Raw genomic sequence first — 105,618 nt, forward strand, 5'->3', positions numbered from 1 at the left:
ACCGAGGAGGACTGATTGATTATCCGGCCCTTGATGCTTTGGATGTTGGCGGTAATCTCGTTGATCGCCGCGGCGGTTTCGGTCATATTGCCGGCCAGTTCATTCCCAATGTCCGCGAGGTCGGCGGCCCGGTTTTTGATGGTAATGACGAGGGTTTTAATCTTCTCCAAGGTCGCGTTAAAGTACCGCGCCAGGTCTCCGATCTCGTCTTTTGAATGGACGTTGACGGTTTTGGTCAGGTCCCCTTCCCCCTCGGATATGTCTTTGAGGGTCAAGGCCACATTGACAATGGGCTTGGCAATGTTACCAGCAACAAAGAAGATGATCACCATCATGATCACCACCGCCGCTACCGCGACGATAACGGAATAGGTGATCATGGTGTTGATCTCTTCCAGGATCACGGTCTTTTCCGTACCCAGCATCACGGCCCAGCTTATCCCGGTTTCACCGATGGTGAAGGGGTAGACGATCATTTCCAGTTCTGTCCCCAGGTCTTCTTCGTATTCCGCGAGCCGGTATTTTGTTCCCTTTACCACCGCCTCCTGGGCCGCATCGGTGTGCGCGCTGAACAGGGAACTTTGCACATCTTTAAGAAGCTTCCCGACCTGTCCCGGGGCATAGCTGGCAACAATGGTACCGTTATCGGAATAGACGGTCATGGCGGTGATATCCGGGTGGGCCTTTATGGTTTCATCCACCACGGGCTGGGTATAGGCGGTATCCACGTTCACCCCGACCCGGCCGACCACTTCGCCGGTCTTGCGGTGAATGATCGGCGCGCTGATTTTGACGGTATAGGTATCCCTGCCGGCCACGGTCTGGAATACGGGATCGTAGATCATTTCTTTGCGCGCATCCGGCCCATTTGAATACTCCATTACGGTCTGTACGTCGTCGTAGGTCAGGTGTTCAATCTGCCCGGAACGCCGGGTATACCAGTCGGCGTACTGGCCGGTTTCGGTATTGCCGGGCTGTCCGGCAAAGGAGACGTCCAGGCCCGCATCTATGGTATTGGGCTTAAAAACAGTATATACGGCTATGATCCGTTCCTCGGATTCCAGGACCGAGTGCAGGATCTGATCAAAACGGTTGCGCTGCCGGCCCGGATCGGTTTTATCAAAATCGGCCATCATATCCGCCAGGGTATTCACCACCCGCAGATAACCCTCATACCGCATCTGAATGACCCGCGCCTGTTCTGCGGCAAGCCGTTCCTGGCTTTCCAGGGCGGTGGCCATCTGCGTTGAAGCCGCGAGGCTGACCAAAATGACGGACAGGGATGCTCCGGCAACTACCAAAATCAAAATAACGATAATACTTAAACGATGCCTTAGTTTCATATTTGTTCCTTACCTACAAAATGGAAAATAATTTGGAAAACCGCCGATACTGACAGTACCGCGGGAAAGGGTATACTTAAAACAGGGCCGTGAAATTTGGACGGATCCGTCATATATGCGGCCGAAATTTGAAAGCATCCTCATGTTTTTTGTAAAAAACGTCCAATTTGCTCCCATTTGGTACGACTCTTGCTGGGGGGGGTAAAAAATCGCGCTTATGGGTCATGGCTTCCTTCCTATTTTGTTGACCGTGATAATAATATATACCATATTATAGTCCAAAAGTCCAGCTTTCTTTATCGATTCCGGGTTTGATAGGAACATCTGATTGAAAGGCACGGTGGCGGCAATGCCTTTAGGATGATCCGGTACCCCCGGTACTATTCATGGTAACCCTTGCATTATCGCCGGGGAGCGTTTAAAATAAAGAAGTATTAGGGCCGGTTTTTAAACCGGTTTGGGGAAAATCGATGAAGCCCAAATTAAGCCCAAGCGTTTTCCCCCTTAAATCTAAGGCTGCTTGACAGGTAAAGCTTGTTTTTCAAAATTCGATATTTTGAAACAGCCCAAAGGAGTATTATATGGCAAAAATCGTGTTAATTGGGGCAAATCACGCGGGAACGGCGGCGGCGAATACCATCCTCGATAATTATCCGGGAAATCAGCTGGTCATTTTTGACGGTAACAGTAATATCAGTTATCTGGGCTGCGGTACCGCCCTGTGGGTGGGACGGCAGATCGACGGTCCCGACGGACTTTTTTATTCTTCCAAGGACATTCTTACTTCCAAAAAGGCGACGGTTCACATGGAAACCCTGGTGGAAAAGATAGATTTCGGCGCCAAAAAGCTTATTGCCAAGGATAAGGCAGGCAAAGAAGTCACCGAATCCTACGATAAACTTATCCTGGCCACTGGTTCCCTTCCCATTATCCCCAAAATCAAGGGCCTGGACCTGCCCCAGGTGGCCTCCGCCAAACTTTTCCAGGACGGCCAGAAGATCAACAGCCTCCTGGACCAGGGGGATATTAAAACCGTCGCCGTGGTGGGGGCGGGTTATATCGGGGTAGAGTTAGCCGAAGCGGTGCGCCGCCGGGGCAAAAACGTCCTGCTCTTTGAGGCGGCCAATACCAGCCTCTCCACCTATTATGACGACTGGTTCACCCAGGACATGGACAAGATCCTTAAGGACAACAACATCGCCCTGCACTTCGGCGAGTTGGTGCAGGAGATAAAAGGGGAGTCCAAGGTACAGGGGATCGTCACCAACCAGGGGGACTACCCCGTGGATATGGTGATTCTGGCCATCGGCTTCCGGCCAAACACCGCCCTGGCCGCGGGTGAACTGGAGACCTTTGCCAACGGCGCTTATAAGGTTAACCTCAAGCAGGAAACCAGCAAACCGGGGGTGTATGCCATCGGGGACTGCGCCACGGTGTACAGCAACGCCATTGAAAATACCGCCTACATCGCCCTGGCGACCAATGCGGTCCGCAGCGGGGTGGTGGCGGGTCACAACGCCGGAGGCACCCCCCTGGAATCCATCGGGGTGCAAGGTTCCAACGGGATCTGTATCTACGGGTACAAGATGGTGTCTACCGGGCTCAACCTCAAGGCCGCGGAAAAGGCGGGGTATACCCCCCTCTACACCCAATTTGAGGATACCCAAAAACCGGCGTTTGTTAAGGACGATAATCACAAGGTTAAAATCCGCATTGTCTACGACAAAAAGACCCGGCGGGTATTGGGCACCCAGATAGCATCCTATCAGGATATTTCCATGGGGATCCATCTGTTCTCCCTGGCCATAGAGGAAAAGGTAACCATCGATAAGCTTAAGTTGCTGGACATCTTCTTCCTGCCCCACTTCAACCAGCCCTACAACTATATCACCATGGCGGCGCTTACGGCCCCGTGATCCGGGGTTAGATCCCTCTTCCAAAGCCGGTTTCAAAAAATAAGTTTGAAACCGGCCAGGGTATCTGTACTTTTTTCCCGTTTTTTTATAAGCTATCCCATAGTATGCCTATCAAAATACCCATAACCCTGCCGGCGTATAATGCCCTGCGGGAAGAAAATGTATTTGTTATGACCGAAGCCAGGGCGGAACATCAGGATATACGCCCCCTTAAGGTTGCCATTATTAACCTTATGCCTACCACGGTGGATACGGAAATTCAGCTCCTCAGGCTCCTGGGAAACACCCCCCTGCAGGTGGATATCAGTTTTCTCAGGATGGGAAGTCATGAATCCCGGAACGCCCCCCCGGGACATTTGGAACGGTTTTACGTGAATTCCAAAAAGATAGTCCGGGAGCGGATCCGGTTTGACGGCCTCATCATCACCGGGGCACCGGTGGAAACCCTGGATTTTGAAGAAGTTGATTATTGGGATGAATTGGTGGAGGTCCTGGATTATTCCGTGGCCAATGTCTGGTCTACCCTGCACATCTGCTGGGGGGCCCAGGCGGGTTTGTACCGGCGTTACGGGATACCCAAAAAAATCCTTCCCCGGAAGCTCTTCGGCATCTTTCCCCACCGGGTCAAAGAACAGCACACCACCCTGTTCCGGGGTTTTGACGATGAATTTCCCGCGCCCCAGTCCCGGCATACCGAATGTGCCCGGGATGCCATCGCCGCGGAACCGGCCCTGACCATCCAGGCCGAAAGCGATGAGGCCGGGGTGTTTATCGTAACCGCCCGGAACGGCCGGGAGGTCTATGTTACCGGTCATCTGGAATACGATCCCCTGACCCTGGACCGGGAATACCGCCGGGACATAGGCAAGGGCCTGACCATCGATATCCCCAAAAACTACTACCCCGGGGACGATCCCGGAAAGGCTCCGGTGGTCCGGTGGCGGGCCCACGCCCACCTCTTTTTCTCCAACTGGCTCAACTATGTATACCAGGAGACCCCCTATAACCTGGATGAGCTGGAGTAAGCCGTTACGCGGTCTACTCTGCGCCTTTGTGGTGAATTGCTTAAATTCCTTATATATGGCCTTTAGGGTTTACCAGGGCCTTAATTGAACGTTTTTTTCACTTTTTTTTATTTTTTTTTAAATTTTCTCTTGACACAATTTTATTTATTCGGTATATTCCTAGTATGATTATAAGATTAATAAGTTATAAATATAGTTAAAAAAGAGATGAGCGTCCTACCGGCGCAGCCTTTGGAACTCAGTTCCGCTTCCTCCTCCAGGGCGGCAGAAAAGTTTTTTCTGCCGCCCACCTTTTTTATTACGAGAAAGAGGAAAAAAGGGGGAAATTACGTATTTTTTCCCTTTTTTTTATTTAATTGATCGCGTAGCGGTCTACTTCACCTTTGGGGTGAATTGCTTAAATTCCTTATATATGGCCTTTAGGGTTTATCAAGTCCTCGATTGAGCGGTTTTTTTAAATTTTTTTATTTTTTTTTAAATTTTCTCTTGACATAAATTTTTTTATTTGATATATTCCTAGTATGATTATAAGATTAATAAGTTATAAATATAGTTAAAAAAGCGACGAGCGCCCTACCGGCACAGCCTTTGGAACGTAAGTTCCGCTTCCTCCTCCAGGGCGGCAGAAAAGTTTTTTCTGTCGCCCACCTTTTTACAAATAGGGAACCGGTTTTACCCAAAAATTGAGTGGAAAATCCAGGAAAATAGTAATATATTAGAAGATCTAAGGGGATGGTTTTAACCATCGGTTCTGCCGGACCGTCGGATGCTGAAGCAGCCCCCGGATTCAAGCAATTTACGAGAGAGGTAACGTATGAAGGAACTTAAAGGTTCAAAAACAGAGGCCAATCTGCAGGCGGCCTTTGCCGGGGAATCCCAGGCCCGGAACAAATATACCTATTACGCGTCAAAGGCGGAAAAAGAAGGGTACCATCAGATAGGGGCCATATTCCGGGAAACCGCGGAGAACGAAAAGGAACACGCCAAGCTCTGGTTCAAACTGCTCCACGGGAACGATATACCCGATACCGTGACCAACCTCAAGGACGCCGCGGATGGTGAAAACTATGAATGGACCGATATGTATGCGGGATTCGCCAAAACCGCCAAGGAGGAGGGGTTTTCCGATATCGCCGCCTTGTTTCAACTGGTGGCGGCCATAGAAAAGGAACACGAAGCACGGTACCGCAAGCTGATTGCCAATATTGCAGGGGGCCTCGTCTTCTCCCGGGAGGGAGATACGGTATGGCAATGCTCCAACTGCGGCCACATCATCATCGGCAAAAAAGCCCCCGACCTCTGCCCTGCCTGTAAACATCCCCAGGGGTATTTCCAGATAAAAGCGGCCAATTATTAGCCTCCCCGGGCGGTTTCAACGGTGAAACCGTCCGGTTGTTTTGCCGCGTTTCGGCGCAAAATCGTGCCGGAGCTTACAAGGTCGCGGCCATGATGGCCTTGATCGTATGTTTCCGGTTCTCCGCCTCGTCCCAGGCCCGGCTTTGGGGGCCGTCAATCACCTCAGCGGTCACCTCCTCCCCCTTAACCGCGGGCAGGCAGTGGAGAAAGATGCTGTCCTTCCGGCCGGTGCGGTCCATCAGGGCCTGGTTCACCTGGTAGGGGGTAAGGAGGCGGAGCCGTTCCTCCCGTTTTGCCTCCTCCCCCATGGAGACCCACACGTCGGTATATACGGCGTCGGCCCCGGCAACTTCCCCAAGATCCGGCGTGATGCGGATCTCCGTCCCTTTGGCCAGGGCCCGGCAGGTTTCCACCAAATCAGCGGCGGGGTTCAGGGCGGCGGGGGTGATCACCGTAAAATGGACCCCCAGTTTGGCGCATATCACCATGAGGGAACGGGCAACGTTGTTCCGGCCGTCCCCCACAAAACAGAGCTTTTTCCCCGGGGCCCTTCCAAAATTCTCCTCCAGGGTCATAATATCCGCCAGGGCCTGGGTGGGGTGAAAACTGTCGGTAAGGCCGTTATACACCGGCACCCCCGAATACCGGGCCAGGGCCTCCACCGTGGACTGCTTGAACCCCCGGAACTGGATGGCGTTGAACATACGGCCCAGGACCCGGGCGGTATCTTCGATGGATTCTTTAGCCCCCAACTGAATATCCTGGGTTGAAAGGAATACCGGGTGGCCTCCTTCTTCCCCAAAGGCGGTTTCAAAGGCACAACGGGTCCGGGTGGAACGTTTTTCAAAGAGGAGGGCTATGGTTTTTCCGGCAAAACGCCGGTGGATCTCCCCTTTCTGTTTCTCCGCCTTGACCTGACCGGCCAGATCCAGCAGGAAGCGGATCTCTTCTTCCCGGTAATCCAGCCAGGTTACTAGGGATCGGCCCTTGAGGGTAATGGTATCCATGATGCCTCCGCGTTAATTTTTTAGTGCGCTCAGGCGACACCGGCGCCTTTATAAGAAATACCCTTTAGTTTATATTTTGACAAGACCATGAATTTTATTGTGGACCATTCCCCATTTTACGACCGGTTTAGGTGCTTTCAAATTGAAATTATTTTATAATGGTATATACTTTTGAGAGGATAATCCCCATGATACAAATGTGTTTTTATATACGGTTTCAATCCCAGCTTCGCCGCATCAGGCCGGAGGTCATTTCAGATCTGGAAAACTCGGCGGCCCAGGCCATAAAAAATGCCGGGGGCCAGATTACCTGGAAAGGCCCCTGGATCTCCGCGTCTTTTGAGGAGAACAACCCCGGATTTTGGCTGGATATACTGATTATGCTGGAAGCTATGTTCGCCCTGCTGGAAACGGCTTCCCCGGAACTGTACGGTTATACGGTCATAATGGGAGAGAATCTAACCGATGATGCGGGCGCCCGCCTTATGCGGGCGCTTCCCACCGATTCCCTGGGAACGGGCATCTGGTGTTCCCCCCCGGTTCAAAAAGCCCTCAGCCCCTATATACTCTTTGATGCCCCGCTGAACGAAGAATATTCCCCCGGGGAAGGGTATGCCCAGTTAAGCCATATACGGACTTTTTCAGCTGCCAGCGGCGCCAAGACCTATCCGCTGCGGGAAAAGATAAAAATGGGCCTTAAAGAAGGGACCGTCCGGAAGGTGTTATTGGTGGGTCCTGAGTTTCTGGGAAAACGGGACGGACTTTACCGGTTTTGCCGTTCCCAATTCAAAAATCCCCTGGTCATCCGCTTTGGGTCCGGCGGAACCGGACTGTGCTGCTTCAGCGACGCCGTAAATCCCGCGCTCCGGTCCTGGCTGGGTCTATACGCGGATGGCCATGAGCTTGAGGAGCTGGATAAACTGGGGGCCATCCTGTTCCGGGAGCGGTTTCAGCATGAATATCCGTATTATATCAGGCAAAAAGGCCGCCGGTTTCTTAGTTTACTGACCGATGTTTATATCAGGGCGGCTATAGCCGGTACGAATACCCCGGTTTTTATTTTAGAGGACCTTCAGAAAGCGGACGCCGTGGCGGGGAATATGTTTATCGATCTGTACCGGACCCTGCCCCATAAAAAACTCCTGCATATATACGGAACCTGGTCTACCGGAAAAAGGGAGGATTATCACGATATAAAACAGTGGGAACCGGTTTTCCCCCGGATTTTACCCCTGGACCAGGAGGGGATACCGGCTCCGAAGCTTCCGGAAATGCCCCCGGAGCTCTGGGAAATTGCCTATACCATGGGAATTTTCTTACGGTATTTTCCCGCTTCCCTTTTGATAAATTTATTTGAAGAGACGGGGAAAAAAGCCGCTTCCGTCCGCCGGGCCTTTTCCCTTTTTTCTCATTTTGGAATTATCGATTTTAGTGATGAGCCCCGGCTGCGTATGGGCGATCTGATTAAAAAGGCGGAAGAGGTACTGGGGGAACGGAAGAAACCAATCCGGCGACTGGTGAGAAATTGCCTCCTGTCCTGGGCAGAGGCGGAAAAAATCCGGCCCTGTTTTACTATGCTCAAGATCCTTTCTGACCTGGGCTGGGAGAAGACCGATGAATTTATGCTCAAGGCCCTGCAGATGGATATTATCCACGGAACCTTTGGGGAAATCGAAAAAGCCCTGGGGGACGGTTCCTTTGAGCGGATCCTAGGACAGGACCGGGCGCCGCTCTTGGGCTTTATCTATAAAACCTCCAAGACCCTTATCCACGGGGGAGAAAAGGAAATACGGGAAGTATTTTCCGAGTCTGACCCGGAAGGGGTATCGGTTCCGGGGTATAAGACCCAAATTCTGATGAACCGGGCAAATTACCTGCTCTCGGTGCGGGAAATCCCCGCCGCCATCACGTTGATAAAAGAAGCCATCATGCTTATCCAGGGACAGCGGGATTGGCTGGGCCTTGCCCAGGCATACCGGCTGTTTACCCTGGCAAGCCTTTCAAATCACCGTATGAATGACGCGGTGGATTATGCCCTGTTTGCCATAGAAAACGCGAAAAAAACCCTGAATTTCCGGGAACTGGGGTTGATATACTTTTACGCCGCGGAGATTCAATTTCTTATCGGCAATATTTTTCAGGCGGAAGCCTTTGCCCTCCAGGCGGAAGAGGCTGCGGTAAGCGCCGAACGGCTTGAATGGGCGGAACGGATCCGGTTTTTTCAGGGCAGACTGCGGTTTGAAACCGGCCGGTATCAGGACGCGTTAAATATATTTGAATCCATGCGAAACAATCTTTCCGGTTATAAGCAATCCGCGGCGGCGCAAACCCTTTCCGCATGGATCTACCGGTCGAATATCTATCTGGGGAATTATGCCGTGGAAAAGCCCAAAATGCTCATCGGCGAAGGACTGTTTTTCCAGCTGGAGGCGGCCTATTTGACCGGAGACTATGAGCGGGCCGTGAAATATTCGGAGCTTCTCCTGGATATTCTGGAGGATCAAAAATTCCTTCTGATAGAACAGCCCGATTGGGAGGGCGCCTATACCCAATGTGAAGCATTTATCATCCCAAAATCGGAATTCTTTTTCCGTATGGGTTCGGTTTTCCGGGCCCTGGCCCTATGCCGCCTTAAGCCGGCCAGCGAGGAAAACAAACAAGAGGCCCTCAGGATTATCCGGCGGGTTGTTCAGGACGAGCGGCTGTTCTCGATGGATCCCAACGACGCCTTTTATTTTTTTGCCTACTACCTTATATTAAAGGAGTCCGATTCCGGAGAAATTGACATGAACACGGTTATAAGCATAGCATTTAAACGCCTGCAGCGCCGGGCCAATCAAATCGATAACGCGGAGGCAAAACATTCCTTTTTGTCGCTCCATTATTGGAATAACGCGCTGTATCTGACCGCCAGGGAACACAAATTAATTTAAAGGGGATGCTATGGAGAAATTCAAGAAGGTAAAAACCGCGGTGATAGGCTGCGGTGTTATCAGCGATATTTATCTGCAAAATATGTCTTCGGTTTTTGAGATCCTGGAACTGGCGGGCTGTTACGATATGATACCGGAACGAATGGAAGCCCAGGCAAAAAAATACGGGATCAAGGCCCTGGGGCTGGAAGAAATTCTCTCGGATAAAAGCATAGAGCTGGTGGTAAATCTGACCACCCCCGGTGCCCATCACCAGGTAACAAAACAGGCCCTGGAAGCGGGTAAACACGTCTATTCCGAAAAGCCCCTGGACCTATCCATAGCGGCGGCCCGGGAACTGGTACAACTGGCCGACGCCCAGGGGGTACTGTACGGCAGTGCGCCGGACACCTTCCTGGGCTCCGCCGTACAGACCGCGGGGTTTGCCCTGGACAGCGGTATTATTGGGGAGCTCAGTTCCTGCTATGCCGCACTAAACCGGGATTCAGGGTTATTGGCGGAACGGTTCCCCTTTACCGCCCTGCCCGGCGGGGGCATAGGCCTTGATGTGGGGGTTTATTACCTGACCGCCCTCTTGAGTATCCTCGGTCCGGCCACGGAGGTCTGCGGTTTTGTCAAAACCCTGCAGCCGGAGCGCCAGCATTTCCTTATGTCCCGGCCCGATTTTGGAGAGCCCTTTACCTTACAGGCGGAGAACCTGGTGGTCGGCAGTTTCCATCTTGCCGGCGGAGCCGTGGGGACTATCCACTTTAATTCCAACTGCATCCAAAATGAAAAACCCCAGATGGTCCTTTACGGTTCTGAGGGCATCTTGTATATGCCGGATCCCAACCAGTTCGGCGGCGAGGTAAAGGTGCTGCTCAAGGGCCAGACCGAACCCTTTACCCTGCCCCCCACCCATGCCTACACGGATAATTGCCGGGGCATCGGGCCCGCGGAACTGGCCTGGGCCCTCCGTAAGGGGCGGAAACCCCGGACCAGCAAAGAAATGGCCTTCCACGTCCTGGAGCTGCTCCTGGGGCTTTACCAAAGCTGCGATTCCAAAACCTTTTATGCCATGACCTCGACCTTTGAACGCCCGGCGCCGCTCCCCCGGGGGTATCTGGGCAGCAACTATGGCGGCATGGAAGCCGAAGCGGCCCTGGCGCTTTAGAAAAGTGCCCCGGGGATTATATCGCCCCGTCCCAGGTGGAAACCTTGGTTTTCCCCGCCTCTTCTTCGGTAAACCAGCGGGAAGTAACCACCTTGCTTTCGGTATAGAACCGGAGGCCGTCCTTACCCAGGCCGTGTAAATCGCCAAAGAAGGAATGTTTATGCCCCGCAAAGGGGAACATCCCCGCGGGTACGGGGATGCCCACGTTTACCCCCACCATGCCTCCGTGGGTCCGTTTGGCGAATTCCCGGGCATAATAGCCGTTTTGAGTAAAAATAACCGAACCGTTGGCGAATTCGTTGGCGTTCATCAGGGTAAGCCCCTCTTCAAAATTTTTGACCCGTTTGACACACAACACCGGCCCGAATATTTCCCGTTGTCCCACGGTCATTTCCGGGGTAACGTAATCGAAAATCGTATGGCCCACATAGAAACCCTTTTCGTATCCCGGAACCACCGTGTTCCGTCCGTCCAGGATCAGCTTGGCCCCCTCCTGGATCCCCTTTTCTATCCAGTTTAAAACTCCCTTTTTGTGATCCGCGGTAACCACCGGCCCCAGGTCCGTGGTTTTGTCATAGGCGGGGCCGATTTTTTTGGTCTTGGCCTGGTTCACCAGTTCCGCCACCAGCCTGTCCGCGATGGACTCCTGGACCACGATGACCGGCAGGGCCATACAGCGTTCCCCCGCGCATCCAAAGGCGGAATTGATGATCCCCGCGGCGGTCCGGGTAATGGGGGCGTCCTCCAGTACCAGGGCGTGGTTCTTGGCCTCGCAGAGGCACTGGACCCGTTTCCCGTTGGCCGCGGCGGTGGCGTATACATGGGACCCTATGGAGGTGGACCCCACAAAGGTAACCCCCTTGACATCGGGATGTGTCAGGAACAGCTCCGCCTCGTTCCGGGAACAGGTAACCAGGTTAACCACACCGTCGGGAAGGCCCGCCTCTTTTAACAAGGCCGCCAGCCGCAGGGAGGTCATGGGGGTCATGGAGGCCGCCTTTAAGACCAGGGTGTTTCCGGTGGCGATGCACATGGGCATCATCCAGCCCATGGGGATCATGGCGGGAAAATTGAAGGGGGCAATTCCCGCGAATACCCCCAGGGGCTCCCGGTACAGGGCGGAGTCAAAGCCCTCGGTTACGTTCATCAACACCTCCCCCATCATAAGGGAGGGGGCGCCGCAGGCTACCTCCACCGGTTCCTTTACTTTTAAGAGATCCCCCCGGGCTTCGTCCCAGTTTTTTCCGTTTTCCCGGCAGAGCAGGTGGGTCAATTCATCCATGTGCTCCGAAAGGAGATCCCGGAAACGGTACAAGACCTCCACCCGTTTCGGGCAGGGGGTATTGCTCCAGCCGGGAAAGGCGGCCTTGGCCGCCGCTATGGCAGCCTCCACTTCCGCTGCGGTACAACAGGGGGTTTGGGCGATAACCGCTCCCGTGGAGGGGTCGTACACATCCATATACTTATCGCTGGTACTTTCCACAAATTGGCCGTTGATAAAGGGCTTTAACTTCTCAATGCTCATGACAGGTCCTTCCTTAAAAAATGATTTGAGGCTGCTCCAGAATTATGGTCCTACCGGGCTCTATCGTAATTTGAAACCGCCCCTTGGGTAAAACAGTGGCATAATTATATTATTTGATAAATTCCCTGGTGTCTACCGCCGGTAATGGGAAAGCCGGGGCTCATTCCCAGGGGAAGCCCTCACCGCCTTCAACCCAGTCCGCGTATTGCACCGCGGTCCGGGGGGAACGGCCATTGAACCAGCGCTCCCAGCGGAGGGCGTTTTCCCGGAAGGTTTTCCGGGCCCCTTCGTCCCCGGCCTTAAGGAGGCCCCGGTTTTCGGCGATAAAACAGGCGATATCCAGATATTCCTCCTGGCTGGGGGAGGTAAATATCACGGTCAGGCCGAAGCGGTCCGCCAGGGAGAACTGTTCCTGCATGGTGTCAAAGGCCCGTACCTCCCCGTCGGCGGCCGTGGCGGGCCGGTCGGAAAAACGTTCCTTTACCAGATGGCGGCGGTTACTGGTGGCATAAATCACGGCATTGGCGGGTTTGGCTCCGGCCCCCCCTTCCAACAGGGCCTTGAGGGCGGTAAAGGAATCATCGGTACTTTCAAAGGAAAGGTCGTCGATAAAAATAACAAACCCTAAGGCCCGGGAAGCCAGGGCTTCAAGGACTGCCGGAAGTTGGAAGAGGTCCGGCTTGTGCAGTTCCAGAAGCCGCAAGCCCTGGGGGGCAAACTCGTTACATACCGCCTTGACCGTGGCGGATTTTCCCGTCCCCCGATCCCCATAGAGGAGCAGGTTATTGGCGGGTTTTCCTTGGATAAAGCGGCGGGTATTGGAAACCACCAGGGCCCGCTGTTCCTCATAACCTGAAAGTTGGGAAAGCGCCACCGGATCCGGGTGACGGATGGGGGAGAGGGAACCGGAGGCATCCCAAAAAAAGGAATGGTATTGTCCCAGAAGGCCCGCCCCATGGGAGGCGATATAGTCCCCCAGGGCGGGGAGGGCCCAATCGGAATCCGGGGGGAATATCTTTGCCCCGGGAAAATTACCGGAATTTTCAGCCCCCTCGGTGATCCACCAGGCCCGGGCGGCCGTTTCGCCATCCCGGGCGGCATCCTCCAGGCCCCCGTCCCGGAGGAGATGGGCAATATAAAACCCGAGCTGTGCGATATCGAACCGGGCGATCCTTCCCAGCCGGGAGAGATCGGTCCCGGCCGCGGCCAAGAGCAGGGGGGACTCCTGCCCCCGGCCGCCCTCGGCGGCAAGGGTAAAGGGGTTTTCGTCGGCCAGCGTCAAAAAGGCCACGGTGGCATAAAAGGAATTCCCCCGGTTATACAAAAAAAAGGTCCCGATAAAGGCGGACCAGGCCCGGAGGATCTCCAGGGATGATTCCTTTCCCGGGACCCGGTCCGGGGAAAGAAGGGCAAGGACCTTCCCCAGGGCTTTTATCAGGGGATGAACCCGGAGCCGGGAGAAAACGGAAAGTCCCCTGATGTCGGCCAGGACCCGGTAAAAGTCTTCGGGATTCATGCCGGTGCGGTTTCAGATTCCGCGGGCACCGGCTTGCCGGGGAAAATATCGGATTGGATGATCCGCAATACCTTGGTGGGGCATTTGGCAACACAGGTTCCGCAGGAGGTACATTTGGTATAATCCACCAGGGGGATCCCCTTATCCATGACAATACACTGTTCGGGGCAGTTTTTTACGCAGAGTTCACATTTGATACACCCGACCTTACAGGTCTTAAGCACCATCCCCTTGAGGGGGTTGTGGTTGGAACAGAGGGCCGCGGCCCCCCTCCGGTCCACGGGAACATCCCGGAGCAGTCCCTGGGGACATTCGGCGATACAGAGCTTACAGCCGGTACACTTACCGTAATCCACCCGGGGCAGGCCGTCCTCCCCCATGGAGAGGGCGCCGAATTGGCAGACCTTGAGACAGTCCCCAAAGCCCAGGCAGCCCCAGGCGCAGAGCTTGGTCCCCCCGGTGGAAAGCTTCGCCCCCCGGCAGGTCGCCAGGCCCCGGTAATCCCCTTTTTGGGGGGCATGAGCCGCCGATCCCCGGCAGGCAAGCACCGCCGCCACCGCCGTTATGGAGGCATTTACCCCCAACAGGGCGGAGATCCTCTCGGTTACGGCTTTTCCCCCCACGGAACAACGGTTGGTTTCCGCCTGCCCTGCGGCCACCGCCGCGGCGTACCCGTCACAGCCGGGGTATCCGCAGGCCCCGCAGTTCGCCCCGGGCAGGGCCTCCCGGATCCGGGACTTGAGGGGATCCTCCTCAACCTTGAAAAATTCCCGGAAAAAACCCAGGGCGGCCCCCAGGGTAAAGGCCAAAAGGACCGCAAAAATGGCGGTGGTTACGATTATACCCAAAACAACCCCCTATTTAACCAAACCCGAAAATCCCATGAAGGCCATGGAAAGCAGGGCCGCGGTGACAAACAAGATGGGGGTCCCCTTGAGAAAGGGGGGAAGGGGGCTGGTCCGTAACCGGCCCCGGATTCCCGCCATCAGGAGGAGGGAAAGCAAAAATCCCAGGGCAACCCCCAGGGCGTACACCACGGACTCGACAAAGGTGAATTGCTTGCTGATGTTATCAAAGGTTACCGCCAGGATGGCGCAGTTGGTGGTGATCAGGGCAAGGTAAATTCCCATGGCCCCGTAAAGGGCCGGGGCGGTTTTTTTGAGGTAGAATTCCACCAATTGCACCAGGGCGGCGATGACCAGGATAAAAACCAGGATCTGAAGGAATTCCAGGCCCAGGGGCCGGAGGGCAAAATGGAACAGGGGCCAGGTAACGCAGGTCGCCAGGACCGTCACAAAGGTGACCGCCAGGCCCATCCCTATGGATTTGTCCTCGTCGGTACTCATCCCGATAAAGGGACAGAGGGCCAGGAAACGCATCAGGACCACGTTGTCGATCAAAAAGGCTGAAATAAATAGCTTAAACAGGGTCATATCAGTTTTCCTCCCCCGTTTTGAGCCGGGACTTGATAAAGAGGTTAAGGGCTATAAAGAGGGCAAAAACAAAGAACCCTCCCGGCGGCAGGGTAAAAAACAAAATAGGGGTAAAATTTTCGGGAAGGACCTGAAAATTCAAAACCGTACCGTTTCCCAGGAGTTCCCGGATGAGGGCTATGCCCGTTAATACCCAGGTATACCCCAGGCCCATGCCCAGGGCATCGGGGATCACATACCCCAGGGGCTGTTTGGAGGCGAAGGATTCCACCCGGCCCATGATGATACAATTCACCACAATAAGGGGGATAAATACCCCCATGGCCTTGGAAAGGTCCGGAAAATAGGCTTTAAGGACATAGTCGATCACCGTGGTAAAGGCGGCGATCACAATGATAAACACCGGGATCCGGATCGAATCGGGGATGAGCCGGCGGAAAAGGCTGATCACCAGTTCCGACATGAGCAGTACGAAGGTCATGGAAAGGCCCATCCCAATACCGTTGGCCACACTGGTGGTCACCGCCAGGGAAGAACAGAGGCCTATCATCAACATGAGGAGGGGATTTTCCCGGATAATACCGTTGGTGAATATCTTAAACAAACGATTCATGGCGCCCCCTGTCCCGCCCCGGAAGCGGCGGCGAGCCAGGCCGAAGCCGCGGCGGCTGAAGAACGGACCGCGCCGGCAATGGCCTGGCTGGTGATGGTGGAAGCGGTGATGGCCGCCACATCCCCCTTAACCGTGAAGGGATCCGTCACTGATTTTCCGGTAAACTGGCCGTAAAAGGTGATCTTCCGGGCCCGGTCCACATAATAGGTAGGGGAAGCGGCATTTGCCCCCAGGCCGGGGGTGTCCGAGGTCTCCAGGATCTTGACGCCGCTGATCTTACCATCTATCCCTATCCCCACGAGGATCACCACTTTTCCCCCGTAACTCGCCCCGGAGGCCCGGATCGCGGCCCCGGTAAGGGCATTTCCCCGGCGGATGCCGTACTGGCCCTCGAATGCAACCGCGGGATCGGGACTGACCAGTTCGCCGCTGATATCCTCATACCCATCCATGTCCGGGAAAAGTTCCCTGAGGGCCGCCTCCAGATCCGCCTGCTGCCGCTGGGTTATGATCTTTTCCGTACCGGAATACACAAAGGCCAGGCCCACACAGGCCGCCACGGCGTACAGGGTCAGGACCAGCCCCAGTTTGAGGATGTCTTTCATGGGGTCCCTCCGGAAGCCCCGTCCTTTTTCACCGGAGCGCTTCTCTTTGGGGGGACATATCCGTATTTTTTAGGGAGCAGCCGGTTGAGGAAGGGGGTAATGGCGTTCATGATGAGGATCCCGTAGGACACCCCCTCGGGATAATTCCCCCATTTTCTGATAAGTACCGTAATAAGCCCGGCCCCGAAACCGAAGATCAACTTTCCCCGGGGAGTCAGGGGGGCGGTAACATAATCGGTGGCCATAAAAACCGCTCCAAAGGCAAGCCCCCCGCTCAGGATACCGAACAGGGGATCCAGCCCCAGGGCAAAGGAGGCAATAACGCAGGCAACGGTCATGGCCGCGGGGGCCCGCCAGTCTATGGTTTTGGTTACCAGCAGATAAACGCCCCCCGCCAGGATACACAACACCGAGGATTCCCCGATACAGCCGCCGTAATTACCGGTAAAAAGGGTCTTCATCACCTGCCAGTAAGCGGGGGAGGAGGCCAGTCCCGCTGCGGTAAAATCCGCCCCTACCTGGGCGAGGGCCTGGGGAAGAGTTTGGCCCGCGCCAAGCCCCAGCTTGAGGATCCCCAGGGGGGTGGCGCCGCTGACCCCGTCGACAAGGGCCTTACCGGGGATAGTCCAAGAGGTAAGGGCCGCGGGGAAACTCATCAGGAGGAAGGCCCGGCCTATCAGGGCGGGGTTAAACACGTTGGCCCCCAGGCCGCCGAAGAATTCCTTGGCCACCACCACCGCAAAAACCGCGCCCAGGGCGGTCATCCAGAGGGGGGTACCCGGGGGAATGATCAGGGCCAAGAGGAGCCCGGAAACCGTCCCGGAAAGGTCGCCGGCCCGGATGTCCTGGCCGGTGAGGGCGCGGAACAGGGACTCGGCGGCCACGGCGGAAGCCGTCGACACCAGGATGGTGAGGAGGGCCGGAAGGCCGTAGAGGACTATACCGAAAACCGCGGCCGGGGCCAGGGCGATAAGCACGTTGGCCATGAGATGCCGGGAGGAAACCGGGGAAATAATATGGGGACTGGCTGAAAGGAGCGGAGCCTTTTCTCCGCCCTTATCCGCTGGTGCCATGAAAATGCTCCTTTAACCTCTTCCCGGTACGGAGGCCGCCGCTTTTTGCCGTTCCGCCAGAAGGGCCTGCCGGGCCCGGAGGCGCTGCTTTCCCACCCTGAACCGTTGTACCAGCTTGATCCGGGCGGGACACACATAGGTACAGCTTCCACACTCGACACAATCCAGAAGCCCCGCCGTAACCGCCCCGTCTAAATCCCCGATCTCCAGATTGATGTTCACGATCACCGGGGAAAGCCGGCAAGCGCAATTCCTGATACAGCGGCCGCAGCGGATACAGGGTCCCTCGGCGGTCATCCAGGTTTCTTCCTCGGTCATCAGGATGATCCCGGAGGTGTTTTTCTGAACGGGGATCCCGACGGAGGCAACCGCAGTCCCCATCATGGGACCGCCGAAGATGATCTTCCGCAATACAGAATAATCAATATCCATAAATTCCACCGGCAGATCCGTCAGCAGGGTCCCAATGGGGGCGCGGATGTTTTTGGGCAGCTTACAGGCGCCGCCGCTCACGGTAAGGTCCCGGTCGATCAGGGGTTTCCCCAGGGTAAAGGCTTCGGCAATGGCCGTCAGGGTTCCCACGTTCTGAACGATGCAGCCCGCGTCCATGGGCAGCCCCCCGGAGGGGACCTCCCGGCCGGTAAGGGCGGTGATAAGCATCTTTTCGCCCCCCTGGGGATACCGGGTCTTACAAAGCCCTATACGGATATCGCCGGGATAGGCCCCCATCCGGATCTCCCGCTCGAGCATGGGGATGAGTACGGCCTTATTGTCCTCCATCCCGATGATGGCCCGGTTAACCCCGGTGATCCGCATCACTATGGCAAGGCCCATCACCACCAGGTGGGGTTTTTCGGTCAGGGCCGCCTCGTCGGTGGTAAGGTAGGGTTCACATTCGGCCCCGTCGGCGATGATCACGTCGATGGGTTTATTCGGCGGCGGGGAAAGCTTTACATGGGCGGGGAAACCGGCCCCCCCCATGCCGACGATCCCCGCCTCCCGAATCCGGGCCAGGGCTTCTTCCCTGGTACAGGAAAAGGCATCCAGGGGCGGCAAAAATTCCGTATCGGTTTCCCCGGAAACGCCCCCCTCCGGGGAGGCGGCCTCAATAACAATACACGGCCCCTCGGTGTTGTTTGACTGGGTCCGGTTTTCGATCTTCTTAACCACCCCGGCGATGGAGGCGTGGACCGGTACGGTCATGAGGCCGGGGCTGACCGCATCGGCGATCTTCTGCCCCCGCTTTACCCGGTCGCCGACCTGGACCAGACTCCGGTTCGGGGCACCGAAGTGCTGATTTATCGGTATAACCACCTGCTTTGGCGGCGGCGCCTGTTCAACCGGCTTCCCCTCGGTAGCGGTTTTCCGTGTGGGAAGCCGTAAACCCCGCTTAAATGTACTCACCGCCATGGAAGGCCTCTCCTTAAAACAATCCCCGCTGGCATGCAAAAACGTGACTCAGCATCAGAAAGCAGTTTCAACCCTGAAGTTTTGAAACTGCCTCCGGTAAGAGAACCAACCGGGTTCTCAAATAAATCTACTATATCCCCTATTTAGATGCGCCGTCAAGGGTTTTGGAGATGTCTCCTTTAAAACTGCCCCGGCCTATTCAATCTTAAATTTATTGACCTCCAGAATCAACTCACTAATGTCGCTCTGGTTCCGGTCACTGATCTCGTTCACCTGGTTTACCGCGATGTTGATCTGATCCGCGCCGGTGGCCATTTCGTTCATGCCGTTGGTAATTTCCTGGGTTATGGATTCCAGGGTTTGGCTGGTGGCGATAACCTCTTTGCTGCCGATATTCATCTCTTCGGAACTTCCCTTGACCCCGCCGGTGATCTCATTGAGCTGGCTCACCGCGTCCAGGATCTGCTTGCTCCCCTGGCCCTGTTCTTCCATGGCGTTCCGGATATTTTCTTCCTGGTCCGAAACGGTTTTTACCCCCGTATCAATGGCTTCGAATTTATCCAGAACCTCGTTGGTGGACCGGGTGATCTTGTCGATGGAGTCCTTGATCTTCTTCAAGACCCCGCTGATGGTTTTGGACTGTTCCCCGGAACTCTCCGCAAGCTTGCGGATCTCGTCGGCTACCACGGCGAAGCCCTTCCCCGCCTCCCCCGCATGGGCCGCTTCGATGGCGGCGTTCATGGACAGGAGGTTCGTCTGGCTGGCGATGTTTTCCATCACCGCGTTGATCTCCAAAAGCCCCTCGGATTCCCGGGCAATGCCCTGTATATCCGCCGCCACTTCCTCAAGCCCCGTGCGGCCTATCCCGGAGGCCTCCGCCAGTTCCCGGACATTATCGACGTTTTTGACCAGGGTATTGGTAACGGACTGAACATTGGCCAGCATCTCCTCAATGGCCGACGAGGATTGGGATACGCTCTCCGCCTGTTTATCGATCTGGCCATTCAGGTCCGCGATACCGGCGCTTACCTTTTCCATAGCCCTGCCCGCCTCATCAACCTCGGCGTTTTGGTTACTCACCTGGGTTTTCAGGCTCTGAATGTTGGAGGTGATCTCGTTGATCGCCGCGGCGGTGGCATTCATATTGGTGGAAAGTTCCGTTCCGGTTTTGGAGAGGGATTGGGCTTTTTCCCGGATCATCTGGATAAGCTCCCGGATCTTATCCAGGGTGGTGTTGAAGGATCGGGTCATATCCCCAATCTCGTCCCTGGCGGTGGATTCCAGCCGTTTGGTCAGATCCCCTTCCCCGATATCGTTTAGGACCAGTACCATCCGTTTCAGCGGATTACTGATGGATCGGGACAAGAACAAGGCCCCCACCGAAATAACCAGGAGCATCAGCGCCGCGATAATGAAGCCGATGAGGAGCATACGATAAATGGGCCCGGTAATGGCTGTACCGGGGATGCCCAGCATAAGGGACCAGGGGGTACCGGTGTTTCCTACCACAATGGGAACATTGATAAAAAACATGGATTTCCCCAATTGGGGTACATAATTGGTAAAGGTAAGCTGCTTTCCCCCCTTGACGGCATTCTGCAGATCCCTCAGATAGGAGCCGGCGATGTCCCCCTCGACTGCGGCCATGGGTTTTCCAATCCGGCTTGAATCAAAATGACCGCTCACCAGGCCCCCGTTACTATACACAATGGCCACCGCCCCCTCGTAGGGCTTTATTTTTTCTACCTGCCGCTGAACAGTACCCGCATCAATATCAATACTCATGGAACCCACAAAACGGTCCTTGTTTTTGATCGGCATGGCTACGGTGGTCATAAGAATGCGGCGGCCATCAACCTCATAGGAATAGGGGTCGACCAGGGTCTCTTTGCCGGTCTGTTTGGGTATAAGGTAATAGTTCCCCTCCCCGGGGACTTCATAATTCACCAGGGGCTGCAGGGCGATACCTTTGCTGGTCCGGACCCAGTAGGGGATAAACCGTCCGGTCCGGTCTGTTCCCCCGGTATTGACAAATTCCGCGTCCAGCCCGTCCAGGGTATTGGGTTCCCAGGCGCTTCCGGCGGCGAGGATTTCGGGGTTCTCCTCAACCAGGGCCCGGACCATGAGATTAAAAAAGGGCCGCCGATCCGTCCGGTCTATTTCTTCATATTTTGACATGATCTGACCGGTGGCGCGGACCGCGTCCAGATAGAGTTCCAGCCATGCCTTTATCTCCAGGGCATTTTCTTTGGCCAGATTGGTAAGTTCATTATTAATAAGTGCGTGGATCTGTTTTTGGGCGATGGACAAAATAGTTCCCGTCAATGCGGTGATTCCCGCAAGGTTTAACACAATAACCATTATAATAAGTTTTTTTCCTATCTTCATGAGGACATACTACTCCTACTTATAATTTACTAAACCGATCAGCAACCATGCAAGTTTTTAGCGGTTAATAACTCATGGTACGCAAGGGTCCCAAGGAGAGATTTTAACCACGAACCACACGAACAGAAACAAAGACAAATTGGCGTTTTCACCGATAGTTCTTTCCTGTTTTCCCACGAACAAAGAAGAGAATTCAGGTATATATTCCAGAATATCGAAGCAAAAGTTCGTGATGTTCGTGTCGTTCGTGGTTAATCCTCTTCTTCCTGCGTAACATGAATTATATAGAAGAAAATCATATAATTCCGATCACTTCGCTATAGTTTTTTAGCAGGGTCCCGTCTTCACAGTGGATGAAGTTCCGGTTTGCCTCGATCCGGGAAGGCAGCTTGGCGATAAAAATCGAGGCGACCTTGAGCTTCCGCCCGCTGTGGGCCCCGTCCCGGAGGAGGAGATACGCTAGGATGAGGTCTGTGGCCATTTCCACGAGCCGGTGGGAATGGTAGGTCAAAAACTGTTCATGGCCCCTATAGGCCTTGGCGTAGTCCAGGGTCTCGTCAAAGAGTTTCCGGGCGGCGCGGATCTTTTCAAGCAGATCCGGGGCATAGGAATAATCGGCCCGGTCGTATTCGTCCAGGATTCCCTGGGCAATGCCGGAGGTTACGGGCCCGATGGCGGCGACGATCTGAAGCTGGGTGGTACCTTCGTAGATGTTGGTAATCCGGGCGTCCCGGTAGTGGCGTTCCGCGTTGAATTCCCGCATATACCCGGTACCGCCGTGGATTTGAATGGCGTCGTAGGCCACCTTGTTGGCCATTTCCGTGGCATAGGCCTTGACCATGGGGGTAAAAAACCCGGCAAGTTTGGCGTATTTCTTTTTTTCTTCGATTATTTCACCTTTTTCCTCGGGGTGTTTTTCCGAATAGTCCTCCAAGGTCTCCTTAAGGTCCACAAACCGGGCGGTTTCGTAGAGGAGGGTCCTACCCGCCTCAATAGCCACCTTCATCTCGGTAAGCAGCTCGAATACCGGGGGAAGGGCCCGGATCGGGGCGCCGAACTGGACCCGTTTGGCCGCGTAGCGGTCCGCCTCCCGGTAGGCCGCCTCGGCGATGCCCACTGCCTGGGCGGCGATGCCCAGCCGGGCGTTGTTCATGAGCCACAGGGTGTACTTGGTGAGCCCCCGCTGGCGTTCCCCCACCAACTGGGCCGGGGCGTGGTTGAACTGAAGCTCGCAGGTGGGGGAACCGTGGATCCCCAGCTTGTGCTCCAGGCGGCGGATGATCATCCTATCGTCCCGCCGGTAGAGGAAGAAGGAGAGTCCCCGGGCGCCCCGGGCACTCTTGGTTCCCCCCTGGTCCTCGCTCCGGGCCAGGACCAGGCCGATGGTACCGCAGCCGTTGGTGATAAAGCGCTTGACCCCGGTGAGGTACCATTGCCCGTCCTCCCCGGGCACCGCCTTGAGGTTTACCGCCTGGAGATCGCTCCCCGCGTCGGGTTCGGTGAGGATCATGGAGGAACCCCATTCCCCGGAACAGAGCCGGGGGAGGACCGCCTGCTTCTGCTCCTCCGAGGCGAATTTGTTGATGGTGAGGGCGATGTCCTGCTGGAGACCGAAGTTGAGGAAGGAGGCATCCGCCCGGGCGATGATTTCCGCGGCCGCGCTGAGGATGGTGGTGGGCATATTAAGGCCGCCGTATTGCCGGGGGATACAAAAGCCCATGAGGTCCGCCTGGGCGAACATCGCCTGAGCCTTTTGGGTGGCCGGGTTGAGGGTTACCTGGTTATTTGCCAGGGTGGGCCCCTCCTCGTCCACCTGGGGGGCCGCGGGGGCGATAAACTCCCCGCAGATCTCCCCGATGATCGAGAGGACCAGCCCATAGGATTCCCGGGCATCCCTTTCGTCCCGGGGGGCGTGGGGATAGCGATCCGCTTCCCGGAAGCCCTCCTCCTTAAGCCGGATGATCCGGTCCAGGTCCAAATGTTCCAGATGAAATAAAATATCTTCGTTATCTTTTAAAAAGTTTTCCACGATTGTTTCCTTTTATGGGGCGCCTTATACTCTGGCCTTGTAGGCCTTGATCATCCGGGGGATTACCGCGCCCAGATCCCCCACAATACCGTACTGGGCAATGCTGAAAATGGGCGCCTCGGGATCGGTGTTGATGGCGATGATCCGGGCGGATCCGTCCATCCCCGCCCGGTGCTGGATGGCCCCGGAGATGCCGCAGGCGATGTACAGCTTGGGCCGCACCGTGGTACCGGTCTGGCCCACCTGGTGTTCCTTGCCGATGAGCCCCGCGTCCACCGCGGCCCGGGAGGCCCCTACTTCAGCCCCCAGGACCTCGGCCAGGTCCCGGATGAGGGAGAAATTGTCCCGGGTCCCCACCCCCATGCCCCCGGAAACGATGATAGCAGCCCCCTTGAGGTTGACGGTTTTTTCTTCCAGGACCCGCTCCAGGATCTCCGTGGGAAAGTCCCCCTCCCCCAGGGGAGAGGGAAGGCGGACAATCTCCGCTTTTCGGGTAGGATCCGCCGGATTCATCCGCATGACCCCCTCCCGGACCGTGGCCATCTGGGGCTTGTGTTCGGGGCAGACGATGGTGGCGATGATGTTCCCCCCAAAGGCGGGCCGGATCTGGTACAGGATATTCCGGTACTCCACCTCTTTCTGGACATGGTCCCCGATTTTAAGGTCCGTACAATCCGCGGTAAGCCCCACCCTGAGCTTGGAAGCCACCCGGGGGGCCAGGTCCCGGCCGCCGGTAGTAGCCCCGTAGAGGACGATCTGGGGTTTATAGTCCTTGATGACCCGGATCATCAGCTTGCTATAGGGGATGGGGGTATAGTGCCGGAGTTTGGCGTCTTCCACCAGGTAGACCCGGTCGGCCCCCAGACCGGCGATCCGGGGAACCTCGCAGGCGACCTTTTCGCCGAAGAGGGCGGCGCTTACGGAAACCCCCAACTGGTCCGCCAATTCCCGGGCCTTGGAGACCAGCTCCAGGCTTACTTCGGCTATGTTCCCGGCGTCCTGTTGAATATATACCATTACACTGTTTTCTGCACTCATTAATTTCTCCTGCCCCTATCCCAGGGTATGATCCGCGATGAGATCGTGGACCAGCGCGGTAATCCCCCCCTCGCCGGGGTCGATATAGCGGATTTCCCCGGCGGTCAGGACCACGGAGGTGATGTTTTTGACCTTGGTGGGGGAACCTGCGAGGCCGCACTGTTCCGGAGCCGCCTTGATGGCGGGGATATCCCACAGGGCCATCACGGAATCGTCCTGAGGCCCGGCCAGGGGGCTTACCCTTTTGTAGGCCATGGTTCTTTTAGCCGACGGGGGCCGGGGGGCTTCCCCTTCGGCAGTAAAGGTAAGCAACACCGGAAAGCCGGTCCTGACCCGTTCCCATCCCCCCTCCACGGAACGGCGGGCGGTGATGGTCCTTTTTTGGATTTCCACTTCCTCTATCCGGGATATGTTGGTGATCTGATTCAGCCCCAGTTTTTCCGCGGTTTGAGGTCCCACCTGGGCGGTATCCCCGTCTATGGCCTGCCTGCCGGAAAAGACCAGATCCCAGGCCCCCAGCTTTTCTATGGCGCATTTAAGGGCGTAGGATGTGGCCAGGGTATCTGCCCCGGCAAAGCCCCGGTCGGAGACCAGGGCGGTAAAGTCCGCCCCCCGGTAGAGGCACTCCTTGAGGATGGCCGCGGCCGCCGGGGGCCCCATGGTGATCACCTTTACCGTGGTTCCGGGAAACCGGTCCTTGAGCCCCAGGGCCGCCTCCAACGCGTAAAGGTCGTCGGGGTTAAAAATCGCCGGCAGGGCGGCCCGGTTTACGGTACCGTCCTCCTTCATGGCATCCCCGGTGATGTTTTGGGTGTCCGGTACTTGTTTCACCAGGACGATCAAATTCAAACCCATTAATTTCTCCTAAATATCCAGCATAACACCAAATTCAAGATAGTTCAAGGGTTATTTAGACATTTATTTAAAATTTGTCATTTTTCACCGCTCCATGGGGACTCATTTTTTAGTCTTTGCCATCTCCGCTTTTAAGGTATAATAGGAAGTGTTGTTTATCACCCGGCCGAAGGTATCCGGATCCCGGACCCAATATTCGCCGTTTTTCACCCCTCCCTGGGAAATCCGGGGGCCCAATGCGGGAATATAGGTGCCGTAATTGGCCACCACGGTCCCGATATGACCGTGATAATTATTATCTCCGGTATCCAGGTATCCCGGATTAATATAGGAGGCGGCTACCAAATAACCCATATTGCCCACCACCTGGGCCGTTAAGCCGGAGTTAAGCCGGTAGTAGTTCTCGTCCAGAAATAAGCCGATTTCATTGGCAATACCGGCATCCCGCAAGGCCTTGGTGAGATCATTTTCGCCAAACACGGCCTCGACGGTGTCCATAAACACAAAATTACAGTAGGTTTCCCCGTTTACGTTGGGTTGATATGCTTCTTTACGACTCATCTGATTGGCGGTATCTTTTATAGTATGGGCCTGTGAAGGATCTCCGCCCCTAAAAAACAGCGACTCCGGCAGATGGAACATGCCGAATTTCTTTAACAGACTATTACTGATGACGACCCCTTCGTTGGCTATGGCTATGGCGGTTGTCCCTTTCCACATCCACAGATCCCGGTTTTCCGGATCCGTGGGATCCACGGTATGGGTGAGCCCGGCCTTCAGCATCATATCCTGGATCGCGGTAATATTCTCTTTGGTGGGTTCCAGGTCTAAAATACGCAGTAATCCGGTCTCGATCCCCGAGGAGCCGATGGTTTTTCCCGGTCCCTCTTTTACCGGTTCCACTGTTTTGGTTCCGTCGTAATTTATATACAGCCCGTCCACGTCCCGTAAATACCCGCTGCCGTCGTATTTTAGGCCGCCGGTGCCGGTGAGCTGCCAAAAATCTCGGCCGGTATCGTAGGCGCCCAGGGCGGCTTCGATTATGGAATAGTCCCCTTGGTTGAGGGCATACTGGTACCAGAGGGCTTCCTCCCATAGGGCGGCGCTGAGGCTGTCCGTACCGTAGGTCTCCATAAGCTCCATGGCGGCGCCGATATGGCCCGCCACCGCGGCATTCCGCTCGACAATCTGTCCGTAAACGCCGTCATCCCTGCCGTTGCGGTATGCCTCGTGGCTGAAAACAACATTCAAGCCGAATCCGCTGCCGTCCTCCAAAGCATCCCTGCCCAGGAAAACGGTTTTTATTCCCGTATAGTCATCGTATATACTTTCGGTTCCTTCGGCATAGGGGTTCTCCACATACCGGGTCATCCCCTCCAGAACCGCTTCGAATTCGGCCCGGGTAATGGCATCCCCCGAATATAAGGTCCTCAGCTGACTTGCGTACTGCCGGGCGCTTTCTTCGTCCGAGGCCAGAATTTGGGCGTTTACCTTCCAGGCCTCAAGCCCCCGGAGGGCGCCTGCCATGGTCCCCGCGCTCATGTCCACGCCGTCGGTTCCGAAACCCAGGGAAACCCCGTCGCGGCCCAGGTGCAGTTCCAATAAGCCGGAATCTACCCTTCCGGCGGTCAGCAGATCCAGGTTAAACAGGTTTACGGCATAGTCCCCGGTAAAAGCGTAGTTTACCCCCTGTCCCATAAGTCCCCCCCCAAGGGAAGAAAGGGTTGCCCCGTCGGTCTGGAGTTTGCCGTAAAAACCGTCCAGGCCCAAGTTCATCACCCCGGTGGTAAAACTGCCGGTCATACCGCTTAACGCCCCTATGGAGGCGCCCTTTATGCTGTCGGTAAATATATCCCGGGAGAATCCAAAACCGTCCTGGGAATTGTAGGTGACGGCCCCCAAGGCGCTGGTTACGGTGCCGGTGGTTATGGATTGGAGCCCGGTTAATGCCGTCTGGGTTATCACCTTGGAAAGCCCCGTAAGGTTTTGCGTTACCATGCCGGAGATACCGCTCTGCAGAAAGCCTGAAGAAGCGGCGCCGGCCGCGGCGCCGATGCCGTTAAACATGCCGCCTATGAGGGAACCTGCCCCGGTTATGGCGGTCTTTTTCCCAAACTCAACGCCCACTTCATCCCAGTTTTTAAACCCTCCCGATGCATCCATGGCGCTAAACATCAAATCATCGGATAAATTCATCGCGATATTAAGCGCTACCCCCAGGGCGAACCCGGCTCCGCCGCTGAAGGCCCCCGCCACCGCTCCTACCACGGTGGAGACCACGGCGGCTACCACCTGATTGCCGATATCCACCACGCTTCTGATAGTCGGCGCCTGAAACTTGCTGTCCCGGGAATCCCAAAGGGGTTTTTCCCATAAGGCGGAATTCATCGCGTTTATCCCGTTGCTTTCCTGTATTGACCAGTAGATATAAAGCCGCAATAATTTTCCCAGCTGCCCGGTTCCGCCATCCGAAAAAAGTTCATCCACGCCCATATCGGCATCGACCTCCGGTTTTAGGGTCGGTCCTTCGCCGATATGTTGGGTAAATAGACCTGAGTCCTCTTCTTCGGTACCGAATATTTTTTCGGCTATCCCCTGGACCTCCGTATACATGTTGTCTATCAATGCCTGTACGGCCAAAGCGTCTAAATCTTTTATTCGATCTTCGCTTAAATCGACGGACAATTTTATCGGATCCATTTTATAAAATTCATACCCTTCCACCGTGGCTGTTTCGGTTATCACCGGGTCGAAAAGCGTAGAATGGACAACCGCTTCTTTGGTATAGTACCTGCCGTTTTTTCTCCATTGTCCTTCGAGGATAAAGACATCATCCATGGTTTCATCAAATTCTTCATTAGCCTCGGCAACGTTTTTTGTCAGGCCCTCCAATACTTCCTTTACTATCAACTGAACCGCGGCGGCCACCCGTTTGGCCTCCCGGGCCGCCAGTTCCTCATGGGCCTCCTTTGCCAGGGCAAGGGCCGCGGCCTGGATGGTTCCGGAATTCCAGGTAGTAAGCCCGCCCAGCCCCCGGCGCACTTGACCGGTGATGGTTCCGGTTATACCCTTTGCCGCGGTAAAGGCCGTTTCCATATGCATAATTCCCGCGGCCTGCAGTAATTTCCCCAGGGTGTTTTCCGCTTCTTCGGTACCCGGGGACAGGGTCATCCCCGATAGATCGCGGGTATCCATTCTGCGGCTCATCATTTCCGCTTCGGAACCAACCATGGCCAACAGGGCTCCGGCGGCGGCACTATTGGCCGCTTCGGTTGCCATCGTTACCCACCGGGCCTTGTCTTCGAGCCCGGCCAGATATGCGGCGATCCAGGCTTGGTCGATGGCTTGGTATTCTTCATTAAATTTTTTTGCCCACCTGGTATAGGATGCCTGCATTTCCGTGGTCCCCGCGTTCCAATCGGCCCTTCCCCGCTCAAGGATAAGACTTGACGCTTCTAGCCATGCCCGGTATTTCTCTTCGATATCATAACGCTGCATATCCCATTCCAGTTCTCTTGCCGTCAGTTCGGCATTATACCGTGCCGTATACGCCCGTTTTATCAGTTCGGTTAATTCATCGGCCAGTCCCATATATTCGGTTTTATACTCGGAGCCGTTTTCCGTCACTCCCGTTAAATTCTGTACAATGGTTTGTTCCAGGTTTTCCAAATGGTTTTTTCGGGCCGGCGCCGTATTCCCATAAGCGGCTGCAGCGGCTTTATTCAACGTAGTAAGGTCCGCTTTTCCTTCGACAAAAGCGGCAAACACCTCACGGTAGGCGGTTTCATTTTTCACCCTGGCCTGCTCGTCTTCGATCCAGGCCTGCTCAAAATTTCTTTTATCATCCTCTTTTTTGTTTTTACTCCACCGGATTAGTTCTTTTAGGGCCGTAAGGGTATCGCGATAAGAACCGGGGGTATCTTCTTCCATTTGGGACCAGTATTTCTTCAGCTTTTGTATTTCATCGGCGTCGATCCCTCCGGCCGTTTGTAGGGCCCTTTCTATGCTGTTCCATCCGATGGTTCCGTTCCCCGTTCCCGTACCCTTGAGCCGCGCCAGTCTGTTGCAGGAATTCATATATATTTCTAAGGAAGTGTTTAAAGATTCGGTGGTGGTTTCCAAGCCGGTCCGGGCTTTTTCAACCGTTTCATTTATCTGCTGATACGTAGGAAGCAGGTGATTCCTGGTAGTGTTTAGTCTTGCAAGACCGGCCCGGTAAAAATGTCTCACCACCGGAAGCTTCAAGAAACCCTTGACCCTTGACCGCTCACGGTTTAACACGTTATTTATATGGGCATATTCGGCTTGCGCCGATATGGCGGAAAATCCCTTGGAATCCCGGCCCCCGTCGCCGAGGAGGGTTAAGATGGTGTAAAATTCGAGATCCGCTTTTTCTTCACCGCTTAGCAGGTCCCAGGCATTTTTTTGAGCCGGCGTCAGACTCTGGTACCGGTATGACAAGGCAACCTGGTAAACCGGGGAATCCTTATATATCCCGCCGGCCGATATGGACATGTTCCCTAAATTCTCGCCTTTGTTCAAGGCCTTAGCGGGACTATACCAGTCCGCCATAAGCTCAATTTCCGTATTATTACCGATTAATTGCTGCAAGAGGTAATCCCGGGCCAATCCCCATTGGGCGTATTTAGCCGCATTGGTGGTTACTTCGTACCGGATCATGTTTTGGCTTAACTGCCGCAGAGCCGCCTCAAAGGGGGAAACCTTGTTTACCTCAAGACCGGCAGTTTCCGCCGGGGTAAAAAATTTTTTTAATTCCGCGGCCTGCCTGCCGCTCATCGTTTGAATAAGGAAGGAACTATCATAGGAGAAAGAAAGTTGACCGTTTTTTATTTGTATCACATCCTGCAATTGCCAAAGGCTTTTATCACCCGGCGCCTGATAGTCCGAGGGATAATTTATGGAACCGCCCAACTCGTTAAGATACCGATTATAGTTATCATAATAGGCGCTGTTGGTCCGCATTTCTTCGGCTATGGATTCTTCCAGTAAGCCCAGGGTTTTCATGGACAAGAGCATCCGCTGAAAACTTTCTTTATAGTTATGGTATAATGTTTCGTATTCGCTGTCCGCATAGGGCCTTCTCTCATCCTCCTCATATAGACCGACCAGGGCGGTCAGGGCTACCAGGGCCCGTTCATACCGGCTGTTACTATAGGAGAGATCCTCATAAGGGTTTTTATAATCCGCCGTAATTTCGCCGGTAGTGGGGGCATTATCCAGATAAGCGGTGCTTGCCCATCTCCTGATCGCGTCCTGGGTTTCATAGGCGGTTCGGGTTTCCTCCAGATCCCCATAATCTTTTTTAACCGCCTTATAAACCTCGTCATATACCGCTCCGGCATCAGCAAAATCCGACGCGGCATTTCCATATGTGGCAGCCGCGAGGTCGTAGGTATCCTGCAGGTTCACTATTTCATCGGATATTTTTTTTATCTCCGCTTTAATTCCGGCGCTGTTTTGTTTTGCTGCGGTATAGCCCTTCCCGAGCTGTTCAATTTCTTTTTCCAGCAAAGCCGCATGGATAAAGTTTTTTTGAAATTCGCCGGATTCCAGCAGGTAATTGTCATAAAACACATAATCGACAGCCTTCAGTAAGGTTTCGTCCCATTCCAGCAGGGGATCGTCCCGGTATTTTTTTATCCCGGCCTTTATGGCTTCATGGTCCGGCAATGCTCCGGCATTCATAAAGAGCCGGAAGGCATAATTAAGCCGGTGGGTATCCTGGGATGCCTTTTCATAGGCGTCCGCCAGAATACCTTCCCGCCAGTTTTTGGCGGCCTTTATTCCGCTATAGGTCCCTTCGGGATCTCCGGAAATACCCGGCACTACCGCCTCGTTACCGTCCCGGTTATTATACTCCTCCAAAAATCCGGCGCTTACATACTGCCGCCAATGACTTCGTCCCTCCCCTTCGGCATCCCCTATCCTTTGGTTTAGGTCCTCATAGGCCGTTACCAGGGCATATTCAAAATTCAAGCCTTCCTGGCGGTCGGAAAGGATATTAAAAATAAGGGGGAGTTCCCGGATGATTAGTTCGTAATAATCATCACTACCCTGCATCTCGTCAGCAAGCGGCTGTGCCCCCAATAAGCGTATCGCCTCATCCACGGCTTTCTGCCGTATCCCCGCTTCGGCATAGCCATGGTGTACTAAGCATGCGGCGGTCAAGGCGTCCCGCAGGGCGGTCCCCTCTTCACGGGGTCCGGCGCCATATTGTTTGGCCAGATCCCGGCCTATCCTTTTGACCAGTTCATCTTCAAGGGCCGTTTTATTGGTATAGGTAAATAGATCCGGCGGCAGCTGCAAGGCGGCGTTTAAAAACCGGGCGCTTCCCGGATCGCTATATGCCAGGGCGTCGGCCAGGAGCTGCGCCGCCTGGGATTGGGCCATAACGATTTCCAGTTCATTCTTTATTGCCCCGCTGGAACCGGGGAGACTTCTGTTGGTATAAATTACTTTGGCCGCTATATAGGTAATCAGGGAGGCCTGCCAGGTTTGTACCTCGGTTTTGATCCACTGGGGCAGGGCGTCAAGCTGTCCGTTCATACGGGATAAAAAGGCCGAAAGATTCTGGGTTACGGGCCCGGCCCTCCCCAGGAGGGCTTCTCCCATGGACTTCATACCGGGAAGATTGCCGTCATGTAGGGTGAGCCCGTAGGATTTAAACAGTTCCTCCATTTCCCGCAGGCCCCGAAGCCCCGCTTCCCGTACCACCGGCGCGGCCCGGGGACCGGCGGTTTGATAAACCGTTAATAAGCCCTGGCTGCGGGCAGCCGCGGTCATTTCAGCTTCCAAAAGGCCGTATCCTATGGCCCGCCCTGATTGGGTAACAAAACAGGAACCGCCGTTTAGAAACCATGGGATAAGCTCCTTTGACCGGGCGGCGTTTTCCAGGACCCCATAATAATCGGCGAAACTACTACCCTCGACAGAATCAAGAAGAAGCCCCAGCTCCGTAAGGGTTTCAAAAATTTCCGCGGCATCCGCTGGATTGACCATACAAAAGCTTGCCAGCAGTTTAGCCCGGTCCCCTTCCCCGCCTGCTCCTAAAAAGCAGGACAACCCTTCCAACTCCAGGGCAAGGCGGGCCCGTAACAAAGCCCGGGTATCCTTTTCAACATCACGGGTAAGACAGGCTTCAAGCCCCAGATCGGAAAAAAGCGCCTGGTCCGCGGCGTCCGGTTCATGGCCCTGGGTGGTAAAATACCAGTCCATCGTTGAATTACCGACCAAAAGATCCAAGCCGTGCAGCCTGGTTTCTACCTCGACCTGGGCCTGGGCTTTGGCCGTTTTGGTCATGGCGCTGATCAATTTATTATAGTGCCCTTGGATTTCTTCCGGATCCGCGGCAACGGCAAGTTTTTCCTCTTTTTCCAATAACAGATCGTGAATAATGGCATAAAAGGGATCATCCTCCTCAAGGCCGAATTTCTCAATATGCTCCGGTATGATGTGGTATTCTTCAAACACCGTGATATTGGAAGCCCGGTTCGTCAGGGCGGAGAGGGATTTTCCAATTTCCTCGCCCCCCAGGATAAGCTGCTTTACCATTTGGCCGGTAGTTTCAAGTTCCTGGGCAAATCCAAGTTCATAGCCCCGTTCAAGATAACGGATGTATGCCGCGCCGTCCCCTTCGGTAGTTAATAGGTTATACTTCCCCAGGAGTTCTTTATATTTTGCTGCCAGATCCTGCAGGATAAAATCATTCCGCCCGGACACATAGGCGGACATGATGATCGAATAGGCCTGATTTTTTTCTTCCAGTTTGCTTTCCGCTTCCCGCAGCGTCGCTGCCGCGTTGTTCAGGGCTGCTTGGGCCTCCTTTACCCCGGTCCCCGCGGTGCTCAACCGGGAGAGGGTTGTTTCATACCGAACGAGGGCATCATCATAGGATTGTTTTGCCTGCTCCCAGGCTTTAATGCCCTCACTATCGGTCATCCGGCCGGCGCTTAATTCTTCCGCATAGGAAACCACCGCCTGGGCGATGGCCCTTCGTTTTTCCCAATAAGCGGCCACCGCCTTTGCCCGGATAAGTTCTATCTGATATTCGTCCAGGTTAAAATCTTCGCTTACCGCGCCTTCGGCCAGGATATCCGTGAGGGACCCGGCGCCCATGACCATATTGAAATCATTAATCAGGGCGTCCCGGGCGGTTTTAGCCTTATCGATATAGGAATCATAGAGGGTGGACCAATTTTTTAGTTCCAGGGCTGTTTTAAAGGAAGCGCCCAGATCTATTCCCCTGCTTTCCAACTGTTCAATGGCTTCCTGTTCCTGGGACGTATTCGTTTTTCCCGCGATAATGTTTTTTATCAACAAACTCATCCGGTCTTCGGTTCCATACCGTTCCTCATAGGAGCCGAGCACCCTTTGCCAGTGGTTGATAAGTTCCGCGGATATCCATGCGGAAAATCCCCCTCCCGCCAGGGAGGGGGCGTCTTTTTTATCGTATTGATCGAGCCAGAACTTGATGTTCTCCTGGGCGCCGGCCACCACGGAACCGCAGGTGATATAGGTATCCACCCAGGCCCGGGCCCGTTCGGCGCCGGCTTCGGATCTGAGCAGCAGATCCTGTTCAAATTCCGCCCGGGCCCCGGCAATTGCAGCTTCCAGGTTCTCCGACGCCCGCCTAAAAACCGCCTCACCGGACTCAAAAAGGGTGCGCGCCTTTGCCTCCCAATTCCGTCTTTCCTGTTCAAATTGGGTAAAGGCGTTACTCCAGGCTTCTTCCCCTTCTAAATAATGTTGTCCCGCTTCCTGTTCCCATTCTATGCGGCGTATAAAAAAGCGTTCTTCCGCGTCCGCCCATGCCTTAAGCCCCTGCTCAAATTGCTCCCGATAGGCCGCAAGCCATTCGGAGCCGGCCAGGGCCAGATCGCCGCCGCCGGTTTCGGCCGCCTCTATCCTGGTTTCCAGGGCGGCTATCCCCTGGACACAGCGGGTTTCGGTCTCCTCGATTATTTGGGCGGTAATCATGGCCGCCGCTTCTTCTTCACTTTTCCGCCGCAAGCTCCACACATCCCCGGTCCGTTGGGCAACAAAAAGCCGTTCCTCCCGGGCAACCAGGGCTTCAAATTCCTTTTGCCTCCCCGATATTGCTTTAACCGTGATGTCCCGAAGTTTCTCCTCAAAGGCTTCCCGGTTTTCTTCGCCGACATAGCCCAGGAGTTCCGGAAACAGGGAGGTCAGATAGGTCTCATAGCGGAGGGTCCCGGCATTGATAATTTCTTCCGCGTTTTTCCGCCATTGTTTCTGATCCCCTTCCACATATGCACCGGCTTCATCGGGACGTATCACCAGGGGATCGCCGGTTTCCTCATCGTAACGGACCTTTCCGTTTTCATCCAAATGGTATACCAGGGATAAATTGGTTTGCCGGATCTCCCGGGCCGTCCCGGCCAGCTGTGCCGTCAGCCCGGCGCCGAAAAAACGCCGGAGGAGCCATTCGGTAAAGCGTTTTTCCAACTCCGCCTCGCTCCAGGCCGCGATGGTTTTCCCCGCCTCCTCAAGCAAAACCCTATCCCCATAGAGTTCTGTCGCGGCCAATTCCCAGGCAGTTCTGGCCATAGCCAGCCCTTGCCGGGCTTCGGCCATCCACCGCTCGGGGGTGATTTCCCGGTCGGCTCTGCGGAAATGATAGTCAAATGCCCCGGAGTCAAAACCCGGAATATCCGGCTTTGTTTCTCCGAAAGCGCCGTTGATACAAAAAAGCAGGATCCCCGCCAGGGGGATGATCCTTTTGAGAGAAAAACGAAAATATCCTATGGTCATTTTTGGGCCTCGTGTATGAGAGCCTCTATTCCGCACAAGCGGAACTTTTCCCCCTATCCCTGGCGGGACAAAAGGTAAAAAACAATGCTGAAAAACACACCCGCAGCGCGGGCAGTAAGGATAATCCGACAAACAGAGAAGCCCCCACCCCCAGGACGCTTACCACCGACAGGTTCCGGATCAGGGAATTGGTTTCTTCGGTTAAAAACAGGAAAGGGGCCGCCCCGCTTATGGTGGTACCGCCGGTGGCGAAAAGGAGGGGAAGTTTTCTTCTGAGGGCCCGGTATAGGTCCGGGGTGAGGTCCCGTTTATTTTTTTTCCACCGGGGGATGCGGCGGATTTCATCGGTGATCAAAACCGAGGCGTTCACCGCCATGCCGCTCACCGCGACAAACGCGCAGGCGGCGGAGGCGGTAATCGGAAAGGCGGAGGCGGCCATTCCCAGGGCGGGGACCGAAAGGGAGGGGAGTACCACCGATAGTACCGCCAGGGGAATGCCAAAGGATTCGTTCTCCGCGGCCATCACCATATAACAGAAGATGAGGGCCAATAAAAACCAAAAAACCGTTCCCGAAAGGGCTTCCGCGGCGGCAATGGCATCCCGGTCAAATTCCAGGGTATAGCCCGGGGGCAGTTCCATGGCGTCAAGGACCGCCATCACCTGATCCCGGACCTCTCTGGGGTCCATGGGACTGGTCCTGATGGAAATAGAGGCTATCCGGCGGCGATCCTCCCGGCGGATACCGGAAGGTTCCGCCTCGGGTCCGCTGTCTTTTTTAACCAGGGAATCAAGCCGTACCGCCTCCCGGGCAGTTCCCGATCCCACCAGCAGCCCCCGGATCTCTTCCCGGGAAAGGGCGGCGATCCCCCGGCCCCGGATACGGACATCGGTCTCCCCCTGCGGGCTTATCCGTTTATAGGCCACCGGACCGTGAACCCCCCGCCGGACCCGGTCGGCCAGTTGGGAAAATTGAATGCCCGCGGTTAACAGCCGTTCCCGATCCGGGACCAGGGTAAGCCGCCGGCTTCCTTCTTTAAAGTTAAGGACCGTTTCCCGGATGAGGGGTATGGTCCCGCAGAGCCGGGCCGCGGCTTCCGCCAGTTCCCGGCAGGTTTCGTCATCATCCCCGGTAACCTTGATCTCCCAGATCCGTTCCCGGGAGGACATTTCCGGGATATACACAAAGCCGCCGGGGATACCCTGGGTTCTGACCAGGTTCCGAAGCTTATCGGCGGGGATGATCCGGGGATCAAAGGTTACGAGGACCGACCCCGAAGCGGTCCGCGCCACGGTTTGTACCGTCTCTACCCCTTCATGTCCCGTTAACCCCTCCGCATACGGGGCGAGGAGTCGATCCGCTTCTTCCGCCCTGAGGCCTCCCTCAAATTCAACCTGGGCATACAGGGACCGGGCGGAGCTTTCGGTACCCACATCGGCTCCGGCAAGGACGAGGGCGGTAATGCCTCCGGCGGAAACAAGACCCCATACAATCAGGGGCCCGTAAGGCCGGGCAGTGCAAAACCGCAGATGGGCGGCCAGAAGCCGCAGCCCCTTCCTGGTTATTTTCCTTTTTATCTTTGCCAGAAACAAGAAGAAGCCCCCCCGGGATGGGGCGAAAAAATCTTTATTTTGAGAGGATCCCAACACCCCAAATAAGGCCGGGGATCGGCCCCCGGGATTACCCTGTTTTTTACGGGCACCCGTTCCCGCCGGGAACGGGCCGGGGCTTTTTTTTAGCCCCCACAGGAGGAGGGGCGGAACCAGGACCAGGGCCGTGGGAAGGGCCAGAAAGGTAACGGTTCCGATGGCCCAGGCCAGGGTACTGATGCCGCCGGCCAGGGATTCCATGGCGATCAGGGGTAACAGGGCGGCCATGGTGGTAACCGAACCGGATACCAGGGGAAGGTGCAGATCCGTAAGGAGTTCCCTGCCTTCTTCAATGGTCCGGGCTTTTCCCAAGCCTTCGGAACTGAGGATGGCCGCGTCCACCGCGGCGCCCACCCCGGCGGAAAGTCCCGCCAGCAGCCCCCGGTCCAGGGAAAACCCCAGGAGGGACAAAAGGGCCGCCGACAGAAGGCAGATAAAGGGAACCGTTAACCCGGAAACCAGGGCCAGGAAGGCCCGCCGCCGGCCCCAAAAACCGGGACCGGCCTTACCGAGGAGGGCCGCCAGGAGGGCTACCGCGGCGGCCCCCTGCAGGGCGGCGGCCAATACCGAGCCAAAGGCGGCGGTTTCCTCCGCGCCCCGATCCGAAAGCACCTGGAATTCCAGGGGCAGATCGGTAAATTTTTCCAGCTCCCCCCGGATAAGGCCCGAGAGTTTTGCCGGGTCCGCGTCGGATCCGGGAAGGACGGCGATCACCGCGGCGCTTTTTCCGTTAAGCCGGGAGAATGATTCCGGTTCCCGGTTCTGTTCATACACCCGGGCCGTATCACGTAACCGGATCACCCCTCCTTGGGGAAGGGGGATCCAGGCGTCCGCCAAGGCCCGGCAATCCTGGTAACGGCCGTCCAGGGTAATGAGGATATCCCGGCCGTTGCTCTTGATAGACCCGCCGGGAAGGAGGAGATCGTTTTTTCCCAGAACGCCGGCGATCAGGGAGGCGTCAAGCCCCCGGGAGGCGGCTTCCTCCGGTTTAAGGGCGATGACGATTTCGGGGAGTCCGATACCGGAAACTTCTACTTCCCCGGCCCCGTCCAGGGCTTCCAGGGCAGGCTTAACGATCCGTTCCAGGTACTGTCCCAGGGCGTCATCATCGGCGCTAAAGACCGCCGCGGTCCAGAGGGGAAGCCGAGAATCGTCGGAGGAGAGGAGTTCCGGCCGTTGGGCCGATGAAGGCAATGCCTCGTAGACCCCCTGGGCCGCTTCCCGGACCGCCTCATACGCGCCGGGAACCTTTTGCCCAAAATGGACAAAGGCCCGGACCTTTCCGTTCTCACTGAGGGTCATGATTTTTTTGACCCCCCCGATGGAAGAGAGGGCATCCTCCAGCGGAATAGCCGCGGTCCGTTCCATCTCCCGGGCATTTACCCCATAATGCCGCAAGATAATGGTATAACCGGGATTTCCCCGTGGATTTTCCCCCCGATCCCCTCCGCTTACCATAATAAAAACCGAAAGCACCGTAAGGGCAAAGATCATACAGAGGGCGGCTATAGGTTTTTGCAGCCAGGATACCGGATTTTGCATCAGGGCGATCCTCCCCGGGGGCTTTTCACCGGGTCCCCCGCCTTAAGAAAAGAAATAAAGACGGGGGGAAGGGCAAAGAGGGTAAGCAGGACGGCGGCGCCTATTCCCCCCAGCATGGCCGATGCCATGGAATGTTGGTTTGAACCCAGGGGGGAGATGACCAGGGGCAGCAGGGCAAAGAGGGTGGTCAGGGTGGTAGCCAGTACCGGCCGGAAGCGCTCGGCGGCCCCGGAATAAACCGCGGCTGCCGCCGGAAGGCCCCGGCCCATCTTTTCCACGGCGGTCTCGTAGAGCAGGATCCCGTTATTCACCGCCAGGCCGAAAAGCACGACCAAGCCGAGGACCGAGCCCGAATCAAGGCCGGCCCCGGTGATCAGCAGGGCCGGCCCGGCTCCGGCCAGGGAAAAGGGTATGGTTAACATCAGGATCCCCGGAAGCAAAAAGGATTCAAATTGGGCCCCCATGGTCATATACAAGAGGATCAGCACCAAAAACAGGGTAACCATCAGGGAGCTCCGGTATTGGATAAAGGCGGATTCATCCGCCCGGGAGATCCCCGGGGTTTTGCTTAACTCGTCCATAACCCGGGACAACTCCGCTTCCGCCCCGGGCCGGGGAAGGGCGTCCAGGTATATCACGTCCCCCCGGTCCAGCCGGGCCAGGGCCGCCTCGGCCTGGGTCTGTTCGACCCTGCCCAGGACCCCTAAAAAAACCGGCCCCCCCTCCCCGGCCCCCAGGGGAATCGCCTCCACCAGGGCTTCGGGTTTTGAAAAATCCCGGCGGAGATCCCCGGCAACCCGGATGTCCAGGGGCCGGCCGTCGATTTCCAGCCGGGCGGCCACCACCCCTTCGGTGGCGGCGTGAACCATTTCCGCCATCTCCATCACCGAGATCCCCAGGTGGGCGGCGGCCTCCCGGTCCGGGTAGATCCGCAGTTCCGGCCGGGCGCCGGAGGGCCGCAGATTGGCTGATCCGGGACCGGCGGAACGGTCCACCCATTCCGCCGCCTCCCGGGCCCGGAAGACGGCCTCTTCCCGGTCCTTACCCCGGATGGCCAGGGTATGACCCGGGGAAATCCCCAGGAGCCGTTCGGTCCTGTCCTGGGGATAGGCGGCAGTCCCCACTGTTCCCGCAGGAAATTGGGAAATAACGGACCCTTCCAGGACCTGCCGGATCTCCGCCATGGCCTTGACCGGTTCGGCCCCCTTTCGTAGGATACACCGGAGCCGGAGTTCCTCCCGCCGGTAATCCGTATCGGCCCGGCGGCCCACATCCTCTTCCTCCGCCCCGCCCCGGCCAAAGGTTTTTTGTATGGCGGGAAGCTCAGACAGGGCCCGGGAGAGGAGTACCCCGTATCTCCCCGCCGCCTCCAGGTCCGTACCAACGGGAAAGGTGAGGCTCACCTCCACTTCCCCGGCCTTGTCGGGAAACACAAAAGCCGCGGGCCGGGTCAGCAGAATGAAAGCGCCGGCCAGGCTAAAACCGAGGGCAAAAAAAACTACCCTGCCGGGATGCCGCAGCGTGGAGGCAAGTAAACGCCGGTATTGGGGGGAAGTTTTCCGGCTTAGTCCTGATCTGGGGGACCATTTATAGAAAAGCCCAAAGAGGGCCGGCAGGGCGCATTGGGCAAAGATCCACCCCGCGGTAATCGAGGAAACCAAAGAAACCGACAGATCCCCAAAGAGGGCGCCCAGGGGGCCGGGGAGGAAGACGATGGGGATAAAAACCACCGCAGTGGTGAGGGTGGAGGCGAAACTCGAACCGGACACGGTGGATACGCAATCCCCAATCTCCTCTGCCGGGGGCGGTTGGGAGCGGCCGGAGAAATTCCGGTGGAGGAGGTCCAGAACTATTACCGCCGTATCCGAGACCAGGCCAATCCCCAGGGCGATTCCCCCCAGACTCATACTGTTGAGGGATCTTCCGGTAAGGGCGAGGAAGACCAGGGCCGCCGCCGCGGACAGGGGGATGGAAAGGGCGGTGAGGATACTGTACCGTACCTGACGAATAAAAAAGATCAGGGTCCCGATAACCGCGGCGCTCCCCAGGAGGGCGGAAATACTTAAGTTTTTTACCCCCTCCAGGATAATGCCGGAGGAATCGTATACCAGGGCGAGTTCCAGGTCCCGGGAAAAGGCGGTTTTTGCCTCCCCCAGGACCCTTTCGATATCCCGGGATAGTTTTACCGGATCAGCTCCGGGACGGCGGTATATCTCCAGGGCCACCTGCTCCCGGTTATCAAAAAGAAAAAGGCTCTTCCGGCGGGCCCGTCCCTGGGTCAATTCCGCCAGATCCGAAAGGCGGACCGGCACCGGCCCGGCGGGGACCGGAATTCGGGCAAGTTCTTCCACCGAACCGGGGCGGCCGGAGCTAACCACCACCAGTTCCATATCCCCCTCCCGGGCGTTTCCCGCGGGGATATCCGCGGTTTCCGCGGCAAGGTACTGGGCCAAATCAACCGGTCCAAGCCCCCCGGAAAGGGACCGGGGTATATCCACCGTGATCCGGGCTTCGGGGTTTTCCCCGCCCACCAGGATCACCGTACCCACCCCGTCTATCCTTCTGAACCGGGTCCGCAGCTCATATTCCGCCAAATTCCGGGCAAAAACCCCGTCCCCGGCAGGGGAAACCACCGCTAGGATGCTATGGGGTTCCTCAGTAGGGTCCCCGGGCACCACCAGGGGTTTCTTCGCCCCCTCGGGAAGATTCGGATAGACCGCGTCAATCGCCTCCCGGACCAAAACCGAGGCGCCGTTGGGATCGGTCCCCCACCGGAAATCCAGTACCACCACCGAAGCCCCGTCCCGGGAAACGCTCCGCAGCCGTTGGAGGCCCTTGACCGACGAAAGGGCATCCTCCAGGGGTATGGTCAGGATGGACCGCACATCGGCGGCGCCCATCCCGGGGTAGAGGGCCTCCACCGTAACCCGGGGATAGGAAATATCCGGCAGCCTATCCAGGGGCAGTACCGAAAGGGCAAAGCCGCCCCCAAAAACCAGGGCGGCCATGGTCATGATAACCGTTACCGGACGGTTTACACAAAATCGGATCAAATTCTTCACGGTAATATCCTTATTAAACCGGTTTCATCACCCATGTTTTTTGAAGCCGTCCCTATTTTAAAAGCGGAAGCCGAAAGACTTTTTCGTTCCGGTTCCCCAAATTATCCTGAAGGCCGGAAGCTATCTGAAAAACCACGACCCCCGGATCGGTGGTATTAATCAAAAACCCCTTGACATTTATGCGATAATATGCTTCCCAGCCCGGCGGGGGAGTGGGAACGGAAAAATTCCCGGCCTCCATACTCCGGGGGAAAAAGGAGAGGGCATTATGGGTGGCGTCGACCCGGAAGAGGTTCATCAGGGAGAGGAGGTCTATCTCCGCCCCCGGGGCACGGTCGAAATAGAGTTCTATCCAGGTTGGGGTTGATTCGGTATAGGGGTACCGGCCGGTCCCGGGAAGGATGGGTAAATCCTGGAAGGGCTCGTCCACGGAAAAAGCCGCTGCTTGATAGTATTGTTCCGGGGGCAGGGGATTACCCGTTGTTTCGTCCCCAAGGCCGCCGGGAGCCATGGGTAGGCGGATACCTGCCAGGGCGGGGGGCTTGGAATAGGGACCGTCCGCTCTGATCCGGAAACTTACCGGATCGGTGCTTTCGTTTCCCGCCTTATCCTTGACCCCGGCGTTTATTCTGATAAGGAAAGAACTTAAATACTCGGGTTTTTTACTAAAACTAAACACCACCCGGTCGGCGTATCCCGATTCGGTTTCCATCTCCAGGGGCAAGGCCTTTTCCACCACCAGGCGGTTTCTGAGATCCGCCGTATCCACCGGTTCGGAAAATTCCAGCCCGAGCCGATAAGCGGATTCCCACCGGGGATTTTCCCCCAGCAAGGGACCGTCCCCCGCCGGAACCAGCTCCATCACCGCCGCTCCCTCCGGGTCCAGGGCACGGGCCGCTGTTAAGCGGGGAGGGGTTTGGTCATTCCCCACGGTAAAATAGGTGGTAAATTCCTTTCCCAGGGTAAGCCCCAGGGAACTGGAAAAATCCGGGGCAACCCGTATACGGTAGGTCGTGCCCATAACCCAGGGTTCCTGGGGCGCAAAAACCGCCCGGTAGCCGCCGGCTTCCAGGCGCCAGGAACCGCCTGAGGAGGGGCTAAAGGAAACGGCGTTAACACAGGAAGTAACCCGGGGGGGTTCGGAAAATTCCATACGGATCTCCTGCCAGGGATCCAGCACCGTCCCCATATCCTGGGGGTCCACGGAAAGAACCACCGGACGTTTGCCCATACCCCGGGTGGTAAAGGGGGCTTCAAATTGCTCATCCAGGGATATCCCCTTTTGATCCTGGGCGTCTTCCCGGATGGTTATCACATAATCCCGGTTCAGTTCCAGGGGAACCGCGGGGGTAAAAACCAGGGTCCGCCCCGACCACCCAAAGGAACCGTTCACCGATGAACCGTCTTCGGTTAAGGAAAAGGAATGTTCCACGCTGAGGGTATCCGGATCATGGGAAAAGGAAACCGAAACCCTGATCCGCTCCGGCGTCCCGTGGTACCCGGTTCCGGGACTCCATTGGGCAACTTCAAAGGGGGATTGCCTGAGGATATCACAGGAAAAGAGCAGGCTTACCAAAAATATCCTTGCCAGGGCCGTAAAAAAAGCATATCCGATCTTTTTCACGAATCCAAAACCTCCATATAGATATGTTGGGTATCTTTTAGACAGGAACCTTGGCCATTGGAAATGCCGCTTTTCCCGCCGGGGATGGTGAGCCGATAAAAATGGGGTTCCCCCGGCGTTCCCGGTTCAAGCCCTTCCCATTCCATAAAAAGGGTATCTTCCGAAGACCAGGCAGCGGCCTTAAGGACCGCCGAACCCAGGGATGCGGGAAACCAGGGATCCAGCGAAATTTCCAGGACCGTGGCAACCATAGCTTCCGGGGAAAAGGGAAGGGAAAACTCCAGGGTGATCCCGGTTATTTCGGTGATCCCTTCCAGGGGAAAGGCATAATACCCGGAACCATCGCCCGCATCCATCGCCAGCGGGGGCTGTCCGTTTACGGACAGGGAAGGGATCCGCAAAAAGGGAATATCCGGGGTAAAATAGCATATAAAATCCACCCCCATCCGCAATCCGCTCGTATCCTGGGTATCGCCGGACACCGTGAGGGTATAGCGGGTTTCAGCTTCCGGATCCCGGTCCGGAACATACACCAGGGAAGAAGGGCTTAGGATTTCCACATTCCCCGAAAGGGAAGGTTCCAGCCGGATCGCCTTCCGCATACTTTCCTCATCCATGGGTTTATTAAACCGAACCCCTATTCCCTGACCGCTCCCCAGGCCGTTCTCCATATCGGCGCCGGTTCGTACCCAGGGCGGAAAAAGCTCCGGGACAGGCGCCGTTGTTTCGGGAGGATCCCCTCGCAGCAGGGGGAACACCTCAAGCACCACCGGGTGGGACCGATCCAGGTCGGTGGTAAATTGGGCGGACACCGGTTTTGCCAGGGGCGCTCCCTCCCGGCTCAGGGCCTGGTCCAGACTCCAATGGTAGGTGGTCCAGGGGGATAGGGGTTTATCGGTCCTGACCCTGAGGATCCGGTCGTCCCCGTCCCATTCAAATTTTTTGTTCCCCGCCCCGTCCAGGGAAAAGCCCTCCTCCACACTCCGGCGATCCATGGGCAGGGAGAAATTTAGTATAACCGTCCCCCCGTCCTCCGCCGTCACCCCCACGGAAGCACCGTCGGCGGGGGAAAAGGAATCAAGCCGGGGAAGCTCGGCCCGGGAGACCGCGAAAAACGGAAGGTACCGGGCAAGTCTGAGTTCCCGGCCGTCCGCGGCGTAGATCTCCCCGGTAAGGCTCAGGGTATACCGCCTTCCGGCGATCCACCCCGCGGCAGGGGTAAAATAAAGGGTATTCCCCTGCCACCGGAGATCCCCCTCCACGACCCCCCTGGAAAAACTCACCGAAATCGCCTGTTGGGCCGTAGTTTTAACCATCTCCGTATCAAAGGAGAGGACCACCGGCGTATAGTAATCCTCCAGGACCTCGTAGGGTTCACGGGGAATGGTCTCTACCCCGATGGGCCGCAGATCGATCACGGCACAGGAACCCAGGAGGAAAAGGCCGATTAACGCCGCCGGCCCTATCCGGGGATGTACCCCTGCGGCCCCGGAAACTCCGGGATCATTCCACCAGCGAAACATATACCCCATCCCGTAATCCCCCATCGGGCCGCGCCACCACCAGATCCCCGGGACGAAGGCCGGCTTCAATCTCCCGATCTTCCCCTAGGGATATCCCAAAACGTATTTCCCGTTCATGGACGGTATTTCCGTTAATCACAAAAACCACCCCCTGGTTGTCTTTTTTATGCACTATGGCGGAATCGGGGATGACCGTCACCTTTCGGGGCGGCCCCAGGGTGATAGAGACCCGGGCAAACATCCCCGGTTTCGGCAGGCCCGTTCCGCCGGCGATACTCTCCGGGGAGAGCAGGACCCGCACGGAGAAGGTAAAGGACTGACTGTCCGCTATGGGGGCTACCAAATCCACGGCGCCTGCATAGGTTCCCCCGGTTCCGTCCAGACTTACCGTGGCGGCCATACCCTTCTCCAGCCGCAGGGCATCCTCCTCCCGCACCGGGAATACCCCGTAGAGGGAATCCGTATCCATGAGGGTCAGGATCTTATCCTCCCGCTTTACCCGTTCCCCCACTTCCATATAGAGGGCGCCTACGGTTCCGGCCAGGGAACTTTTTATCACCAGTTCCGATTCCGCGAGTTTCGCCGATTCCAGTTCCTTGGCGGCCGCCTGAAGGCTGGCCTGGGCAGCCTGGAATTCGGCCCGGAGGGTGGCGGTGGCCAGGACTATGTACAAACGCCGCTGTTCCCCCTCATTTTTGGGCAGGGGAAGTCCCGCGGCGCTCAGGTCCTGATTCCGGAAGCCGATGCGGCGGATCTCCAGATCCTTTTCCAACAGCCGGATCTTCTCCTCCTCCGAATCCAGGGAGAAACGGCCGGTCCGTATGGCCTCTTCGGTAACCCCCCCGGCCTCGTAGAGGGCTTCTTCCCCCCGGTGTTTCCGTTTCTGCTCTTCATGGATCTTCCGGGCCTGTTCCAATTCGGCTTCCGCCTTTTCCAGGTTGAGGAGCTGGGCTTCCGCCTGAAATTCCCCTTCCAATAAACGGGACCGGGCCAGGTCCTGGGCTGCCCTGGCCTGGGAAAAGGTATTCTGCGCCCTGCCCACCGCCAGGGAAATCTGGGGATTCTCCAAAAGCGCCAGCGTATCCCCGGCTTGGACCTTATCCCCTTCCCGGTAATACAGGGCGGCCACTATTGCGTCCTGGGGAGCGGCCACATCCACTTTTTTAAGAAACGACAGGGTCCCGAATCCGCCGATCTCATGGGGGATATCCCGCTCCCCAATCACCACCCCCCGGACCTGCCGGGGGGCCTCGGTTTCCTCCCCCTTTGAGGAGCCGCAGGCCGGCAGGATCAGGGCGAAAAGAAGCAAAAGTCCCGCCGGGCCTTTCCGTTTGGAACCGGTTCCGGGAACCAGCCCGGTAAAAACGCGGGCAGGGAGCGTATCATTCATAGGAAGCTCCGGGAATATGGGTTTCGCCGGCAAATGCCGCTAAGGCGCCGGGCCGGAGGTCCAAGAAACGTTCCAGCTCCCGTTCCGCCTCCAGGAGGGTTATGGCGGTTTCCACCAGGGCCAATTCCCGCTGGGTATGTTCCTGCCGGGCTTCCATCAGATCGAGCCGGGTGATCTGGCCCAGGTCCAGGCGCAGTTCCGCGAGACGGAACTGTTTCGCCGACAATTCCAGGGATTCCAGGGCCAGGAGCCGTTTCCGGTTGATAAGCCGGCATTTTTCCGCGGCCAATACCGCCATACGGCCCACCTGCTCAAAACTCACCTGGAATTTTTTCCGTTCCAGGGCAAGGGCCAGGTCCGCGGAACGGCTGGTCATGGCCTCCGCGGGTTCGGGCAGGGGGGACAGGGTGTTCTGCAGTCGGGCGCTTCGGTCATAGGGCGGTTCCCTGCCGGCCGAACCCTGGATACCGGCCGAAAACCAGGGGGATGAAAATTCAACGGTCAGCCCCAGGGTCCAGCCATACTTCGTCAAGGGGTAACGCTGACCGTTGAGGCTGAATCCGCCGGTCAACCGTATGGTGGGCATCCAGGATAAGCGGGCATACCGGGCTTCCGCCTGTTTTTTCACTATCCCGTACCGGGCTTCGGTAAGGTCCGGATTCCTGGCCTGGGCCCTGCCCCGGATCTCCGCTTCCCCGGGTAAGACCGGGGAGCGCCGAACATCCACGGCCTCCAAAAGGGGGGGAAGCCGGTCCAGCCCCAAGGTCTCGGCCAGCTGCTGTTCCGCCTCCTCCAGTTCCATTTTAAGGGAGAGGATCTCTATCTCTTCCCCCGCGAGGGTAAGATCCGCGCCGGTCAAATCCGCGGGCAGGGCCAGGCCGAGCTCGGTTTCCCTGGACAGGATAGTCCGCTGTTCCCGCAGCGCTTCCAGGGCAGCCTCCCGAATGGCCAGTTGGGCCCGCACATACAGTACATTCCGGTATGCCCCCAGGGCAGCCTCGGCGATTTCCCCGGCCATCCGCTCCAACCGGGCCCCCAGCAGGGTGAGTTCCGCCTGCTCCACGGACCGGCTTATGGCGGTTCTCCCCCCGTCCCAGAGGAGCTGATCCAGGTTGATCCCGTAATTTTTTAAAAAAGAATCGTTCCCTATGGTGGAAACCCGGTCATCCTCGGAAACACTTAAAGATAGGCGGGGAAAATAGGCCCGCCGTCCCAGAATCCAGGCCCCTTCCCGAAGGTTTCGCTGGGCGTATTCATTCCGGAGCTCGTCGGAGGCGGCCACCGCCATGAGGGCGGCTTCGGCAAAACCGATCCCCTCCTCGGCCCCAAGCCCGGAAACCGCCGTGAAAAGGCAGGCCAGAAAAAAGGGTTTCCCCCATGATCGTATCGCCGAAACACCCTGGTTTTTCATTTTTTTAACGCCCCAAGCGCCCTTTTAACCGCGGTTTTCAACAGGCGATCCACCACCGGGGAGGAGGACAAACTGGCCTGCCCGGCTCCCGCGGCCCTGCCCGATGCCAGGGGAACCGGGTCCCGGGACTCCGCCTCGTCCTGCCAGATAAAAACCTCCATCGAGAGGGAACGCCGGGTCTTCCAGCCGGAGACATATTCCCGTTCGATGGCCCGGATATCCGCCCGGTAGCGGGTGGCTTCCCCTTCCGGCACGAGGAGATACCCCTGTTTCAAAAAGATGAGGGGCGCCCTGCCCCGGATCTCCTTTTCTATCGAAGCTTTGTCCACGGGCTTATCCACGGAAACAGTTTCCAGGCGCAGGGTACCGGCCATTTTGGACCGGTTTTTGGAGGACCAGGAATTGCCCGGGGAGGAACCCAGGGAAAGACACCCCGGGAGGAGCGCCAGGCTCCCCCATAAGAAAAGCCAGGGAAGCAGCGGCTTCCGTACCCCATGGAGAAAAGGGGACCTTTTTATCTTCATGGTTGGGCCTCCCGAATGACGGCTTCCAAATTTTCGATACTCCGGAACAGGGGAGTATCCCAGGGAAGGAGACTTTTAGCGCTCAGGAGGTCCCGAAGGGCCCCTTCCCCATTCCCACCAATCCAGCGGATCCGGGCCCGGTCCACAAACACCAGGGCTGACTCCGCGGAGGCCTCCACCGCCCGGTCCAGCAAGGCCGCGGCGGTCCCTTCCCCGGCGGGGCCCTTGTCCCGGTAAATTTCCGCCCCCAGCCTGAGGGCCCGGACATTGACGGGATCATCCTCCAGAAGGGCCGTAATGATCCCTTCCGCCGCCTCGCCCTCATCCTTTTCCCGTAGCAGCCGGGCCAAATAGAGGGAGGCTTCCACCGAAGCGGGCCGGATCGAAAGGACCCTGCGGAAGGTCCCCTCGGCGGCTTTTGAATCGCCGGAAAAATATTCCGCCTTTCCCCGCAGGACCAGGGCCGGCGTAAAGGATCGGACCCCGGAAAGCAGGGAAATAAGTTCCTCAAACCGCCCCTCCTCGTAGGCCGCCTCGGAACGGGCATAGAGCAGCAGGGTATCCTCGTCCACTCTCCGGGAATGACAGGCCGCGAAAAAAACCGGCAGGATCACCAGGACCCGAAAAATCGCTTTTTTTCCCATTTTTTACCCCCTGGAAATATAGAGCAGCCGTTCCGCCAAACGCCCCGAGGCCCGGGCCGCTTCCCGGACGAACCAGTTTTTGAAATCCTCCTGGATGACCAGGGCCCGCAGGGCTCCGGCGGTATACAGGGTGAAGGGATTGTCCTGAAGGGAAAGCAGGCCGAACAGTTCCGTTAACACCCCGGGGTTCCCGGAAGCCACCGACCGGGTAATTGCTTCCTCGATTTCCGCCCGGGTCTTGATACTGCTACCCTCGTTAACGGAGAGGCCCACGGTTTCCGCCAGAATCCCCCGGCAGTCCCCGGCAAAAGGCCCCCGGGGGGCCAGGTTGATACAACGCTCGGCATATTCCCCTCGAATGTGTCCTGAAAAATGCCGGGCCCCCCGGTACCAATATTCAGGAAACCCCTCATACCGGGCCCGGATGGCCCCATAGAGGCCCAGGATCTGGTTAAAAGGCTCCCCCGTTTCAAGGCGGCAGACCAAAGCCATCCACCGGATAAAAGCATCGGGTTCATCCCCCGTATCCAGGCCCTCAAGACACAAGAGCGCCTGGGTCCATGCTCCGTTATGAAAGGCCAGCACCCCTCGGGCGGCGAGCAGGGCCTGGGCCCGTTCTGCTTCCCCCAGGGCAGGGTTGTCGAGAGCCGAATTCTCCCCTCCCCCTTCGTACAGGGCCAACACCTTCTCAAGCCCCTCCGCCATGGCCTCCCTGGTTACTCCGGCGCCGTATCCATAGGCCCAAGAAAGTTCCTTGTAGGCGGCGATCACCGCCCCGCCGTAATCGCCGGACCATTCCCGGATCATGGATTCGCTTAAGCCCATCCCCGGCGTAAAACCGCCAGACCGTTCCGTCTCGGCAAGTTCTTCCAGGGCGGATATATAGGTCCCGGCTTTTTCCAGGGCCGCCGCATAGGACCCGGCCTCTCCCGGAACCGCCCGGTGGGGCTCAGCCTCCCCCGGGGCCGCGGTAGAGGCGCCGGCCTCCCCCGCCCCAGCGGAAAGGTTCTCCCCTGCCACCACCCCCTGTTCTGGCGGGATCCCCTGCGGTTTTTCCGGAAAGCAAGCGGCCAGCATGACACAGAGCAGTACCGCCGGTCCCCGGCCAGCTTTTTTGAACAAAAGAATCATATTCATGATAAATACCCCCGGAAGTATTAAGGCATTGACCCGGGGATTTGCTTTAGTCGAGGTGAATTTTTTTTAAAATACTTTTGTTTTAAAACTTCCGTTATAAAACCGCTTTTACCCGGCTCCCTCCCCCAAATACCGCGGCCAAGCGAAGCTTGCCGTCCATTAAGCCGCTAAAACCCTACCGTCCCGGGAATTCCCTCCTGCTTCCCCCAAAAATACCGCGGCCAAGCGAAGCTTGCCGTCCATCAGCCTCCTCTTCCCCCATCGTAAGGCCGCCGGCCCTTGAGCCCTATGCCACTAAGGCCGTGCCGTGCCCGGGAATTCCCCCTGCTCACCTCTCTGGAATTCCCTGCCGGAGGAGACAAGAACCGCAGGTTCGCCGGCTCCGTAGGCAGATTCTACAGGTAGTGAGCAGGGGGAATTCCCGGGCACGGCACAGTCAGTTGAAATAAGCCCAAGTGCCGCCCGCCGGCTTGTACAGGCAGTGTTTTTTTTATACTTTAAAAGGAGAGGTTATCCATGATAGGTATTATCGGAGCTATGGAAAACGAGGTCATCCTGCTGCGTTCCGCCCTGGAAGACGCCGAATCGGAGCTTGCCGGAGGGTTTGAATTTATCACCGGAAAACTCGGGCGGAAGCCGGTGGTTTTACTGCGCTGCGGCATCGGCAAGGTAAACGCCGCGGTGGGCTGCGCCCTGCTGATCCACCAGTACCAGCCGGAATTGGTGATCAATACCGGATCCGCCGGGGGCATAGATCCCGGCCTGAAATTCGGGGATGTGATCATTTCCGACGGCCTTATCCACCACGATGCGGATGTTACCGCCTTTGATTATGTGCCCGGCCAGATTCCGGGGATGCCGGCGGTGTTTCCCGTTCCCGAGGATCTGATCCGGCGGGCGGAACAGGCGGTGGACCAGTTGAAACAGGAAAACCTGCTTCCCCCGGGGTTTAACCATGCCCGGGGACTTATCGGCTCCGGGGATACTTTTATGCATCAGCCGGAACGGATCAATCGGGTTCGGGAGCTTTTCCCCGCGCTGAAGGCGGTGGAAATGGAAGGAGCCGCCATTGCCCAAACCTGTTACCTTTTCAAGGTCCCCGCCCTGATCATCCGGGCCCTTTCGGACATCGCCGGCGCCGAATCGCCGGTTGCCTTCAACGAATTCCTTCCCATTGCCTCCCGTCATTCCGGCGAGATAGTACAACGGATTGTAAAAAACTATTAAGGAGACCTGTATGGAAAAAATCGCGAGCTTTCAGATCGATCACCTGCGTTTAAAACCGGGGGTGTTTGTTTCCCGGAAGGATCGTTTCGGAGAAACCATCCTCACCACCTTCGACCTCCGCTTCAAGGAGCCCAATAAGGAGCCGGTTATTGATATGCCCGCCCTCCACACCATTGAGCACCTGGGGGCCACCTTTCTCCGTTCCCACAAGAACTGGGCAGACCGGGTGGTGTATTTCGGCCCCATGGGCTGCCGCACCGGCTTTTACGTTATCCTGGAAGGGGACCGGAGCTCCCCGGAAGTACTCCCCCTGATTCGGGAAATGCTGGACTGGATCCAGGCCTTTGACGGCCCCATCCCCGGCGCGGATCCGGCGGAGTGCGGGAACTGGCGGGAGCAGAACCTGGATATGGCCAAATGGGAAGCGCAGCGCTACGCCGAAGTGCTGCGTAAGGCGGGCAAGGAGAATCTGAATTACCCCGGCTGACGGTACTTGAGCTTATTTCATTTGACCGTGCCGTGCCGGGAATTCCCCCTGCTCCCTACCTGTAGAATCTGCCTACGGAGCCTGCGAACCTGCGGTTCTTGTCTCCCCCGGCAGGGAATTCCAGAGAGGTGAGCAGGGGGAAATTCCCGGCACGGCACGGCCTTAGTGTCATAAGGCGCAAGGGCCGGCGGCCTGATGAACGGGGGAAGAGGAGGCCGACGGACGGCAAGCCATACCATCTAAAAGTTGACAAAGGAGAACTAACTGTACAAGAAATACGGCTTAACCCAGAAGGAAATTGCGTTTATTGAGTCTATGATAAGGCCGATGGAGGTTACAAATGAATGAATTTACAGATGATTCTTTCGGTTTGATAAAATTTGGAAAAGAATCTTGGTTAAAAAACATAAAAGAGGGAAAAATTTGGTTTAGGACTATTGAATATTACCAAGATTATGAAGCTGATAATAATATAGGTGATAAAAACGAAGGTGTTTCTGATATATTTCATCCAGATGAAAATACAAAATTTTATTTTTCTCACCCTGCAATAGAAGATGGTAAAACGTTTGAAATTTCAAATATAGCGGGTCCTGTTCATAGCTTTCCCAACTACAGCAGAAATACATATATATTTTGTCTTTCCTTTTTCACAAGTAGAGATATTATAGAAAAAACTATTTATGACGATTCTATTTTAACGCAAAAAGATTGGGACGATGTTTTCTTTTTCTTTAATCCCGTGGAATTTATAAATACAGTCAGGAAATCACTTGATAAATATAATCCATGTTTTCGTAAAGTTCTGTATTTTGATTATTTAAAAAATAACGTCAATTTAGATATTTTTTCAAAGTCTGAGAAATACAGGTATCAGAAAGAAGTAAGGATTGTTTTTCAATATTTTGGTCAAAAAGACCGGCTTATAGAACAAATTAATGATGATACAATAGCGATCACCCTTGATAAAAATATTGAGGGGGTTATAATTCCAACAGACAGCTTTCGAGAAGGCTTTATTGTGGAGAATGCAAGAGGAGAATGATAATGTTGCTGAGGAAAATAGAATACTTTGAATTTCAGAATGATAAAAAATATTGGGCGATTAAACCATTTGAGCTTGGAAAAATTAATCTTTTTGCCGCCAAAAATGCAACCGGTAAAACGCGCACTTTGAAAGTCATTGATACTTTGAGCTACCTTATTTTAGACAAAGGCTTCAAAAACCAAGCAAACTATAATATTGAATTTATAGATGGTTCTGACGTTTATTCCTATATCCTAGAGATAAATGGGAAAATAGTAGCGGAACAACTTATTATTAATAATGCTGTTAAGATAACTCGTGATGCCGCAGGTAGAGGAAAAATATTTGCTGTGCAGGAAGAAAAGGAAATTGAGTTTCAATCACCTGAAAATAAACTGGTTATATCACGGCGAGACATGATACAATATCCCTATCTGGAAAAAATACATGAATGGGCAGATAATGTACGCTATCATTCTTTTGGTTCATCAATGAATCAAGAGTACGGGAAAGCTATCGAAGATAAAAATATCATCCTTGATGGCAATTCGGACAATTCTGTTGAAGTATTTGTTGTAGGAAAACTTGAATTTGACAATAAATTCAAAAAAAATGTTTTGTCTTTAATGAACAGTATTGGATATGACTTAACTGATATTGATATCCAACGTTGGCAATATTTAAGTAATCATGTCCGCTCCGAGGATTATACGCTATTTGCTTCTGAAAAAGATAGAGGTACTTTTGTTGTTCAAAAAGATATGTCGCAAGGAATGTTCCGTGCCTTATCCATTATAATACATTTGTCATACCATATTATGATGAAAAAACCGGCAACCATCCTCATTGACGACATTGGCGAGGGCCTTGACTTTGACCGTTCTTCAAAACTCATAAAACTGCTTATTGAAATAGCAGAAAAAAATGATAACATCCAGCTTATCATGTCCACCAACGACCGTTTTGTGATGAACAATGTATCGCTTGAATATTGGCAGGTTATTCAGCGATCCGGAGGTGAATGCAAAGTCTTCAATTACCAAAATTCAAAAGAAAAGTTTGATGAATTTGAATATATGGGCCTAAACAACTTTGATTTTTTGGCGACTGATTATCTTAATTCGGAGTGGCAAAAAACATGAAAAAAGTTGCGGTTTTTGTTGAAGGCCAAACAGAGCAAATATTCGCCGATGAGTTAGTACGGCACATATTCGGACACGCAAAAGTTGCCATTGAAGAGCTTCGATTCTCCGGCAAAGAAGGATCGCGCCGGATTCGTACCATCCGTTCTGTGGATGCGGCGCCTTTTACAGAATACTTATTCAGAATTTATGATTGTCAAGGGGGGAATGAGAACTCAACGGTTAAATCAGACATTAGAGAACAGTTCCTCGGTTTGTTGCGCGAGTCCTTTTCATACATTGTGGGCATACGGGATGTTTATCCATTGCTCGATATAGAGTTGCTTAAATCAAACATAAATTTGAAGTTGCCTAACAATCCCGCTTTACCGGTTAAAATCTTTCTGGCCATCAGAGAAATCGAATCGTGGTTTTTGGCGGAAGAAAATCATTATCCATTGATAGATGAATCGCTAACCGTTTCTCATGTTAATTCAATAATCGGCTTTGATATAACTACTGCTTCAACAGAATCCGTGAATCACCCTTCCTTTGCGCTAAAGCAAATATATCAAATCGCTGGAAAAGATTATAACAAGAAAAAATGGGAGGTAGAGCGAACAGTATATGTTTTGGATTATGAAAATCTCTACCTGAATGTCCGTAACCGCAACAACAGTCTGAATGAATTGTTAACCTGTCTGGATGGACTTATCCCATGAAAAAACACCCTCCCAAACAAATCACCATCCGTTCATCGGCGGCGGAGTACCTTACCTTTGTTGCCGCCATGGGGGACAATCCGCAGTCTGTCGAAATGCGGTATCAGGACGAAAACATCTGGCTGACGCAAAAAATGCTTGCCACGCTGTATAACGTTGAAGTTCCGACCATAAATTACCACTTAAAAAAAATATTTGAAGACAGGGAATTATCAGAAGATTCAGTTATTAGAAATTTTCTAATAACTGCCGCCGATGGCAAATCCTATAATACCAAGCATTACGCCCTGCAAGCCATAATAGCCGTGGGGTTTAAGGTCAACTCAGAGCGGGCGGTCCAGTTCCGCAAATGGGTGAATAAAATTGCCAAGGATTATACCATTCAGGGCTGGGTCATGGATGTGGACCGCCTGAAAAACAGCGGGACCATACTCACCAGCGAATATTTTGAACGCCAGCTTGAAAAAATCCGTGAAATTCGCCTGTCGGAAAGAAGGTTCTACCAAAAAATCACGGATATTTACGCCACCGCCCTGGATTACGATAAAAGCGCCAAGACCACCCTTAATTTTTTCGCCAAGGTTCAAAATAAGCTGCATTGGGCCATCCACGGACACGCGGCGGCGGAATTGATATACCAACGCGCCGACGCCGGCAGGGAACACATGGGCTTGACCAGTTGGGAAGACGCGCCTGACGGAAAAATCATTAAATCCGATGTGGTAATCGCCAAAAACTATTTAACCCAGGATGAACTGGAAGCCCTGGGGCGTATAGTCAGCGCCTATTTAGATCTCGCCGAGGATATGGCAAAACGGAAGATACCCATGACCATGGAAGACTGGGCGAAACGGCTTGAACGCCCGCCGGAGGGGAAAATTCATCCCCACGGCCACCTCCGATTCGACGTCTTCCAAGGCGGAACGCAGAAGGATAACCTCTCCTTACTAAAGCATAAAAACCCACTGCCAGGCGGCCCTTGAGCCTATTTCAATTGGCCGCGCCGTGCCGGGAATTCCCCCTGCTCACCTCTCTGGAATTCCCTGCCGGAGGAGACAAGAACCGCAGGTTCGCAGGCTCCATAGGCAGATTCTACCGGTAGTGAGTAGGGGGAATCCCCGGCACGGCACGGCTTTAGCGCCATAAAGGCTCAAGGGCCGCCGTCCCAAATAAATCGGAAAAATTTGTTATCTTTCTCATTTACGAATTTGAAAACCCCTGATATAATGTATAAATCGTTCCAAGAGCCGGTTTCAAAACACAGGTTCTGAAAAAATTGTTATTATTCTTGAGGAGGCAGCTATGTCTGGTTTTGGTCTTATTGTTGTTTTTATTATTGCCATTGTGGCAATGATCCTCGCTATTTCAAAATTCAAAATACATCCCTTTTTGTCGATTATGACCGTATCCCTTCTTTTCGGCTTGATTGCCGGTATCCCCCTGGTAAACGTGAAGGACGCGGACGGAAATACCATTCAGGGTATTGCAAATGTTATCGGAGCGGGTTTTTCCGGGACCTTTACCAGTATCGGTATCGTCATCATCCTGGGCGCCCTGATCGGTACGGTTCTGGAGGCAACCGGGGCGGCTTTTAAGCTGGCGGATATGGTGATCAAGGTGGTGGGGCCGAAACACCCGGTACTGGCCGTACAGCTTATGGGCTGGGTGGTTTCCATCCCGGTATTCTGCGATTCCGGTTTTGTTATCCTCGATCCCATCCGCAAGGCGCTGGTAAAACGGACCAAAGTGAGCAGTGTGGCCATGACCGTTGCCCTCTCCACCGGGCTCTATGCGTCCCATGTGTTTATTCCCCCTACGCCCGGACCGATAGCCGCCGCCAATACCCTGGGAGTGGGGAACAATCTGCTCCTCGTCATGGGTCTGGGGGTTTTGGTCTCTATTCCCGCCCTGATCGGCGCCATACTCTATAGCCGGTACATCGGCGGCAAGGTAAAATCTTCGGAGGATATCGACATCGACGGGGTTACCAAATCCTATGAGGAATTGGTGGCCGCCTACGGTAAACTCCCCAACGGTTGTATCTCCCTGGCGCCTATCATTGTCCCCATCCTCCTTATGGCCCTAGGTTCGATTGCCTCTATGGCAAAATGGACCGGATTTTTGTTCCAAATTTGCAGCTTCCTGGGAACGCCGATCATTGCCCTGGCCGTGGGGGTCATCTTTGCGATCTGGCAGCTTGGCGTGGCCAAAAAACTTGCGCGTTTCTATGAGATAACCAATGAAACATTGAAAGTCGTCGGACCGATCCTCTTCATCACCGCCGCGGGGGGAGTGCTGGGCCGGGTTATCGCCTCCACCAGTATCGTCGGGTTTATCACGGGAAATTCCCAGACCCTGGCGGTGGTGGGGATCTTCTTCCCCTTTATCCTCTCGGCGATCTTAAAAACCGCCCAGGGTTCCTCGACCGTGGCCCTTACCACTACCGCCGGTATCGTGGCCCCCCTCTTGGGAGCGCTGGGACTTGATTCTCCGGCGCGGACCGCCTTAACCGTCATGGCCATCGGCGCGGGGGCCATGACCGTGTCCCATGCCAACGACTCATATTTCTGGGTGGTTACCAACTTTGGCGGCATGACGCCGGAGCAGGGTTACAAGACCCAGACCACCGCGACCCTGATTGAAGGTTTCTGCGGTATGGCAGGGGTCTTTATCCTTTCCCTTATTTTGCATTAACCCTAGGGGCTGTCTCAGGGCGTTAGTTTTGAAACAGCCCCGGTATTGAAGGAGCAAGATTCTTCCATGAAGAAGATCATCCTAATCCCCGACTCTTTTAAGGGTACCATGAGTTCCCAGGAGATCTGTTCGATCATGGAAGAACAGATCCGCCGGTATTACCCCGGCGCGGAAGTGCTCTCCATCCCCGTGGCCGACGGCGGAGAGGGAAGCGTCGATGCCTTTCTGGCCGCGGTGGGGGGTGAAAAAATAACTATCCCCGCTCAGGGGCCCTACAGGGAAGACATCCGGGGCTTTTACGGCCTTATCGACGGGGGCAGTACCGCGGTGATCGAAATGGCCGCCTGCGCCGGGCTGCCCCTGGTGGGGGATCGGCTCCAGGCGGATAAAACCACTACCTATGGGGTGGGGCAGTTGATCCTGGACGCGGCAAAGCGGGGCTGCAAAAAGATAGTGGTCGGCCTGGGGGGGAGCGCCACCAATGATTTCGGCGCCGGAGCCGCTGCGGCTGCGGGGGTCCGCTTTTTTGACCGGGACGGCAAGGAATTTATCCCCCTGGGGGGAACCCTCTCCCGTATTGCCCGGATCGATAGATCCGGGTTGCCGCCGGAACTCTTGGCCGCGGAGATCATCACCATGGTTGATATTGATAACCCCCTCTACGGCCCCAAGGGCGCCGCGTTTGTTTTTGCCCCCCAGAAGGGCGCCGACACCGCCATGGTGGAATTCCTGGACCGGGAACTTCGTGCCGTATCAGCAGCCGTGATCCGCGAACTGGGGATCGATGTTTCCGCCCTTCCCGGCGCGGGGGCCGCCGGCGGCATGGGGGGCGGCATGGTCGCCTTTTTCGGGTCCCGGCTCCAGATGGGCATCGAGACCGTGCTGGATACGGTGAATTTTGACCGCCTGCTGCCGGGAACCGATCTGGTCCTTACCGGCGAAGGGAAGATCGATTCCCAGAGCCTGCGGGGCAAGGTGGTGATCGGCGTGGCCCGGCGGGCGAAGAAGCAGGGGGTCCCGGTAATCGCCATTGTGGGGGATATCGGCGATGCCGTTGAAGGGGCCTATGACGAGGGGGTCCGGGCGATTTTTAGCACCAACCGCCGGGCGATCCCCTTCCCGGAAGCCCGAACCCGCTGCAAAAGCGATCTGAGCCTCACCATGGATAACCTCCTGCGCTTCCTAACCAGCTTCCGGGATGGAAAAAATGAAAAGTGAAGAATGAAAGAATGGGCATTCTTCCTCGTTCTTTCCTCTTAATTCTTCTTCCTTTCTCCCTTCTTCGCCTTTTGCGCCTTTGTGGTAAATTTCTTAATTCCGCTTTCTTCACCTTTGCGGTGAATTGCTTAATTCACTTCTCTCCCCCCGGCGTATATAAAAACCGCTTGATCTTTTGGGTAGGGGTTTTTTCAAAGGGTTCGTTCTTAATCTCAATGCGGCTGATACGGGAAAAGGACGCCAGCTTTTGGTTAACCGCGTTTTTTAAGTCTCCCAGGACCTCGCCGATGGCGGCCAGCATGGTTTTTGCTTTTTCGCTTAACACGATAAGGGCGATAAGCTCCCCCCGCTCCCCGGGGTAGACCAGGGCGTCTTCCGCCATGCCGGAACTGGTGAGCAGCCCCTCAATCTCTTCGGGATAGACATTTTCCCCCGAAGGCCCCAGGATCATGGTTTTAAGCCGGCCCCGGATGTAGAGAAAGCCCCGCCGGTCAAAACAGCCCAGATCGCCGGTTTTAAACCAACCGTCGGCGGTAAAGGCCTCTTGGGTCAGGCCCTCATCCTGATAGTACCCCAGCATGATATTGGGCCCCCGGACCTGGATCTCCCCTTCGGCAAAGGGCCGGTAGGGGGTACGCCCCCGGAGGCTGGTTCCCACCACCCGGCCGTCCTTATCCACGATCCGGACCTCCACCCCCTTCAGGACCCTCCCTGCAGCCCCTGCCGGGGCTTTGAAGGGGCCGGTTCCCGCCACCAGGGGGGCCGCTTCGGTCAAGCCGTATCCCGGCGCATAGGGGAATTGGGCCTTCCGGAGAAACCGTTCCGTGTCCCCGGCCAGGGCGGCTCCCCCGACGCCGAAAAAGCGGACCGCCCCGCCAAACAAGGACAGCAGTTTCTGTCCCGCCAGACTAAGCGCCAGGGGACGGGTCAGGGGGAACCGGTACAGGGGATTGGCCGTTAAGCCGGGGAGCAGACGGCCCCGGTATATTTTTTCGATGATCAGGGGAACCGTATGCATCGCCGTGGGCCGCAGGGCCTGGATTGCCGGGATCAGCACCGCCGGGGAGGGGGCCTTATCCAGGTAGGTGGTGGAAGCCCCGCTCAGGACCGCCATCAGCAAGCCCAGGGTACATTCGTAGGTATGGGCCAGGGGAATAATAGAAAAAAGCCGGTCCCGGGGGAAGATTTTTACCAGGGACCGGGCGGCGAGGACCGTAAAGATCAGGTTGCGGTGGGAGAGCATCACCCCCTTGCTGGTACCGGTGGTCCCCGAGGTATAGATGATCGCCGCCAGGTCATCCTCCCCGGATGCAGGGAATAGCGGGACCCGGGGGTTCCGGGGATCCATTTTCCGCAGGGGGATCTCCTTTACCTTTCCCCGGATAGAAACCCGGATGCTCCCCCCCACGGCAGCCGGGGCATGGGTTGTTGGTTCCCCTCCGGCGGCTTCCTCCTCCCGGAGGGTGTCCAGGTATATCACGGGGATATCGGGATCAAAACCAGCGGCTCCCAGTTTTTGGGCAAATTTGCCGCTTACCCAAAGGGCGGATACCTCCGCGTGGGCCGCGAGGCCGGCGATATGCCCGGCGGGAAAATCGGTGAGGACCGGCACGATCACCACCCCTGCCAGGGCGGTCCCAAAATAGGCTATGGCCCATTCGGGGCGGTTCTCCGAGAGGATCATCGCCCGGTCCCCCGGCTTAAGCCCCAGGGAACAGAGCAGCGCGGCGAACTGCCGGATCCGCAGGCCGAATTCCTCAAAACTTACCCCGGCGTATAGATGACCGTCCCCGTATATTTCAAAGGCCTTCCGCTGCCGGTATTTCTCCGCTGCCCTAAGCCCCAATTCGGCGATGGTCATTTTTTCTAAATAAATCACCCCTGTACCCCCGGATATGGGACTTGTTCGGAACTTACGGCTTCCGGACACTCTATTAGAGGAGCAGCAGAGGGTTAAGGTTGCAAAATTACCCGGTTTTTGGGTCAATATGACCCCTTGACAATCCGCTAAGGTGATGATAAAAAGGAGACAATTATCTCAAATAACTCTATGGTCCTGCGGGGACTTATAAAGGTGGTCGACATGAAAAAGTGGGTGTTCGTGGTTTTATGTTTGGTTGTCCTCTGCGGACTTGGGTTTTCGGAAATCGTGCTCCCGCCTGGGGCGGAGAATATACCTGAGGTGAAGGATGCTATGAAGGATTTGGAGAATGCCGAAAGGGAGATGTCGGATATGATGGACTCCTTTGTCAGGGTATTTCCCGATGCGGCGACCCAGCAGAATATTGAGCCCCGGGCCTGGATAGGTTACCTGATTCAAAATCCGTACCCCGAAATTACCAAAAAATCCGGCAAAGTAACCCGGGAGCTTCCCCATTTTACCATCGGTTTCTTGAATGTCGGTGCCGGGCTTATGAAGACCGACAATCTCAATAAAGTCGGAAAAATCCTGAGCGGTGACGACATAATTCCCTTCCCGATGTTGCCGTTGCCCTCTATATCGATAGACGCCCGGATCGGCGGAATTAAAACCGCCGGGGTGAATCTTCCCTTTGATCTGGGTTTTTCATTTTTTACCCTGGATCTGGGCTCGTTATTGGGAAGCGGTGATTCAGGGATAGGGTTAAGATGGACGAATTGGGGGCTGGACGCCCGGTATTTAATTATCAAGCAAAACGGGGCCATCCCGAATGTTTCCGCCAACCTGGGTTATGCCCGCTGGGCCCTTAACCTGGATACCGAATATTTTGATGGGGAACTTTCCACCAATACCGTTTATTTTGGCGGCCAGGCGTCGTATACCCTGGGCGGCTTTTTTATTCCCTATTTGGGACTCAAAATGATGACCGGTAAAAACAAAGGAACCATAACGTTAACGGTGCCGGTACCGGCGAATCCGGCGAATATTACTGAAATAAATGCAACCCTGGGACCGGAAAAATCTTTTTTCCAGATGCAATTTTTCGGCGGATTCGGCTTTGACTGGCTGGTGTTTCAAACATCATTGGGCGCGTCCATCAACGTATTTACCGGAACCCCCGGGCTAAACTTTACCACAAAGTTCAGCCTATAGCACCTGGTAGACACTAATATGCCCTGATAACGGGCACCACTTTGTAAAAGCCCCTCATTGACCAATAGCAGCCGAAAGGGTATCTTCAAAAATGGTGGAAAAACGTTCAAAAAGGGGGGCTGTTCCCGCCGGAAAAAAGGCTCATCGGCGGAAAAAGCGGACCCGCAAAGCCCTGGTGATAAAGGACCAGATCCTCGTGGTACTCATTGCGGTGGCCTTGATTGGCCTGGCAATGATGATTTCCGTGATAACGATTACCCTTCATTCCGCGGCGCCGGAGGAATCCGTTCCGGTCTCAGCCGGTCCGTTACTCCCCGCAGAGGAGGCGGCGGAACCCCCGGAGGAAATCGCGGCTCCTGTTCCTCCGGCGGAGCGGGTCCGGGAGCTGCCGGTTGCCGAATCCCCCCCGGTCCAACGATCCCCGGAGCCGCCTCCGGCCAAGTCCCCTCCTGAAGAAGCCCCGGCCCGGGTCAAGACGCCGCCTGCGGAGCCGCCGCCCAGGGTTACGCCCGCGGAACCGGAGCAGCCCCATACCCCGGCCAAGCCCCCGGCAGCAAAGCCGGTGGAACCGCTTAGGACCGCGCCAATTTCCCCCGGGGCAGGTCCGCCGGAGCGGCCGGGGCCTGCCCGGCCAAAGGTCCTGGTTTTTATCATCGACGACGCGGGGAACAATCTTGCGGAGCTGGACCCTTTCCTCCGGTTTCCCGGCCCCCTTACCATAGCGGTACTGCCGGGGCTGCCCCATTCCGCCGAAGCCGCCCGGCGTATCCGGGCCGCGGGTAAAGAGGTGTTCCTCCACCAGCCCATGGAGGCCCTGGGGGGACAAAATCCGGGTCCCGGGGCGATCTATACGGGGATGAACGCCGGGGAAATTCGGGCCATAGTGGAGCGGAATTTAGCGGAGATAGGCCCGGTGGCAGGGATGAACAATCACCAGGGCTCAAAAATAACCATGGAGCCGGAGATCATGGAGATCATACTTGCCCTATGCCGGGAACATAGGATATATTTTTTGGATTCAAGGACCACCGCCGATACGGCGGCGCCCGCGGTTGCGAAGCGTATGGGAATAAAGATTGGGGAGCGCGATGTGTTTTTAGACAATATACAGGAAAAGGCCGCCATGATTCGGTATGTCCAGGATGGACTCCGGCAGGCGGACCGCAAGGGATCGGCGGTGATGATCGGGCATACCTGGTCTACGGAGCTTGCCGAAACCCTGGAAGAGCTTTATCCCGATCTGGTGGAGGAGGGGTATTCCCTTTCGACCATATCCCGGTTCATGATGGGCACGGCAAGCCTGGAAGAATTTTGGTGACCTGGGTACATGAAGATTTTAGGAATCGAATCCTCCTGTGACGAATGTGCCGCCGCGGTGGTGGAGGATGGCAGGGTCCCCTTATCCAATGTGGTGGCCACCCAGATCCCCTTTCATGCCGTCTATAACGGGGTGGTCCCCGAAATAGCAAGCCGTAAGCATACCGAGTGGATCTATGCCGTGGTCAAGGAAGCCTTGGATAATGCCGGCATCGGCCCCGGCGATATAGGGGGGGTAGCCGTTACGGCCCATCCGGGACTGCTGGGTTCCCTCCTGGTGGGCGTGAGTTTTGCCAAGGCCTTTGCCTGGGCCCGGAATCTTCCCTTTATCGCGGTGGATCACATGCTGGCCCATCTCTACGCCTGCCAGCTGCACCATTCGCCCCAAGACCCCCTATCCGGGGCGGCATACCCCTTTTTGGGGCTCCTCGTCTCCGGGGGACACAGCATTATCTGCCGGGTGGATGATTTTGACGATATCACCGTCCTGGGAACTACCATTGACGACGCCGTGGGGGAGGCCTTCGATAAGGTGTCGAAATACTACGGTTTTGGTTATCCCGGCGGGGCCGCTATCGATAAACTGGCGCAAACCGGCGATCCCGAGGCATTCCGCTTCCCCCTGCCCAACCTGTACAAGGGGGATCACCCCTATGATCTGTCCTATTCGGGACTAAAAACCGCGGTGATAAACCAATTGGCGCACTTTCAGGTCAAAAAAGGAAGCGCCGGCCCCCAGGATATTGCCGCTTCCTTCCAAAAAACCGCGGTGGATATCCTGCTGAGGAGCCTTTTCCGGGCCGTGGAGGACATCGGGCTCACAACCATCGTCGCCGGCGGGGGGGTAGCTGCCAACTCGTACCTCCGGCTCAGGCTGGCGGAACGGAAGGACCTCCGGTGCCTCTTCCCCCCCCTGGAACTTTGCGGGGATAACGGCGCCATGATCGCCGGTTTGGGGTACCGGTACCTGGTCCGGGGGGATCGTTCCCCCCTCAGTACCACCGCCTCCGCCCGGGTCCGGGCCTTTAAACGGTCATATCCGTGAACAGGGGGTGTTTTCACCCAAAAAAGCACTAAAAAGTAGGATATGCTCTTAACAAATTCCCTTTTTTGGATATATAATAGAAGCGGTTGTTTCAAAAACGGCTGCATTGAAACTGGTTCAAGGGGAATTGCCATGCGTTTTGGATACGTTTTTGTCCTTATCGCTGTTTTGCTTCTGATTTTTTCGGGATGCCAGAGTCAGCCTGTTTGGACGGAGCTTTCCCTGGACAAACGGCAAAAAGCCCGGGAATTTCTCCAGGGAATGCGAGATGTTAATTCCCCCAATGAGGACAGCCAGGATCAGGGCAGGGCGCCGATTCACATGGCGGTGGATCTGTTGGACGATAGTTTGGTTAAATTTATCATTGACCTGGGAGGGGATGTAAACCGTAAGGATAACGAGGGCCGGAGCCCCCTCTGGATCACCTGGGAAAATTTAAACAAATTCGAGGCCCTAGAAGCCGAACAGCGTCTTATCTTACAGGATGAAACCACCCCGGCATTTGTCCGGCGGAGGGCCACTAAAAATATAGAAAAGATACAACAGGATCGGGAAACCAATATCCGAATTGTTAAACTCCTGGTCGAAGCCGGGGCGGATATCCATGAAAATAATTCAACCCTGGCCCGAAATGTTCTGCTCCGGGGGGGCGATTATTTTTCCGCCTTCCTCAACCCGCGGTCCGTAAGCTCCACGAATGCCCTGGGACGGACGATCCTGCATATCGCCGCCGGGGAGGAAAGATACCAGCTCATCGGGCGTATCGCCGTGACGGATGGAAAAGGCTCCGTCAATAAACGGGATAACGAGGGAAAAACCGCCCTGGATCTTGCCTTGAGCCGGCCGGAAAGCATCAGCGCGATGAGAACCGCGGAGCAGCTCATCCTGGCGGGGGCGTATTCGGAAAATCCCCTTTTCAGTTATTTAGCCCCGGCGGTTCAAAACACCGATTATAACATCCCGAGCTTAGACGGAAACGCGCCCCTGCATTTTGCCGCGGCGGGTAATTATGAGGGGCTGCTCCAATATTTACTGGATAAAAAGGCGAAGGTCGATGTCCGGAATGCCGCCGGCGCCACCCCCTTTCACGAGGCGGTTAAGCGGGGCAATATTAACATTATGCGGCGGCTCATCGCCGGCAAGACGGATATAAATGCCCAGGATACCAGGGGAAATACCGCGATGCACTTGGCCGTTGCCGAAAATTGGCACCGGGAAGTGTTGAATTTTCTCCTTGCCAACGGGGCCAATCCGAATATCAGGAATGAATACGGCGATACCCCCCTTCACGCGATGATCACCCTCAACCGGGATGCGGAGATTATTCTGCGCCTGCTTTCCGGCGGGGCGGATGTATCGATCCGTAATAATGACGGCAAGACCCCCCTATACCTTGCGGTCCAGGAGAACCGGGTTACCTATATTGCCCCCCTACTGTCCTATAATTCGGATATTTTTGCGAAGGATAATGAGGGGATAAGCCCCTTTGACCGGGCGCTGCTGGATCAGAGCCCAACGCTGCCGGCTTTGATTACCCCGGGAACCGTTTCTCTGTATGACCGTAACGGGGATACCCTTTTGCATAAAGCCGTGCGGCATCGCGGGGACGCCGCGGTCGTGAACCTTATGCTGAAAACCGGGGCGTGGATTAATGCCCGTAATGGGGCAGGGGACACCAGCATCCATCTGGCGATACGGCAAAACGTCAAGGAAAGCGGGGAACTGTTTTTGTCCTCCCCCTTTGAGCCGGATCTGTTTATCACCAATGCCGCGGGTGAAACCCCCCTCTCCCTGATATTTACCGCCCCCGGCGGTTTGCGGGAATGGGCCTTGACCCCCAAGGTCATCAATGTCCGGGATGGTTTGGGGAATACCATCCTCCATTATGCGGCCCAGTGGAAGCAGGACGCCCATATTCCCACCATTGTCAGGAGCGGGGCGGCGGTTGACACGCAAAATAACGCCGGGGAGCCCCCCATCTTCGAGGCGATTAAGATCAATGCCCTTTCCACGGTTCAGACCCTGATCTTGGCGGGGGCCTCGGTCTCCGTCCGGGACAACCAGGGGAATACCCCCCTCCACATGGCGATTCGCTGGAATGCCATGGCCGGGGCGGGAGCCCTGATCAAGGCCGGCGCGGATATAAATGCCCCCAATACTATGAACAAAAAAACGCCCCTCCATGATGCGGTACGGCTGGGAATGTCCGGGTTTGAAAAGCTGTTGATCGAAAACGGCGCTGATTTGGAAGTACGGGATAATGCGGGCAATACCCCCATTATGGAAGCCTTCCGGGCGGGCTTGACCGGGATGGTGGCGTATCTCGCGGCCGCCGGCGCGGATCCCCTGGTTCGTGATATCTGGGGCAATACCCCCCTGCATATCGCCATTGCCATGGATCGCTTCGATCTGGTCAGCCTGATCATAGACCGGGCCGATATCCACATAAAAAACCTCCAGGGACAGAGCCCTTTCCAGCTCGCCTTAACCAAAACCAATTCTCCCCAGATGGTCTGGACCCTGCTCACCAATGACTGGATCCAATCTACCGATGGCGATGGATGCTCCCCCCTGCATATCGCGGTTCAGCAGGGCGCTTCCCTGCCCATGCTGGGGCTCATCCTTGAACGGGGCGGAGAAGTCACCGCCCTTGACCCCCAGGGGCGTACCCCCCTCAGGCTGGCCGTGGACCTGGAGGCCTGGAACACGGCGCGGTTTTTGGTCGATAACGGGTCGGATGTTTTTTCCCGTGCCCAGGATGGGCAAAGTCCGGCGCGGATAGCCCTTGACAAGGGGAAACCCGCGATGAACGCCCTGTTCGGTGGGGCGGCCATTCACACCTGGGACTCCAATGGCGATACCATCCTGCACCATGCGGTCCGGTATGAGGGCGCCGGGGAGGAAACCATCAAATATTTGCTTGAACTGAGGGCCGATAGAAATATCAGAAACCAGGACGGCAAAACCCCCCTGCAACTCGCCCGGGAAATGCGCCGTTCCGCCGGAATTATCCTCCTGCTGGACCAATAATTCCGTCCCGGGCCCTTGATCTTATTTGTTATTTTTGCTAGTGTTTTGCTACTCAAGATACCCAAGAACCCGCTTGCGCGGAGGTTTCTTATTAAGGAAGGTTTGTTATGTCCCGGACCTGCGATATATGCGGAAAACACACGATTACCGGCAATTCGGTGAGCCACGCAAAAAATCATACCCGCCGCACCTGGAAGCCTAATCTGAAAAAGGTCAAGACTGAAATTGGGGGGACCACCATCACCCTTAAGATCTGTACCCGATGCCTTAAAAGCGATATTATCACCAAAAAGGTTTAGCGTACCAGTTCCAGACCGTCATAGGCCGGCCCCATGAACCCCGGGGCGCCTGTTTTTTCTTGAAAAGCCCGGCAGTATTCCTCAATATCCCGGTGGGAATGTTCATGGCAGATATGGGTAAGGTACGCCGCTTTTGCCCCCAGGTCCCGGGCCGTGTTCAGGGCCTGGGCAAAGGTAAAATGGGTTTCGTGGGGCCGGGCCCTGAGGCCGCCGATAAAAAAGACCGCCGGGTTACGGATAAGGTCCAGGGAGACCTGGGGGATATGGCTTACGTCGGTAAGGTAGACCGCCGCTTCCATCCCCGCTTCGGTTATTTTCCAGCCCAAAATGTCCAGGTCCCCATGCTTGACAGGCACCGGGGTAAGGGTAAGGCCCCCCAGCCTGACCGGGCCCCGGACCGGCTTAAGGATGATCCGGGGCTTCCCTCCCCCCTGCTGGGTTTGTTTAAATATATAGGAGAACCGCTCCCGTAACTCCGCCAGGGTTTGGCGGTTCCCGTAAACCGGAATGGGCCCTTCAGAACACAGGGGCCGCAGGTCGTCCAAGCCGTGGATGTGGTCCGCATGGGAGTGGGTGAGGAAGAGGGCGTCCAGCCTGCGTATCCCCGCCCGGAGCGCCTGAAGCCGGAATTCCGGCCCCGTATCAATCACCGCCCGTTCTCCCCCGGCTCCTTCGATATAAAGGGATGCCCGCATTCGCTTATCCCGGGAGTCCTCTGAACGGCACACCGGACAGTCACAACCCACCACCGGTATCCCATGGGAGGTGCCTGAACCGAGTACAACCAGTCTCATGGGGATAGTATGCTCAAAACAGGCGGGGCTGCATAGCGGGCCGGGGGCGGAGTGCCAGGTACAAATTTTGGTCGATCCGGAAAATTTGACAAATAGCTTTATTTGGTTATATACTGGGGATCGCTTTATGGGGCAAAGGAATAATGGATGGTCAAAATACTCTCTCCGTGCGGCATTCTGGGCTATGGGTTTCCTGATAGTTCCTTTTCGGCCGGACTAGCCGACAGACCCGATGCGATTATCGTTGACGCCGGTTCCACCGATGCGGGTCCCCATAAGCTCGGTGCGGGGGTGGCCATTGTGAGCCGTCTTGCCGCAAAAAAGGACCTCAAACGGATCATCACCGGCGCCGCCTCCCTGAATATACCGGTTATTATCGGTTCCGCCGGAGGGAGTGGGGGCTGTATCCATATGGAATGGACCCTGTCGATCATCGATGAAATTTGGCGGGAAGAAAACCTCGGTCCCATAAAAACGGCGCTTATCTGGGCGGATATCTCCCATGGGGTCATCCGGAAGGCCCTTCGCGCCGGTAAAATTACCCCGCTGGGGCAAGGGGTCTCGCCCCTCCGGGAGGAGGTCTTGGCCGAAACCACCGGGGTGGTGGCCCAAATGGGGGTGGAACCCATCCTCAAGGCCCTGGATGGGGGGGCGGGGCTTATTATTTGCGGCAGGGCCTATGATCCGGCTCCCTTTGCGGCCCTGGGTATACACCGGGGATATGACCCCGCCCTGAGTTACCACCTGGGTAAGGTCTTGGAGTGCGGAGCCCTGTGCTGTGACCCCGGAACCGCCAAGGATTGTATGATGGGGGTTCTGGAGGAAGATTATTTTGAAGTGTACCCCTGCGATTCTTCCCGGCGCTGTACCCCCCTCAGCGTAGCCGCCCATACCTTTTATGAAAAGGACCATCCCTATATTCACCACGGTCCGGGGGTGGTGTTGGATCTGTCTCGCTGTACCTTTACCCAACGGGAAGGCAGCCGGGTCCGGGTTACCGGGAGTAAGGTGGAGGCTGTCCTTCCCTATTGTATTAAACTGGAGGGGGCCCGCCGGGTAGCTTACCGGACCTTGGTGATTGCCGGGGTTCGGGATCCCCTTTTAATCGGACAAATTGACGCCGTGGAAACGGCGGTCAGGACAAGTGTGGCCGAACAGTACCGGGAGATCCCCGGGGACCGGTATTGCATTAACTTTTTTAACTACGGTAAGAATGGTGTTATGGGGGAACTGGAGCCTTCAAAACAAATACCCCATGAACTGGGGGTGCTTTTTGAAGTCCTGGCGGACACCCAGGAGTTGGCATCCGCCTTATGCGCGTCCCTGCGTTCAACCTTTATGCACTACGGATACCAGGGGCGAAAGTCCACTGCGGGGAATTTGGCCTTTCCCTATGCCCCCAGCGATGTGGAATTCGGTGCGGTCTACGAATTTTCGGTGTACCACCTTATGCCGGTAGATGATCCGACCGCTCTGTTCCCCCTGGAATGGTGGTCTCCCGGCGGGGAAGCTTCCCGGGGGCAAAGCCCGGAAAGGAGGACGGGATGGAACGGTTAGGGGATTTGGCCAAAGTACTGCGGAGCAAAAATTCAGGTCCCTTTCTTATCACCCTGGATGTTTTGTTTGACGATAGGGAACAGTACCGCCGGGTGGTACAAAGCGGGGTTATTACCCCGGGGTCTGTCTCGGCAGCCTACGGATTAGCCCCCGGGGATATTCAGGAGTTTGTTTTTTTTGAAGCCGCTCTGGGTATCAAAATTACCTATAAGCGGGCCGTGTCTTCGGGAACCTCCGGCGACCGTGATGTATATGGGGCACAACAACACGTCCCTTTGATGGAATTGCTTATCCCTTAGGAGAGAATACGGTATGAAAAACCATATGCCGGCTTTGCTGAATATATCGGTTCCCTGGCGGAAACGGTTGTGGAATGAACGGGTTCTCTACCTCATGCTGCTTCCCACGCTTTTATTTTTTGTTATATTCCGGGTCATCCCTATCCTTAATATGCGCTTGGCCTTTTTTCAGTTCCGCGCCCGGGGGGCCTGGCAATTCGTGGGGCTGCGTTATTTTAGAATGATCTTCACGAGTCCCGCCTTTTCCCGGATCCTCCTCAACACCCTGATTATCAGCGTAATGAAGTATATACTCCTTTTCCCCGGATTTGTGATTTTCGCGGTTATGCTGAACGAACTGCGGCTTTCCCTGTTCCGTAAGTATATCCAGATTGTTTCCTATCTGCCCCACTTTTTATCCTGGGTGGTAATCGCGGGTATTTGGATCAACGCCTTATCCCTCTCCGGCGGGGTAAACGAGATCCGCGCTTTGTTTGGGGCGCCGGCGGTGGATTTTATGACCAACCGGGGGATGATCCGGTGGATATTGATGTTTTGTGAGGCTTGGCGTAGTCTGGGCTGGGACTCGATTTTCTTTTTTACCGCCATCCTGACCATAAATCCTTCCCTTTATGAGGCGGCGGAGATCGATGGGGCGGGCCGTTTTACCATGATCCGCCGGATCATACTCCCCGCCTTGGTCACCCCCATGATCACCATTTTTATCCTGAACCTGGGGTTTTTTCTGGACGCGGGCTTTGATCAGGTATTAAACTTCTCCAATGCCGCAGTGGAAAGTACCATCGATATTTTGGATACCTATATTTACCGCATCGGCGTGGTGGAGGGGCAATATTCCCTGGCCACCGCGGTGGGCCTGATCAAAGGGGTGGTGGGGGTCTTTTTGGTATTGGGAACCCATATCGTGTCCAAGTCCTTAACCGGTAAAGGGGTGTGGTGATGGCCCTGGTAAGACGAAAAATAACGGCCGGTCAGATCTTGCTTATGCTTATCTTGGGTGCCCTGAGCCTCACCATGATAGTTCCCCTGCTGAATATATTGGCCAAATCTCTCTCAAGTTCCCGGGCGTCCCCCTCTATGGGCGGCCTCATCATCTGGCCCAGGGAATTTGATTTTATCAATTACCGTATCGTATTCCGGCATCCTATTTTGATGCCCGCCCTGTGGAATTCGGTGATTATTACCGTGGTGGGGACCTTTATCAATATGTTTTTAACCACCACTGCGGCCTATGCATTAACCCGTCCCCAATTAGCCTTAAAAAAACCTATCATGGTGTTTCTTATTTTTATGATGCTTTTTAATCCCGGTTTAGTGCCCGAATACCTTTTGATCCAGCGTATAGGACTTATGGGGAGCAAATGGTCGGTTATCCTGGTAACCGCGGTCAATGTATATTACCTCATCATTATGATGCGTTATTTTGAACAGGTGCCTCAGTCCATCAGCGAGGCGGCTCGTATCGATGGGGCTGGCCACTGGCGGATGTTGGTTTCCATTGTTTTGCCCCTGGTAAAATCCGGGGCGGCCACCATTTCTATGTTTTACGCGGTAATCCGGTGGAATGAGTATTTTAAAGCCAGCATCTACCTGACCCGTAAATCCACCGATACGGTGCTGCAGGTTATACTCCGGCAATTTGTGGTATTAGGGGATACCATATCCATCCTGGGCCAACAGAACATTTGGGATTATAATGTATTTGCCCGGGCCGATTACAACGCCTTAAAGGGGGCTACCATTATGGTAGCCATGATTCCGATCCTATTACTTTACCCCTTGGTCCTTAAATTTTATACCAAGGATGTGATGGGGGGAGGTATAAAAGAATAACCATAGGAGGTTTGTTATGAAAAAGTATCTATTCTCTCTTTTTGTCCTCATGCTGGGATTATCCGTCTTTTGGTTTGCCGGATGTTCCAAGCAGGAGCAGCCCCAGGAGCTAAGCGCCGGCGCGGGTATAGGAACCGCGGAAAATCCGGTAAAGGTGAGTTATATCAAAAAAGATGTGGACCCCATTACGGATAAGGAAGTAACCAAAGAACTGGAACTTTTGATTGAGGAGGGTATGGCCTCCCAGGGTATGTATGTGGACCTGGAATTCCTCAGTGCCCCCACCGGCGCCTATGCCACGGTGGTTCCCATTGCCTTCCGTACCGGGCAGTTTACCCCGGACGTGATTTATTTTCAGGGCGGCGATTTACCTATAGCCCAGGAAGGGCTGCTTATCGATTTAGGTCCCTATGTGGAAAAGTCCCAATGGGTTAAGGGGCTTTTACAGGATCATAACAAGGCGGCCTTGGCAAATTATCCCTACCTGTTGTGGCTTGCCCCGCCCCGGATTCAGATCCCCGTTATCCGGGAGGATCACTTCCAAAAGCTTAGAAGCGCCCCGGCCCTCATGGCGGACCCCACCGTGGATAATTATTACGCCCTCTTTAAAGAACTGAAAGATACGGGCTTGGTCAAATGGCCTGTCACCACCGACGGTACCATCCTTAAACTCGACGCGGTATTTAACCATGCCTTTGGGGTTACTTCCACGATTATGAAAAAAGGCAATGCCTGGGTGTATTATCACGTGACCGACGAGAATAAAAACAAACTGGACTTTTACGCGAAACTCTTCCGGGAGGGCCTTTTGGACAATGAATACGTCACCAAAGCTTGGGATACCATGGAGCAGGCTTTTTATGAGGGAACCGCCGGCTGGGTTTCCGGGTCTGCCGGGGCGGTGATCGATGTGTATGACAACAAGATGTTTGAGACCCAGGGGGTCCACCTGGTGGTACTGCCTCCGGCCAAGGGGATAAGCCACGCCTACCAGAGCCTGGACGTTTCCAAGGAGCCCCGGGGATTCGCCATCAATGCGGATTCTCAGGTTAAAGACGCGGCCTGGGCTTTCCTGGATTTTATGGCCAGTCCCCAGGGCCGGGTTTTGGACAAACTGGGTCTGGAAGGGACCCACTACAACTTAGTCGATGGTAAATATGTCCTTACCCCGGCGTTTTCCTCCTGGTGGGCCCGGGTCCATGAAGGGTTCAACGGCCTGGATACCTCCAATGTGGTAGGGGAGGTGATGACCAAAGCGGGGGCCGCCTCCCTGGAAGCCGCCTCTCAATACTTTAGCCCGGACACCAACGTGGTGCTTCCCGAAGATCTGATACCCCTCAAGGACGCCATGGATAAACTCTACCTGGAGTATTCCACCGACATTATCCGGGGGGTCCGGCCGATCTCAGACTTTGCCGAATTTGTCACCAAATGGAATGCCAGCGGCGGCGCCCAGATCAGTGAATATTTGGCCACGGTCCTCAACTAGCGGTCCGGCTCAGGAATATATGACCGATTTGGAATACCTTACCAAGGTCTACGCTGGTTTTTTGGGCATGAATATCGGGATCCGTTTAGGGGCCCCGGTGGAACCGAGTCTGTGGACCAGTGACCGGATCAAGCGTTTTTACGGTGAAATTACCGGGTATGTAAAGGATTTTAAAAATTTCGCCGCCGATGATGATGTGAACGGGCCGGTCTACTTCTTCCGGGCCCTGGAGGATGGGGCCTTTGACCACGGCCTCCGGCCCCAGGACGTGGCCGAAGCCTGGTTAAACTATACCCGGGACGGGGTGGGCATGTTTTGGTGGGGCGGGTACGGGATCAGTACCGAACATACGGCCTACGAAAACCTCAAACAGGGGGTGGAAGCCCCCCGATCAGGTTCCATAGTCACCAACGGTAAAACCTTGGCGGAGCAGATCGGGGGACAGATATTTATCGACACCTGGGGTTTGGCCTGTCCCGGCGATCCCGGGATGGCGGCGAAACTGGCGCTTACCGCGGCGGGTGTTTCCCACGATGGCGAAGCCCTGCATGGGGCGGCTTTTATCGCCGCCTGTATCGCCGCGGCCTTTGACGGCCGGGATCGAATTTTAGATACTGCCCTGGATCACATTCCCCCGGAAAGCTCCTATGCCCGGGTGGTCCGGGGTGTCCGGGAGTTTCACCGGGACCACGGCGGTTCCTGGCGGGATTGCCTGACCTATTTACAGGAAAACTGGGGGTACGACAAATACCCCGGCGCTTGTCACATCATTCCCAATGCGGGGGTATGTGCCATGGCCCTGGTATATGCCGGAAGTTTTTCCCAGGGCATCGAAATAGCGACCATGGCCGGCTGGGATACGGACTGTAACGCCGGCAATGTGGGGACCATCCTGGGGGTGGCCTACGGGATAGCGGGGATCCCCGAAGCTTACCGGATTCCCGTCAATGACGGGGTAGTGCTTTCGGGCATTTCCGGAAGCCTTAATATCCTGGACATTCCCGGTTATGCCAAAAAAATAGCTGCCGCCCATTATCGGCTGCAGAAAGAAAAGGTCCCCGATCTACTGCGGATTACCGACGGGACTGTGGACTTTGATTTTCTCCTCCCCGGTTCAACCCATAATCTGCGTCTTTCCAACCCCAATTCCTGCCGGGCCCGGCATAACCCCCGGGGCGGGGTAAACAATTCCGGCGCCCTGGAGGTCCTCTTTGACCGCATGATCCGGGGGGAAAGCTGCAGGATTTACTACAAGCCTTTCTACCGCCGGGAGGATTTTGACGACGAACGGTATATGCCGGTTTTTTCCCCCACCATTTATCCGGGACAAACCGTCCGTATCCGTTTTAGACTGGAGAGGTTCAGCGGGGAAAGTATTTCCATAAGTCCCTATGTACGGAACACCGCCACCAAGGCCTGTATCCCCCTGGGGGGGGCCATATATAGGGACCCGGACTGGCATGAACTCACCTTCACCATATCCCCGGAGGATCCCCGGCTTGTGGGAGCCATGATCGACGAGGTGGGACTTATCCTTGAGGCGAACTCTCCGGTAAAAAACAAGGATCTGGGCTGCCTGTATATTGACCATTTTACCGCTGAGGGTAAGGGGAACTATACCATCGATCTGGCCCAACAGGCAAAGGAATTTGGTTCGGTTACCTCCTTTAGCCATAACCGGGGCGCCTGGAGCCTGGAACGGGACCCTTTGGGGACCGTATATATGGAGGCTATGACGGCGGATCGGGGGGAGGCCATGACGGGGAACTACTATATGCGGGACATATCCCTGGAGGGAACTCTGGTTCCCCACAATGGGGTTTCCCACCTTGCGGGGCTGCGTATCCAGGGAGCCCGGCGGGGGTATTATGCCGGATTTGACGGCGCCGGCAGGGTATCCATACTGAAACAGGATAAAACCATGACAGGGTTGGTTTCGGTCCCCTTTCATTGGGAATACGATAGACCCTATCGTATAGCGTTTGAAGCCCGGGGGGAAGAACTCAGGGCGGCCATTGACGGAACCTGGCTTTTAAGCTGCCGGGACAGTTCCCTGGATCACGGTATGGCGGGATACGCCCTATTCGGTATGGGACGCTGCGGATTCGGCAATCTTACCCTGCGGGAGCTTTGAGATATATGAAAACACGAGAAGATTTGATTAAGAACCCGGCTCTGGTCCGGGAAAAGGCGCTGGGGGCCCTTATCGGTTTAGCCGTTGGGGATTCCCTGGGGGACGCGGCAAGGACCCAGGCCAACCGGGAGACCTACGGTATCACCACCGATTTTAACTCCGGGGCATCCTGGAGTACCGATGACACCGAATTTGCCCTCCTCACCGCGAAAACCCTGATCACCTGCGGGGGGGCTTTAACCGAAGATGCGGTGGTGCGGGCCTGGTTTGAGAATGTGGTGGTCCAGGATGAATACAAGCGGGGTGGGGCCAGCGAAAAAGCTGCGGCGGATAACCTCCGGGCAGGACTCCGGCCCCCCCTTTCGGGGAAATTCAGTACCTTCCACATGAGCGACGGCGCGGCCATGCGGATTCCCCCGGTGGGTATCATAAAAGCCGGTGATCCTGGAGGGGCCGCCGCCCTGGCGGAAATTGATGCCTCCATAAGTCACTACGGGGACGGTATCTGGGGCGCCCAGGCCGTGGCGGTGGCGGTGGCGGTGGCCATGGTTGACGGCGGCATGGAAGAAATTATCAGCGCTGCCATGAAATTCGTCCCCTCCGATAGTTGGCTGTACCATAATTTGACCACAGCCTTTAGGCTGATTGAGGAAGCCCAGGGAAATATCTTGGACTGCTGGATGCCCCTCCACGACCGCCTCCGGGCCAGCACCTGGGCCACTACCGCCGAAGCTATTCCCGCAGCATTTGCGGTGCTGAAGCTGGAACACCGGGATTTTAGAAGCGGCCTGGTCCTGGCGGCCAATTTCGCCCGGGATGCCGATACCATCGGGGCGGTGGCCGGAGCTATCCTGGGGGCTAAATATGGCCTCTCCGCCATACCCCCTGCCTGGGTGGAAAAGGTCCGGTATCCCTCGGGGACCTGTCTGCAATTCACCAAGGGCCTTGATCTGGCAGCCGTCGGAGAAGACCTGGCCGCCCTGATCAGATAGGGGGATATCGATCCTAATGGATGGTGTCCCAATTTACCGGTCTTGTTAGAGAAGGCCCGAAGGATTATCCTTAGCCCATGGCAGATCCGGAATTGGTACGGGTAATCGATTATATTTTGAACCGCTGCAATGAGCAGGCCATTGAAGCGGTGGCCGCCGCGGTGATAAGGCGGCGCCGGGATTTAGCCCTCTTTGGGGGGATGCGGAACCTGCCGGATCCCCAGAAACTCGCCCGGGACCTTTCCTCCCGGATTACTACCGGGGCCGGTATACAGGGCCTTAAGGACACGGTCCGTTCCATGGCGGAACGGATCATCCGGCGGGAGGCGCCGGAGCTGGGGGACGAACAGATCGCGGAACTCCTCGGGGAGTTGATCCCCGAAGAGGAAGCCGGGGAAGCGCTTCCCCGGGATCTTCTGGCCTCCATGGTGGAGCAGTTTATCGCCTTTTCCCTGGGGCGGATGGACGAAAAAGAAGACCGGGAACTCCGGGGCGAAATGGGTTCCTGGCCCGACCGGTATTGGCAAACATTCCCCCCGGTGATCCGCCTTATTATTACCGACTTCCTGAAAGGCGAAATGACCGAAGGGGAATTTAATGCCAAAATAGGAAATGCCCTGGACATGGGCGGTCCCTAAGGCCGGCCGCTGTACAAATTAAAAGTGACAAATAAGAAATAATTATGAGACAACGCGCTCCCTTGACAGGTTAATTTTTAGATGGTTATACTTAGATGTTATATTTATCTAACTCGTTGACTTCAAAATCCGGTGATTAAAGGATCATGATTTTGGAAAGCAGCCTTAGATTTAAGGGGGAAACTATATGGAAAACACTAAAACGGCCCAGGGGCGCAAAACCGGCATGGCCCGGCTCTGGGAACTGGCGTTCCGTAAAAAAATTCTGATCATCACCTCCTGCGTCCTCGCGGTAATAAGCGTGGCCGTGTCCTTTGTCCCCTTTATTGCCGTCTATTACCTCCTCCGGGAGCTGGTGATCCATTTCGCCGATCTGGGGGGGCTGGACACGGCCTATATGATGCGGCTCGGCTGGTTTGCCGCGGGCGGGGCGGCAGCGGCGGTGCTCCTCAACTTTATCGCCCTGATGCTCTCCCATATTGCTGCCTTTACCACCCTCTACGATTTAAAGCTGGAATTTACCCGCCACATCGCCTCCCTGCCCCTGGGTTTCCACACGGAAAATTCCACGGGCAAGCTGCGGAAGGTGGTGGACGAGAACATCGAAAAACTGGAGGGTTTTATCGCCCACCAGCTTCCCGACCTGGCGGGCTCCTTTGCCATGCCGGTGTTTACCCTGGTCATCCTCTTTGTCTTTGACTGGCGGCTGGCTCTGGCGAGCATGGTGCCCATTATCGCCGCCTATTTGATTCAGGCGATTGCCATGAGCAATAAAAACGCCCAAATTTTCGTCAACAAATACCAGAATTCCCTGGAGGACATGAACAACGCGGCGGTGGAATACATGCGGGGCATTTCGGTGGTCAAGGCCTTTAACCAGACCGTTTACAGCTTCCGCAAATTTTACGATACCATTAAGGAATACGGCAATTTTGTTTTGAAGTACACCATCAGTTGGGAAACCATCATGTGCTTCTTCATGCTGATCATCAACCACGTGTACCTCTTTCTGATCCCCCCGATCATCCTTCTTGCCGGGGGCGCGGCCCTGACCGGTTCCGCGGTATACGCCGCCTTTGCGTTCACCGCCCTGTTCTACCTCATCTTTTCCGTTTCTCTTTCCACGCCCTTTACCAAGCTGATGTACGTGTCTACCAACGGGAAGATGATCCTCAACGGCATCGAGCGGATGGACAAGGTGCTGAACACGCCGCCCCTGGCCGAAACCGCTTCCCCCAAAACCACGGATGAATATTCGGTGGCCTTTGATCACGTTACCTTTACCTACAACGATGAGGGGGAAGCCATTGCCCTGCGGAACGTGAGTTTTATTGCCCGGCAGGGGGAAGTAACCGCCCTGGTGGGGCCCTCGGGGAGCGGCAAGTCTACCCTGGCCCACCTCATCCCCCGGTTCTACGAGGTGGGGGAAGGGGCGGTAAAAATCGGCGGGGTGGATATCCGCGACATGGCAAGCGAATACCTGATGTCCATTGTGGCTTTTGTGTTTCAGGATGTGTTTCTCTTCAAACAGAGCATCATGGACAATATTTTAATCGGAAACAAAAACGCCGGCCGGGAAGTGGCCATTGCCGCGGCAAAGGCCGCCCAGTGCCACGAATTTGTGGAAAAGCTGCCCCATGGTTACGACACGGTGATCGGCAGGAAGAATATCCACCTTTCCGGCGGGGAGCGGCAGCGGATCGTGATCGCCCGGGCGATCCTCAAAAACGCGCCGGTTATCGTACTGGACGAGGCCACGGCCTTTGCGGACCCGGAAAATGAACAGAAGATACAAAGGGCCTTTGAGGCCCTGATGAAAAACAAGACCGTGATCATCATCGCCCACCGGCTTTCCACGGTCCGGGGGGCGGACAAGATTGTGGTTATCGACCGGGGCCGGCTGGCGGAAGAAGGAACCCACGACGCCCTGGTAACGGCCGGCGGCCGCTACAGCCGGATGTGGGAGCAGTACACCGGGGCGATGAACTGGGGCATAAGCGGCGCCAGGCCCCAGTTAAGTTGAAAAGGAGGAACCCTATGTTTGAAAAATTATGGCAAAACGCCCGCCGGCCCCAAGGCTTTTGCGGCAGGATTTTTGTCACGACAATGAACCTGGCGCATACCGGGATTTCCCGGTGGGGATTGAAACATCTGGAGATCAGGCCCGGGGACCATATTTTGGATATTGGCTGCGGGGGCGGCAGGAACGTGGCGCGGATGCTGAAACGAGCGAGCCAGGGCCGGGTCTGCGGCCTTGATTATTCGGAAGTGTGCGTGGAAAAGACCAAAAGATTGAACCGGCGGGCGGTTCGGGAGGGCCGGGCGGAGATACGGCTGGGCAGCGTGTCGGAAAATCCCTGGCCCGATAACAGCTTTGATCTGGTTACCGCCTTTGAGACGGTCTACTTCTGGCCGGATTTTGCCAATGACCTTCGGGAGGTCCTGCGGGTGTTGAAACCGGGAGGCGCTTTTTTTATCTGCAACGAGATGGACAAGCCTGAGGAAGGGGAAGCGCCCTATCAGTTCTGGATAAAAACACTGGACCTGAAGACCTATACCCAATCTGATTTCCGCAACTATTTGACCGGGGCGGGATTTACCGGCGTGGAATTTGTATCCCGGGGAAAATCCGCTTTGTGCGTCAGGGCCCGGGCGGAGAAGTAAGGGGAGAATTCATTACGGGTACTCGGGGCCATGAAATGAAGGCCGAGTTCATACGTGGCTTGACCCGCGGTTATACGATAATTTATAGTTAGACCGCAAGATGACAAAGCTATTTTATTTTTCCGGGACCGGAAACACCCTGTGGTCGGCAAAAAAAATCGCGGAAATATTGGATGGCCAACTGTTCAATATCGGCGTCGAGATGCGAAAACCGGCGGAAACGATAGAAGCGGACCGGGTGATTCTTTTGTTTCCCGCCTACGCATATCAGTCACCGTTGCTTGTCCGCTGTTTTCTCGACCGGTCCGAATTCCGCTCCCCCTATATGGCGGCCCTCACTACCTTTGGTTCGGACCCTGGCGGCGCTCTGGCCGAGGTATACCGCATCTTTAAGCGGAAAAAAACACCGGCGTCCTATTTTGCCGCCATCCCCAGCGTGGAAAACTACATTCCCATTTTCGGCCCCCAACCGGAAAAAACAAAGCAACGGCGGCTGGCCTTACAGGAAAAGGCCACTGAAAAAATAGCCCAGGATATCCTGCAGCGGAAAACGAACTCCGTATGGCCGCTGCGCCCTCTTTCAATGGGTATATCATCGCTTTTCAAGCTGAGCAAGTCCTTTTTTGTGAAGGGCTTTAAGGTAAGCGCCGTGTGTAACGGCTGCGGTGTCTGCGCCAGGATCTGTCCTGCCGCCAATATTGTGATAGAAAAGGGAAAACCGGTATTTTTAAGGCGCTGCGAACAGTGTCAGGCCTGTCTGAACTGGTGTCCCCGCCGGGCCATAGGATATTTACGGTTTGAACCGGATACCTGCCAATATCATCACCCCCAGGTGTCGGTCTCCGAGATGTATTGCTCCCTATGATCAAGGAGTAAGGGGGCTTTAGGTTCTTTCATTACGGCGATCCTCCGTCTTTTAATGCAGCCGATATATTCCAAACCTTGACAAAAAACCGGGCCGGGAATATACTCATTTGTAAGTTTTAACTAACAAAAAATTATTTTGAGGCGGAAGGAGGAGACCGGTGTTTAACATGAAAAAACTATGGGGCTTATCGGATGAGGGCTACCGGGATTTTAAGCGGGCGGTCCGGGCGGTGGTGATCTCGAACTTTTGCCTCTTTTTGCCCTTTATCGTGATAGTTCAAACCATCGTCACCCTGCTCAAGCCCCTGATGGACGGAGCTTCCGGGGGGGTGGTCCTGGACAGCCGCCGGCTCTGGATCCTGTTGGCCCTGGGGCTTATCGCCGCGGTGTTGTATTTTTTCGCCTACCGCAGGGAATACCGTAAAACCTACACCACGGCCTACAGCGAATCGGAAAAGATCCGCCTGGAGGTGGCGGAGCGGATCCGGCGGCTCCCGTTGAGTTTTTTCAACAACAAGGACCTTTCTGAACTGACCACCAACATGATGGCGGACTGTACCAACGTCGAACACGTCATGAGCCATGTGTCGCCGATCCTTTTTGGCGGAATCATCACCGATGTGGCCGTCTGCGCGCTCCTGGCTGTCTACGACTGGCGCATGGCCCTGGCCCTCTTCGCCGCCCTGCCCCTTGCCTTGGGCCTTATTTTCGGCAGCCGGAAATTGCAGGCTTTTTTTGGGGAGCGTCATGTGCAGGCAAAACTGGCGGTGTCCGATCAGGTGCAGGAGTACCTTGAGGGGATCAAGGTGGTAAAGGCCTTTGGGCTTTCGGGGGAAAAATCACAGGCCCTGCAGCGCGCCTTACGGACCATGATGAAAGAGGCGATAAAGTTCGAGGGTTTCACGGGAATTTTCGTGGTGTTGGCCATGATGATCCTTCAGGTGGGGATAGGCCTCGTGGTACTGACCGGGGTCTCCCTTTTGACCGGCGGCAGCCTGGGGGTGATTCCCTTCCTCACCTTTATCCTCATCAGCGCGAAAATTTATTCGCCCCTGGTGGTCATCTTTACCCTGCTGCCGGAATTTTTCTATTTCCTTATTTCCGCCAAACGGATGCAGCAGGTCCGGCGGGAGCCGGTGATGGAGGGAGACGAAAAGGCGGTAATTGATAATTATCACATCGAACTGAGAAACGTCAGTTTTGCCTACCATGAAGGAGAGGATGTGATCAAAAACATCAGCCTCGCCATTCCCCAGGGGGGCGTTACCGCCCTGGTGGGGCCCTCCGGCAGCGGCAAGAGTACCCTGTCCCGGCTTATCGCCCGGTTCTGGGATGTGCGGGAAGGGGAGATTCTCATCGGCGGGAAAAACATTGCCGGAATCGATCCGGAAACCTTGATGCGGTACATGAGCTTTGTGTTTCAGGATGTGGTGCTTTTTAACGATACGGTGAAAAACAACATCCGTATCGGCAAAGAGGGGGCGAAGGACGAGGAAGTCTACGCCGCGGCGGAGATGGCCCGCTGCGACGGGTTTATCCGGGAACTGCCCCAGGGCTACGATACGGTGATCGGCGAGAACGGCTCCACCCTCTCGGGCGGGGAACGGCAGCGGATCTCCATTGCCCGGGCGCTGCTCAAGAACGCCCCCATCGTGCTGCTGGACGAAGCCACCGCCAGCCTGGACCCGGAGAACGAAACCCTGATCCAGGAGGCTATTTCGGAACTGGTGAAAAACCGGACGGTGATCGTCATCGCCCACCGGCTGCGGACGGTAGTGGGGGCGGACAAGATAGCGGTACTGGATCAGGGGCGGCTCGTGGAGGAAGGTTCCGGGGAAGAACTCCTGGCGAAAGCCGGTCTCTTTGCCCGGCTCTACCGGATCCAGCAGGAGAGCCTGGGGTGGACCGCGGCGCGGTAGGGCATCCACGGCGGGGTGTTTGCAGACCACTCCCCAAGAGCCGGGTAGATTTTTTTGTCGCTTACTACCTCATGTTACGCAGGAAGAATAGGATTAACCACGAACGACACGAACATCACGAACTTTTGCTTCGATATTCCGGAATTTATACCTGAATTCTCTTCTCTATTCGTGGGAAAGCAGGAAAGAAATATCGATGAAAACGCCAATTTGTCTTTGTTTCTGTTCGTGTGGTTCGTGATTAAAATCTCTCCTTGTTATCCCTTTCCTTCGATAATAGCAAAAATTATCTTCAGCGCTTCCCGGCTCTCCCGTGAAACAGGCATGTAGGGCCATATATGCATCATCCCTTCGCCCAGGTATACCTTGACCGGAACACCGGCGGACCGCAGCCTTTCGATAAAAGGAGAAGCGGCGGCATAAAATATTTCCCTGGTTCCGAAAAAAACGTAGGTGCCGGGAAAGCCCGAAAAATCGGCTTCCGTGGGCATCTCAAAATAGCTTCCCCGATCCGGGGCAGCAACCATCCAGGAGATCAGAATATCCATAAGCCGGGGTGAAAGAACGGGGTCCCGGGGGAGGATGCGGTCCATTTCATCCCGGATCGTCCGGTTATCTTTCCGCGCAAAAACACCGGGAGAAACCAGGATGAGTTTATGAGGCATCGGCAGCGGCATTCCCCGGGCCTTGTTGTGATGGCAAAGTATCAGGGCCAGGGTTCCCCCGGCGGAATCTCCAAGAACCGTGACCTCGGAACCGGGATTTTCTTCCAGCATCTTTTCGTAAACCGGAAAAAGCTTTTCCGTAATTTCCCTAAAGCCATGGGGAGCCAGGGGATAGACGGGAACCCATACGGTGACGCCAAGGCAGCTTATCATTTTGGAGATGACTATCCAATGGATAAGATGGGCCTCCATAATCATCCCGCCGCCATGGAGGAACAACAGGGTTTTGGGAACAGGAGGCTTCAGTTCCGCCGTATCCCGTTTAAGGGGAACCTGCGGACGGACACCCTCCTGGGGACTGATGATATAGCAGGGCCGCTGGTCTACCATCCATTCCCGAACCCGGTATTTTCGGTATATGAAACCGGGGGGAGCGGTTTTCTGTTTGTTCAGGTTCTTTTTGATATACGCTTTGAGTTCCTGTTCATCAAGGTCGAATATCCGCTTAAACCCCATAGCCCTGACGGCAAGTTCAAGCAAACGATAGGCCCCGCTGATCCTTGGCTTCTTGGAAACAGGGACCGGCGCCGGTGTTTTCATTTTTTTTCCTTATAAAAGACAAATTGAGTACAACCCTCATCTGAATAATTACGCGGTTTTTATCTCATGGGGACGTTCGTTCTTTTCAAAAAAGCGGCGCAGGTTTTCAAGGGTGGTTTCGGCAATGGCCGAAAGTGCTTCCCGGGTAAAGAACGCCTGGTGACTGGTGATAAGCACATTGGGAAAGGTCATAAGCCTTGCCAGCACATCGTCCTGGATAACCTGCCCGGAATGGTCTTCGAAAAAATACCGGTCCTCCTCCTCGTACACGTCCAGAGCCGCGCCTCCAAGGTGATTTTCCTTTAGGGCGTAGATCAGATCCCTGGTATCTATGAGGCCGCCCCTTCCGGTATTGATGATGATGGCGCCGGGTTTCATGGAAGAAAGGGCTCCCCTGTTGATAAAGCGCCTGTTTTCCGGCGTCAGGGGACAGTGAAGGCTGATAATATCCGAACGCCGGATAAGTTCTTCCCGGTCAATATACAGAACACCGTGGGCCTTGGCCCATTCCGCCGACGGATAGGGATCGGAGGCCAGCACTTCCATACCGAAACCCCGGAGTATCTCCGCGGTGATCTTGCCTATTTGCCCGGTGCCGATAATCCCCGCGATCTTTTGGTAAAGGTCAAAACCTTCAAGCCCGGCAAGAGAAAAGTTTCCCTCCCTGACGCGGGAATAGGCCTTGTGGGTTTTTCGGTTAAGGGTAAGGAGCAGGGACACCGCATATTCCGCGACGGCATGGGGAGAATAGGCGGGTACCCGCACCACGGGTATCTTTCCCCGCAGGGCCTCCAAGTCTACATTGTTGTAGCCCGCGGAACGGAGGGCAATGATTTTAATCCCCTGCCGGTACAGAATATCCGCGGTCACGGCATCTATCCGGTCGTTTACAAAGATACATATTCCGTCGTAACCCGAGGCAAGGGCGGCCGTATCCGGTCCCAGCCTTACATTGAGGTATTTCAGTTTCAGAGGAAAGGCCGGATCTTTGAGAAGGGGATCAAAATAATCCCTATCGTAGGGTTTGGTATCAAAAAAAGCGATCTTAACGGTTTCCATTTTAGCGCCTCCATGGTACCATCCTAGCCTTTTTTACCGGTTTTTGGCAAGAGTTAGTTTTGCCTAATTTTATGCGCCGATGATTTGCGGAATTATACCAGGATTGTTCAAAATCGTCAGTTTTCGGACAAATCCCATGTCCGGCCAAAATTTGATCTCCGGTATTTCAGCCCTTGACACTGGTCGTAATGATCGGTATCTCTTAATAGAGAAACGGAGGGGTTATGCTGCGGAACATATCCATAGGTGTACGGATAATCATTATTATCGGCGTGTTGGCGCTTTCTATTGCCGGTCTTGCGGCGACGATCTATGTTACCGCCAACGGTGTCAAGAATAGGGGCATCACCGACGCTGCGGAAGTGATGCTTGAGGGGCAGAAAGAAAAAATCAAGCTGGGCACCCAAACCATGGCGGTGGCGTTAAGCAAGGCCCTGGCCGGGGTAACGGACCGGCAGGAGCAGCATGACATTATCAGCGGCTATATCAAAGAATACCGTTTCGAGGAAGATGCATCCGGGTATTATTATACCTACATCGGCACGGTGATCTTCATGCACCCCACCCTGCCCCAGCGGGAGGGGGAGGATCTGGGCCAGACCGCCGACGCGAACGGGGTCTACTATGTACGGGAACTCTACGAAAACGCCCAAAAAGGGGGCGGCTTTGTTTCCTTTGTGTTCCCCAAACCCCCATCCATGGAAAACGCCCCCAAGCTGGCCTATGTGGAATATATTCCCGGCACGGACATTTGGATTTCCACGGGGATCTATGTTGATAATATTGCGGCCCATAAGGCTGAAGTGGAACAGGCCATGTCCGCGTCGCTGCGGACCCTGATGTTTATTGTCATAGGCTGTATCCTGGGTTTGGCGGCGGTGGTTCTGATTCCCCTCTGTGTGTTTACCCTCAAGTCCATCACCAGGCCCCTGAAGGAGACCGTCCGCATGGCGGAACAGCTTGCGTCGGGGGATCTTTCCGCTCAACCCGTGGCGATAACCGGGCACGACGAGATAACGGTGCTGCAGGATTCTTTTTCCCGCATGATGGAAAGCCTCCGGGGACTGGTGGAAAACATCGTTCGTTCCTTTGAAACCATGAAAGCCAACGATGATGAATTGAACCGGGTAATCACCGGCACCTCCCAGGCGGCGGCGGAAATAAGCGGCTCCATCAACAATTTGCAGAACCTGGACGGACAGGTCAGGGAGGAAACGGCGCGGGTAAAACAGGAAATAACCAATATTGACGGCGAACTTACCGCCCTGGGCGGAGTTATCCGTGAACAGCGGGATCATCTGGGCATTTCATCATCCGCCATAGAAGAGATGACCGCGAATATCGCATCCATTGAAAAACGGATCCAGACCCTGGGGGACAGTTTAGGCAGGCTGGTGGACAGCTCCCTTGAGGAACATAACCATATCGCCAAATCCACCGAGACGGTCAAGCAGGTGGAAACCGATTCAAACACCCTCCTGGAAATGAACAAGGTTATTGCGTCGGTGGCGGCCCAGACCAATCTGCTGGCTATGAACGCCGCCATCGAAGCGGCCCATGCGGGGGATGCGGGCCGGGGTTTTGCCGTGGTCGCCGATGAAATACGGAAGCTTTCGGAGACCACCGCGGAACAGGCGAAGAATTCAAACCAGACCCTGACGGCCATCAGAAGCAGAATAAATGATATTGCCAAAATAGCGGGCCTTATTGAGGGGGCCTTTGAGCAGACCAATTCCCTGATTCAGGCTATCAACAGCCTGGTACTGGAGATAAAAAATACTATGGAAGAACAATCCCATGGCTCAGGTTTAATCCTGCAAAGTTTGGAGCAGATTAACGGCATTACCGAACAGGTACAGACCGGGGCGGAAAAAATAAAAAACGAGTCCGATGAATCCATCGCCGCCACCGGGAAGCTCCTGGAAATGAGTGCCACCATGCAGCAGGAAATCGCCGGTATTGCTGCCCAGGTCAGCCATGTCACGGAATCCAGCCAGGCAGCCCATGTTACCGTGGGCCAAAACAGTGAAGGGCTTCATTCCCTTTATGGGGCCATAGCCCGGTTTAAGATGTAATTGACATAGACGGAGTATAGCCATGGGCAGTATCGTTGATTTAAGAGAAACATCTCCCAACCACTGGCAGGCAAAATATCAGGGCAATTACGGGGTGTATACCATAAAAATAAATACCGACGGAAAACAGCGGGGCAATTTTTCCTGCTCCTGCCCCAGCGATTATTATCCCTGTAAGCATATCCCCATAATTGAGGCGGCTATCGCCAAGCGGATAGCGAAAAACGCCGGGAACCGGGAAACCGGAAAGGGCTCAAAGATAAGCGTGGAGGAACTGCTCAACAAACTTACCCATGAAGAATTGTATGATTTTACCTTCAGAATGATAAAAAACAACCCGGATCTGACCAACGCCCTTTTTCTTGAGTTCGCGGAGAAAATCGAATATACAAGCGGCAACAAATATGTTCCCCTCATACGGAGAGGGTTGGAGAACACAGAGTTTGACGATCATGACTATTATGATGACAATGGGGTTGACATTGATGTTTTAGACGAATGGATTGAAAAAGCCGAGCATTTCCTCAGGGAGAAAAAAACCGGCGAAGCAATACTGATTGCCCAGGCTTATATTGAGGAATTTGCCCGCTGGCTGCAAGAAATTGCGGATGACTACCTCATTGAGCAGATACAGGATACCTATCAGTCCAAGCCCTTTGAAATTCTGGAAGAAGCCGCCGCGGATCCGAAGCTTGATATTAAGGCCCTGTACGATTATTGCATGGCTGAAGTGGCAAAGAAAAAATACGCCGGTTTATATATGGAAGATAACTTTAACGATCTGCTGATGATCCTGTCGGCAAAGGTAAATCCCGAAGCCTTCATAGAGTTGCAGCGGAAATTACTCGACCGGATTAAGGATAAAAGCTCTTATGAGGCAGAAAAAATTCTCCGGCGGATTGTTGATTTTTATACCAATTGCCACGAGCCTAAAAAGGCGTGGAACTGTGTGGAAGAAAACGTACAGATAGACAGCTTCCGCCGGGAGGTGGTTGAAAAACGGATCAAACAAAAAAAGTTTGCCGATGCAAAAAAACTCATCCATGATTATATCGATACGAAGCAAAATAAATACCCTTCCAATATTTGGGATGATTACCTTCTGCAAATCGCCCGGGGAGAAAAGGATATCCCCGCCATCCGGAGCATTTCCTATTCGTTTATCGAAGATAATTTTAATGAGCACTATTACCGGATCTATAAATCGGCCTTCAGCGCCGGTGAATGGGCAGAGGCCTTTGAAAACCTGCTCCGGCGCTACGAAGCCCGGAAAAGTTTTTTTAATGATCCTGTGGCCGATCTTTTGGCCGCCGAGGGAAAGACGGAAAAGCTGATGGAGCATATCGGGAAAAAGCTTTCCCTGAAAAAAATGGAGCAGTATCACAAGTTCTTTGCCGATACCTTTCCCCAAGAGACCCTTGCCCTTTTTCGGACAGCCCTTGACCGTTATGCTGCGGAAAATACCGGCCGCAGCCATTATGAGTATATCATCAATATGCTTAACAAGATGAAAAAAATACCCGGCGGCGCTACCGCGGTGGCGGACATAAAAGCCCAATACCTTGTCACCTACAAAAACCGGCGGGCCATGGTGGAAATATTGAACCGGAAATAGCGGGAAACGCGGTCTTTTCCGCAGTCTTTCTGCTCAAACTCCCTCCGGCAGTTTCTCCCGCATGATCTTCCGGTGGCTGAATTTTTCCCCGTCAGCGATGAAACGGCCGTCCCCTATGGCGTGAAACAGGCGTTTTTCTTTGCGTTTTTCATCAATCCATGCCGCCATGGCGTCCAGCACAAAGATGCCGTGTTTTTTGATGTAGTCTATAACCCGGCACTCTATGTTGGCGTAACATTCCCTGATCAGGGGAGCGTCGACACATTTTGCCTCCAGGGGTGTAAGATGAAACTTTTCAAATTTGTTCACCTCCGCTCCGGAGCAGGCGCCGATGGACACAACGGTTTTGGACATATCAACCGTGGGTATGGCGATGACACATTCTTTTGTTTTGAGGAGGGCCTTGCAGGAATAATTCCAGGGACCGGTCATAAAGGCGAACCGGGGGCTAAAGTCAAGTACCATGGTCCAGGAGAGGGTCATGATGTTGTACCTGCCTCCATCGGCGGTGGTTACCAGAACCACCGGGCCGGGTTCAAGGAAGGTAAAGGCTTTATTCAAAGGGAAGGGTTTCATAGAAAATTTCCTCCGTGAATTAATTGTACCCTATCTGCTGATGACATAAAAGGCTTGTTCTGTGCAAGTGCGGAGTAACTAACTTGACACAAAGAAGATCCGAAACTATACTGGCCTTTATAGTTAGTATATTCTAACAAATAAGGACATGTCTATGAAACTTGACCGTATTAACCGGCGCTTTGCCCAATTTGCCGCGTTTCAAATCAAATGGCGCTGGGTTTTTGTCGCCGCTCTGGCTGTTTTTACCTTTATCGGGTTTGCGGGACTGCCGAAAATGACCACCAGCGACAACATGGAGGACTGGTTCGACGAGTATGACGCCATACAGATCAACACCGACCGGTACGAGGCCCTTTTCGGCAACGACGATCAGGTGCTGGTGCTGATCCAGGCGGAGGATGTCTTTGACCCGGAGGTGCTGGCCATGATCCGGGACCTGGGGGCGGAGCTGCTGGAAAAGGTTCCCTTCGCAAAGGAGCTGCGATCCCTCACGGATATGTCCATCTCCTTTGGGACCGAAGAGGGCATTGAGGTGAAAAGTCCCTTTGAGGACGGTATTCCGCCCGCGGGGCCGGAGCTGGAAGAAAAGCGGGCCTATATCATGTCCCGTTCTTCCCTGGTGAATATGCTGGTCTCCGACGATTGCCGGGAAACCTGGCTGGCCTTGAGCCTCTACGCCTACAACGAGGAAACCGAGATAGAAGAAATGTATACCGTGGGGGAAGCGGCCATGAGCATTATCACCGATCCCAAATGGCAGAGTTCCAAATACACCCTGAAACCTTCGGGGATGGCCTATACCGAATGGGAAGAACACCTCGTCGTTGAGGATGAAACGGTGAAGCGGGTTCTGGGCGGTTTTATCGTGGTGATCCTCTGCCTGATCCTTTTTACCCGGTCCCTCCGGGGCATCGTGATTCCCGTGCTGGCCACCATCGGGGGCATCGGGTCGGTCTTTGGTTACATGGCCCATCTGGGGATTTCCGCGGATGCCAACATGATGACCCTGCCCATCCTGCTTGCCATGGCCCTGTCCATCGGCTACGCCATCCATCTGATAAACGCCTTCAAGTTCCATTTCCGCCGGTCGGGAAAACGGAAGGAGGCCCTGATCGCCGCGGTGGAGGAAACGGGCTGGCCCATACTTTTTACCGCGGTGACCACCATCGCCTCCCTGATCTCCTTCCTCTTTGCCGGTATCGGCGCCCTGCGATGGCTGGGCAGCGCCAGCGCCCTGGCGGTTTTCACGGTTTACCTCTACGTGGTACTCCTGGTGCCCGTCCTGTTCAGCTTCGGCAAAGATCGCCCGCCCGCTGCGGAAGCATCGGAACCCGGTAGAACCGGCGTGGACCGGAAGTTCTACCGGCTGGGTGAATCACTGATCGCCAAACGGATCCCCGCCATCATCCTTTCCTTTTTGGTGATTGCCCTTTTTGTTCCGGGCCTCTTTAGGATGACCGTGACGATGGATTATTTTTCCATGATGGGAAAAAAAATCCCCTACATCTCCCGGCTGGCGGAGATGATTGAGACAAAAATCGGGTCCCTCTACACCTATACGGTGATGATAAGCGGCGATGAGCCCGACGCGTTTAAGGATCCCCGGCGGATGCGGCAGTTGGACGGCCTCTGCGAAGACCTGGGAAAGCTGGACCTGACCAAAATATCGGGGAACAGGGCCCGGGTGTCGGCGGTAACGGAAATTGTCAAGGAGATGAACCGGACCCTGAACGGGGATGATCCCGCCTTTTACACTATCCCTGATGACGGGGACCTCTTGGCCCAGCTTTTGTTCCTCTACGAAATTTCCGGGGGGGGCGATCTCTTCAACCGGATAAGTGAAGACTTTTCCACCGCCACCGTAACGGTGGAGCTCTCCGGTTATGACAGCAGCCGGATAGCCAAAGCCATCAGGGACGCGGAAGAGGCCGCCCGGGAACGGTTCCCCGGGGCGGATGTGGCGGTGGTGGGGATGGTCGCCAGCTTTGCCGAGATGAGCAACAAGATAGTCTACGGCTTATTAAAATCCTTTGCCGGTTCCTTCATCATCATCTTTATCCTGCTGGCCCTGGTTTTCGGCAGCATCCCGGTGGCCCTCATCGGCATGATCCCCAATATCGCGCCGGTGATCCTTATCGGAGGGATCATGGGCTATGCGAAGATACCCCTGGATATGCTCACCATGACCATCATGCCCATGCTGCTGGGGATCGCCGTGGACGATACGATCCACTTTATCACCCGCATCAGACTGGAACTGGAACAGACCGGCTCCTACCGGCAGGCCGTGTTGAACTCCTTTGGAAAAATCGGCAAGACCCTGGGGACCACCACGGTGATCCTCTGCGCCATGTTTTTTGTCTACGCCCTGAGCCCCATGGCCATGCTCTTCCATGTGGGAACTTTGGCCATTATCGGGATGGCCGCCGCCCTGCTGGCGGATTACACCCTGACGCCGCTGCTCATGTTTACCCTGAAACCTTTAGGAAAGGAGAAAAGTTCATGAATAGGAAAAATTGTTTTGCGGTTTTCACCGCAGTATTTCTGCTGTTTGCCGGAACAGCGGGAATATCCGCCCAAACTCCCAGCGGTTATGACATTATGAAGCTGGCCGATGACCGGTACGCCGGTGATACCGCCCAATATCGGCTGACCATGACCCTCTCAAGCGGCCGGGGCGCGCCGCGGGTGCGGGAGGTGGCGTACTATTTTAAGGACTATGGGGATACGGATAAGGCCCTCATGTACTTTAACAGCCCCCGGGACGTGGCCGGCACGGGCTACCTCTCCTTTTCCTATGACGATGAAGCCGCCGATGAAGACAATTGGCTCTACCTCCCGGCGATGAAACGGGTCAGGCGCATCACCGGTTCGGGGAAAAACGACAGCTTCATGGGGACCGATTTTACCTACGAGGACATGGGGAGCCGGAGCCTTGGCAAGGACAACTTTACCCTCCGGGGGGAGGAGGCGGTGGACGGTGCGCCCTGCTGGGTGGTGGAGGCCAGGCCAAAGGACAGCAAGGACCCCTATGGCCGGCGGATCATCCGGGTAAGGAAGGATTCGTATATCTTTGCCGCGGTGGATTTTTACGACCGCCAGGACCGGCTGCTTAAAACCCTGCGGGTTTCCGGTATCCGCCAGATCGACGGCATTTGGACCGCCCAAAAAATGGAAATGACCAATGTGCAGGACAAACACTCCACGACGATCGAGATGTCGGATATACGGTTTAACCTGCCCCTGGAGGACAGTCTCTTTACGGTTACCACCCTGGAGCGGGGGGTACGATGAAAAAGGCGGTTTCGGCGTTTTTTCTGTGGTGGGTCGTTTTCCCCCTGGCCGCCCAGGTGGACATAGAACTGCACGGCGCGGTGGAAACCTTCCATGCCCTCCCCTTCTCCAGGGACGCAAGACTGACCGATTCCCGCGCATCCTTTACCGGGGAAGTGTCGGCCTATGCCGGCGATGCTTCGGCCTTTGTTTCCCTTTCCGCGGAGTATAACGGCGCAAGTCCCGACCGCAGCGGTTTTTCCCTGGGGGAAGCCTGGGCGGATTGGGGCGCCGGGGGCTTTAGCCTCCGGCTGGGACGGCAGCTTTTGTCCTGGGGGGTGGCCGACGGCCTTATCCTTACCGATGTGGTCTGTCCCCAAAACCTTACCGCTTATGCGGGACTTGATTTTGCCGGAAGCCGCCTCGCGGTGGACGGCGTCAAACTGCGGTACTCCTTCCCGGTCCTTGCGATAGAGGGGGTATGGCTTCCCCTCTTTACCCCGGCCCAGCTGCCCGAGGATCCTCAAAATCCGCTGCACGAAATCTTTTATCCCACCCTTGCTATGAACGGAGGGAAGGGGGCTTTTATCGCCAACGCCGACCCGCCCCGGACCATCGCCGACGGGGAATACGGTCTGCGCGTTTCCTGGTATACCCCGGTCCTGGATTTTTCCGTTATGGGTTTTTACGGATGGAACGATATTCCTTTTGTGGAAAAAAGATTGATCCCCGCGGGGATTGAACTTACCCCGGAATACGGGAGGACCATCACCACCGGGGTGGACGCCGGCATTCCCCTGGGCGATTTCCTCCTGCGGCTGGAGGCGGCCTGGACCGGGGGCGGCCGCTATGACCGGGACCGTTCGGCGGAGGAAACCGCGGCGGTACTGCTGGGGGGGCAAACCGACGATCCCGTGGTCAAGCACAACCTCAAAGCCCTGGCGGGCATTGACTGGAACCCTTCGGGCTGGACCCTTTCCGCCCAGTATTACGAAGACCTGCTCCCGGACGCCCACAAGGGCGGGACCGCGCGGTCCTGGCGGAAAAACGGGATCAGCCTGCGGGCTGCCAAGGGATTTTTTCGGGAGACCCTGAATCTTTCGGTCTGGTGTTATCTGGACCTGGCCGACTTCGATACCGCCGGCAGCGTGTCCGCCGATTACGCCCTGACCGACGCCTTGAGCCTTTCCCTGGGAAGTGATTTCTTTACCGGGGGTATTGATAACCGGGGAACTTACGGGGCCTATAAGGATTTAAGCTGCCTCTGGTTCCGGGGAATCTTTCGGTTCTGAAAGGTATCGCTGTTCCTTTTTATTGAGTCCTTGACACCACGCCTCAAAAAACATACCGTAACAATGGAGGATAAAAACAAGATGAACAGCCTATAAAACAAAAGGGATGGATACCGTTGACGCGGCGATCCCTTTGATAAGACGAAACCCCGGGAATGTCCCGCAGGGCTTCGTTGTTCCCGGTCAAAATTGTCCTTGGCCGGGATGCCGCGTTAGAACCGATGGTTCTCAGGACCGGCGGGTCCTGCTGCGGAGGTTTCATGGTTCGTCTTTTTTTATCCTTTAATTCCGTTGAATTTTCCTATCCTTCCTCAATACACCCGGTATTGGGGGACCTCAATTTTGAGCTTGCCCCGGGCTGGACCGGCATTACCGGAGAAAACGGCGCGGGCAAAACCACACTGCTCCTCCTGGCTGCGGGGCTTTTGCGTCCCGGCGCGGGAAATATCCGGAGCCCCGGCGACCGCTTCTATTGCCCCCAGCGTACCGATACTATCCCCGAATCCTGGGAGGATCTCTTTTTCGCCGCCGATAACGCCGCGGGCCGCCTTTTGGACAGCCTGGGTATAGGGGCCGATTGGCCTTACCGCTGGGAGACCTTGAGCCACGGGGAACGAAAACGGTTCCAGTTGGCCGCGGCCCTCCGGCGGGATCCCGTCCTGCTGGCGGTGGATGAGCCCACCAATCATCTGGACGCGGAAGCCGCCGCCCTGGTGCGGGAGGCCCTGGCAGCCTACCGGGGAATCGGCCTTTTGGTGAGCCATGACCGGGCCCTGCTGGACAGCCTCTGCGGGAGCTGCCTTTTCCTGCGGGAAGGGACCGTAACCCTGCGTCCCGGCGGAGTGTCCCGGGGGCTGGCGGAGGAAGAACGGGAACGGACGGAACAGTGGAATCTGCGGAAAAAGCTTTCGGAGGAGGAGGAGCGCCTTACGGCGGAGGCCCTCCGGCGGTGGCATACCGTGGAAGGTTCCCGGAACCGGCTTTCAAAACGGATGCTGGACCCCAAGGACAAGGACGGCCGGGGAAAGATCAACCTGGCCCGGCTTTCCGGCAAGGACACAGCGGGGGCAAACCGGTATAAACGGATGAAAAACCGGGCGAAACAGGCGGGGGAGGCCCGGGAAAGGGCCCCGGCCCCCCGGGAACGGAAACAGGGTATTACCCTGCAGGGACAAGCGGCACGGGCGGATCGGCTCTTGTTCCTTGCGCCGGGGAGCATCCCCCTGGGGGAAGGCCGAAGCCTCTCCTTTCCGGAACTGGTTATCACGCCGGAGGCCCGAATCGCCTTCTCCGGACCCAACGGTTCAGGAAAATCAACCCTGATCCGGTACCTGCTTCCCCGCATTTCCGCTCCCGTATTTTACCTGCCCCAGGAAATCGGAGGCGATGAAAGCCAGGATATTCTGGACGCGGTATTACAGGAGGAGGAAAAATTCCGGGGGGAGATATTCTCCCGGTTTTCCCGGCTCGGTTCAGACCCCCGGCTTCTTTTTCGTTCGGCCCTGCCCAGCCCCGGGGAGATACGGAAGCTCATGATTGCCCGGGGGATCTTCTACGGGCCCGCCCTGGTCATTATGGATGAACCCACCAATCACCTGGACCTGGTTTCCGTCGGCCTTTTGGAAGCGGCCTTGGCCGGCTATTCGGGGGCCCTGGTCCTGGTAAGCCACGACGAGCGGTTTCTCTCCCGTCTCACCGGACAGAGGTGGGTCGTCAACCGGCAGGGGCAGGATTCAGCCCTTTGGATCATGGCCTAAGGCGGTTTCCCCTAAGCCTGCATTGTGGAAACGCCGCTAAGTAAACCGAGCAGTTCCCGGACATTCTTTTTTCCAAAGCCGGCGATGGTATCATTGATAACCAGACAGGGTACGCTCATGACCCGATACTGTTCCCGGAGATCGGGAAAATGGTTAAGGTCGTAGGCTTCGGCGGTGATCCGGGGATTTTCCGCCGCCATACGCTGGGCCGCTATCACCAGTTCCGGGCACATGGTACAGGCCAGGGAAACCAAAATCTTCATGGAAACCGGCGTTTCGATGGCCCGGATCGCCTGTTCCAGGTCCGCTTCCAGGGGCTGCCCAGGGCCCGCGGCGTTGTACAAGCCGATAACAAAGGAATTAAACTCATGCCCCCCGGGTACGCCGTGGAAAACTATCCCCCGGTAGGTTCCGTCCTCCAGATAGAGCCCCACCCAGGGAGTATCTTTACCGCAGGATTCGGGCGGAAGGATGCGCAGGCTGAGCTTGTCCGTTATGGCGGATAACTCCTCCATAAAATGCCGCAGTTCTTCCGAAACGGGGCGATCATCCAGGGCCAGATGTAAAACCAGGGGCCGGGCCATTTTTTTAAAGACCCCCGCAAGCTGGACCTTGATCTCCGGCGTAAAGAAGCCCTCCCCCCCGGCTGTATCCTCCGGTTTTTTCTCCGGAGCGGTTTCCACCGACCGGGGGAGCCGGGTTACCGGCGGGATCGACCGCAGGCCGGTGGCTTCCCGCATGGTCTGGGCGTATTTTTCCAGCGCCGCGGCGGCCGCGGCCCCGTCCCCCACGGCGGTAACCACCTGACGCAGATTTTTGGCGCACACGTCCCCGGCGGCATAGAGACCCTCCACACCGGTCTTTTGATCCCCGTCGGTAATGACGTAGCCCCGTGCATCCAGTATGCCCAGGTCCCGGACCAGGCTGACCGCGGGTTCGTATCCCCCAAAGACAAAGACCCCAAAGCCCTCCGGCGGACGGTACTCGGTGATTTCCCCGGTTTTGGTATTACGCCAGCGGGCGTAACGCAGGACCGTATCGCCCCCCACTTCTTCCAGTTCCGTGTTGGTAAGGACGGTGATCTTCTCATGGGACCGGGCCGCGTCCGCCACGGATTCGGCGCAGGAAAAATCCGCCCCCCGGATAAGGATGGTCACCCGGCGGGCGTAGCGGGTTAAAAAAACGCTTTCTTCCGCCGCGGCAAAACCGCCGCCCACCACCACAATATCCCGGCCGGTAAAAAACTCGCCGTCACAGGTGGCGCAGTAGGCCACGCCCCGGCCCTTAAAAGCTTCCTCCCCCCGGAAACCTATCATCCGGGGATGGGCCCCGGTGGCAAGGAGGATCCCGAAGGCACGAAAGATGCCCCGGGAGGTTTTAACGGTTTTGAGGGTATCCGTAACATCCAGGCTTTCCACCTCGGCCAGCAGGAATTCCGCGCCGAAGCTCTGGGCCTGCCGCAGCATAGACTCGGTGAGGGCCGTACCGCTGGTCTGTTCCACCCCGGGATAATTAACCACCTCGGCGGTAATGGTAATCTGCCCGCCGAAGTGATCCTTTTCTACCACCAATACCCGGTAGCGGGCGCGGGCGAGATACAGAGCCGCGGTCAGCCCCGCGGGGCCGCCGCCTATCACGATGGCATCGTAAAGGTTTTCTTTTTCCGGTTCCATAATCCTTAAACCCGCCTTTTTCCCCAGGGCGTATTACAAAAGGCCCACCAGGTCAAGGCTGGGCTTCAGGGTCTCGGCGCCGGGCTTCCATTTGGCGGGGCAGACCTGGTCGCCGTGTTCGGCCACAAACTGGGAGGCCTGTACCCGGCGGAAGAGCTCATCGGCGTTACGTCCCACATTGCCCGCGACAACCTCATAGGCCACGATTTTGCCTTCGGGATTTATGATAAAATCCCCCCGTTCGGCCAGCCCTTGCCCCTCGATCAACACCCCAAAATCCCGGGCCAGGGCGCCGGTGGGGTCCGCCAGCATGGGGTAGCGGATCTTCTGAATGGTCTTGGAAACATCATGCCAGGCCTTGTGGACAAAGTGGGTGTCGCAGGAAACCGAATAAATTTCGCAGCCCGCGGCTTTAAAATCATCGTATTTGTTGGCCAGATCCTCCAATTCCGTGGGACATACAAAGGTAAAATCCGCCGGATAAAAGAAAAAGACGCTCCACTTGCCAAGAATATCGGCCTTGGTTATGGTTTTGAAGTTGTTGTTATAAAAGGCATTTACCGAAAAATCACTCACTTCTTTCTGAATCATAGACATATACTGCCTCCCTGTTACATGGTATATTTAAGTTAGTTAAATCTAACTATAATACCTTATCATAATACAAAAGAATAGTCAAGGGGAAAAATTACTATCGGCCGGTATTACGGCAGGCTTCCACCAGGGCGTTAAAAAGTTTCCCGCTACTTTCTTCCGCCAGGGCAAACTCCGGGTGCCATTGGACCGCCCACACAAAGGGTTTGTCCTTCATACGAACCGCCTCTACCAGGCCGTCCGCCGCCCGGGCCATGGGGACCAGATCCGGCGCCAGCTTTGCAATCCCCTGATGGTGGCTGCTGTTGACCGCCAGGGTATCGAACCCCAGTAATTCCCGAAGCTCTCCGCTGATCGTTACCTGATGGACCGGCCGGTCATAGGGCGGTTTCTGCTGATGGGACAAGGCGCTTTCGGTCAGCTGGGTGGGAAGGTCCTGGTACAGGGTCCCCCCTAACAGGACGTTGAACAACTGTATACCCCGGCAGATGCCAAAGGCGCTTTTGTTCTGTTCCCATACGGCAATGGAGAACAGGGTCCTTTCCATGGCGTCCCGTTCCTCGCAGACCGGGCCGCAGACCGGCAAAACTTCAGCCCCGTAGAGACCGGGGAAAAGGTCCTGCCCCCCGGTAAAGAGGAACCCGGCGCATAAACCAGCGGCCTGCCGCAGGGCCCCCGTGTCGGTGGTCAGGGGCAGCATGAGGGGCAATCCCCCTGCCCGGAGGATACCCTCCAAGTAGCCGGGCAGCATCCAGAGGCTATCTTTTTCTTCGTCCCACAGGGGCACTACGCCAATAAGGGGCCGTTCCATGACCCAACCTTACCACAGGAGGGCCGGGTCGACAAGGGGATACTGGATACTGCGATTTTTGACAGCGTAAATTTGCCCGGTATCATCACCGCTTTTGCGGAATTCCGGTCTACCGTAAGACGAATTCCCGTGTTCAGTAAGTTACAAATGAAAAACTCTATGCCAAAAGCAAACAACCACCGCCAAAGGCGGTGGATTTTTAAGTTTTATTAAAAGGGATCGGTAAACCGCCTTGCGGCAAGCTGGGCGTCAATCTGGTAGAGCAGTCCCGGATTGTCGCCGATACGGCTGAATTTCAGGACCAGATCTTCCGCCTCCGACTCCTCCTCGACCTGCTCGTCCACATACCACCGGATAAAATCATAGGCGGCATGGTCCTTTTCGTCTAAGGCCAGAGAGGCTATCCGGTTTATCATCCCCGTTACCTGCCGTTCATGGGCAAGAACTTTCTCGAAAACCGCCTGGAGGCTCTCATAAGCAGCCTGGGGGGCCTTGACATCCTGAAAAGAGGGGGCGACCCCCCGTTCAAGCAGATACCGGTAGATATGGGTACCGTGGGCCAGCTCCTCTTTGGCCTGTACCGCGAACCAATTCGCTATACCCTTATATCCCAGCCGGTCAGCATAGGCCGACATGGAAAGATAGAGATAGGCGGAATAATATTCCGCATTAAACTGATCACTTAATGCTTTCGCCAGAGAATCTTTTATCATTTTGTATACTCCTTTATTTACTTTAGGGGACTGCCATCCAAAAGTCAAGGATATTTGCCGCTGCCCCGGAAATTTCACCTTTCAATCAGGCATTTGGGTGTATCCGGCCGTATAAGCGGCCGGATCGGCTTGGTACCAGGTGTCCCGGCGATTTAGGCCATTTTTGATGATTCAATGCATCAGCTGGAATATTCAAGCAAAATATGACAGGCCCTGATTTATTTACACAAAACTATTGACAGGCTCCTATAAATGGTTCCTCAAGAAATAAATTCAGTACTTGCTCACAATTTTTATATAATTCCTCCGATTATCCGCTTGAGTAATACAACCGTCTAATGCCATGCATTCAGACCAAAATCCTTTTTTCTCTTTGTGTATCTTAAAATGATATTTCATCATCTCTCTCCTTCAGTATTCAATCTTTTTAACAATTTTTGTTCTAACTCCTTTTTCAATTTTTCATATTCGGGTTTCATGCCTTTATACCTGCGACAAAACAGCTGCTTGCGCAGTATCAAGGGTGGGGTATGAAACTCTCAATACGAATCAAAAAGACAAAAAAATTCATTTCGTGTCTTGTTTGTTGATTGTTTTGTATCAAATAGTATGAGCTAATTATAGGTATATATATGAGGCTTTTTCAAAATATCGTATATGGAAAAAGCAATTTTAGATTTCCTGTAAAATAAGGATGGGGAAATGAAATCAGTTCAAGTAATAAAAATAGGACCCCTTCACAATCCGTCTGTGCCGGAAGCCGGGCGGCTTAAGGTCGTTGATATTCCCGTCAAAGCTCCAGGGCCGGAAGACATTAAGATCAAAGTTGCTTATTGTTCGATCTGCGGTTCCGATCCTCATCTTGCGCAAGATAATATTTTCGGATGGGATGTGCCCTTTGGACTTGGTCATGAGGTAAGCGGCGTTATTGTAGAAACAGGTTCCAAGGCAGTCAAAAAAAAGCTGAAAATCGGCGACAGGGTTGCCGGTAATTTTCTCAAATTTTGCGGGACCTGTTACTATTGTCAGAACGGACAGCAGCAGTTCTGCATCCATGCCGACGAATCAAATCAGCCGGGCATGTCCGAATTTATTACTTGGCATGAAAGTCAGGTCTATAAACTGCCCGACGGGGTATCGCTGAAAGAAGGATGCCTGCTGGAACCGGTCTCCGTAGCGGTGCGTATTGTTGATAAGGCGGCGCCCCGTTTCGGCGCCAGAGTCGCGATATGCGGCGGCGGACCAATCGGCCTTCTGTCGCTTCAGGGCTTCAGAATGGCAGGTGCTTCGCAGATCACACTGATCGAACCCATAGAGGGCCGCCGCAGGCTTGCGGAAAAATTGGGCGCAGATAGTGTGATCGATCCGGCTTCTGGTGATGTGTCGCAGGCCGCCCTGAAATTGACCGGCGGGCTGGGCTACGACATTGTCGTGGACTGTTCCGGTTCGGTAAAGGCAGCCGGAATCCTTCCAGAGATAACGGCCCTTGGCGGCACATTGCTCTACAGCGCAATGTATCCCAATTCTTTTGAGATGCCCCTTAACCTCTCAAAATACTGCTATAAAAAAGAGCTGACCATAACTGGAACGTATATTTCGCCGTATACCTTCCCCCGGGCACTCCAGTTGATAGGTAAATACAGGCTGGAAGATTTTACCCAATGCGTTTACCGCCTTGATGATGTGGAAGACGCATTTCGTCAGCATCTCGGCGGAAAATACCCCAAAGTATTGCTTTGCTGTAACGATGATCTGAAAGATAAATAAGGGAGTAGGCGCATGTATACGTATAATATTGATCTTGATACGGTAAAAGAACTGGAGGAAAAATGTCTAAAGATCCGTAAGGATCTGCTGAATTTAATATATCGTATCGGTATGGGACATCTGGGCGGGGAGCTGTCAATCGTCGAAGTGGCCGTCGCCCTCTATTATAAATATCTTGCTTACGATCCTGAAAATCCGAAATGGCCGGAGAGGGATCGTCTGGTGTTGAGCAAAGGGCATTGTTCCGAGACCCTGTATACCATCTTTGCCGATCTGGGCATGTTTACGATGGATTACATCGTGGAACATTTTGAAACCTTGGATACTTCCCGATTCGGCATGCACAGCAACAGGAAATACGTTGACGCTATAGAGGCAAGCGCGGGATCCCTCGGTCACGGCCTTCCCATAGCGGTAGGATTGGCCCTTGGCGCCAGAATGCAGAAAAAATTCTGGCGTACCTTTGTAATCGTCGGTGATGGCGAGTTGAATGAAGGCACCAACTGGGAAGCTTTTATGGCTGGCGGACATCACCAGTTGGGGAATCTGACAGCGATCATCGACAAGAATGGGCTTCAGATGACTGGGTTTACCAGGGATGTGATGAATATCGATCCCCTGGACAAAAAACTGGAAGCCTTCGGCTGGAAAGTCCTTGAAATCGACGGAAACGACATGTATGAAGTGTGCGAAGCGTTTCAAAGCCTGCCGCCGGCGGACCCTCTTTCCAGGCGGAAACCGGTGGCAATCATCGCCAACACCACCAAAGGAAAAGGCGTTGATTTTATGGAAAATGTCGCCAAATGGCACGGTGGTGGTATCGCTAAAGAGCAGCTTGATATCGCCCTTGCTTCGGTAGAAAAGAACAGGAGAGTCAGATAAATGCCGGTTACGACAACCTTCGATTTTGATCAGATGCTCAGCAACGCAAAAGAAGCGTATGGCGAAGAGATGATGGCCCTGGCCGATGAAGGAATGGTATTTGCCTTCACCTATTCGGATAATGTCGCGCCTTCTACCACTGCCGGACAGTTCGTAGCGAAATATCCCGAACGGTGTTTCAATTTCGGCATTGCCGAACCAAACCAGGTAGGCGCTTCCGCGGGCCTTGCCCTGAGCGGTTTGACGGTTTTCGCCCAGTTGTTCGGCCCCTTCCTTTCACTGCGTTCGGCGGATCAGATTCACACCGATATCGCCTATAACGACGTACCGGTACGGCTGATCGGAACCCATGCGGGTGTTACGGCTGCCGGCGGGCCGACTCACAATTGCATCGCGGATCTTGCCCTATACCGGGCCATCCCGAATCTTGCCGTTGTGATTCCTGCCGACGCGGATCAATGCAGGAAAGTCATCCGCCATTCCATGAATTACAAGGGGCCCATGGTAATCCGTATTGATCGGGGCGGGTCCCCCAAAGTCTACGCGGATACCGATTATGATTTTATTCTCGGCAAAGCCATAGAGATTAAAAGCGGAAAAGATCTGTCCATTATCAGCTGCGGTTCCTGTGTTTACTGGTCCCTGATGGGCGCAAAAATTCTCAAAGAGAAACACGGCATTGACGCCCGGGTTATCGATATGCATACCCTGAAACCGCTGGATACCGATGCAATCGCAAAATGCGCCGGGGAAACCGGTTGTGTAATAACGGTCGAAGAGGCTTCCATAAACGGGGGTTTGGGTAGTGCCGCCGCAGAATACCTATGTGAAAACGGTTTCGGTGGAAAATTCGCCCGGATCGGTCTGCCGGATGAATTCGCGGTTCTGGGCGATCCTGATGAGGTATATAAATACTACGGCATGGATCCCGAAGGAATTGCAGCCAGGGCTTCATCAATTTTAAGGGGTAAATAATGGACGAGAATATCAAACTGTTTTCAATGGATTACTTTTCCTTGAAGGGGAAGACGGCGATTGTTACCGGAGGCAATACCAATCTGGGTATGTCCTACTCCATAGCCTTTGCCAAGGCCGGGGCCGATCTGTTTATTCCCCACTTTATTGACGAAATAGCCGAAGTCCGCGAGGCTGTGGAAACAGAAGGACGGCGGGTGGTTTTTCTGAAGGGTGATTTGACCGACAGGCAGTATCGGAAGGACGTGGTAGAAACCTGCCTTAAAGAATACGGCAAAATAGATATCCTGGTGAACAACGCCGGAATAGGCATTTTCGATGACTTTGTCGATTATCCCGATGAAGCCTATGAAAAAGTAATCAACCTGAACCTCAACGTTGTTTATTACCTTGGCCATGAGGTCAGCAAGGTGATGATCAAGCAGGGACATGGCAAGATCATCAATATCGGCTCGGCCCTGTCTTATACCGCGGACGGCCGGTGCCCTCCCTATGTCATCAGCAAACACGGCGTCATCGGCATTACCAGGGATTTTGCCAATGAATTGGGTAAATACAATATCCAGACCAATGCCATCTGTCCGGGCTTTTTCGCCACCGATGTCAACAAGGCGGTCCAGGAAAACAGGCCGCTCTTTGAAAAAATATCAAGCAGGCTCCCGGGAGGGAAGTGGGGTAATCTTGATTCCCTCATGGGAACCGCGGTTTTTCTGGCCAGCAAAGCTTCGGATTATATCAACGGCTGGAATATCAACGTTGACGGTGGTTTTTCAACGATACTGTAGGAAACCGTTGAAAAACGTATAAAACGCGAAATATCGCAAATGCGGCACTTCCGGATCGAATTTTTGTTGTCGGGGTATGTTCTTATTTCCAGAGGGATGCTATAATGGCCCCATTATGAGTCAGAATAATCCCAAAAGCTTTATTTATGATCATATAACCAGCATTCGATTCGATACATACGAATTCACCCTGGCATATGCGGATAAACTTGATAATATGACGGCGGAATTCGCCCATCAGCACCCTTTCTACGAAATCTACTTCACGCTGGAGAAATACATCCAGATTAAGATAAAGGATGAAATAATAAAACTCAAAAAGCACGAACTGCTGTTCATTGCCAAGAATGTTGAACACCAGGTGCTGTTCGAGCCGGACTGTAACTTCCGTTATTTTGTTTTAATATGGGATCTGTTTCCTGTCATTACCCAAACCTACCGGGGGCCGGAGGGTATCCACGAATGGGAAGATCTGCGGCAGGCGATAGAAAGGATAGACAAACGGCTATTCATCCATTCCGAGGTCCCCTTTGACGGTCATGAGATATTGGACGTCATTCAAAACGAATTGGATCGCAAACAGCTGGCCTGGAACAGTTCCATTGTTTTTAAAATGTATGATTTTTTGATCAGGGCCCTCCGCCATACCGTCAGGATCAGAGTCACGGATCAAAATCTGGCAGGCATGCTGAATCTGGGAATTGCGGCCAGCAAGTATCTCCATGCCCATTTTACCGAACCCATCACCCTGGAAGATGCAGCAAAACACCTTAATTATTCTTCCCGCCACGTTAACCGGGCATACATGAAGATATTTAATACCTCTGTCATGAGAAACCTGAATCTGCTGCGCATAGAATATGCCAAAAGGTATCTTTGCCTTACCGATTATTCGATAGAAAAGATATCCGAACTTACAGGTTTTTCGTGTTCCCGAACCCTGTACAAGCTCTTCAAGAAGTACGTAGGGATCTCCATGTCCCAATACCGGAATATGCAATTCAGGCAGGACAAGGCCCTGAAAACCCCTGCCGGTGGCGGAAGTAACAGCAACTAAATAGACATATAAATCTGTTTTTTGTCTCAATTCTTCATTGCTTTCTAACTGATACATAGTATCCTAAGACAGTTGTAGTGAATATGGAAAATGAGTATATTTCATTGCAAAGCGGTCAAGGGCTATGCCCTTTAGAATGAATTAAAGGTGAGGATTATGACTGAACGTGAATTGAAACGAAGGGATATCTTATTGGCTGTAGATACTTATCTTGAAGCCATTATTGACAAGACCCCGGAAAAAGTTCCAGTGAGTCCCAGGCTAAAGATGACCCATAACGGCGAGTCGAGTAAAATTGGGGAATCCCCCCTTTGGCGTAATACGCTCCGGGTAAAAGAACGGCAGACCTTTGCGGATCCCGATTCAGAACAGGCAGTTTTTTATGGGGTCTTTACCAATGTGCAGTCGGATTTTGGTGTACCCCGTCAGATAGACATGAACCTTTATGCTTTCTGGTGTACGGTAACTATCCGCATCAAATTGGAACAGGGTCTAATTACTGAAATTGAAGAGCTCTGCAACGACCGTGATCTGCGCCTTTTTCCCGTACCGAAGAAAGATATTGTTCTACCGGACCCCAATTTTTCCTGGTATGTGCATCCCGATGCCCGTAGTACAAAAGAAGAAATGATTGCCCTGATTGACAATTATTGGGACTGCGCTTCTGGTCTTAGACCAATTGATCAACTACCTGTACATCCCGATGCCCAGCGTTATGAAGAGGGTTACCGGACAACCAACCAGCTCCATTCCTTCAGGGGTGATTTTAAGCACAATAAAACTTTCAGATGGGACGTTCTTCAAGAAAACCGCCGGTATCCGGTAGTAGACCCTGAATATGGCCTTATCATCAGTTATTGCATGATGGAAAATAATATAGCCGGGCCGGCAGCAAGGGATTATGTCCGGGGAGCACTGGTGGTTGAAGTTTTCCGTATTGATTACGGATTAATTAACCGTCTTCTGGCCATGTTCCCTTTCCTTACCGGTAAAACAGGATGGGAGAAATAAGACAAGGCAAATTTTTCTTGATGGCTATGAGTTGCTGGTTATTATAGATTTTTTGGCAGAGTTGTTCGGAAGCTTCAATTTCCAAACAATTTTTTCCAAAATACTATAGTTTTGCAGTCTACAAATTGAAGGTTCGTGGGTTGAAAATTGCAAGATTTGAGAGACAACCGATCGGGTTTTTGAACAAGTCTATTAAGGAAAGCTGAATGGAAGAAGTGTTGAATTTTTTAAAGGATAATAACGTTTTTTATGTGGCAACAACAGATGAAGGTAGGCCTTCCATCCGACCCTTCGGTGCCGTTACGGAAATAAACGGCAAGTTGTATGAGAAAGTCATGATCTATATTATCCATCACCCAGTTCCTTTTCCCTGCTGTTCCCCATTAATCATTTTAAATTTTTTATCCCCCCCCCCCCCCCCCCCCCCCCCACCCAAATCCCAAAAAACAGGAGTGGTGAGTTTTTATTTGTATA

The 105,618-nt window shown here is 54.9% G+C and carries 75 protein-coding genes and 1 pseudogene; 43 read left to right on the top strand and 33 right to left on the bottom strand.

From position 1 onward, the window contains the following. Window positions 1-1,343: HAMP domain-containing protein (locus tag LQZ21_RS04840; RefSeq protein ID WP_411043054.1), on the bottom strand; the 1,343-nt coding region annotated here is incomplete at its 3' end. A 581-nt stretch (window positions 1,344-1,924) separates the two neighbouring features. On the opposite strand from LQZ21_RS04840, the gene nox reads away from it, so the two are divergent. From nox to rbr, 3 genes are all read left to right on the top strand, one after another. After that, window positions 1,925-3,259: a H2O-forming NADH oxidase gene (gene nox, locus LQZ21_RS04845; RefSeq protein ID WP_411043056.1), complete on the top strand. Its 1,335-nt coding sequence runs from the start codon at window positions 1,925-1,927 to the stop codon at window positions 3,257-3,259. Between the two features lie 104 nt (window positions 3,260-3,363). Beyond that, window positions 3,364-4,284 (top strand): homoserine O-succinyltransferase, encoded by a 921-nt coding sequence (locus LQZ21_RS04850; protein ID WP_411043057.1) that lies wholly within the window; start codon window positions 3,364-3,366, stop codon window positions 4,282-4,284. 814 nt (window positions 4,285-5,098) lie between these two features. Continuing rightward, window positions 5,099-5,641, top strand: coding sequence for a rubrerythrin (gene rbr / locus LQZ21_RS04855; RefSeq protein ID WP_411043059.1), 543 nt, complete (start codon window positions 5,099-5,101; stop codon window positions 5,639-5,641). Between the two features lie 73 nt (window positions 5,642-5,714). On the opposite strand, the gene argF is transcribed toward rbr, so the two are convergent. After that, window positions 5,715-6,647 (bottom strand): ornithine carbamoyltransferase, encoded by a 933-nt coding sequence (gene argF / locus LQZ21_RS04860; RefSeq protein WP_411043061.1) that lies wholly within the window; start codon window positions 6,645-6,647, stop codon window positions 5,715-5,717. Window positions 6,648-6,835: 188 nt separating this feature from the next. Between argF and LQZ21_RS04865 the strand changes: the two genes are divergently transcribed. Both LQZ21_RS04865 and LQZ21_RS04870 read left to right on the top strand, forming a co-directional pair. After that, window positions 6,836-9,580, top strand: a complete 2,745-nt coding sequence (locus LQZ21_RS04865; protein ID WP_411043062.1) for a hypothetical protein — start codon at window positions 6,836-6,838, stop codon at window positions 9,578-9,580. 10 nt (window positions 9,581-9,590) lie between these two features. Further along, a complete protein-coding gene (locus LQZ21_RS04870) occupies window positions 9,591-10,733 on the top strand; it encodes a Gfo/Idh/MocA family protein (protein WP_411043064.1) in 1,143 nt (380 codons plus the stop codon). Between the two features lie 16 nt (window positions 10,734-10,749). Here the strand turns inward: LQZ21_RS04870 and LQZ21_RS04875 are convergent, their stop codons facing one another. The 22 genes from LQZ21_RS04875 to LQZ21_RS04980 form a co-directional block, all read right to left on the bottom strand. After that, window positions 10,750-12,258 (bottom strand): CoA-acylating methylmalonate-semialdehyde dehydrogenase, encoded by a 1,509-nt coding sequence (locus tag LQZ21_RS04875; RefSeq protein ID WP_411043065.1) that lies wholly within the window; start codon window positions 12,256-12,258, stop codon window positions 10,750-10,752. A 160-nt stretch (window positions 12,259-12,418) separates the two neighbouring features. Further along, on the bottom strand, window positions 12,419-13,774 hold the full coding sequence (locus LQZ21_RS04880) for an ATP-binding protein (protein ID WP_411043067.1): 1,356 nt from the start codon (window positions 13,772-13,774) through the stop codon (window positions 12,419-12,421). After that, entirely contained in the window at window positions 13,771-14,622 is an 852-nt protein-coding gene (locus tag LQZ21_RS04885; RefSeq protein WP_411043069.1) for an RnfABCDGE type electron transport complex subunit B, read from the bottom strand. The genes LQZ21_RS04880 and LQZ21_RS04885 overlap by 4 nt, the downstream gene beginning before the upstream one ends. Window positions 14,623-14,631: 9 nt before the next feature. Beyond that, entirely contained in the window at window positions 14,632-15,207 is a 576-nt protein-coding gene (locus LQZ21_RS04890) for an electron transport complex protein RnfA (RefSeq protein WP_411043071.1), read from the bottom strand. Window position 15,208: 1 nt separating this feature from the next. Next, complete coding sequence (gene rsxE, locus LQZ21_RS04895; protein ID WP_411043073.1) at window positions 15,209-15,820, bottom strand: electron transport complex subunit RsxE; 612 nt, start codon at window positions 15,818-15,820, stop codon at window positions 15,209-15,211. Next, window positions 15,817-16,425, bottom strand: coding sequence for an RnfABCDGE type electron transport complex subunit G (locus LQZ21_RS04900; RefSeq protein WP_411043074.1), 609 nt, complete (start codon window positions 16,423-16,425; stop codon window positions 15,817-15,819). The genes rsxE and LQZ21_RS04900 overlap by 4 nt, the downstream gene beginning before the upstream one ends. After that, window positions 16,422-17,498, bottom strand: a complete 1,077-nt coding sequence (locus LQZ21_RS04905) for an RnfABCDGE type electron transport complex subunit D (RefSeq protein ID WP_411043076.1) — start codon at window positions 17,496-17,498, stop codon at window positions 16,422-16,424. The genes LQZ21_RS04900 and LQZ21_RS04905 overlap by 4 nt, the downstream gene beginning before the upstream one ends. A gap of 12 nt (window positions 17,499-17,510) precedes the next feature. Then, complete coding sequence (gene rsxC / locus LQZ21_RS04910; RefSeq protein ID WP_411043078.1) at window positions 17,511-18,908, bottom strand: electron transport complex subunit RsxC; 1,398 nt, start codon at window positions 18,906-18,908, stop codon at window positions 17,511-17,513. Window positions 18,909-19,103: 195 nt separating this feature from the next. After that, window positions 19,104-21,296 carry a methyl-accepting chemotaxis protein gene (locus tag LQZ21_RS04915; protein WP_411043080.1) on the bottom strand — a complete coding sequence of 731 codons (2,193 nt, stop codon included), beginning with the start codon at window positions 21,294-21,296 and terminating at the stop codon, window positions 19,104-19,106. A gap of 295 nt (window positions 21,297-21,591) precedes the next feature. After that, complete coding sequence (locus LQZ21_RS04920) at window positions 21,592-23,325, bottom strand: acyl-CoA dehydrogenase family protein (protein WP_411043082.1); 1,734 nt, start codon at window positions 23,323-23,325, stop codon at window positions 21,592-21,594. Between the two features lie 24 nt (window positions 23,326-23,349). Beyond that, complete coding sequence (locus tag LQZ21_RS04925) at window positions 23,350-24,363, bottom strand: electron transfer flavoprotein subunit alpha/FixB family protein (RefSeq protein ID WP_411043083.1); 1,014 nt, start codon at window positions 24,361-24,363, stop codon at window positions 23,350-23,352. Between the two features lie 15 nt (window positions 24,364-24,378). Beyond that, window positions 24,379-25,218: an electron transfer flavoprotein subunit beta/FixA family protein gene (locus LQZ21_RS04930; RefSeq protein ID WP_411043085.1), complete on the bottom strand. Its 840-nt coding sequence runs from the start codon at window positions 25,216-25,218 to the stop codon at window positions 24,379-24,381. Window positions 25,219-25,320: 102 nt separating this feature from the next. After that, window positions 25,321-35,010 (bottom strand): hypothetical protein, encoded by a 9,690-nt coding sequence (locus tag LQZ21_RS04935; protein WP_411043086.1) that lies wholly within the window; start codon window positions 35,008-35,010, stop codon window positions 25,321-25,323. Between the two features lie 25 nt (window positions 35,011-35,035). Continuing rightward, window positions 35,036-38,200 carry an efflux RND transporter permease subunit gene (locus tag LQZ21_RS04940; protein ID WP_411043088.1) on the bottom strand — a complete coding sequence of 1,055 codons (3,165 nt, stop codon included), beginning with the start codon at window positions 38,198-38,200 and terminating at the stop codon, window positions 35,036-35,038. Continuing rightward, a complete protein-coding gene (locus LQZ21_RS04945; RefSeq protein WP_411043089.1) occupies window positions 38,200-41,262 on the bottom strand; it encodes an efflux RND transporter permease subunit in 3,063 nt (1,020 codons plus the stop codon). Before LQZ21_RS04945 ends, LQZ21_RS04940 begins: the two co-directional genes overlap by 1 nt. Window positions 41,263-41,314: 52 nt before the next feature. Continuing rightward, the gene (locus LQZ21_RS04950; RefSeq protein ID WP_411043091.1) at window positions 41,315-42,886 is read right to left on the bottom strand and encodes an Ig-like domain-containing domain; all 1,572 of its coding nucleotides are present in this window, start codon (window positions 42,884-42,886) and stop codon (window positions 41,315-41,317) included. Further along, a complete protein-coding gene (locus tag LQZ21_RS04955; RefSeq protein ID WP_411043092.1) occupies window positions 42,883-44,418 on the bottom strand; it encodes an Ig-like domain-containing domain in 1,536 nt (511 codons plus the stop codon). Before LQZ21_RS04955 ends, LQZ21_RS04950 begins: the two co-directional genes overlap by 4 nt. Next, window positions 44,390-45,799 carry an efflux RND transporter periplasmic adaptor subunit gene (locus LQZ21_RS04960; protein WP_411043094.1) on the bottom strand — a complete coding sequence of 470 codons (1,410 nt, stop codon included), beginning with the start codon at window positions 45,797-45,799 and terminating at the stop codon, window positions 44,390-44,392. The genes LQZ21_RS04955 and LQZ21_RS04960 overlap by 29 nt, the downstream gene beginning before the upstream one ends. After that, complete coding sequence (locus tag LQZ21_RS04965; protein WP_411043096.1) at window positions 45,792-47,210, bottom strand: TolC family protein; 1,419 nt, start codon at window positions 47,208-47,210, stop codon at window positions 45,792-45,794. The genes LQZ21_RS04960 and LQZ21_RS04965 overlap by 8 nt, the downstream gene beginning before the upstream one ends. Then, window positions 47,207-47,734 (bottom strand): hypothetical protein, encoded by a 528-nt coding sequence (locus LQZ21_RS04970; RefSeq protein WP_411043098.1) that lies wholly within the window; start codon window positions 47,732-47,734, stop codon window positions 47,207-47,209. Before LQZ21_RS04970 ends, LQZ21_RS04965 begins: the two co-directional genes overlap by 4 nt. Continuing rightward, a complete protein-coding gene (locus LQZ21_RS04975) occupies window positions 47,731-48,378 on the bottom strand; it encodes a tetratricopeptide repeat protein (protein ID WP_411043100.1) in 648 nt (215 codons plus the stop codon). Before LQZ21_RS04975 ends, LQZ21_RS04970 begins: the two co-directional genes overlap by 4 nt. A gap of 3 nt (window positions 48,379-48,381) precedes the next feature. Further along, window positions 48,382-49,515 carry a hypothetical protein gene (locus tag LQZ21_RS04980; protein ID WP_411043102.1) on the bottom strand — a complete coding sequence of 378 codons (1,134 nt, stop codon included), beginning with the start codon at window positions 49,513-49,515 and terminating at the stop codon, window positions 48,382-48,384. A 516-nt stretch (window positions 49,516-50,031) separates the two neighbouring features. Between LQZ21_RS04980 and mtnN the strand changes: the two genes are divergently transcribed. The 8 genes from mtnN (at window position 50,032) to LQZ21_RS05020 (ending at window position 58,011) form a co-directional block, all read left to right on the top strand. Beyond that, a complete protein-coding gene (gene mtnN, locus LQZ21_RS04985) occupies window positions 50,032-50,742 on the top strand; it encodes a 5'-methylthioadenosine/S-adenosylhomocysteine nucleosidase (RefSeq protein WP_411043103.1) in 711 nt (236 codons plus the stop codon). A gap of 10 nt (window positions 50,743-50,752) precedes the next feature. Continuing rightward, entirely contained in the window at window positions 50,753-51,229 is a 477-nt protein-coding gene (locus LQZ21_RS04990; RefSeq protein WP_411043105.1) for an S-ribosylhomocysteine lyase, read from the top strand. Between the two features lie 340 nt (window positions 51,230-51,569). Further along, window positions 51,570-52,274 (top strand): hypothetical protein, encoded by a 705-nt coding sequence (locus LQZ21_RS04995; protein WP_411043107.1) that lies wholly within the window; start codon window positions 51,570-51,572, stop codon window positions 52,272-52,274. Window positions 52,275-52,276: 2 nt separating this feature from the next. Continuing rightward, window positions 52,277-53,398 (top strand): AAA family ATPase, encoded by a 1,122-nt coding sequence (locus LQZ21_RS05000; RefSeq protein WP_411043109.1) that lies wholly within the window; start codon window positions 52,277-52,279, stop codon window positions 53,396-53,398. Beyond that, entirely contained in the window at window positions 53,395-54,099 is a 705-nt protein-coding gene (locus tag LQZ21_RS05005; RefSeq protein WP_411043111.1) for a hypothetical protein, read from the top strand. The genes LQZ21_RS05000 and LQZ21_RS05005 overlap by 4 nt, the downstream gene beginning before the upstream one ends. Beyond that, on the top strand, window positions 54,096-55,082 hold the full coding sequence (rhuM, locus tag LQZ21_RS05010; RefSeq protein WP_411043113.1) for a RhuM family protein: 987 nt from the start codon (window positions 54,096-54,098) through the stop codon (window positions 55,080-55,082). The genes LQZ21_RS05005 and rhuM overlap by 4 nt, the downstream gene beginning before the upstream one ends. 319 nt (window positions 55,083-55,401) lie before the next feature. Further along, entirely contained in the window at window positions 55,402-56,793 is a 1,392-nt protein-coding gene (locus LQZ21_RS05015) for a GntP family permease (protein ID WP_411043115.1), read from the top strand. Between the two features lie 66 nt (window positions 56,794-56,859). Continuing rightward, window positions 56,860-58,011: a glycerate kinase family protein gene (locus LQZ21_RS05020; RefSeq protein WP_411043117.1), complete on the top strand. Its 1,152-nt coding sequence runs from the start codon at window positions 56,860-56,862 to the stop codon at window positions 58,009-58,011. A 133-nt stretch (window positions 58,012-58,144) separates the two neighbouring features. Here LQZ21_RS05020 and LQZ21_RS05025 read toward each other — a convergent pair whose 3' ends face one another. Beyond that, window positions 58,145-59,890 carry an AMP-binding protein gene (locus tag LQZ21_RS05025; protein WP_411043119.1) on the bottom strand — a complete coding sequence of 582 codons (1,746 nt, stop codon included), beginning with the start codon at window positions 59,888-59,890 and terminating at the stop codon, window positions 58,145-58,147. A 204-nt stretch (window positions 59,891-60,094) separates the two neighbouring features. Here LQZ21_RS05025 and LQZ21_RS05030 point away from each other — a divergent pair, with 204 nt between their 5' ends. The 5 genes from LQZ21_RS05030 (at window position 60,095) to rpmB (ending at window position 66,775) form a co-directional block, all read left to right on the top strand. Then, window positions 60,095-61,084 (top strand): hypothetical protein, encoded by a 990-nt coding sequence (locus tag LQZ21_RS05030; RefSeq protein WP_411043121.1) that lies wholly within the window; start codon window positions 60,095-60,097, stop codon window positions 61,082-61,084. Window positions 61,085-61,175: 91 nt separating this feature from the next. Further along, complete coding sequence (locus tag LQZ21_RS05035) at window positions 61,176-62,402, top strand: divergent polysaccharide deacetylase family protein (RefSeq protein WP_411043122.1); 1,227 nt, start codon at window positions 61,176-61,178, stop codon at window positions 62,400-62,402. Window positions 62,403-62,411: 9 nt separating this feature from the next. Beyond that, the gene (gene tsaD / locus LQZ21_RS05040) at window positions 62,412-63,446 is read left to right on the top strand and encodes a tRNA (adenosine(37)-N6)-threonylcarbamoyltransferase complex transferase subunit TsaD (protein WP_411043124.1); all 1,035 of its coding nucleotides are present in this window, start codon (window positions 62,412-62,414) and stop codon (window positions 63,444-63,446) included. Between the two features lie 132 nt (window positions 63,447-63,578). Beyond that, window positions 63,579-66,476 carry an ankyrin repeat domain-containing protein gene (locus LQZ21_RS05045; RefSeq protein WP_411043126.1) on the top strand — a complete coding sequence of 966 codons (2,898 nt, stop codon included), beginning with the start codon at window positions 63,579-63,581 and terminating at the stop codon, window positions 66,474-66,476. A 107-nt stretch (window positions 66,477-66,583) separates the two neighbouring features. Beyond that, a complete protein-coding gene (rpmB, locus tag LQZ21_RS05050) occupies window positions 66,584-66,775 on the top strand; it encodes a 50S ribosomal protein L28 (protein ID WP_411043127.1) in 192 nt (63 codons plus the stop codon). Here rpmB and LQZ21_RS05055 read toward each other — a convergent pair. After that, window positions 66,772-67,569: an MBL fold metallo-hydrolase gene (locus tag LQZ21_RS05055; RefSeq protein WP_411043129.1), complete on the bottom strand. Its 798-nt coding sequence runs from the start codon at window positions 67,567-67,569 to the stop codon at window positions 66,772-66,774. The two genes, rpmB and LQZ21_RS05055, sit on opposite strands and share 4 nt — an antisense overlap. A 147-nt stretch (window positions 67,570-67,716) precedes the next feature. Here LQZ21_RS05055 and LQZ21_RS05060 point away from each other — a divergent pair, with 147 nt between their 5' ends. The 12 genes from LQZ21_RS05060 (at window position 67,717) to LQZ21_RS05115 (ending at window position 81,961) form a co-directional block, all read left to right on the top strand. Then, window positions 67,717-69,126: an acyclic terpene utilization AtuA family protein gene (locus LQZ21_RS05060; protein WP_411043131.1), complete on the top strand. Its 1,410-nt coding sequence runs from the start codon at window positions 67,717-67,719 to the stop codon at window positions 69,124-69,126. After that, window positions 69,114-69,425: a DUF4387 domain-containing protein gene (locus LQZ21_RS05065; RefSeq protein ID WP_411043132.1), complete on the top strand. Its 312-nt coding sequence runs from the start codon at window positions 69,114-69,116 to the stop codon at window positions 69,423-69,425. Before LQZ21_RS05060 ends, LQZ21_RS05065 begins: the two co-directional genes overlap by 13 nt. 13 nt (window positions 69,426-69,438) lie before the next feature. Then, window positions 69,439-70,365 carry an ABC transporter permease subunit gene (locus LQZ21_RS05070; protein WP_411043133.1) on the top strand — a complete coding sequence of 309 codons (927 nt, stop codon included), beginning with the start codon at window positions 69,439-69,441 and terminating at the stop codon, window positions 70,363-70,365. Beyond that, window positions 70,365-71,258 (top strand): carbohydrate ABC transporter permease, encoded by an 894-nt coding sequence (locus tag LQZ21_RS05075; RefSeq protein ID WP_411043135.1) that lies wholly within the window; start codon window positions 70,365-70,367, stop codon window positions 71,256-71,258. Before LQZ21_RS05070 ends, LQZ21_RS05075 begins: the two co-directional genes overlap by 1 nt. A 16-nt stretch (window positions 71,259-71,274) precedes the next feature. Next, a complete protein-coding gene (locus tag LQZ21_RS05080) occupies window positions 71,275-72,747 on the top strand; it encodes an extracellular solute-binding protein (protein ID WP_411043137.1) in 1,473 nt (490 codons plus the stop codon). Between the two features lie 19 nt (window positions 72,748-72,766). Further along, complete coding sequence (locus tag LQZ21_RS05085) at window positions 72,767-74,881, top strand: ADP-ribosylglycohydrolase family protein (protein ID WP_411043139.1); 2,115 nt, start codon at window positions 72,767-72,769, stop codon at window positions 74,879-74,881. Window positions 74,882-74,886: 5 nt separating this feature from the next. Continuing rightward, entirely contained in the window at window positions 74,887-75,873 is a 987-nt protein-coding gene (locus tag LQZ21_RS05090) for an ADP-ribosylglycohydrolase family protein (protein ID WP_411043141.1), read from the top strand. 77 nt (window positions 75,874-75,950) lie between these two features. Further along, window positions 75,951-76,511: a hypothetical protein gene (locus LQZ21_RS05095; RefSeq protein WP_411043143.1), complete on the top strand. Its 561-nt coding sequence runs from the start codon at window positions 75,951-75,953 to the stop codon at window positions 76,509-76,511. A 187-nt stretch (window positions 76,512-76,698) separates the two neighbouring features. After that, complete coding sequence (locus LQZ21_RS05100; RefSeq protein ID WP_411043145.1) at window positions 76,699-78,534, top strand: ABC transporter ATP-binding protein; 1,836 nt, start codon at window positions 76,699-76,701, stop codon at window positions 78,532-78,534. A 14-nt stretch (window positions 78,535-78,548) separates the two neighbouring features. Next, entirely contained in the window at window positions 78,549-79,175 is a 627-nt protein-coding gene (locus LQZ21_RS05105) for a class I SAM-dependent methyltransferase (RefSeq protein ID WP_411043147.1), read from the top strand. A 100-nt stretch (window positions 79,176-79,275) separates the two neighbouring features. Further along, on the top strand, window positions 79,276-80,040 hold the full coding sequence (locus LQZ21_RS05110; protein ID WP_411043148.1) for an EFR1 family ferrodoxin: 765 nt from the start codon (window positions 79,276-79,278) through the stop codon (window positions 80,038-80,040). Between the two features lie 169 nt (window positions 80,041-80,209). Continuing rightward, window positions 80,210-81,961, top strand: coding sequence for an ABC transporter ATP-binding protein (locus LQZ21_RS05115; protein WP_411043150.1), 1,752 nt, complete (start codon window positions 80,210-80,212; stop codon window positions 81,959-81,961). A 257-nt stretch (window positions 81,962-82,218) separates the two neighbouring features. On the opposite strand, the gene LQZ21_RS05120 is transcribed toward LQZ21_RS05115, so the two are convergent. Together LQZ21_RS05120 and LQZ21_RS05125 are read right to left on the bottom strand one after the other, a co-directional pair. After that, a complete protein-coding gene (locus LQZ21_RS05120) occupies window positions 82,219-83,226 on the bottom strand; it encodes an alpha/beta hydrolase fold domain-containing protein (RefSeq protein ID WP_411043151.1) in 1,008 nt (335 codons plus the stop codon). Between the two features lie 48 nt (window positions 83,227-83,274). Next, a complete protein-coding gene (locus tag LQZ21_RS05125; RefSeq protein ID WP_411043152.1) occupies window positions 83,275-84,285 on the bottom strand; it encodes a 2-hydroxyacid dehydrogenase in 1,011 nt (336 codons plus the stop codon). A 224-nt stretch (window positions 84,286-84,509) separates the two neighbouring features. Between LQZ21_RS05125 and LQZ21_RS05130 the strand changes: the two genes are divergently transcribed. Next, the gene (locus LQZ21_RS05130; RefSeq protein WP_411043154.1) at window positions 84,510-86,360 is read left to right on the top strand and encodes a methyl-accepting chemotaxis protein; all 1,851 of its coding nucleotides are present in this window, start codon (window positions 84,510-84,512) and stop codon (window positions 86,358-86,360) included. Window positions 86,361-86,382: 22 nt separating this feature from the next. Continuing rightward, the gene (locus LQZ21_RS05135; RefSeq protein ID WP_411043156.1) at window positions 86,383-87,975 is read left to right on the top strand and encodes an SWIM zinc finger family protein; all 1,593 of its coding nucleotides are present in this window, start codon (window positions 86,383-86,385) and stop codon (window positions 87,973-87,975) included. 33 nt (window positions 87,976-88,008) lie between these two features. Here LQZ21_RS05135 and LQZ21_RS05140 read toward each other — a convergent pair whose 3' ends face one another. Continuing rightward, on the bottom strand, window positions 88,009-88,551 hold the full coding sequence (locus LQZ21_RS05140) for a flavin reductase family protein (protein WP_411043158.1): 543 nt from the start codon (window positions 88,549-88,551) through the stop codon (window positions 88,009-88,011). Window positions 88,552-88,705: 154 nt separating this feature from the next. Between LQZ21_RS05140 and LQZ21_RS05145 the strand changes: the two genes are divergently transcribed. The 4 genes from LQZ21_RS05145 to LQZ21_RS05160 all read left to right on the top strand — a co-directional run bounded on the left by LQZ21_RS05145 (window position 88,706) and on the right by LQZ21_RS05160 (window position 94,876). Further along, window positions 88,706-91,060 carry an efflux RND transporter permease subunit gene (locus LQZ21_RS05145; RefSeq protein WP_411043160.1) on the top strand — a complete coding sequence of 785 codons (2,355 nt, stop codon included), beginning with the start codon at window positions 88,706-88,708 and terminating at the stop codon, window positions 91,058-91,060. After that, window positions 91,057-91,848 carry an outer membrane lipoprotein-sorting protein gene (locus LQZ21_RS05150; RefSeq protein WP_411043162.1) on the top strand — a complete coding sequence of 264 codons (792 nt, stop codon included), beginning with the start codon at window positions 91,057-91,059 and terminating at the stop codon, window positions 91,846-91,848. The genes LQZ21_RS05145 and LQZ21_RS05150 overlap by 4 nt, the downstream gene beginning before the upstream one ends. After that, the gene (locus LQZ21_RS05155; RefSeq protein ID WP_411043164.1) at window positions 91,845-93,119 is read left to right on the top strand and encodes a DUF1302 domain-containing protein; all 1,275 of its coding nucleotides are present in this window, start codon (window positions 91,845-91,847) and stop codon (window positions 93,117-93,119) included. The genes LQZ21_RS05150 and LQZ21_RS05155 overlap by 4 nt, the downstream gene beginning before the upstream one ends. Before the next feature lie 260 nt (window positions 93,120-93,379). Further along, window positions 93,380-94,876: an ATP-binding cassette domain-containing protein gene (locus LQZ21_RS05160; protein ID WP_411043166.1), complete on the top strand. Its 1,497-nt coding sequence runs from the start codon at window positions 93,380-93,382 to the stop codon at window positions 94,874-94,876. An 11-nt stretch (window positions 94,877-94,887) separates the two neighbouring features. Here LQZ21_RS05160 and LQZ21_RS05165 read toward each other — a convergent pair whose 3' ends face one another. The 4 genes from LQZ21_RS05165 to LQZ21_RS05180 all read right to left on the bottom strand — a co-directional run bounded on the left by LQZ21_RS05165 (window position 94,888) and on the right by LQZ21_RS05180 (window position 98,667). Beyond that, window positions 94,888-96,549, bottom strand: coding sequence for an FAD-dependent oxidoreductase (locus LQZ21_RS05165; RefSeq protein WP_411043167.1), 1,662 nt, complete (start codon window positions 96,547-96,549; stop codon window positions 94,888-94,890). Between the two features lie 33 nt (window positions 96,550-96,582). Then, entirely contained in the window at window positions 96,583-97,146 is a 564-nt protein-coding gene (gene ahpC, locus LQZ21_RS05170) for an alkyl hydroperoxide reductase subunit C (protein WP_411043168.1), read from the bottom strand. A 94-nt stretch (window positions 97,147-97,240) separates the two neighbouring features. Beyond that, window positions 97,241-97,954: a gamma-glutamyl-gamma-aminobutyrate hydrolase family protein gene (locus LQZ21_RS05175; RefSeq protein WP_411043169.1), complete on the bottom strand. Its 714-nt coding sequence runs from the start codon at window positions 97,952-97,954 to the stop codon at window positions 97,241-97,243. Between the two features lie 209 nt (window positions 97,955-98,163). Beyond that, window positions 98,164-98,667: a ferritin gene (locus LQZ21_RS05180; RefSeq protein WP_411043171.1), complete on the bottom strand. Its 504-nt coding sequence runs from the start codon at window positions 98,665-98,667 to the stop codon at window positions 98,164-98,166. Window positions 98,668-99,369: 702 nt separating this feature from the next. Here LQZ21_RS05180 and LQZ21_RS05185 point away from each other — a divergent pair. From LQZ21_RS05185 to LQZ21_RS05215, 7 genes and pseudogenes are all read left to right on the top strand, one after another. Next, window positions 99,370-100,434: a zinc-dependent alcohol dehydrogenase gene (locus LQZ21_RS05185; protein ID WP_411043172.1), complete on the top strand. Its 1,065-nt coding sequence runs from the start codon at window positions 99,370-99,372 to the stop codon at window positions 100,432-100,434. A gap of 12 nt (window positions 100,435-100,446) precedes the next feature. After that, a complete protein-coding gene (locus LQZ21_RS05190) occupies window positions 100,447-101,316 on the top strand; it encodes a transketolase (RefSeq protein ID WP_411043173.1) in 870 nt (289 codons plus the stop codon). After that, on the top strand, window positions 101,317-102,291 hold the full coding sequence (locus tag LQZ21_RS05195) for a transketolase family protein (RefSeq protein WP_411043174.1): 975 nt from the start codon (window positions 101,317-101,319) through the stop codon (window positions 102,289-102,291). After that, window positions 102,291-103,076: an SDR family oxidoreductase gene (locus tag LQZ21_RS05200; protein WP_411043175.1), complete on the top strand. Its 786-nt coding sequence runs from the start codon at window positions 102,291-102,293 to the stop codon at window positions 103,074-103,076. The genes LQZ21_RS05195 and LQZ21_RS05200 overlap by 1 nt, the downstream gene beginning before the upstream one ends. A 115-nt stretch (window positions 103,077-103,191) precedes the next feature. After that, complete coding sequence (locus LQZ21_RS05205; RefSeq protein ID WP_411043176.1) at window positions 103,192-104,133, top strand: helix-turn-helix domain-containing protein; 942 nt, start codon at window positions 103,192-103,194, stop codon at window positions 104,131-104,133. A 156-nt stretch (window positions 104,134-104,289) separates the two neighbouring features. Then, on the top strand, window positions 104,290-105,144 hold the full coding sequence (locus LQZ21_RS05210) for a DUF8021 domain-containing protein (protein ID WP_411043177.1): 855 nt from the start codon (window positions 104,290-104,292) through the stop codon (window positions 105,142-105,144). Window positions 105,145-105,350: 206 nt separating this feature from the next. After that, a pseudogene (locus LQZ21_RS05215) lies at window positions 105,351-105,618 on the top strand (hypothetical protein); the annotation flags it as partial.

This window comes from Treponema sp. TIM-1 (assembly GCF_046533115.1).
Taxonomy (GTDB): domain Bacteria; phylum Spirochaetota; class Spirochaetia; order Treponematales; family Breznakiellaceae; genus JAIRMO01.

Coding starts and splice junctions, on each gene's coding strand:
- nox (WP_411043056.1), top strand. CDS start 1,925: ATGGCAAAAATCGTGTTAATTGGGGCAAATCACGCGGGAACGGCGGCG.
- LQZ21_RS04850 (WP_411043057.1), top strand. CDS start 3,364: ATGCCTATCAAAATACCCATAACCCTGCCGGCGTATAATGCCCTGCGG.
- rbr (WP_411043059.1), top strand. CDS start 5,099: ATGAAGGAACTTAAAGGTTCAAAAACAGAGGCCAATCTGCAGGCGGCC.
- argF (WP_411043061.1), bottom strand. CDS start 6,647: ATGGATACCATTACCCTCAAGGGCCGATCCCTAGTAACCTGGCTGGAT.
- LQZ21_RS04865 (WP_411043062.1), top strand. CDS start 6,836: ATGATACAAATGTGTTTTTATATACGGTTTCAATCCCAGCTTCGCCGC.
- LQZ21_RS04870 (WP_411043064.1), top strand. CDS start 9,591: ATGGAGAAATTCAAGAAGGTAAAAACCGCGGTGATAGGCTGCGGTGTT.
- LQZ21_RS04875 (WP_411043065.1), bottom strand. CDS start 12,258: ATGAGCATTGAGAAGTTAAAGCCCTTTATCAACGGCCAATTTGTGGAA.
- LQZ21_RS04880 (WP_411043067.1), bottom strand. CDS start 13,774: ATGAATCCCGAAGACTTTTACCGGGTCCTGGCCGACATCAGGGGACTT.
- LQZ21_RS04890 (WP_411043071.1), bottom strand. CDS start 15,207: ATGACCCTGTTTAAGCTATTTATTTCAGCCTTTTTGATCGACAACGTG.
- rsxE (WP_411043073.1), bottom strand. CDS start 15,820: ATGAATCGTTTGTTTAAGATATTCACCAACGGTATTATCCGGGAAAAT.
- LQZ21_RS04900 (WP_411043074.1), bottom strand. CDS start 16,425: ATGAAAGACATCCTCAAACTGGGGCTGGTCCTGACCCTGTACGCCGTG.
- LQZ21_RS04905 (WP_411043076.1), bottom strand. CDS start 17,498: ATGGCACCAGCGGATAAGGGCGGAGAAAAGGCTCCGCTCCTTTCAGCC.
- rsxC (WP_411043078.1), bottom strand. CDS start 18,908: ATGGCGGTGAGTACATTTAAGCGGGGTTTACGGCTTCCCACACGGAAA.
- LQZ21_RS04915 (WP_411043080.1), bottom strand. CDS start 21,296: ATGAAGATAGGAAAAAAACTTATTATAATGGTTATTGTGTTAAACCTT.
- LQZ21_RS04925 (WP_411043083.1), bottom strand. CDS start 24,363: ATGAGTGCAGAAAACAGTGTAATGGTATATATTCAACAGGACGCCGGG.
- LQZ21_RS04930 (WP_411043085.1), bottom strand. CDS start 25,218: ATGGGTTTGAATTTGATCGTCCTGGTGAAACAAGTACCGGACACCCAA.
- LQZ21_RS04935 (WP_411043086.1), bottom strand. CDS start 35,010: ATGACCATAGGATATTTTCGTTTTTCTCTCAAAAGGATCATCCCCCTG.
- LQZ21_RS04940 (WP_411043088.1), bottom strand. CDS start 38,200: ATGCAAAATCCGGTATCCTGGCTGCAAAAACCTATAGCCGCCCTCTGT.
- LQZ21_RS04955 (WP_411043092.1), bottom strand. CDS start 44,418: ATGGGGTATATGTTTCGCTGGTGGAATGATCCCGGAGTTTCCGGGGCC.
- LQZ21_RS04960 (WP_411043094.1), bottom strand. CDS start 45,799: ATGAATGATACGCTCCCTGCCCGCGTTTTTACCGGGCTGGTTCCCGGA.
- LQZ21_RS04965 (WP_411043096.1), bottom strand. CDS start 47,210: ATGAAAAACCAGGGTGTTTCGGCGATACGATCATGGGGGAAACCCTTT.
- LQZ21_RS04970 (WP_411043098.1), bottom strand. CDS start 47,734: ATGAAGATAAAAAGGTCCCCTTTTCTCCATGGGGTACGGAAGCCGCTG.
- LQZ21_RS04975 (WP_411043100.1), bottom strand. CDS start 48,378: ATGGGAAAAAAAGCGATTTTTCGGGTCCTGGTGATCCTGCCGGTTTTT.
- LQZ21_RS04980 (WP_411043102.1), bottom strand. CDS start 49,515: ATGAATATGATTCTTTTGTTCAAAAAAGCTGGCCGGGGACCGGCGGTA.
- mtnN (WP_411043103.1), top strand. CDS start 50,032: ATGATAGGTATTATCGGAGCTATGGAAAACGAGGTCATCCTGCTGCGT.
- LQZ21_RS04990 (WP_411043105.1), top strand. CDS start 50,753: ATGGAAAAAATCGCGAGCTTTCAGATCGATCACCTGCGTTTAAAACCG.
- LQZ21_RS04995 (WP_411043107.1), top strand. CDS start 51,570: ATGAATGAATTTACAGATGATTCTTTCGGTTTGATAAAATTTGGAAAA.
- LQZ21_RS05000 (WP_411043109.1), top strand. CDS start 52,277: ATGTTGCTGAGGAAAATAGAATACTTTGAATTTCAGAATGATAAAAAA.
- LQZ21_RS05005 (WP_411043111.1), top strand. CDS start 53,395: ATGAAAAAAGTTGCGGTTTTTGTTGAAGGCCAAACAGAGCAAATATTC.
- rhuM (WP_411043113.1), top strand. CDS start 54,096: ATGAAAAAACACCCTCCCAAACAAATCACCATCCGTTCATCGGCGGCG.
- LQZ21_RS05015 (WP_411043115.1), top strand. CDS start 55,402: ATGTCTGGTTTTGGTCTTATTGTTGTTTTTATTATTGCCATTGTGGCA.
- LQZ21_RS05020 (WP_411043117.1), top strand. CDS start 56,860: ATGAAGAAGATCATCCTAATCCCCGACTCTTTTAAGGGTACCATGAGT.
- LQZ21_RS05030 (WP_411043121.1), top strand. CDS start 60,095: ATGAAAAAGTGGGTGTTCGTGGTTTTATGTTTGGTTGTCCTCTGCGGA.
- LQZ21_RS05035 (WP_411043122.1), top strand. CDS start 61,176: ATGGTGGAAAAACGTTCAAAAAGGGGGGCTGTTCCCGCCGGAAAAAAG.
- tsaD (WP_411043124.1), top strand. CDS start 62,412: ATGAAGATTTTAGGAATCGAATCCTCCTGTGACGAATGTGCCGCCGCG.
- LQZ21_RS05045 (WP_411043126.1), top strand. CDS start 63,579: ATGCGTTTTGGATACGTTTTTGTCCTTATCGCTGTTTTGCTTCTGATT.
- rpmB (WP_411043127.1), top strand. CDS start 66,584: ATGTCCCGGACCTGCGATATATGCGGAAAACACACGATTACCGGCAAT.
- LQZ21_RS05055 (WP_411043129.1), bottom strand. CDS start 67,569: ATGAGACTGGTTGTACTCGGTTCAGGCACCTCCCATGGGATACCGGTG.
- LQZ21_RS05060 (WP_411043131.1), top strand. CDS start 67,717: ATGGTCAAAATACTCTCTCCGTGCGGCATTCTGGGCTATGGGTTTCCT.
- LQZ21_RS05065 (WP_411043132.1), top strand. CDS start 69,114: ATGGAACGGTTAGGGGATTTGGCCAAAGTACTGCGGAGCAAAAATTCA.
- LQZ21_RS05070 (WP_411043133.1), top strand. CDS start 69,439: ATGAAAAACCATATGCCGGCTTTGCTGAATATATCGGTTCCCTGGCGG.
- LQZ21_RS05075 (WP_411043135.1), top strand. CDS start 70,365: ATGGCCCTGGTAAGACGAAAAATAACGGCCGGTCAGATCTTGCTTATG.
- LQZ21_RS05080 (WP_411043137.1), top strand. CDS start 71,275: ATGAAAAAGTATCTATTCTCTCTTTTTGTCCTCATGCTGGGATTATCC.
- LQZ21_RS05085 (WP_411043139.1), top strand. CDS start 72,767: ATGACCGATTTGGAATACCTTACCAAGGTCTACGCTGGTTTTTTGGGC.
- LQZ21_RS05090 (WP_411043141.1), top strand. CDS start 74,887: ATGAAAACACGAGAAGATTTGATTAAGAACCCGGCTCTGGTCCGGGAA.
- LQZ21_RS05095 (WP_411043143.1), top strand. CDS start 75,951: ATGGCAGATCCGGAATTGGTACGGGTAATCGATTATATTTTGAACCGC.
- LQZ21_RS05100 (WP_411043145.1), top strand. CDS start 76,699: ATGGAAAACACTAAAACGGCCCAGGGGCGCAAAACCGGCATGGCCCGG.
- LQZ21_RS05105 (WP_411043147.1), top strand. CDS start 78,549: ATGTTTGAAAAATTATGGCAAAACGCCCGCCGGCCCCAAGGCTTTTGC.
- LQZ21_RS05110 (WP_411043148.1), top strand. CDS start 79,276: ATGACAAAGCTATTTTATTTTTCCGGGACCGGAAACACCCTGTGGTCG.
- LQZ21_RS05115 (WP_411043150.1), top strand. CDS start 80,210: ATGAAAAAACTATGGGGCTTATCGGATGAGGGCTACCGGGATTTTAAG.
- LQZ21_RS05120 (WP_411043151.1), bottom strand. CDS start 83,226: ATGAAAACACCGGCGCCGGTCCCTGTTTCCAAGAAGCCAAGGATCAGC.
- LQZ21_RS05125 (WP_411043152.1), bottom strand. CDS start 84,285: ATGGAAACCGTTAAGATCGCTTTTTTTGATACCAAACCCTACGATAGG.
- LQZ21_RS05130 (WP_411043154.1), top strand. CDS start 84,510: ATGCTGCGGAACATATCCATAGGTGTACGGATAATCATTATTATCGGC.
- LQZ21_RS05135 (WP_411043156.1), top strand. CDS start 86,383: ATGGGCAGTATCGTTGATTTAAGAGAAACATCTCCCAACCACTGGCAG.
- LQZ21_RS05140 (WP_411043158.1), bottom strand. CDS start 88,551: ATGAAACCCTTCCCTTTGAATAAAGCCTTTACCTTCCTTGAACCCGGC.
- LQZ21_RS05145 (WP_411043160.1), top strand. CDS start 88,706: ATGAAACTTGACCGTATTAACCGGCGCTTTGCCCAATTTGCCGCGTTT.
- LQZ21_RS05150 (WP_411043162.1), top strand. CDS start 91,057: ATGAATAGGAAAAATTGTTTTGCGGTTTTCACCGCAGTATTTCTGCTG.
- LQZ21_RS05155 (WP_411043164.1), top strand. CDS start 91,845: ATGAAAAAGGCGGTTTCGGCGTTTTTTCTGTGGTGGGTCGTTTTCCCC.
- LQZ21_RS05160 (WP_411043166.1), top strand. CDS start 93,380: ATGGTTCGTCTTTTTTTATCCTTTAATTCCGTTGAATTTTCCTATCCT.
- LQZ21_RS05165 (WP_411043167.1), bottom strand. CDS start 96,549: ATGGAACCGGAAAAAGAAAACCTTTACGATGCCATCGTGATAGGCGGC.
- ahpC (WP_411043168.1), bottom strand. CDS start 97,146: ATGTCTATGATTCAGAAAGAAGTGAGTGATTTTTCGGTAAATGCCTTT.
- LQZ21_RS05175 (WP_411043169.1), bottom strand. CDS start 97,954: ATGGAACGGCCCCTTATTGGCGTAGTGCCCCTGTGGGACGAAGAAAAA.
- LQZ21_RS05180 (WP_411043171.1), bottom strand. CDS start 98,667: ATGATAAAAGATTCTCTGGCGAAAGCATTAAGTGATCAGTTTAATGCG.
- LQZ21_RS05185 (WP_411043172.1), top strand. CDS start 99,370: ATGAAATCAGTTCAAGTAATAAAAATAGGACCCCTTCACAATCCGTCT.
- LQZ21_RS05190 (WP_411043173.1), top strand. CDS start 100,447: ATGTATACGTATAATATTGATCTTGATACGGTAAAAGAACTGGAGGAA.
- LQZ21_RS05195 (WP_411043174.1), top strand. CDS start 101,317: ATGCCGGTTACGACAACCTTCGATTTTGATCAGATGCTCAGCAACGCA.
- LQZ21_RS05200 (WP_411043175.1), top strand. CDS start 102,291: ATGGACGAGAATATCAAACTGTTTTCAATGGATTACTTTTCCTTGAAG.
- LQZ21_RS05205 (WP_411043176.1), top strand. CDS start 103,192: ATGAGTCAGAATAATCCCAAAAGCTTTATTTATGATCATATAACCAGC.
- LQZ21_RS05210 (WP_411043177.1), top strand. CDS start 104,290: ATGACTGAACGTGAATTGAAACGAAGGGATATCTTATTGGCTGTAGAT.